At 44.9% G+C, this 115,343-nt stretch carries 98 protein-coding genes, 1 tRNA gene and 1 pseudogene (1 of these 100 running past the window's edge); 49 read left to right on the forward strand and 51 right to left on the reverse strand.

Annotated features, from left to right (window positions below; translation table 11 throughout):
• Nucleotides 1-183 precede the first annotated feature (183 nt).
• From RIG66_RS02375 to rimO, 4 genes are all read right to left on the reverse strand, one after another.
• On the reverse strand, nt 184-1,260 hold the full coding sequence (locus tag RIG66_RS02375) for an ATP-dependent 6-phosphofructokinase (RefSeq protein ID WP_446374851.1): 1,077 nt from the start codon (nt 1,258-1,260) through the stop codon (nt 184-186).
• A gap of 518 nt (nt 1,261-1,778) precedes the next feature.
• Nucleotides 1,779-2,897: a threonine synthase gene (gene thrC, locus RIG66_RS02380; protein WP_446375035.1), complete on the reverse strand. Its 1,119-nt coding sequence runs from the start codon at nt 2,895-2,897 to the stop codon at nt 1,779-1,781.
• Nucleotides 2,898-3,122: 225 nt separating this feature from the next.
• Nucleotides 3,123-4,517 (reverse strand): DEAD/DEAH box helicase, encoded by a 1,395-nt coding sequence (locus RIG66_RS02385; protein WP_446374853.1) that lies wholly within the window; start codon nt 4,515-4,517, stop codon nt 3,123-3,125.
• Nucleotides 4,518-4,632: 115 nt separating this feature from the next.
• Nucleotides 4,633-5,970 (reverse strand): 30S ribosomal protein S12 methylthiotransferase RimO, encoded by a 1,338-nt coding sequence (gene rimO, locus RIG66_RS02390; RefSeq protein WP_446375037.1) that lies wholly within the window; start codon nt 5,968-5,970, stop codon nt 4,633-4,635.
• Between the two features lie 537 nt (nt 5,971-6,507).
• On the opposite strand from rimO, the gene btpA reads away from it, so the two are divergent.
• Nucleotides 6,508-7,359 (forward strand): photosystem I biogenesis protein BtpA, encoded by an 852-nt coding sequence (gene btpA / locus RIG66_RS02395; RefSeq protein ID WP_006101966.1) that lies wholly within the window; start codon nt 6,508-6,510, stop codon nt 7,357-7,359.
• Between the two features lie 57 nt (nt 7,360-7,416).
• Complete coding sequence (locus tag RIG66_RS02400) at nt 7,417-8,391, forward strand: vitamin K epoxide reductase family protein (RefSeq protein ID WP_446374855.1); 975 nt, start codon at nt 7,417-7,419, stop codon at nt 8,389-8,391.
• Nucleotides 8,392-8,427: 36 nt separating this feature from the next.
• Here RIG66_RS02400 and RIG66_RS02405 read toward each other — a convergent pair whose 3' ends face one another.
• A complete protein-coding gene (locus RIG66_RS02405; RefSeq protein ID WP_446374857.1) occupies nt 8,428-8,853 on the reverse strand; it encodes a DUF1824 family protein in 426 nt (141 codons plus the stop codon).
• Nucleotides 8,854-9,114: 261 nt separating this feature from the next.
• Here RIG66_RS02405 and RIG66_RS02410 point away from each other — a divergent pair, with 261 nt between their 5' ends.
• The 5 genes from RIG66_RS02410 (at nt 9,115) to RIG66_RS02430 (ending at nt 13,002) form a co-directional block, all read left to right on the forward strand.
• A complete protein-coding gene (locus RIG66_RS02410; RefSeq protein WP_446374859.1) occupies nt 9,115-9,309 on the forward strand; it encodes a hypothetical protein in 195 nt (64 codons plus the stop codon).
• Between the two features lie 107 nt (nt 9,310-9,416).
• On the forward strand, nt 9,417-10,304 hold the full coding sequence (locus RIG66_RS02415) for an inositol monophosphatase family protein (RefSeq protein ID WP_446374861.1): 888 nt from the start codon (nt 9,417-9,419) through the stop codon (nt 10,302-10,304).
• A 151-nt stretch (nt 10,305-10,455) separates the two neighbouring features.
• Nucleotides 10,456-11,817 (forward strand): D-alanyl-D-alanine carboxypeptidase, encoded by a 1,362-nt coding sequence (locus tag RIG66_RS02420; RefSeq protein WP_446374863.1) that lies wholly within the window; start codon nt 10,456-10,458, stop codon nt 11,815-11,817.
• Between the two features lie 528 nt (nt 11,818-12,345).
• Complete coding sequence (locus RIG66_RS02425) at nt 12,346-12,558, forward strand: hypothetical protein (protein WP_446374865.1); 213 nt, start codon at nt 12,346-12,348, stop codon at nt 12,556-12,558.
• An 18-nt stretch (nt 12,559-12,576) separates the two neighbouring features.
• The gene (locus RIG66_RS02430; protein WP_446375039.1) at nt 12,577-13,002 is read left to right on the forward strand and encodes a type II toxin-antitoxin system VapC family toxin; all 426 of its coding nucleotides are present in this window, start codon (nt 12,577-12,579) and stop codon (nt 13,000-13,002) included.
• A 32-nt stretch (nt 13,003-13,034) separates the two neighbouring features.
• Here RIG66_RS02430 and RIG66_RS02435 read toward each other — a convergent pair whose 3' ends face one another.
• From RIG66_RS02435 to RIG66_RS02520, 18 genes are all read right to left on the reverse strand, one after another.
• Nucleotides 13,035-15,350: a pentapeptide repeat-containing protein gene (locus tag RIG66_RS02435; protein WP_446374867.1), complete on the reverse strand. Its 2,316-nt coding sequence runs from the start codon at nt 15,348-15,350 to the stop codon at nt 13,035-13,037.
• A 321-nt stretch (nt 15,351-15,671) separates the two neighbouring features.
• Complete coding sequence (locus RIG66_RS02440) at nt 15,672-17,807, reverse strand: pentapeptide repeat-containing protein (protein ID WP_446374869.1); 2,136 nt, start codon at nt 17,805-17,807, stop codon at nt 15,672-15,674.
• Nucleotides 17,808-18,171: 364 nt separating this feature from the next.
• On the reverse strand, nt 18,172-18,819 hold the full coding sequence (locus tag RIG66_RS02445) for a GTP-binding protein (RefSeq protein ID WP_006102094.1): 648 nt from the start codon (nt 18,817-18,819) through the stop codon (nt 18,172-18,174).
• Nucleotides 18,820-18,976: 157 nt separating this feature from the next.
• Entirely contained in the window at nt 18,977-19,531 is a 555-nt protein-coding gene (locus tag RIG66_RS02450; protein ID WP_446374871.1) for a protoglobin domain-containing protein, read from the reverse strand.
• 384 nt (nt 19,532-19,915) lie between these two features.
• Nucleotides 19,916-21,964, reverse strand: coding sequence for a tetratricopeptide repeat protein (locus RIG66_RS02455; RefSeq protein WP_446374873.1), 2,049 nt, complete (start codon nt 21,962-21,964; stop codon nt 19,916-19,918).
• A gap of 219 nt (nt 21,965-22,183) precedes the next feature.
• Nucleotides 22,184-22,726 carry a GTP-binding protein gene (locus tag RIG66_RS02460; RefSeq protein WP_446374875.1) on the reverse strand — a complete coding sequence of 181 codons (543 nt, stop codon included), beginning with the start codon at nt 22,724-22,726 and terminating at the stop codon, nt 22,184-22,186.
• 283 nt (nt 22,727-23,009) lie between these two features.
• On the reverse strand, nt 23,010-23,675 hold the full coding sequence (locus RIG66_RS02465; protein WP_446374877.1) for an MIP family channel protein: 666 nt from the start codon (nt 23,673-23,675) through the stop codon (nt 23,010-23,012).
• A 457-nt stretch (nt 23,676-24,132) separates the two neighbouring features.
• The gene (locus tag RIG66_RS02470) at nt 24,133-24,504 is read right to left on the reverse strand and encodes a roadblock/LC7 domain-containing protein (RefSeq protein WP_446374879.1); all 372 of its coding nucleotides are present in this window, start codon (nt 24,502-24,504) and stop codon (nt 24,133-24,135) included.
• Between the two features lie 897 nt (nt 24,505-25,401).
• Complete coding sequence (locus tag RIG66_RS02475; RefSeq protein WP_006102062.1) at nt 25,402-25,785, reverse strand: hypothetical protein; 384 nt, start codon at nt 25,783-25,785, stop codon at nt 25,402-25,404.
• Between the two features lie 691 nt (nt 25,786-26,476).
• On the reverse strand, nt 26,477-26,848 hold the full coding sequence (locus RIG66_RS02480) for a roadblock/LC7 domain-containing protein (RefSeq protein WP_446374881.1): 372 nt from the start codon (nt 26,846-26,848) through the stop codon (nt 26,477-26,479).
• Between the two features lie 69 nt (nt 26,849-26,917).
• Nucleotides 26,918-27,415 carry a hypothetical protein gene (locus RIG66_RS02485; RefSeq protein WP_446374883.1) on the reverse strand — a complete coding sequence of 166 codons (498 nt, stop codon included), beginning with the start codon at nt 27,413-27,415 and terminating at the stop codon, nt 26,918-26,920.
• Between the two features lie 273 nt (nt 27,416-27,688).
• Complete coding sequence (locus RIG66_RS02490; protein WP_446375041.1) at nt 27,689-28,060, reverse strand: roadblock/LC7 domain-containing protein; 372 nt, start codon at nt 28,058-28,060, stop codon at nt 27,689-27,691.
• A gap of 163 nt (nt 28,061-28,223) precedes the next feature.
• Complete coding sequence (locus tag RIG66_RS02495; RefSeq protein ID WP_446374885.1) at nt 28,224-28,721, reverse strand: hypothetical protein; 498 nt, start codon at nt 28,719-28,721, stop codon at nt 28,224-28,226.
• 180 nt (nt 28,722-28,901) lie between these two features.
• Entirely contained in the window at nt 28,902-29,432 is a 531-nt protein-coding gene (locus RIG66_RS02500) for a GTP-binding protein (RefSeq protein WP_446374887.1), read from the reverse strand.
• A gap of 273 nt (nt 29,433-29,705) precedes the next feature.
• Nucleotides 29,706-30,077, reverse strand: coding sequence for a roadblock/LC7 domain-containing protein (locus tag RIG66_RS02505; protein WP_446374889.1), 372 nt, complete (start codon nt 30,075-30,077; stop codon nt 29,706-29,708).
• Between the two features lie 57 nt (nt 30,078-30,134).
• Nucleotides 30,135-30,689, reverse strand: a complete 555-nt coding sequence (locus RIG66_RS02510) for a protoglobin domain-containing protein (RefSeq protein WP_446374891.1) — start codon at nt 30,687-30,689, stop codon at nt 30,135-30,137.
• Nucleotides 30,690-31,399: 710 nt separating this feature from the next.
• Nucleotides 31,400-31,771, reverse strand: a complete 372-nt coding sequence (locus tag RIG66_RS02515) for a roadblock/LC7 domain-containing protein (RefSeq protein ID WP_446374893.1) — start codon at nt 31,769-31,771, stop codon at nt 31,400-31,402.
• A gap of 217 nt (nt 31,772-31,988) precedes the next feature.
• A complete protein-coding gene (locus tag RIG66_RS02520) occupies nt 31,989-32,459 on the reverse strand; it encodes a hydrocarbon-binding protein (protein WP_446374895.1) in 471 nt (156 codons plus the stop codon).
• Between the two features lie 1,139 nt (nt 32,460-33,598).
• Between RIG66_RS02520 and RIG66_RS02525 the strand changes: the two genes are divergently transcribed.
• Entirely contained in the window at nt 33,599-33,877 is a 279-nt protein-coding gene (locus RIG66_RS02525; RefSeq protein WP_446371683.1) for a GNAT family N-acetyltransferase, read from the forward strand.
• 307 nt (nt 33,878-34,184) lie between these two features.
• On the opposite strand, the gene RIG66_RS02530 is transcribed toward RIG66_RS02525, so the two are convergent.
• Together RIG66_RS02530 and RIG66_RS02535 are read right to left on the reverse strand one after the other, a co-directional pair.
• A complete protein-coding gene (locus tag RIG66_RS02530) occupies nt 34,185-34,655 on the reverse strand; it encodes a hydrocarbon-binding protein (RefSeq protein WP_446374897.1) in 471 nt (156 codons plus the stop codon).
• Nucleotides 34,656-34,996: 341 nt separating this feature from the next.
• On the reverse strand, nt 34,997-36,109 hold the full coding sequence (locus RIG66_RS02535) for a saccharopine dehydrogenase family protein (RefSeq protein WP_446374899.1): 1,113 nt from the start codon (nt 36,107-36,109) through the stop codon (nt 34,997-34,999).
• A gap of 617 nt (nt 36,110-36,726) precedes the next feature.
• Here RIG66_RS02535 and RIG66_RS02540 point away from each other — a divergent pair.
• Nucleotides 36,727-37,053, forward strand: coding sequence for an STAS domain-containing protein (locus RIG66_RS02540; RefSeq protein ID WP_006101943.1), 327 nt, complete (start codon nt 36,727-36,729; stop codon nt 37,051-37,053).
• Between the two features lie 361 nt (nt 37,054-37,414).
• Here RIG66_RS02540 and RIG66_RS02545 read toward each other — a convergent pair whose 3' ends face one another.
• Entirely contained in the window at nt 37,415-38,554 is a 1,140-nt protein-coding gene (locus RIG66_RS02545) for a PP2C family protein-serine/threonine phosphatase (protein ID WP_446374901.1), read from the reverse strand.
• A 216-nt stretch (nt 38,555-38,770) separates the two neighbouring features.
• Between RIG66_RS02545 and RIG66_RS02550 the strand changes: the two genes are divergently transcribed.
• The 6 genes from RIG66_RS02550 (at nt 38,771) to RIG66_RS02575 (ending at nt 48,926) form a co-directional block, all read left to right on the forward strand.
• Nucleotides 38,771-39,214: an ATP-binding protein gene (locus RIG66_RS02550; RefSeq protein ID WP_446374903.1), complete on the forward strand. Its 444-nt coding sequence runs from the start codon at nt 38,771-38,773 to the stop codon at nt 39,212-39,214.
• 536 nt (nt 39,215-39,750) lie between these two features.
• Nucleotides 39,751-39,900: a hypothetical protein gene (locus tag RIG66_RS02555; protein ID WP_446374905.1), complete on the forward strand. Its 150-nt coding sequence runs from the start codon at nt 39,751-39,753 to the stop codon at nt 39,898-39,900.
• A complete protein-coding gene (locus RIG66_RS02560) occupies nt 39,897-42,551 on the forward strand; it encodes a DEAD/DEAH box helicase (RefSeq protein ID WP_446374907.1) in 2,655 nt (884 codons plus the stop codon). Before RIG66_RS02555 ends, RIG66_RS02560 begins: the two co-directional genes overlap by 4 nt.
• 84 nt (nt 42,552-42,635) lie before the next feature.
• Nucleotides 42,636-45,290 (forward strand): family 10 glycosylhydrolase, encoded by a 2,655-nt coding sequence (locus RIG66_RS02565; protein ID WP_446374909.1) that lies wholly within the window; start codon nt 42,636-42,638, stop codon nt 45,288-45,290.
• 312 nt (nt 45,291-45,602) lie between these two features.
• Nucleotides 45,603-48,287, forward strand: a complete 2,685-nt coding sequence (locus tag RIG66_RS02570) for a ShlB/FhaC/HecB family hemolysin secretion/activation protein (RefSeq protein ID WP_446374911.1) — start codon at nt 45,603-45,605, stop codon at nt 48,285-48,287.
• A gap of 12 nt (nt 48,288-48,299) precedes the next feature.
• A complete protein-coding gene (locus RIG66_RS02575; protein ID WP_446341277.1) occupies nt 48,300-48,926 on the forward strand; it encodes a hypothetical protein in 627 nt (208 codons plus the stop codon).
• A 45-nt stretch (nt 48,927-48,971) separates the two neighbouring features.
• On the opposite strand, the gene RIG66_RS02580 is transcribed toward RIG66_RS02575, so the two are convergent.
• A complete protein-coding gene (locus RIG66_RS02580; protein ID WP_446374913.1) occupies nt 48,972-49,418 on the reverse strand; it encodes a DUF29 domain-containing protein in 447 nt (148 codons plus the stop codon).
• Nucleotides 49,419-49,564: 146 nt separating this feature from the next.
• Nucleotides 49,565-51,136: an NAD(P)H-quinone oxidoreductase subunit N gene (locus RIG66_RS02585; RefSeq protein ID WP_446374915.1), complete on the reverse strand. Its 1,572-nt coding sequence runs from the start codon at nt 51,134-51,136 to the stop codon at nt 49,565-49,567.
• A gap of 224 nt (nt 51,137-51,360) precedes the next feature.
• Between RIG66_RS02585 and RIG66_RS02590 the strand changes: the two genes are divergently transcribed.
• On the forward strand, nt 51,361-51,627 hold the full coding sequence (locus RIG66_RS02590; RefSeq protein ID WP_446374917.1) for a hypothetical protein: 267 nt from the start codon (nt 51,361-51,363) through the stop codon (nt 51,625-51,627).
• Nucleotides 51,628-51,633: 6 nt separating this feature from the next.
• The gene (locus RIG66_RS02595) at nt 51,634-52,095 is read left to right on the forward strand and encodes a hypothetical protein (RefSeq protein WP_446374919.1); all 462 of its coding nucleotides are present in this window, start codon (nt 51,634-51,636) and stop codon (nt 52,093-52,095) included.
• Between the two features lie 104 nt (nt 52,096-52,199).
• On the opposite strand, the gene RIG66_RS02600 is transcribed toward RIG66_RS02595, so the two are convergent.
• The 6 genes from RIG66_RS02600 to RIG66_RS02625 all read right to left on the reverse strand — a co-directional run bounded on the left by RIG66_RS02600 (nt 52,200) and on the right by RIG66_RS02625 (nt 57,262).
• Entirely contained in the window at nt 52,200-53,039 is an 840-nt protein-coding gene (locus RIG66_RS02600) for a carbohydrate ABC transporter permease (RefSeq protein ID WP_446374921.1), read from the reverse strand.
• Between the two features lie 58 nt (nt 53,040-53,097).
• Nucleotides 53,098-53,661: a 5-formyltetrahydrofolate cyclo-ligase gene (locus RIG66_RS02605; protein ID WP_446375043.1), complete on the reverse strand. Its 564-nt coding sequence runs from the start codon at nt 53,659-53,661 to the stop codon at nt 53,098-53,100.
• 24 nt (nt 53,662-53,685) lie between these two features.
• Nucleotides 53,686-55,059, reverse strand: a complete 1,374-nt coding sequence (locus tag RIG66_RS02610) for an AtzE family amidohydrolase (protein ID WP_446374923.1) — start codon at nt 55,057-55,059, stop codon at nt 53,686-53,688.
• Nucleotides 55,056-55,244, reverse strand: coding sequence for a DUF4089 domain-containing protein (locus RIG66_RS02615; RefSeq protein ID WP_446374925.1), 189 nt, complete (start codon nt 55,242-55,244; stop codon nt 55,056-55,058). Before RIG66_RS02615 ends, RIG66_RS02610 begins: the two co-directional genes overlap by 4 nt.
• Nucleotides 55,245-55,329: 85 nt before the next feature.
• On the reverse strand, nt 55,330-56,904 hold the full coding sequence (locus RIG66_RS02620) for a metallophosphoesterase (RefSeq protein WP_446374927.1): 1,575 nt from the start codon (nt 56,902-56,904) through the stop codon (nt 55,330-55,332).
• 94 nt (nt 56,905-56,998) lie between these two features.
• On the reverse strand, nt 56,999-57,262 hold the full coding sequence (locus RIG66_RS02625) for a hypothetical protein (RefSeq protein ID WP_006101951.1): 264 nt from the start codon (nt 57,260-57,262) through the stop codon (nt 56,999-57,001).
• Nucleotides 57,263-57,498: 236 nt separating this feature from the next.
• On the opposite strand from RIG66_RS02625, the gene RIG66_RS02630 reads away from it, so the two are divergent.
• From RIG66_RS02630 to RIG66_RS02650, 5 genes are all read left to right on the forward strand, one after another.
• Nucleotides 57,499-58,257 (forward strand): PEP-CTERM sorting domain-containing protein, encoded by a 759-nt coding sequence (locus RIG66_RS02630; RefSeq protein WP_446374929.1) that lies wholly within the window; start codon nt 57,499-57,501, stop codon nt 58,255-58,257.
• A 386-nt stretch (nt 58,258-58,643) separates the two neighbouring features.
• Entirely contained in the window at nt 58,644-59,585 is a 942-nt protein-coding gene (locus RIG66_RS02635; protein WP_446375045.1) for a TIGR04168 family protein, read from the forward strand.
• 30 nt (nt 59,586-59,615) lie between these two features.
• A tRNA-Ser gene (locus tag RIG66_RS02640) sits at nt 59,616-59,699 on the forward strand.
• Nucleotides 59,675-59,890 (forward strand): hypothetical protein, encoded by a 216-nt coding sequence (locus tag RIG66_RS02645; protein ID WP_446374931.1) that lies wholly within the window; start codon nt 59,675-59,677, stop codon nt 59,888-59,890. Before RIG66_RS02640 ends, RIG66_RS02645 begins: the two co-directional genes overlap by 25 nt.
• Before the next feature lie 111 nt (nt 59,891-60,001).
• Nucleotides 60,002-60,469, forward strand: a complete 468-nt coding sequence (locus tag RIG66_RS02650; protein ID WP_446374932.1) for a DUF3531 family protein — start codon at nt 60,002-60,004, stop codon at nt 60,467-60,469.
• 214 nt (nt 60,470-60,683) lie between these two features.
• On the opposite strand, the gene RIG66_RS02655 is transcribed toward RIG66_RS02650, so the two are convergent.
• A complete protein-coding gene (locus RIG66_RS02655; RefSeq protein WP_446374934.1) occupies nt 60,684-61,676 on the reverse strand; it encodes a ribose-phosphate pyrophosphokinase in 993 nt (330 codons plus the stop codon).
• 588 nt (nt 61,677-62,264) lie between these two features.
• Here RIG66_RS02655 and RIG66_RS02660 point away from each other — a divergent pair.
• Nucleotides 62,265-64,232 carry a protein kinase domain-containing protein gene (locus tag RIG66_RS02660; RefSeq protein ID WP_446374936.1) on the forward strand — a complete coding sequence of 656 codons (1,968 nt, stop codon included), beginning with the start codon at nt 62,265-62,267 and terminating at the stop codon, nt 64,230-64,232.
• Here the strand turns inward: RIG66_RS02660 and RIG66_RS02665 are convergent.
• Complete coding sequence (locus RIG66_RS02665) at nt 64,229-64,372, reverse strand: hypothetical protein (RefSeq protein ID WP_446374938.1); 144 nt, start codon at nt 64,370-64,372, stop codon at nt 64,229-64,231. The genes RIG66_RS02660 and RIG66_RS02665 overlap by 4 nt on opposite strands.
• Between RIG66_RS02665 and bioD the strand changes: the two genes are divergently transcribed.
• From bioD to RIG66_RS02690, 5 genes are all read left to right on the forward strand, one after another.
• Nucleotides 64,360-65,037 (forward strand): dethiobiotin synthase, encoded by a 678-nt coding sequence (gene bioD / locus RIG66_RS02670; protein WP_446374940.1) that lies wholly within the window; start codon nt 64,360-64,362, stop codon nt 65,035-65,037. The genes RIG66_RS02665 and bioD overlap by 13 nt on opposite strands.
• Nucleotides 65,038-65,332: 295 nt before the next feature.
• Nucleotides 65,333-69,433 carry a PAS domain S-box protein gene (locus tag RIG66_RS02675; RefSeq protein ID WP_446374942.1) on the forward strand — a complete coding sequence of 1,367 codons (4,101 nt, stop codon included), beginning with the start codon at nt 65,333-65,335 and terminating at the stop codon, nt 69,431-69,433.
• A gap of 489 nt (nt 69,434-69,922) precedes the next feature.
• A complete protein-coding gene (locus RIG66_RS02680; protein WP_446374944.1) occupies nt 69,923-71,134 on the forward strand; it encodes a M20 family metallopeptidase in 1,212 nt (403 codons plus the stop codon).
• Between the two features lie 225 nt (nt 71,135-71,359).
• Nucleotides 71,360-77,470, forward strand: coding sequence for a CHAT domain-containing protein (locus tag RIG66_RS02685; RefSeq protein WP_446374946.1), 6,111 nt, complete (start codon nt 71,360-71,362; stop codon nt 77,468-77,470).
• Between the two features lie 249 nt (nt 77,471-77,719).
• A complete protein-coding gene (locus tag RIG66_RS02690; protein ID WP_446374948.1) occupies nt 77,720-78,004 on the forward strand; it encodes a DUF427 domain-containing protein in 285 nt (94 codons plus the stop codon).
• A gap of 273 nt (nt 78,005-78,277) precedes the next feature.
• Here the strand turns inward: RIG66_RS02690 and RIG66_RS02695 are convergent, their stop codons facing one another.
• Nucleotides 78,278-79,054, reverse strand: coding sequence for a hypothetical protein (locus RIG66_RS02695; RefSeq protein WP_446374950.1), 777 nt, complete (start codon nt 79,052-79,054; stop codon nt 78,278-78,280).
• Between the two features lie 222 nt (nt 79,055-79,276).
• Nucleotides 79,277-79,972, reverse strand: coding sequence for a sigma-70 family RNA polymerase sigma factor (locus RIG66_RS02700; protein WP_446374952.1), 696 nt, complete (start codon nt 79,970-79,972; stop codon nt 79,277-79,279).
• Nucleotides 79,973-80,648: 676 nt separating this feature from the next.
• Here RIG66_RS02700 and RIG66_RS02705 point away from each other — a divergent pair.
• A complete protein-coding gene (locus RIG66_RS02705) occupies nt 80,649-80,984 on the forward strand; it encodes a hypothetical protein (protein WP_446374953.1) in 336 nt (111 codons plus the stop codon).
• Here RIG66_RS02705 and RIG66_RS02710 read toward each other — a convergent pair.
• The 3 genes from RIG66_RS02710 to lepB form a co-directional block, all read right to left on the reverse strand.
• The gene (locus RIG66_RS02710; RefSeq protein ID WP_446374955.1) at nt 80,968-81,969 is read right to left on the reverse strand and encodes an aldo/keto reductase; all 1,002 of its coding nucleotides are present in this window, start codon (nt 81,967-81,969) and stop codon (nt 80,968-80,970) included. The two genes, RIG66_RS02705 and RIG66_RS02710, sit on opposite strands and share 17 nt — an antisense overlap.
• Nucleotides 81,970-82,164: 195 nt before the next feature.
• Nucleotides 82,165-84,483, reverse strand: a complete 2,319-nt coding sequence (locus RIG66_RS02715; RefSeq protein ID WP_446374957.1) for a GAF domain-containing protein — start codon at nt 84,481-84,483, stop codon at nt 82,165-82,167.
• Between the two features lie 179 nt (nt 84,484-84,662).
• Entirely contained in the window at nt 84,663-85,706 is a 1,044-nt protein-coding gene (gene lepB, locus RIG66_RS02720; protein ID WP_446374959.1) for a signal peptidase I, read from the reverse strand.
• Between the two features lie 229 nt (nt 85,707-85,935).
• Here lepB and RIG66_RS02725 point away from each other — a divergent pair, with 229 nt between their 5' ends.
• Nucleotides 85,936-86,619: an SAM-dependent methyltransferase gene (locus tag RIG66_RS02725; protein WP_446374961.1), complete on the forward strand. Its 684-nt coding sequence runs from the start codon at nt 85,936-85,938 to the stop codon at nt 86,617-86,619.
• 291 nt (nt 86,620-86,910) lie between these two features.
• Here RIG66_RS02725 and RIG66_RS02730 read toward each other — a convergent pair whose 3' ends face one another.
• The 3 genes and pseudogenes from RIG66_RS02730 to RIG66_RS02740 form a co-directional block, all read right to left on the reverse strand.
• On the reverse strand, nt 86,911-87,108 hold the full coding sequence (locus RIG66_RS02730; protein ID WP_446374963.1) for a hypothetical protein: 198 nt from the start codon (nt 87,106-87,108) through the stop codon (nt 86,911-86,913).
• Between the two features lie 147 nt (nt 87,109-87,255).
• The gene (locus tag RIG66_RS02735) at nt 87,256-87,459 is read right to left on the reverse strand and encodes a hypothetical protein (RefSeq protein ID WP_006101891.1); all 204 of its coding nucleotides are present in this window, start codon (nt 87,457-87,459) and stop codon (nt 87,256-87,258) included.
• A 71-nt stretch (nt 87,460-87,530) separates the two neighbouring features.
• Nucleotides 87,531-87,638: pseudogene (locus tag RIG66_RS02740) on the reverse strand (hypothetical protein); the annotation flags it as partial.
• A 789-nt stretch (nt 87,639-88,427) separates the two neighbouring features.
• Here RIG66_RS02740 and RIG66_RS02745 point away from each other — a divergent pair.
• Nucleotides 88,428-89,156, forward strand: coding sequence for a hypothetical protein (locus tag RIG66_RS02745; protein ID WP_446374965.1), 729 nt, complete (start codon nt 88,428-88,430; stop codon nt 89,154-89,156).
• On the opposite strand, the gene RIG66_RS02750 is transcribed toward RIG66_RS02745, so the two are convergent.
• Nucleotides 89,147-89,788, reverse strand: a complete 642-nt coding sequence (locus RIG66_RS02750; RefSeq protein WP_446374967.1) for a DUF938 domain-containing protein — start codon at nt 89,786-89,788, stop codon at nt 89,147-89,149. The genes RIG66_RS02745 and RIG66_RS02750 overlap by 10 nt on opposite strands.
• A 757-nt stretch (nt 89,789-90,545) precedes the next feature.
• On the opposite strand from RIG66_RS02750, the gene RIG66_RS02755 reads away from it, so the two are divergent.
• Nucleotides 90,546-90,989: a hypothetical protein gene (locus RIG66_RS02755; protein WP_446374969.1), complete on the forward strand. Its 444-nt coding sequence runs from the start codon at nt 90,546-90,548 to the stop codon at nt 90,987-90,989.
• Nucleotides 90,990-91,110: 121 nt separating this feature from the next.
• Here RIG66_RS02755 and RIG66_RS02760 read toward each other — a convergent pair whose 3' ends face one another.
• Entirely contained in the window at nt 91,111-92,991 is a 1,881-nt protein-coding gene (locus RIG66_RS02760; protein ID WP_446374971.1) for a glycoside hydrolase family 10 protein, read from the reverse strand.
• A 668-nt stretch (nt 92,992-93,659) separates the two neighbouring features.
• Here RIG66_RS02760 and RIG66_RS02765 point away from each other — a divergent pair.
• Nucleotides 93,660-94,172 (forward strand): hypothetical protein, encoded by a 513-nt coding sequence (locus RIG66_RS02765; RefSeq protein ID WP_446374973.1) that lies wholly within the window; start codon nt 93,660-93,662, stop codon nt 94,170-94,172.
• A gap of 73 nt (nt 94,173-94,245) precedes the next feature.
• On the opposite strand, the gene RIG66_RS02770 is transcribed toward RIG66_RS02765, so the two are convergent.
• The 4 genes from RIG66_RS02770 to RIG66_RS02785 form a co-directional block, all read right to left on the reverse strand.
• Nucleotides 94,246-94,623, reverse strand: a complete 378-nt coding sequence (locus RIG66_RS02770; RefSeq protein WP_446375047.1) for a DUF423 domain-containing protein — start codon at nt 94,621-94,623, stop codon at nt 94,246-94,248.
• 214 nt (nt 94,624-94,837) lie between these two features.
• Entirely contained in the window at nt 94,838-95,392 is a 555-nt protein-coding gene (cysC, locus tag RIG66_RS02775) for an adenylyl-sulfate kinase (RefSeq protein WP_446374975.1), read from the reverse strand.
• Nucleotides 95,393-95,618: 226 nt separating this feature from the next.
• A complete protein-coding gene (locus RIG66_RS02780; protein ID WP_446374977.1) occupies nt 95,619-96,659 on the reverse strand; it encodes a glucokinase in 1,041 nt (346 codons plus the stop codon).
• Nucleotides 96,660-96,668: 9 nt separating this feature from the next.
• On the reverse strand, nt 96,669-97,307 hold the full coding sequence (locus RIG66_RS02785; protein ID WP_446374979.1) for a histidine phosphatase family protein: 639 nt from the start codon (nt 97,305-97,307) through the stop codon (nt 96,669-96,671).
• Nucleotides 97,308-97,811: 504 nt separating this feature from the next.
• On the opposite strand from RIG66_RS02785, the gene RIG66_RS02790 reads away from it, so the two are divergent.
• The 14 genes from RIG66_RS02790 to RIG66_RS02855 all read left to right on the forward strand — a co-directional run bounded on the left by RIG66_RS02790 (nt 97,812) and on the right by RIG66_RS02855 (nt 111,296).
• Entirely contained in the window at nt 97,812-98,771 is a 960-nt protein-coding gene (locus RIG66_RS02790; RefSeq protein ID WP_446374981.1) for an RNA polymerase sigma factor, RpoD/SigA family, read from the forward strand.
• A 125-nt stretch (nt 98,772-98,896) separates the two neighbouring features.
• Nucleotides 98,897-99,238 (forward strand): DUF760 domain-containing protein, encoded by a 342-nt coding sequence (locus RIG66_RS02795; protein WP_446374983.1) that lies wholly within the window; start codon nt 98,897-98,899, stop codon nt 99,236-99,238.
• Nucleotides 99,239-99,388: 150 nt separating this feature from the next.
• Nucleotides 99,389-100,510 carry an A/G-specific adenine glycosylase gene (gene mutY, locus RIG66_RS02800; RefSeq protein WP_446374985.1) on the forward strand — a complete coding sequence of 374 codons (1,122 nt, stop codon included), beginning with the start codon at nt 99,389-99,391 and terminating at the stop codon, nt 100,508-100,510.
• Nucleotides 100,511-101,500: 990 nt separating this feature from the next.
• The gene (locus RIG66_RS02805) at nt 101,501-102,169 is read left to right on the forward strand and encodes a glycosyltransferase family 4 protein (protein WP_446374987.1); all 669 of its coding nucleotides are present in this window, start codon (nt 101,501-101,503) and stop codon (nt 102,167-102,169) included.
• Nucleotides 102,170-102,197: 28 nt separating this feature from the next.
• Entirely contained in the window at nt 102,198-102,818 is a 621-nt protein-coding gene (locus RIG66_RS02810; RefSeq protein WP_446374989.1) for a glycosyltransferase family 4 protein, read from the forward strand.
• Nucleotides 102,819-102,850: 32 nt separating this feature from the next.
• Nucleotides 102,851-104,536, forward strand: a complete 1,686-nt coding sequence (locus tag RIG66_RS02815; protein ID WP_446374991.1) for an FAD-dependent oxidoreductase — start codon at nt 102,851-102,853, stop codon at nt 104,534-104,536.
• 37 nt (nt 104,537-104,573) lie between these two features.
• On the forward strand, nt 104,574-105,113 hold the full coding sequence (locus RIG66_RS02820) for a metal-dependent hydrolase (RefSeq protein ID WP_446374993.1): 540 nt from the start codon (nt 104,574-104,576) through the stop codon (nt 105,111-105,113).
• 13 nt (nt 105,114-105,126) lie between these two features.
• Nucleotides 105,127-105,981 carry a class I SAM-dependent methyltransferase gene (locus tag RIG66_RS02825; protein ID WP_446374995.1) on the forward strand — a complete coding sequence of 285 codons (855 nt, stop codon included), beginning with the start codon at nt 105,127-105,129 and terminating at the stop codon, nt 105,979-105,981.
• A 42-nt stretch (nt 105,982-106,023) separates the two neighbouring features.
• Nucleotides 106,024-106,815: a methyltransferase domain-containing protein gene (locus RIG66_RS02830; RefSeq protein WP_446374997.1), complete on the forward strand. Its 792-nt coding sequence runs from the start codon at nt 106,024-106,026 to the stop codon at nt 106,813-106,815.
• Nucleotides 106,816-106,857: 42 nt separating this feature from the next.
• Nucleotides 106,858-107,619: a class I SAM-dependent methyltransferase gene (locus RIG66_RS02835; protein WP_446374999.1), complete on the forward strand. Its 762-nt coding sequence runs from the start codon at nt 106,858-106,860 to the stop codon at nt 107,617-107,619.
• Nucleotides 107,582-108,607 (forward strand): NAD-dependent epimerase/dehydratase family protein, encoded by a 1,026-nt coding sequence (locus RIG66_RS02840; protein WP_446375001.1) that lies wholly within the window; start codon nt 107,582-107,584, stop codon nt 108,605-108,607. The genes RIG66_RS02835 and RIG66_RS02840 overlap by 38 nt, the downstream gene beginning before the upstream one ends.
• Before the next feature lie 45 nt (nt 108,608-108,652).
• The gene (locus RIG66_RS02845; RefSeq protein ID WP_446375003.1) at nt 108,653-109,378 is read left to right on the forward strand and encodes a TylF/MycF/NovP-related O-methyltransferase; all 726 of its coding nucleotides are present in this window, start codon (nt 108,653-108,655) and stop codon (nt 109,376-109,378) included.
• Between the two features lie 31 nt (nt 109,379-109,409).
• Nucleotides 109,410-110,183, forward strand: a complete 774-nt coding sequence (locus tag RIG66_RS02850; RefSeq protein ID WP_446375005.1) for an acyltransferase — start codon at nt 109,410-109,412, stop codon at nt 110,181-110,183.
• Between the two features lie 96 nt (nt 110,184-110,279).
• Nucleotides 110,280-111,296: a sulfotransferase family protein gene (locus RIG66_RS02855; RefSeq protein WP_446375007.1), complete on the forward strand. Its 1,017-nt coding sequence runs from the start codon at nt 110,280-110,282 to the stop codon at nt 111,294-111,296.
• A 137-nt stretch (nt 111,297-111,433) separates the two neighbouring features.
• On the opposite strand, the gene RIG66_RS02860 is transcribed toward RIG66_RS02855, so the two are convergent.
• Nucleotides 111,434-112,834, reverse strand: coding sequence for a flippase (locus RIG66_RS02860; RefSeq protein WP_446375009.1), 1,401 nt, complete (start codon nt 112,832-112,834; stop codon nt 111,434-111,436).
• Nucleotides 112,835-113,160: 326 nt separating this feature from the next.
• Between RIG66_RS02860 and RIG66_RS02865 the strand changes: the two genes are divergently transcribed.
• Nucleotides 113,161-114,939 (forward strand): metallophosphoesterase family protein, encoded by a 1,779-nt coding sequence (locus RIG66_RS02865; RefSeq protein WP_446375011.1) that lies wholly within the window; start codon nt 113,161-113,163, stop codon nt 114,937-114,939.
• Between the two features lie 78 nt (nt 114,940-115,017).
• Nucleotides 115,018-115,343, forward strand: partial view of a hypothetical protein gene (locus RIG66_RS02870; protein ID WP_446375013.1) — the 5' portion only. It continues 283 nt past the right edge of the window; only the first 326 of its 609 coding nucleotides appear in the window; its start codon is at nt 115,018-115,020; its stop codon lies beyond the right edge, outside the window.

The raw sequence follows: 115,343 nt of genomic DNA on the forward strand, positions 1-115,343 counted from the left end.
ATCCACAATGTTTTTTTCAAACAGGCTCCGTTTAATACATAGCTCCCCAAAATTGCTCGCTTTCCCCCATACCCCACACCCCATACCCCACACCCAGTATCCTATCGTGGGTAATGTGGCTTAAGTTGACACCCATGGGCAGTGCCGTGCCCCTACTGGCGATCGCATTCAAGTTGTATCTACCTACAAATCACCAATATAGGTGTCGAGGGCTTTAGCGGTTTCCACGAGAGGATGATGACTATCCACTAAGATCGGACTGTTGCTAGTCACCTCATCAATGGGAATACTCACAACAACTCCATTTTGCCAAGCAACCATTTTTTGATAATCATCTTGGGCAATTAAATCGACAGCCGCTTTGCCAAAGGAGGTAGCCAGCAAACGGTCTAACGCCGAGGGCGCACCACCCCGTTGAACGTGACCTAAAACCGTCACCCGCGCTTCAATCGTATCCCCACTGAAGTGAGAAATCTGATCCGCGACATAATCTCCAATCCCCCGTAATCGAATCTCACCTAGGGCGTCTGTGTAGTAGCGTTCTTGACCCTCAATGGTTTTCGCCCCCTCAGCCACAACCACGATCGCAAAGCGGCGATTCCAGCGATCGCGCAGGTCGGTGATATGCTTACAAACACCACTAATGGAATAGGGAATTTCCGGGATCAGGATTACATCAGCACCGCCAGCAATCCCGGCATTTAGGGCTAGATGTCCGGCTTCGCGCCCCATCACCTCAACCACCATCACGCGATCGTGACTAGCGGCTGTATAGGAGAGGCGCGATAGGGCATCAACAATGGTGTTAACCGCCGTATCGAAACCAACGGCTAAATTCGTGAACGCCACATCATTATCAATCGTCTTGGGAACACCCACAATATTCATATTCCCTTTATGGGCAAGCTGGTTCATAATCGCCAGACTCCCGTCACCACCAACAACAATTAGGGCGTCCAGACCTAATTTCTGATAACCAGCGATAATCTGCTCGGCTTGAGCCTCGGTATCCCCTTTATTAATTGAACCGAGGATAGTACCACCCGTACTCAGGAGTGGGTCAATTCCCCGACTATCTAGACCATGAACATTCAGTGAGACTGATTTGCCTTCCAATAAACCTTGGGTGGCGTAGGGAATGCCTAAAACTTCCCAATCATAGCTCAAGGTAGCATGTCTAACGGCAGCGCGAATGACCGCGTTTAATCCGGGACAGTCACCGCCACTGGTGAGTAGACCAATCCGTTTGCGAGTTTCCATAGGTCAATCTCAAGTTGTGTTCTATTGTGGATAGTTTTTAACGAAGGCTGTTTGATGCATCACATCCAGATTTACTCCCCAGACAGTCTGACAACACCTTGAAACCACAACTACAGTTTTGCTGTTACGGGATGAGGATCAAGCTGAATTAGGATTGAGCGCCAGTCCGATTGAGTGATGCAGTTGTGGCACTCGTCTCTTGAGAGTCGTTTGCCTCAAAAACGCTTGATCAGCAGTAAGTCTAGGGTAGTCAGCCTCAAACCCTGTTGGCAAACATGGTTCTCAATCCCCTCATGGCAAAAAACCTCAACCCTTGCTGAGATCTGTAAACATCTAGTCCAAGATAGCCAATTTTCTTTGATCTGAGAGTATCAAGCAGCACTGCGGTTGGGAAAATGCTGATTAGTGATCAACCGGACACGATATAATACCCAATCAGGGTTAGCTATCCCCGTTATAATCCAGTCCGCGCAGGCGGACTTTGTTTGTGTAGCAGCGATTTCAATCGCCGTAGCTATTCACGTTGAACTGAATCCCATCACCTCAGCGACGGCGGTGGTGGTTGGCTCAATTCCTCGCTGTAATTGGTTGTTGCAATGTTGAATCGCCGTATCCGGATCTTTTAGCCCATTCCCTGTCAGCACACAAACCACTGTTGCTCCCGTGGGAACTTGATCTTTCACTTTCAATAACCCCGCCACCGATGCAGCGCTAGCGGGTTCACAAAATATTCCTTCTTTTGATGCCAAAAGGCGATAGGCTGCCAGAATTTCCTCATCGGTAACGCTATTAAATTCCCCCTGACTGGCATCTTTTACCGCAACAGCTTTCTGCCAACTGGCGGGATTACCAATCCGAATCGCGGTGGCAATTGTTTCTGGATGCGCCACCGGTTCACCCAGGATCAGGGGTGATGCCCCAGCAGCCTGGAATCCCATCATCCGAGGTAAGCGATCGCACTTCCCATGTTGATGATACTGGCAAAAGCCCATCCAGTACGCGGTAATATTCCCGGCATTTCCCACCGGAATACACAGCCAATCTGGGGCATTTCCTAAATTATCAACAATTTCAAACGCGCCCGTTTTTTGACCTTCCAATCGATAGGGATTGACCGAATTCACCAACGTTACCGGATAATTTGCCGCTAACTCCTGGACAATCCGCAAGCAGTCGTCAAAATTGCCCTCAATTGCCAATACCTGCGCCCCATAAACCAATGCCTGCGCCAACTTCCCCAAGGCGACATACCCATCTGGAATTAACACAAACGCTTGCATATCCCCCCGACTCGCATAAGCCGCAGCCGAGGCAGAGGTATTCCCGGTACTGGCACAAATAACCGCCTTTGCCCCAGCTTCCTTTGCCTTAGAAATCGCCATGGTCATACCCCGGTCTTTAAAGCTACCTGTAGGATTAAGACCATCATATTTAACCAATACCTTGACTCCCTTACCCACCGCTTCTGAAAGGGCAGGGGTAGGGATCAGAGGCGTATTTCCCTCCAAAAGAGTCACTACGGGAGTTGAGGCGGTGACGGGTAAATAAGACCGATAGGTTTCAATTAGACCCGACCATTGACAAGGCAAGGCATTGGTATCTGTAGTTTGAGGAATATTGGTAGCAGACAGAGTCATGTGATTTCTTTCTGAATTTTGGTCATGACAAATGACCCGAAAAAACGTTTGAGTGACCAGACATGTCATAGCACATCTGTAGGGGCGGGTTTAACTATTATCGCGGCTTGCCACCCAGATGTCACTAAACCCGCCCTAACTAAGTGCAAGAACTCTTGGACAAATGACGAATAACATAAGACAAATTCATCCCACGCCTATTGGTCATGGGATGAACTTAATCAATTACCGAGAACGGTTATGAGTGACCGATTCTTTTGATTTGTTATTCCGACGCTTCACCAGTTTCGGACGTTCTACTTTGTTATCCACCTCGATGGCGGCTAACTCCGGTTGCGTGTGGTCATAGACCATTTGCAAGGCGGCGGCAGCGATCGCGTGGGGATCGTATTCTTCACTCAACTCCCGTACAATCGGCAGGAATGATGCCATCCGTTCGCCAGCCAGTGCCTCGCGTAACTCGTCTTGCAATTTCTCCAAGCGCCGCGCTTCGATTTGCGATCGCGTGGGAATCCGAGACACCTGTAAGTTCTGCCGGACTTTCCGTTCAATCTGGTGCAGTTTGCGCCGTTCAAAGGGTTGAATCAAGGAAATCGCGGTTCCGGTTTTCCCGGCACGACCAGTACGACCAATTCGGTGAATATAACTCTCCACCTGATCCGGCAGGTCGTAATTAATCACATGGGTGAGATGATCCACATCCAGACCCCGTGCAGCAATATCCGTTGCCACCACCCAGCGCACCTGACTCTGGCGGAATCGGGACAACAAGCGCTCCCGTTGGCTTTGGCTGAGGTCGCCATGATACTCATCCACACTATGACCAGCCGCTTGTAACTGACTGGTGAGTTCCGCTGCTGACCGCCGCGTCCGCACAAAAATTAATGCGGCTTCGGGGTCTTCCAGTGCCAAAATTGGCTGTAGGGCTTTGGACTTTGAACACCCACGGGGGATCATATAAACCCGTTGCTCAATCCGTGCTGGGGTAGCTTTGGGTAGTTCCACGGTTACCGTCACCGGGGATTTGAGGAACTGATTGACTAAATCCCGAATTGCCTTCGGCATTGTTGCCGAAAAACAGGCAGTCTGGCGTTCTTTCGGGGCTTGCTTGAGGATTTTCTTGACATCATCGATAAAGCCCATGCTCAACATTTCATCGGCTTCATCTAAGACCACCCATTTGACTTGATCTAATTTGAGATCTCCTCGATCCAGCAAATCGATCACTCGTCCTGGCGTCCCGACAACCATTTGAGCATTACGTTGTAACAGACGAATTTGGCGATCAATGGATTGTCCTCCGTAGACGGTGACTATACCGACACGGCGATTGCTGGTCAAGTCCCGAATGGCATCTGCCACTTGTCGGGCTAATTCCCGTGTTGGGGCAAGAATTAAGGCTTGTACGCCTCGGGCATTAGTATCTATCTGTTCCAACATCGGCAAAGAAAAGGCTGCGGTTTTCCCTGTACCGGTTTGAGATTGAGCGACCACATCTCGCCCTGCCAACAGTTCTGGAATGGCTTGAGATTGAATTTCCGTTGGTGTATCAAAACCTAATTTTTCCAGTTGATGGAGGCACTCTTCAGATAAGCCCAGATTATTGAATGAAAGGGTCATAATTTAACGGTTGTTGTGAGTGTTTCGTAATGGTTAAGGTCAGTCGTCAGTGATCAAGAGTCTGGGTTAAGGAGCTGGCAATCGCCAACATTCCCTTACCCTGAATCGACTCGAGTTAACCGACAACTAACAGTGGACTAGGGACTACAGAACCATAGAGGTCATAGATGCCAGCATCGGTGATTTCTACTTCCACGATGGTCCCCAAGGGGGCTTCGCCTTGGACGTAGACTAATCCATCGACCTCGGGGGCAAATCGAGCTGAGCGACCGATCCGTTTTCCGGTTGAGGGGTTCTCTTGCTCAATCAGAACGTCAACGATCTTGCCCACTTCACCTTGGTTTTTCTTCAACGTAATCGGCTGTTGAATTGCCATCAGCGTCTGGCGACGCTCCTCCATGACGGCTTGGGGCACTGGATTGGGCAAGTTGTAGGCTGGTGTACCCTCTTCGGGAGAAAAAGTAAAGACACCAACGTGGTCAAACTCGTGATGCTGGACAAATTGCAGCAAATGGTTAAAGTGCTGCTCTGTCTCGCCAGGAAACCCGACGATAAAGGTAGTCCTCAGCACCGCATTCGGCAAGGCGGCTTTAATCTGATCAATAATCTGATCATTCACTCGCCCTTGCCAAGGACGGTTCATTGCACGCAGGACTTCTGGATGGGAATGCTGTAGGGGTAAATCCAAGTAAGGCAGAACATTAGGCGTTTCCTGAATTGCTGCCATCACTGGCTCGGTTAAACCGGTGGGATAGGCATAGTGCATCCGAATCCAGGGGATATCCACCTTACCTAATGCCCGCAACAGTTCAGCTAACTTGGGTTCTCCATACAGATCGACGCCATAGTTGGTTGTGATTTGAGAAATGAGGATTAATTCCTGCACGCCTTGGGACGCCAATTGTTCAGCTTCCGCCACAATTGATTCAATCGTTCGCGATCGCTGGTTTCCCCTCAGATACGGAATAATGCAGAAGGCGCACCGATAGTTACATCCTTCTGCTACTCGCAGGTAAGCGACTCCTTCTGAGGTTGTGCGATAGCGCGGCGTTGTTTCATCCGCAATATAGGTGGGTTCGGCTGAAACGGCTTTGACCCGTTCTCCTGCTTCTACCCGTTCTATCACTTCGACGATATTTTGATAATCGCCCGTTCCGACTACAGCTACAGCTTCTGGCAATTCTGCCAACAATTTCTCTTGGAAATGTTGTGCCATGCAGCCAGCAATAACAATTTTCTTATTGGCTTCTGCTAGCTCAACTAACGTGCGAACTGATTCTGTCCGCGCTGCCTCTATGAAGCTACAGGTATTTACAATAACATACTCGGCTAAATCTTCGTTGCTATCGACTGGGTAGCCCGCTTGAACCAGCAGACCCAGGATATGCTCCGTATCAATACGATTTTTTTCACAGCCTAAATGAGAAATGGCAATGGTTGGCTTGTTGCCCATGCGGTTATCTACTACAATCGGCACTAGAGTGGAGTAGCGCTTGATTTCCAGCGCTCCTAATCAGTAAGCATGAGTCGTGAGCAGTTTCCTGTAACCGTTCTGGAGAGAATGCCTCCAGAGTTCAGGCTGATTCAATCCTGATCACTTAATTTTTTCCCAGCTTTACTCGATTCATAGGGGCATAGTCTTAGAGTTTACCCACGCTCCACCAGTCCGGATGTTCTTTGGTTGCTCTAGTTTAACCCCGTTACTTATTTATATAAAATTTTATTAATATATGCAATACACTCGGTAACTTAATCTAACTTGACGCTTGACTGGGGGAAGGGCGACTATTAGCGAGCGTCGGCTGACGTTACCCTACTTAGCGGTTGGTGCTTAAGAATTAGGCGATGGTTAGGATTCTGAGAGATTTATGCTGTCATTTACCATGGTATATCCCATTTGTCAATCCATCGAATTCGTTAGATAGAGAGTCTCTGTGGTTGTCAAACCTGAGTATATTCAAATTCTTGTGAACGGTTTTCAGGTAGATACGTGAACTTACAACAAATTTTCAAAACACCCAATCCCATCATTGGCGTTGTGCATCTGTTACCCCTGCCAACGTCTCCCCGTTGGGGAGGGAGTTTAAAAGCGGTGATTGATCGAGCCGAACAAGAGGCGACAGCACTGGCATCAGGGGGAGTTGATGGGGTAATCGTGGAGAATTTTTTTGATGCTCCCTTCACCAAAAACCAAGTCGATCCCGCTGTCGTCAGTGCGATGACGTTAATTGTGGGACGGTTGATGAATTTGGTCACATTACCCGTGGGGATCAACGTGTTACGCAATGATGCCCAAAGCGCGATCGCGATCGCCAGTTGTGTCCGCGCCCAGTTTATCCGGGTGAATGTTCTCACCGGGGTTATGGCAACGGATCAAGGATTGATCGAAGGACAAGCTTACGAACTGTTGCGGTATCGTCGGGAACTCGGTAGTGATGTGCAAATTTTAGCCGATGTCCTAGTTAAGCATGGACGCCCCTTGGGATCACCGAATTTAACCACGGCGGTACAAGAAACCATCGAACGAGGTTTAGCTGATGGCGTCATCCTCTCTGGATGGGCAACAGGTAGTCCTCCCAGTCTCGAAGACTTAGAACTCGCCTCAGCCGCCGCTAATGGAACGCCTGTATTCATCGGTAGCGGTGCAAACTGGGAAAATATTCCCACCTTGATGCAAGCCGCCGACGGGGTGATTGTCTCCAGTTCCCTGAAACGACGGGGACGAATTGAGCAACCCATTGACCCGATTCGCGTTAGTCAATTTGTGGAAGCGGTACGACGTGGTGTTAACACGACAGCGTCGCCGAAACCCATGTCTTCGGTCAAGTTACATTCTAAGTAGGAGTGAGCCATAAATTTCTCGCTTATTCCTGAAATTGTTAGTGCTGATAGACAAATTATGAGACGCCGACGTTCTGCTCCCTGGATTCATCGCCACTCCCGCCCAATCATTGGTGCGATCGCGATTCTTGGTGCGTTAGATACGGCTTACCTTACCTTGGTGGAAACTGGGGTATTTAAAGAAGCCGTATGTCCCACAGGCGAGTTCATCAACTGTCAAGCTGTCTTAAGTAGTAGTTATGCTTGGCTTTTTGGTGTACCCCTAAGCTTGTTTGGCTTTTTAGCCTATACTGCGATCGCGGTATTTGCCTTTGCCCCTCAACTGGTCAAATCCTCAGATAACAAAGACTTTCGCCGACAAGTAGACGATGGGAGTTGGCTGCTGATGTTTGCTGGCTCAACCGCCATGGTTATCTTCAGTGGCTACCTTGTCTATCTCATGTCCGTTGTTATTGGGGCATTTTGTATCTATTGCCTGGTATCCGCTGTCTGCTCAATCGCCCTATTCGTGCTGACGATTATTGGGCGTGAGTGGGAAGATGTGGGACAACTGTTTTTCACGGGCATTGTTGTCGGTATGGTAGCGCTGATTGGCACCTTGGGTGTTTATGGTATGAGTGGTGAACAGACAACGGCTGGCGGAGTAGACGGCGGCGTGATTCCTCAGGTATCTACTGCGCCTAAAGCCCCCTACGGCTGGAAAATAACCACCACCTCTGGCAAAGCGGAAATGGAACTCGCTCGTCATCTTACCGCTGTTGGTGCTAAAAAATATGGTGCGTTTACTTGCCCCCATTGCCACGATCAAAAGGAGTTATTTGGCAAAGAAGCCTTTAGCGAAATCGATTATATCGAGTGTAATCCGGCTGGGAAAAATCCGCAGCCTAAACTGTGCCAAGCAGCCGGAATACAAGGGTATCCGACTTGGGAAATCAATGGTCAGTTGTATCCTGGGGTTCAGAGTTTGGAAAAATTAGCAGATTTAACCAACTACCAAGGAAAACGCGACTTTAAGTATCGATTGCCTCGGTGATCAACAAATGTAGAGACGCGCCATGGCGCGTCTCTACTAATCCGACGAGGCAAATAAATCGAGGGGAAGATGACCATACATTTCATTAATTCCCCCTTCAAAGGAAGATTGGCAGGATACTAAAACACCACGATGCTCACCCGTATAGGAATCGATATAACACAATCCTGAATTGCCGTTATATTTGATATACACCGCTCCCTCAATCGGAGTCAGGTCAAGATTCGGTTGATACCCTAAAGCTTGAGCATAAGTTTTGAGCGCTGATAAACCTTGAGCGGCTGTATCCGCGCAAATACCAAAAATTTGATAATCTGAATGTTCGGCAAGTAACGCTAAGGCTTGCCGCAGTTTCTCTTTTTCGGAGTCTGACACCACAGGTTGACTCTCAATACAGTTGAAGGGTTCGAGAAGCGCTTGAGCGTCTGAGATACTCAGAGGGGTAGAGTTTTGGGTAGACATAACTGGCGATGACACTAACGTGATCGATGATATAGCAAAAGGCTCCAAGGCAGAGGGTTCCAAGGTAGAAGGAGTGACAAAAGCGGATTTGGTATCACTTCAACATGATATTGATCACTCAATTTATGTAAAACTAATCACATTTTTTTTTATTTATTATCACAAATTATCAGAGATATCGATCAAGATTTAGTAAACCTTTTTACGTAAAAATAATATTTATACATAAAAAAACATCAAAATAAAAAATCTGCAAGATTTATGAATACTTGTCCCTGCTGCTCCCATACCTTACTTCGGCACATTAGCCACCATCGTCTCTACTGGTTCTGTTCACACTGCTGGCAGGAAATGCCCAGCGTTGATACCACTCATCGTCAACCTGTCCAAGAACTAGAGCGGCTATTTAATCTGCCGACTGTCTCCAGTAAGACTAAATTAGTCAGTCGCCTGTAGTACATATTTACTAAGTTTATGCCCATCAGTCCCGGTAATATTTACCGTTCATGGCGTATTACCGGGAAGATTAAGGGTATAGATCTCCGCAGAGGAGTTCTTTAATTATGGATTACTTACCCATCTGTTCATCAATTGCCGCAAATCTAGCCACTTTTTTAGACAATCTCCCTTACCAACATCAGTCAATCATCAATGGAAAAGCAAAACATGAAATTGATTGTCAGGCGAGTGAAATTGTTCGCTCTTGTTTAGCTGACTATCCCATTAACCTTTATCTCGAAGGAGAACATCCAAAGCTCAATCCTCACGCTAACTATTCTATATTTGTCGATCCAATCGACGGGACATCCAACTGGTTACGTCAAGTGGGTGACCCGTCTTTCGTTATGGCGATCGCGGCAAAATCATCCGACGTCACCTTAGGGGATCTAGATTTTGCCTATGTGCAAGGATTACGATCCGGAGATTGCTACTATGGGACTCAGACTGCTGCTTATTTTCAAAACGCTCACAGTCAAGACTACACTCAGATTTACTGTCACTCTCAAGTCTCCCTAGAGGACGCGATCGCCTACTTACGTCCCGGCTATCATCGGGCAAAAGAAGCCTTGAGCGGCAGTTTCCCCTTATGGTTATGCTGTCGGGATATTCGCTCAGTTGATAACTCAGCCATGGAATTTTGTGAAATCGCCCGAGGCGCTGCTGACTTTCTGGTCGAATGTCGTCATGTTTCGGATAATTATAATTTGCTCGCCTATCCAATTTTAAAATCAGCCGGCGGTTATCTGGTTGATTTTCGCGGCAATTCTCTGGCGTCTCTCAGTCTAGAATCGGAATATATTGTCGATTATGTTGCCTGTGGTTCCGGCTATCTATTACGAGAGATTCTCCATATTATTCAGCGTTGGGAGCAAAATCACGAAAAAAGTTTCCGTAGTTTTTTAGGGGAAATTGAGCGGGAAAACCAAGTGTGGGGAAGTCAAATTGCTTGATTAGTCATTCGTCTTATGTCTTATGTCATTCCTTGTTCGATAACAGTCGGGTGGATGAGTGCTGATAGTTGTAGGGATAAATCTTGTACAGGAGTGTAGTACAAGTTAAATTAGGAAGCTATAATCGAGAACTCCTAATTTTTTATATAAAATGCTCAAACCCCTGTCCTTGACGACTGCACTATCCCTAACTCTCCTAACCTTTACCGCCGGATGTTCCCCTCAATCTAATCCCTCCCAACCTTCCGCCAACGAAAACGAGATCGATAGTGTCTCAGTCGCCGACAGTCCAGCAGAAGCGGAATTGGCGCAAAAACCAGCGATTCCCTCACTCGCTTCCCCGGATAATCCTAATCCGGCGATTCAAGCGCAAATTGAGCAGTACATGAATGGTTTAGCTGCCAAAGGATTTGCTCAGGAAAATCATGGGATCTGGATTCAAGCGGGGGATACTCTGCTAGCGAATTATCAAGGTACTGTTCCCTTACCGGCGGCTTCTATCACCAAAGTCGCCACCTCCCTGGCTGCATTACAAACCTTTGGTCCCGATCACCAATTCATCACCCTGATTGGCGCAACGGGTGCTGTGGAAAACGGGGTTCTCCAAGGAGACTTAGTGATTGAAGGGGGAGACGATCCATTCTTTGTCTGGGAAGAAGCGATCGCTCTCGGTAATCTCCTGAATCAGATGGGTATTCAGCAGGTGGCGGGGAATTTAATCATTACAGGCAAATTTTACATGAACTTTGAGTTTGACCCACTCACATCAGGGACTCTTCTCAGACAAGGATTAAATAGTCAACTTTGGACTCCCGCCGCCCAAACCCAATATCAAACTTTACCCCCAGACACCCCCAAACCACAAGTTGCGATCGCGGGTTCGGTACAAGTCTCCCCCACCCCTCCCAGCAACGTCCAACCTCTGATTCGCCACTATTCCTTCCCCCTGGCTGAACTGATCAAAAAAATGAATCAATATAGTAATAATAAAATGGCAGATATGCTCGCAAACTCGGTAGGGGGAGCGAATGTTGTCGCCCAACAAGCCGCCGCCGCCGCAGGCGTTCCTCAAGCTGAAATTACGTTAGTTAATGGTTCTGGATTAAGCGATCAAAACAAAATTTCTCCCCGTGCGGCTTCCGGTTTATTTCTCGCCATTGCTCGATACCTTCAACCTTATAATATGAGCCTTGGCGATATCTTGGCGGTTGTTGGACAAGATGAAGGTATTTTAAACGAACGTCCACTTCCCCCATTCGCTATTGTTAAATCCGGAAGTTTAAATAATGTCAGCGCTTTAGGCGGAGCTTTACCCACGCAGCAGCAGGGAATTCTCTGGTTTTCTACAATGAATAGGGGTTACAACCTGGAAGGATTTCGCACCCAACAAGAAGCACTACTGCAAAGCTTTATGAGCCAGTGGGGAGCCGTTCAATCATTGCCTGAACCCTTACAACCCAATCCCGAACGAACTAGTAAAACCTCTAGTAATGAAGTCCTCAATCCGGGTTAAGCTGTTTGGCATTTAAACCTTAATGTCAATAATGACGAAATCCTTGCCGTAGTGCGAGCATCTTGCTCGCTACATTAGTCGAAAATATAAACGCGATCGCGTTGCGTGGCTTTAAGCTGATTCCAGAAGGGTTCTGACTTAAACGGGTTCACAATTCCTTTATTTAATCTCCTGATTAATGAGAAAATTCACTCAATTTAGTCGGGTTGTCCTCCACTCAATGTGGTGGGTTACGGCGGATAGTTCATTGAACGGCTATGTGCCATCATTTAGTTCCCGCCTAACCCACCCTACAAATACTGGTACTTTATTTTTACGCAGCTCCCTAACAAAGGACAAATGACAAATGACAAATGACAAATGACTAATTTTCCGATTGGTTAGGCAGTAAGGGATGTGGAGGAAGAGGATTTCGCCAGACATTGCGATCGCAGCCCATTTTTGGTGGCAAGGCTAATTTCGCCGTGATTCAGAGAAAGCGGGCTTGCTATAATACGGCAATAATTCCGAACTACCACCTCTTTAACTATGACATCCCAGCAACTTGACAACCGCTCTCAAGGTCTCGAAGCGCGAGTTGCAGCCTTAGAGTCAGAGCTAGTCCAGTTGAAGCAACTACTTGCTGGTTTGCTTAAGCAGGAAACTCCTTGGTGGGTGAAAGTGGCAGGCAGCTTTGAAAATGATCCCACATTTGATGAAGCAATTCGTCTGGGTCAAGAATGGCGGCAGTCTGTTGAGTAGCTTTCCTAGCGCTTTATGATGTACATTCTCGACACCGATCATCTTAGTCTTATACAGCGTAATGGGCAAGAGGGCAGACGCATTCTAGCAAGGTTGGCAACTGTTGAAGAAGCAGAAATTGCAGTTACCATCATTACCTATGAAGAACAAGTTAGAGGTCGTCTCAGTGTAATATCTAAGGCAAAAACGTTAGACAATCAGCTACTGGCATATCAATGGCTACAGCAGCTTTTAGATAATTACCGCTCGATTGTGGTTATTCCATTTAATCGTGATGCTGGTCTAGAACACCAACGCTTGAGAAAAACATATCCACGTCTGGGCAATATGGATCTAAAAATTGCCGCTATTTCACTTGTGAACAATGCAATATTACTTACTCGCAATACATCAGATTTTGGACAAATTAAAGAATTGCAAATAGAGGATTGGTCAAGAGTATAAGTGATATACTTTACAACTAAATGGGAGATTCACTAATTGTCCGATTGGTTAGGCAATTTAGGCAATAAGGGATGTGGAGGAAGAGGATTTCGCCAGACATTGCGATCGCGCGATTTTAGCTGACTCAATTCAACCGTAGCCCCTCGCTGTTCTAATTCTTTCCCCTGAGCAGCAGATAAGCCCGCATTTTGCTTAAATATCGCTCCCTCAACTTTCACACCACTCAGATTGGCATTGAAAAGATTCGCGCCTGTGAGATTGGCTTGTCTCAAATCCGCATTCGTCAAGTTGACATGACGCAGAAACGTATGACTCAAATCGGCTCCCCTGAGATTTAAATGACTTAAATCAGCACGACTCAAATCAGCGCGACTCAGATTTGCCCCTTCTAAATTAGCATGACTGAGGATAGCCCGACGCAATCGCACCTCCTTTAAATTGGCTCCCCTTAACATCGCCTGATTCAGTTGAGCATTGCTGAGATTCGCTTGGCTCAAATCGGCTCTGAATAGACTGGCTTCGCTCAGATTCACCTGTTCTAAAATCGCCCCGGCTAAAGTCGCTTGATCCAATTGGCTGCGCTGTAAGTCTGCACCTGTTAAGTTCGCCTGACTCAGGTTCGCCTCACTCAAATCCACCTCACTTAAATCCCCGTACTGGAGGCTAGTTTGTCGTAAATTGGCATTCTTGAGATTGGCACCCGTGAGAATTGCCTGATTCAAATTCCCATGACTGAGATCCGCCTGTTGAAGGTTGGTATGTCGCAGTTTCGCCCCAATCAAACTGGCGCGACGCAGATTAATGTTTTGCAAGTTTGAACGACTCAGATTGGCGTTATTTAGGTTAGCGCCATTGAGATTGGCAGAATTCAAGTCAGTAACCGTTAAATCAGCCCCCATGAGTATGGCACTACTTAAATTAGCACCCCCCAATTTAGCCAGACTCAAATTTGCCTCACTCAGATCAGCACTGCTGAGATTTGCTTCCCGCAAATCGGCAGCACTCAAATCACTATTGCGAATGTCAGCCCCCTTGAGATCACTCCCGCGTAGATTAGCGCCTTTCAATTGGCAAAAAATGCGGTATGCCTCCAACTCAGAAACCGCTGATTCGCCCTTCTTTATTTTGACGACATCAAATTGCACGTTCTCAGTATAAATGGCAAAGACAACATTAAAAATGTCCAAAAAATGAATAAAAAATCGACATTCTGTTTCCGAATATTTTTCGTAATAGCGAATTAGATTGGCAATACAATTATCTAAATGAGTGCGAACATAATTACACAATAAAATAATTTTGAGCAGGAGAATTACAATTGTCAGAGGACTACCTTGGCTGGTGAGAGTGATAAATAGCGGGGAGGGTTCCTGCCCATTTTCTGTGGTTAAAAATTCCAAGGTGCGCCGACACGTCCGCAGTAATAACTCCATGGTCGTCGTTTCCTCATTGTATGACTCATAGAGCATCTCTAGTTTTTCGGTCAGAGTCCTTTTGAAAAAATCAATCGACTGATGAGGACTCGTTGAAAAGAGTAAATAGTCGAGTAATTTCTGCTTAAAGTCTCGATAAGTCAGCGTTTTGCTCTGCTGAACAAACACATCAGCCGTATGGGAATAACTGTGCAGAAACTTACGGGATATCAGTTGTTTGAGCAGACGAATGATTCCATTGCCCAGTCGAGTGGGATTCGGGGGCGGTTCTTTTTTAAAGGTTGGCGAATTACAATGCACGGTGTACATTGCTAGCTCAAATTTAAACTTCTCTTTTAACCGTTTTGCCGTTTTCTTAGCTAATTCTCGCTGCTCAACTGGATTTTGAGAATCTAAATATTGCGGTAACAATAAATAATAAGCATAGCGATGACTCCACCCTCGACGTTCGGTACGGCTTGAGGTAAAGACTTTAAGTTCTTGATAATCCTGGCTTTCAATAAAATTAGCAATCCACGTTCTCAACCGATTCAGGGTCTGAGATACAGTAGATTTAACTGAGTCTACCTTAGCCAGCGCTTGAATCAACTCCTCTATCGAGTCTGATCGCCGACTTGCCAACCAATTGTTAATTAAAATATAGCAAGACCGCTTCAGAGTATTTCTGAATTCTTGCTCATTCTTTTGCTCAAGCAGCTCATACATTGAGCGAGCGACGTCTGGATTTTGTGTACACTCACTGGAAAAAAATAACTGCTTAAAGTCCTGCAAAACAGTTTCAGGAGGGTAATTTTCCACTCGATTGAGTAGGAATTGAAAAATAACCTCCTGAGCTTGCTGAATCCGTTGCTGCTTTGATTCTCCATCAGCCGAAGAATCGATTTGCTGATTGTCTGGTATGATGCGCCCCTCCATAAAATAGGCAAAATCTGAGTTGGCTAATCCTGGTGGTTATCTGTCTCTACTGCTCCATAGCGGCGACAGTCTCTGCCTCTAGTTTAACCTTTTCCCAAAATATTCTTTATCGGAAACATTTATTGTAACCAAAATCCGTAGCATCTTGGGGAGCGGGGATGCAGGGGAGATAAAAGAGATGGGGGAGATGGGGAAGATGAGGGAGATGGGAGAGAGAATTTACAAAGGATGAATGACCAATGACAAATGACAAATGACCAATGACAAATGACCAATGACCAATGACAATCCTCACCGTTAACTTTAAATTTTCCCATCTACTTATCCAAAAATTGCACCCTGTTGTTTGAGTTCTCGCTTCATTGGCTCAGAGAGTCCTGAATTATTTCCAAATCGAGTTCCCTTAACCTTCACATCCGTGAGATTTGCATTAAACAGGTTTGCACCAAGAAGATTAGCATGATTGAGATTTGCACCCGTCAAATTGACGTGACGTAGCAAAGCTTTACTCATATCACTTCTACTGAGGTTACTATTACTCAAATCTGTGCGAGTTAAGTTCGTTTTCTGAAGATTGGCATGACACAAACTGGCATAACTGAGATCCGCCCGATCCAAGTTAGCACTACTTAAATTGGCGTGGTTTAGCTGAGTCCAATTGAGTTGAGCGCATCTAAGATTAGCATCCCTGAGATCTACATCCTTAAGATTGGCTTTACTGAGATCAGCATGGCTCAGATCAGCATAGCGCAGGTTGGCATTCACTAGATTCGCAGAATTCAAGCTAGCATTACTTAAGTCAGCACTACTCAGATCGGCTTGCTGGAGATTAGCACGACGCAGTTTAGCGCTCTTTAAAATTGCACAGCATAGATTAGCTTGTCGCAGGTCAGCACAACGTAGATTTGCTTCACTGAGGCTCGCACCGCTCAAATTAGCATCTTGAAGCATCGCACCGCTTAACTCCGTGCGATCAAGCATTGCACCGCTTAAGTTTGTCTGACTAAGTTTGGCAAGACTCAAGTCGGCTTTGCTCAAATCAGCCCCCGCCAAATCAGCCTCCCGTAAATCTGCTGCTCTCAGATCCATATAACGGATATCTGTTCCTCTTAAATCAGCGTTCCGCAGATCCGTTCCTTTCAATTGGGAAAAGACGCGATAGTTATCAAGATCCATAACATAAGCATCTGGCTCATCGTCATTATCACTAAGTTTAACGATGTTATATTGAGTGTCTTCGGTACAAATAGCAAAAATAATCTTGAAAACTTCCAAGAAATTAATCAGCCACTGACAGTCTTTTTCAGTAGAATTTTCGTAATATCGAATTAATTGGGCAATACACACATCAAGATGCGTTTGAGCATATTTACAAATTAAAATAATTTTCAAGAGAATCACGACTAAGGTTAAAGGGTTGCCACGATTCGTTAACAAAATAAACAGAGTCGAAGGTTCTCGACCATCTTCAGTTGTTAGCACCTCAATCATTCGCCGACATGTTCGTAGTAGTAAGTCACCACTAATCGGTTTGAGATGATGATTTTCATAAAGACTATCTAATCGAGCAAATAAATACTGATCGAGTATTTCCGAATAAACGGGAGTGTTAATTAAAAACAACAAATACTTTTTTAAATCCTGTTTAAAGTCTTGGTAGTCTTTATTTGTAACATATTGGTTTAAATGATCAGCATAACTTCGGCAATTAACCAATAGTTGCCGAGAGCTTATTTTTTTAATCAGTTGGATGACGTGAGGACCTAGACGAGTTGGATTACTAATTTTTTTCTCGGAGTTAAAATTAGGAGAATCATATCGAGCCGTATACATGGCTAGATCGAACTTAAATTTTTTCCTCAGCCGTCTAGACAGATTTTTGGCAGTTTCTCGCTGTTCAATCGGATTGCGAGAGTCCAGATATTGGGGAACTAATAAATAAGATGTATACCGATGACTCCAGTGCTGTTGTTCGGCTTCAGATTCAGCCGTATAGGGAGCCGAAAATAATTTCAGTTCTTGATAATCGTGGCTATCAACAAAATTAGCAACATACCCTTTTAGCCGAGTCATGGAAGGGGATAGAGTTGTCGGCTTCAGCGGAGGATCACCAACTAAGTGAATCAAGTTTTGAATAAAATCATAACTGCGTTTTGAAGACCAGTTATTAATTAAGATATAACAAGACCGTTTTAAAGTATTTCTGAATTCTTTGTCATTTTTACTGGCAATAATTGTATCAAGTGCCGTTTTTACATGAGGCTCACTCAGCTCTTTACCAAATATAAATAATTGGCGGAACTCTTGTAATACAGTTTCTGGGGGATTGTGATGAACAAGTTTGATCAAAAATTGATAAATAACCTCTTGAGCCTGCTGAATATTGAAGTCAGACCCAGAAATGTCCTCACCTGATAAATTCAATTGTTCGCCTTCTGGCAAGATGCGCCCCGTCATGATCCAAAAAAATGTTGATTTGAACTCTCTTCTTAGCCGAGCAGTATAGGGGTGTGCGAGGGAGATTTTCGCGGGTCAGTACTGACCGCCCCACTGCACTAGCCAAATTTTGCCGACGGGAGAAGGAGCAACTGCGATCGCATAACTAAGTCAGCTAACCCTTGCTAAGACAAGTCTATTCTTCATCATACCTTAGTCTAGCTTTCTGGGACGTCACCCAAAAGCGGCTATCCCTCTCACCGTCTTGGCTGGGGTAGTAAGGATAGCCATTTTGTACTGTCTTCACCATTGATGGTTCAAGTTCAGACCAGATTCTTCGCTTCGCTCTCATCAGACAGGTTAGAACGCAACTTGGGATCAAATCCTATAGCCCTGATGAAAACTGTTGCTTGGGCCACTGATACTTCGTTCTTGACTTCAGGGGTTCAGCTTGACGACTACCTCCCACATTTCCCAAGGCTGCATTTCCTTTGCTCTTACTACTTTGTAACAACTGGTGAGCCATTAACACCATCAATGATTCAAAAACTGACGTTTTTTCATTAGGATTTAGTGTAACAATTGGCGGTCGGTTTTTGTCATTCATAAAGCCGAGGGCAAAGGCAACATGCTCTTGTCCCAAAGCGCCAGGTAAATCCATACAAGTTAGACCGATTATCATCGGAATTTGGACTCGGCTGTTCATAAACGAGATAATTTCGCGAGCATCATTGAAAGAGCTAGAACGATTGGCTGCCACCAGTAAAATATAGGCATGAGCGCGACGAATCAATAAATCCCACATAAAATCAAAGCGCGATTGACCGGGAGTCCCATAAACTTGTAACTCCATATCCCGACCTAAAATGCGTGTACCAAAATCGAAAGCAACAGTTGTGCGTTTCTTCATTAGCGATGTGTTATCTGTCGCTTTGCGTTCTGTGTCAATTACTGTCGTTTGACTAAAGGTTCGTACAAACGTCGATTTACCAGCACCCACTGTTCCGGTTACGACAAGACGCATTGTTTCCATTATACTTTTCTCCGCAGTATTTCACCTAAGTTTATGAATGTCAGATCCGTTAAGCGAGTAACTTACTTACAGCACACCGCTGTAAAAAAATATAAAATTACCCGGAATTGCACTACACCCGAAATTAATTAGCTAACCTTTAGTGTTGTCTAACTATTTAGACAGAACTGGCTCCGGCGGCAATGAGTCGCTTAAATAGACGTTCGGTCCAGCCTGTTTCTTGAAGTACGGCGGCTGAACTGACTTCAATGTAGGCTTGCTCAATGAAGGCTAAATCGATCATACAAATTCGACTGAGTGCTTCTTGCAGTTCAGCAGGTTTGTCATTGGCTTTGAGTCGTTTGTCTATATCTCGTATCACCGTTGCCATCGCCGGAACAACATGTTGCGGTCCAATACCAATTCGCACATGTACTAAGCCAATCCGCCAACGACGTTCAGCATAAGCATTACCCCAGTCATCCATACCCGTAAACATTTCGTAGAACCACTGAACAAAGGTTTCCCGGAGCCGATGGATGCGATCAGGTGTGTGATTTAAAATTGCATTCATTTCTGGATCGCTGCCTAAGTAGGCGTAGAACTGTTCGGCTACCTCTGGTGCAATTTCTTTCCCCCAATCAGCATGGGATTTCAAGAGGGATTTATCGGTTTCAGTGAAATGAATCCGATCTTGCATTTTTTGCAAAAAATCATAAGCGTTCAGGGTCATATTTTTCTCTGATCTAGATTTTAGGGTAAGTCTCAAAATAGAGTCTTCTCTAGTTTTAGCAATTTTTCTAGAGTATTGTCTGCTTGTTTTATGATAAAAGTATGAATATTTGCAGTTAGACGAAGACGTAAGCCAAAGGGCAGACGGTTTATGATTGGCACATAAGTATCTGGACAGAATTTCTGTCCGCTGTACCAAGAAATGTTAAATAGTCGGACAAAAGAAAACAGCACGCCCACGCTTGTTTTGTAAACAAGCCTCAAACCCTTACTGTTCCCTGTTCCCTGTGACACACCGAGCGTGTTACCGAGCGAAGTCGAGGTAAGCCGAGGTGTTCACTAATCTCAACCATTAACGTCCATTGTGCTTCCCGACTTCGATGGTTCACCCCCTTAGCATAACGATAGACACAATTAAACTAATCACGAGAATAAATGCGCTCCCCCAATACAGAATCAGACGCTGAGACTGAGGTGTTTGAGTGGGAGAATAGGTTTCAACGCTTTGTCCTTGAATCGACTTTAACCATTCAGCGACTCGTTGAAACTTGGGTAAGTTTGGGTGAAGCTTGGTCAACGACTCTTGCCATAATCGAATAGCTGGTATTGGCTGATTATCGCGAGCATAGTAAATGCCCATATTGGCTAATGTCTGACCTTCTCGGTTGCGATCGCCTAATTCCTTGAAAATGGACAGACTCTGCTGATAGCAATCGATCGCGTTTTGGTTCTGCTGTTGCTGAAAGTACACATTCCCCAGATTATTCAACGTCTTCGCCATTCCGGGGCGATCGCTCAACTCGTTAAAAATACCCAAACTCTGCTGATAGCATTGATTTGCCTTCTCCCATTGACCCGCTAAGGAATACACATTCCCCAAGTTAATCAGCGTCTGCGCCTCTTTGTCGCGATCGCCTAATTCTCGGCTGGCTGCCAAAGCCAATCCATGAGTGCGTTCCCAGTCTTTCCAATACCCATGAGTATTAAAGAAGTTGACCAAATTCTGAGCGAGGGACACCACCACATCCCATACCTCCGCTTGATGCGCCCACTCCACCGACGCCAGTATATTAGGTCGCTCAATTTCAAACCAGTATAGAGCCATCAACAGCGAATGACGCTCGGTAGACCATTCATCTTTATCCTTATCCGGCTTATCCTTATCCTTAACCAAGGATTGGACAAACTGGCGACGAGTTTCTGGATTAATTGCTAAATCCACAATGAGAGCCTTTTCCAAATACCAGCGACTCAGCCGCAATCGAGCCGCTTGTCGGACATCAGCAGCTTCCTCCTGTGCTAGCTGTCCTCGGACAAACAGGCGCACCACATCATGGAAACGGTAGCGCCCTGGTGTCACTGGCGTGACAAGCTGCCATGCCACTAAGGTATCCAAGGATTGCTGGGCAATTATCGGCTCAACCTCTAACAACTTGGGTACAACATCAGCCGTAAAATTGACACCGACTAAAAGTCCCAGTAAGCGGAACAAACGCGCCGAGGGTTCATCCAGTGACTGATAACTCAGCACCAGGCTGGGGCGCACCGACAAATCACTCAGCTGCATTTTTGCCAGTCGCTGTTTTTCATGCTTCAGCTTGCTGGCATAATCCGCCAGTTTCCAGTCGGGGAATTGGTGCAGAAACCCGCCTGTAATTCTTAGCGCCAACGGCAGATAATTGCACTGAGCCATAATCTGTTGAGTAGCGTCTGGTTCAGCCGCGATCGCATCTGCACCAATAAAATTTTCCAACAGCGATCGCGCCTCGGGTTCGCTCATCACTGGTAACTTAACAATCGTCGCTTCCTCCAACCCCTTAATCTGGCGGCGAGTCGTCATTAACACCGCACAAGTGGAACATTGGGGTAGCAAAGGACGAATCTGAAACTCATCGCGGGCGTTGTCCAGGATAATTAAGACTCGTTTCCCGGCAATCACGGAATGATACAGTTGAGAACGTTCACTCAAACTTTGAGGCATTGACCGATCCTCCACACCCCAAATCCGCAGAAACCCCGCGAGTACGTCTAAGGGGTCGAGAGGTTGCCCTTCACTTCCACGCAGGTTGATATAAAGTTGAGCATCGGGAAACTCAGATTGTAACTGATAAGCTGCTTGCACCGCTAAAACCGATTTGCCCACACCCGCGACACCCGTGACAATTGCGATCGGTGTCTGGAATTCTTGACCGGAGGTTGCCCGTCTTAGCACACTGGTGATACATTCGAGTTCCTCCTGGCGACCCGTAAAATCAGCCAGTTGCAGGGGTAACTGATAGATCGAAGTCGGCTGAATCGAACTTTCTTGATAAATCTGCTTGGCGTGACTGGGTTTAACTGTCACCGCATCTTGCACTAGACCATGAAAGTGTAGTTCATACCTTGATTTATTTCCACTCATGAATTGCTCCAATGGTTTATCGCTAAACATCATGACTACTCTGGCTTAGTTACCCTGAATATAAGCGGCGTATAAATTTAATCTTACGGGGAATACAGACGGATAGCGGTCTATTTAAATGAACCGTATTTTACGCTAATAAAAACATAGGCGATCCTTTAAATATATCCTGACTCAATTTTTTGTAAACCGCCATATCTAAGCATTAAATTACTCAAAATTTTCCTTAAATTATATCTTCAATAAATAAATTCATTCTCCGTCAATCTCCCCCAAGATAATAGATTTAAGCTTCATTACCACTTTAAGTACAGAGGTTTTATTCATTGGATCAACCGTCATCACGATTGGGGATTTTTCTTTATCCAGATAATCTAAAGCATCGATAATTTCTGCTACAGACCTGGCATTTGGACAATCGGTATGAGTTATACCAACGATCATGGGGATTTGTACGCGCTGATGCATATAGACAAGAATCTCGCGAGCCGATGGAAGATCGTCCGGACGGTGGGCTGCCACTAACAGAATATAACCCTCAGCTCTCTTAATTAATAAATCCCACATGAAATCAAAGCGAGATTGACCAGGAGTGCCGTAGATATGCATTTCCATTTCCGGACTGAGGATCAGACGGCTAAAGTCAAAGGCAACAGTCGTTTGTGGTTTCAATAAGGATGTGGAATCAGTTGATAAACATTCGGTTTCTATCAAATTCTTCTCACTAGCGGTTTTCACAAAAGTAGATTTGCCCGAACTAACAGGTCCAGCGACAACGGCTCGTAAAGTTTTCATAGATTTTTTATACACCACATTAGCGTAAGTTATTGAATCAATCAATTAGTTGTAGCGACATTTTCTAGTTAAGTATATAATTTTACAAGTCGCTAAAAAGCCCGAGTAAAATCTATTAAACTAACTAAAAAATATCTAATCTACACAGTCAAATAAATCAGGCTTTAATTAAGCCAAATTTAGTTTAACGATTTGGCGGCTGTAGGAGCGATCCGCTGAGATTAATAAACACCTGAAGTTCACTCCATTTACTCGGATCGCCCGCTGCTGAGGTAGACAAGTTTTAAGATTTTGCCAAAGTGAGTTCGTACAGTAAAGCCGCTGCAGCTCCCCCTAATAAAGGACCCACCCAATACACCCAAATATTACCAAGTCCTCCGCCTAATAAAGCTGGTCCTAAATGTCGTGCTGGGTTCATCGCTCCCCCACTGATGGGACCTCCGGCGAGAATATCTAGGGCTACGGTTAAGCCAATAAATAAGCCCCCAACTTGGGGAGCGCGGGGATCAATGGCGGTACCGAAGATAACAAACACTAAGAAAAACGTCAGAAAAAACTCCATCGCAACTCCAGCAATTGGACTAATTCCTGATCCCAACGCTGGCGTCCCCATACTGACGGCACTGAGAACCTGAATGGGAATACTCAGTTTAATCAGACTAGCGGCAAAAATTGCGCCTAAACACTGGAAGAGAACATATCCACCCGCATTTTTGGGATCAATTTTACCGGTGAGCAATGCTCCAAATGTCACAGCGGGATTCAGATGTCCACCACTGACGGCGGCTGTGGCGCTAACCATAACCGCAATGGTTAATCCATGGGCTAGAGCGATACCCGTTAGTCCGGCGCTTCCTTCGGTGATATGGTTTGCCGCGATTGCGCCGACTCCAATAAAGATTAAGGCAAACGTACCAATAAATTCGGCAATGAACGCTTTCCATTTCATCGCTGTAACTTCTCCTACAGTACATCGTGTCAGTTGACTGGTTGATAAACGTTGGTTTGATTTAAGGCTACTAACGAGTCCAGTCGTATATTTTTTTATTGATGTCCCTGTGTTGGAGATGCAATACCTTGATTGTTTTTTTGCTGAGTTGGTTAATCAATGTCCAACTCAGGTTACAACTCATCGTGTGAAGCTTGAAACTGGATTGATTCAAGCTTTACAGAAAACCGAATATCCTGCCCATTCTTGATGATTAACAAGAGAGACGATGGAGACTTAAGTCTGTACTCTTAAAAAGAGGATGCCAATTTACTAGAAACTCACTGTATTTTTTATTCATGCCCACTTATTTACTGAGTTTGCAAGCAAACTTTAGCTATATCTTAGCCTGAGATTTGGGAGATAAAAATTACAATTAGCTTCGCAGATTAGTTAACTTGTAAATTGGCTAAATAGACTACCTCATCGCTACTTTCAAGTCATCAACGACACGCTGAATCTCTAACTGTAAAACACCCTGTTTGGCATCTTTTCCGGCGAGGACGATTAAAACAGCATCGTTACCACAATTGGTCAAAATGCTAAACCCTTCACCACTGGTAACGCTGATTTGATCCATGCCGCCTTTAGCAAGTTCAGCTCCAACTTTCTCGCCCAGAGACAGCATCGTAGCTGACATGGCAGATACCCGTACATCATCAATACCACCGGGTAAACTGGATGCAAGTGGCAAACCATCTGGAGTAACCACGGCAGCTCCCTCAACATCAGAGATTTTCGAGACAAAATTGTGCAAAATACGGGTCATTTTGTCAGAATCAATCGGCATGTTTTTGCTCCTAATACATTTTAAGGATTCAGATTCAGTCACTAGGTAGTCTAAGACTTATGAAACAAGCATTGTTTGTTTCTTCCAATTAACCTTTCTGTCGAAATCAGATAATATCCGGTTTATTTTATATAAAGTTTTATTGAAGATGTCCATATTTTATGGTAAATTATTAAATTCATGACATCCTGTATTTGGTAATTAAAGTTACCAAATATACGTAGTTAAGTTTTGCTATTCTGTCATGCATTTAAATTGAGTATAGGTAGTCGGACAAAAGAAAGCGGTACTGTATTAATTTTTGTAAATCACCCTCAAAGCCTTACTGTTCCCTAGTCCTGCCTAATCTCAACCGTTAATTTTAATGAAAGTCCGACTACTTATATGTCTCTAACAAGTTGTATAGTATCTAAAGCCTAAGGCAATGGCTGGATAATTGCCCACCCAGTTCAGTATTTCTTTTTTAGTTAAAGCTAGAAAAAATTTATATTTATCATTGATAAGTAGTCGGACAAACGAAAACATCCCTGTGTTAACTTTTATAAAGAAGCCTCAAACCCTTACATAGGACTTGCTGAATAAGTTTTGTGGTGGGGTTAGAGAGCAGGGGAAGCTGGGGGAGATGGGGAAGCACTCAATTGTATTGTCCTAACCTTAATGCGTAGTGCTAAGCTGTTCGGCATTTAAACCTTAATGTCAATAATGGTGAAATCCTTGTGCGAGCATCTTGCTCGCTACTAATACCCAATTTAAATGCATGACAGCTTACAACTTTATGTCCACCTACTTACCAACCCATGAAAAAACCCGGTTAAAACCGGGCCACACTACCATTTGATGGAAAACTTACGCAGTCATCAAGCTATGTTGACAAATTTTTGAATACCAAGTGGAGTACTACTTCGTAAGTTCATAGTCACAGGTGAGTGGGCAAGCTGCAAAAATTGACTTATGAAGAATATTCTGCTCACCATGTAACCAGCTTAACCAACGGACTTCCTTCGGATTGACGCCCTTAAAGGTTAATACGGCAGCGCCGAACAAAATGCCAAAAACATTCGCGCCAATCAAACCAACGGCGACGAGCAAAACGGCACTAATCGGCAAAAGTGATTGTAAGGAAATCGCCATAATTGCTCCAAGCGCCACCATTAAGACAATCAGCGGAAACCCTGCCACTAAGAGACTTACGGTTAGGGTAAATGTCCAAATTAAGAAGCCTGTGACCTTTTGGTTGAATGAATACGTCTTTGTGAAGTTTTCACGGGTTGTCATTTCCATGGACGTTCCTCCTATCGGGGGTAAAAAATGGTCTTTATGTAACAAACCTTTAATCAATTTCTGTAATGTAAGAAATTACGAAGGTAAAAACCAGTATAGTGAACTTCTCCGGAGAAATGAGCTTTTTTTTAAAAAAATTTACAATCAGGGTAGACTATTTATGGATCGCTGAGAAGATCAGACCGACAATTGAGTTCAAGCCTTGATTCCAGTTCATCTCTACCTATAGATAGATATTACTGAGCTGTTTAGCCTCCAAACCCTTCAATGGTATACCCTTACGCCTTCATAGGTTGAATATGACCAATCCCCTAGATTGATTTTGTTAACATTTCTTATACTTTTGTGCCATCATTCTCATAATTCTTGGGTAACTTCACATAGAAGTAGGGTGGGCAATGCCCACCCTAATGGCTTGGCAAGCTTAAAAAGGTGGTCAAGCATTTTCAAGGAACCCTTATGAGAGTAGCGATCCAGAAAAATTTTACCCACAACTTTAAGCTTGCCAGCCGACTACTGGCGTGGCACACCTTAATTGGTGGATTAGAATTGTAGGGGCGCAAGGCTTGCGCCCGGTTTAACCCTTCGACTTCGCTCAGGGTTAAACGTCAAATCTATTCCACAATTTTAGCTGTGTCAGTCCACTACATTCCTGGAGTCTTTTGCCTTTCTTCGGTCAGCTAGGTATCAATTACGACAGAACCATCCGTAATTCACCAACGGTGCGCTTGATTTCCAGCATCAAAAGTCCTTGCTTCGCCGCTTTAGTCGCCAAAACTAGAAAGACGGTATCTTCACCACAACTGGTGAGAATACTCAAACCCTGATCACCCTCTACATAAATACGGTCAATTACACCGCGAACTAATTCTTTACCAATCCGTTCCCCTAACGAAAGCATCGCCGCCGACATCGCAGAAACCCGTTCGTCATCCATACCACTGGGTAAAGAAGTCGCCAGAGGTAAACCATCTGGGGTAACAATCGCCGCACCTTCAACATCAGACGTTGCTGAAGCAAAATTTTTGATGATCATTCCCAGTTTTTCGGCATTAATAGACATTGTGATACTCCTTGTCCAATTTCAAATAGTCTTTATCGCGATAGATACTGAACGACAACCCGAACCCTTTTAATGATTCACTACAGGAAGATCCGCGTACTCTAACACGTCAAAATTGCCACCCCGTAAGACGGATTCAGTTTGAGTTCCCCGTAGGCGCTTACCCAAAAATGCTTCGAGAAATCCTTGAATTGCTCCCATGGTGAACGTACATTGCCGGGATGAGCCTTGAGATTCGCCGGCTGAACAAACAGTTTCGCTAGTATAAACTTTGTAGATATCACCCTCTTGGGTAACTTTATCAATGACGCACAAACGAGTTCCCTCTTTGCCCAAGGCTTCCTGCACTTTTACGGTCACATCTTCTAGGGACATGGAGGAACCCTTGCCTACTAAATCCAGGTCTTCGGCTAACTTTTTACCCCGTTGGCGACCCGCAGAAATCATCGCGATCGCGGCGGCTTTTTCGCCCAGTGCTTCTTCAACTCCGACAACGATTGCTTTTAAGCAAACAATGCTGCTAAAGTCTCCAAGTTCTTGACGTAGTTCATTCTGTGCAATTGCCATAATACTTTCCTCATTTGAGGCTAAAAATGCTGACATTGATAGTTTGTTTAGCTGTATAAAAATAATATTCTTATACAGCTAATTTTTAGGGTTAGTTTTAGGTAATAATCCCTACTTCTGTTTTAGCAATTAATTAGGGAAATGTCTCTAGTTTTCTATGGTATTTTTATAAAGCATACATAAAGTCTATGGCTGAGTATAGTTTTAAGAAAAAATAAAATTCATTGGCGCAATCAATGCCTGCACCAATGCAATATTGTCAATCGATAATTTTTACGGCAAAAATAAATTAAATTGAGTAATCGTTCGTTTGATTTCTAATTTTAAGAATCCCGGTTTAGCTGTTTTACTGGCTAAAACCAGAAAAACAGCATCTTCCCCGCAACTGGTTAAAATACTTAAACCATGGTTACCTTCCACAGAAATGCGATCAATAGTTCCCCGAGCCAGTTCGTTACCAATCCGCTCACCCAGAGATAACATCGCTGCTGATATTGCCGATACTCGTTCATCATCCATATCAACTGGCAAACTAGCAGCTAGGGTTAAACCATCGGGAGTAATCATTGCTGCACCTTGCACATCAGGGGTATTGCTTACAAAGCTTTGTAAAATACGCCCTAATTTGTAAGGATTAATTGCCATAGCCGTTGTTTTGCTTAAATTGATTAATCTCCTTTGTGCAAACGTCATGTAGAGACGTTCTCAGAGAACGCCTTTACTCAAATCATGACGATGTTCAGCTTTTTTGCGTATTTATTTTATTGACGCTATTCTGTACTCGTACAATCCAATTGCAAAAACCAGATTATTTTTGGACAGCGCCTAAAATCTTGTACTCGAAAACGTCGTGAGTTCCTTCCCGTAATGTTGATTCAGTCTGAGTTCCCCGTAAACGCTTACCTAAAAAGGCTTCAAGAAACCCTTGAATTGCCCCCATCGTAAATGTGCATTGCCGAGACGAGCCTTGAGGTTCACCTGCTGAACAAACAGTTTCGTGAGTATAGACTTTATATCCTTCGTCTTCCTGGATGATCTTGTCAATCATGCACAAACGAGTTCCCTCTTTCCCTAGAGCATATTGGACTTTTTTCGTCACATCTACTAAGGAAATTTCTTTGCTTTTGTCCACTAAGGCAAGCTTTTCCGCTAACATTTTGCCTCGTTGACGACCCGCAGAAATGAGTGCAATTGCTGTAGCTTTATCGCCTAAAGCTTCTTCAACACCCGTAATAATGGCTTTGAGGCAAATAATACTGCTAAAGTCTCCAAGTTCTTGACGTAGTTCATTTTGTGCAATTGCCATATCCATCTCCTGAGTTGTGTTGATTTGACTGTAATTAGTTAACTTTCTGTTTACTATTTCTCAATTAAAAACATCATTCAGATATTTCTCTATAAAAGTACTTTTAAGTTTTACTAAGGACAAATAAAATACCTTTATAACCAAAAGTATTGCATTATTGAAATTTAGCTATAATTTCATCTAAATCACTTGATTCGTTAAAACCTTTAGTGCTGCCACAACCGAAGATTTCAGTTGAGGATTAACATTGAAAATAGCTGGACAATGTTTATCATTTAAAATGCCTAAATGTTGGACTATTTCTTCTGTCGGTATAGCCCCCGAACAATCAGTATGAGTTAAACCAATAACCATCGGTACTTGAACGCGATTATTCATAAAAGCTAAAATATCTTTAGCGTAGGAAAAACTATCTGCTTGATTAGCCTTCACCAGTAGAATATAAGCATCAGCCCCTTTAATTAAAATATCCCACATAAAATCAAAGCGGGTTTGACCTGGAGTACCATATAGATGCAAATTATTCTTGGCATCTAACACCAATTTGCCAAAGTCGAATGCAACAGTAGTTTTATCCTTAAATGAGTATTCTTTTTCGGAATTACTAACCTGACGTTCTATTTCTACAACATCAATTTCACTAGCTGTACGTACAAAAGTAGACTTTCCTGCTCCGACAGTTCCGGTTATAACTATACGTATATTTTTCATGAAATTTATTTGACCATTTTTTGTTTTTAGTTTTATTATGTGGCATAACGATAGCATAAATACTTAATGCATAAAGTTGTTTTAGTGACCTCCATGAATCCAAAACCTAAATCAAAACTATCTTGAACTAAAAGAATACTTTCGTTGTTTGATGTGGAAGGAAAAACAGAAAATGCTGTCAAGGGTCTAGTTGAGCAATGTCAGGATATTTATGGCTATTATTTGCCATTAATTACAGCCTTTTAAATATTGCCTGACAATTGTTTTCTTGCTTTACAGTAAGATGGATTTAAGGTCACCAAGCGCCCGTTTTATTTCCAACATCAAAAGTCCTTGTTTGGCTTGTTGAGTAGCTAAAACGAGAAAGACAGCATCTTCACCACAACTGGTCAAAATACTCAACCCTTGGTTACCTTCAACATAGATGCGATCAATTGCACCTCGAACCAGTTCTTTACCAATTCGTTCCCCTAAAGATAGCATCGCCGCAGACATGGCTGATACCCGTTCATCATCCATATTACTAGGCAAAGTAGTTGCCAGAGGCAAACCATCTGGAGTGACAATAGCAGCCCCTTCAACATCATTCGTCGCCGAGACAAAATCCTTGAGAATATGTCCTAATTTTTCAGAATTGATCGCCATTGATTGTTTGTACTCCTGCTGAAATTTGAGAGATTGCTAATACAGTTAAGCCTTGAGTTACATCGAAGCTGCACCTGTGGAAATGAGGCGTTTGAATAAGCCTTCTGTCCAGCCAGTTTCTTGAAGTACGGCGGCTGACGTGACTTCAATGTAGGCTTGTTCAATAAATGCCAGATCAATCATGCAAATTAGACTGAGGGCATCCCGTAATTCTTCATTTTTGTCTGCCTCTTTTAGCTTTTGACCTACAGCATTAACCACAATTGCCATGGCTGGAACCACATGTTGGGGTCCAATGCCAATCTGCACATGCACTAGACCAATTCGCCAGCGGCGATCGGCATAAGCATTACCCCAATCATCCATACCTGTAAACATTTCGTAAAACCATTGCGTAAAGGTTTCACGCAGACGATGCATCCGTCCTTCTTTGGCATTCAAAATTTCGCTCATTTCTGGATCTCGTCCCAAATAAGCATAGAAATGATTTGCCATTTCTGGAGCGATATCTTTGCCCCAAGTCGCATTAGCTTTGAGGATGGCTTTGTCTTCATCAGTAAAGCCAATACGCTTTGCCATTGTCTCCATAAATGCATGAGCATTTAAGGTCATAGTTTTCTCCTACCATCATGGTTCTTTAATCTTCTTCATTGATAACAAATAATTTTTATAATTGTCCATATAGTTTTGTGTTTTTCTTGTAAAGAATAGTTGAGTAATAAAATCAAGCAGCAAAAAACGTTTAAATACCAAATTAAAAGCAAGTTTTGGTATTTAAATGAATTGAATTTAACGCATTTCTAAAATAGTGATTGAATTCAGAATCATCCAACCATTAAAAATTCGATGACCACTAGAATGGATATCCTTGTATCCAGCTAGGCTAATGCCGAACTTTGTCAGCCTGCACTAAGTAGTCGCACATAATTAAACTTGAGCATGAGGACAAGGGAACAGGGAACAGTAAAAATTTGACGCTTGTTAACCTGGCTTAGGACAGTGGACAGAATCTATGTTTCGGTAAATAATGCTGTGTTAACCTGCTCCTCGACTATTCCAACTAAGTCTGCATCCAACCTTTGCCAATGACAAAGGACAAAAGACAAAAGACAAAAGACATAACGTTCCTGACATTACCTTTTTTCATGCGTTAGCAGATAAGTCCGGAGCGTTAGCTTAAATCAGTATTGTGGTTATCTCTATGCTTGTGTCCAGATATATGGTGTCGCTTATGTATAGTTTTATTATTTGTGATCATAATTTATTGAATGCGATCCCCGACTCCTTAAAGAAGCCGGGGTGCAAATAGGAGACCTACCCAATTATTCCAAACTGACTTTAATTTGGGTAACGGTTCGGTTTATATCCAAGTTGAGAGCGCCTTGTTTGGCATCTTTCCCAGCCAGAACGATGAACACCGCTTCTAGACCACAGTCGGTCATAATGCTGTAGCCGTCATCACCTTCGACTAAAATACGACTGGTTTGACCTCCCAAGAGTTCTTTGGAAATCCGTTCACCCAGAGACAGCATGGTGGCGGACATTGCTGAGATACGCTCTTCAGCCACTGATCCGGGCAAGCTAGACGCCAGGGGTAAACCATCCGGCGTAACAATTGCAGCACCTAGCACGTCAGATGTCGTCGAGACAAAATTCTGAACCAGATGACTCAGTTTTTGAGTATTGATTCCCATTCTTGTGTTTCTCCTTAACGTTAATAGAGGACAATGAAGTTAAGTTGTGTAACGAAAACAAGCATGGCTGACTGGTTGGATGTTATATTTACCTACTTCTGGGTTTTAGCCCAAACTGTAAGGCTACCCAGTCAGCTCACGATGAGCATAAGGCGGCTAAGAGAAGATTTGCCGAGTGTGATAGCAGGGCAATCCTCATTAGCTGCTTTTTGTCGAATTACTCAACAGTAATAAACTCGAACAGGTCGTAAGAGTCACCTCGAAGGACTGATTTCGTTTGTGAACCCTTTATTTTTTGCTGAAGCAGTTCGGTTAAAACGCCCCAAACTAAACCGAGGGTAAAAGTACATTTAGGAGGTTCTCCCTCAGTTCCGCCGATCGCGCAGAGGGTTTCTTTGGTGTAAACCTTGACAGTGTCGCCCTCTTGGGTGATCTTGTCAATGATGCACAAACGAGCGCCATCTTCACCCAAAACTTCGGCGATTTGCTTAGTCGCATCTTCCAAGTTTTGTGTAGTCCCTTTGAACCCCAACTTTTCTGCGAGTTCTTGCCCATGCTTACGACCAGCAGAAGTCAGAGCAACGGCTGTCGCTTTTTCACCTAAGGCATCGCTCATCCCTTCAACCAAAGCTCGGAAGGATTCAATACTGCTGAATTGTCCTAATTTATCTCGTTTGAGTTCTAACACGTTGACTCCTTATTTTTGACAACATAGAGTTGGAACATTTTATCAACCAAGAAGGTGTTTGGCAAGGTAATTCTAGTCAGGCAAATTACTATAAATTTAAGAATTTCTTTGATAAAACTAAATTCTTAACCATAGATATTTAGCTGGTTCTAGACATATTGCCCTGCCGTTTCTATGAATAATATACCGATTCAATTGATGCAATCCGGAAACTTATATGTTTTTTTTGCCGATCTAGACATTGAGGGTTCTGTTATTTATAATTACTATAGCCCCCATGTTTTTTTGAAAAATTCCTTTCAAAAAGAGTTTTACTTCAAAATATAAAATAAATATAAAAATCTAGATAATCATATTGGCGTAAAAATAGATGGAGTCTCCGTTAAGAAAGCTGTATCAACAATCCAGTGAAACTTAGTGAATACATTATTAACCTGCAAGTCCCTAAGAAAAAGTGGTCAAGATGCTTGCACTAAGAATGATGAACTGGCAACTTGAGTATACAGCCCCTGCTAGCCATACGCCATAGCACAATGACAGGTCTGGAACATGGCTTTCATTAACTTGACACCAGAACTTGACACCAGTGTTCTTGAGTCCGTCCCTCTGCACTTCTTATCTAAAACGTTTCGCTCTACTGAAATTCTCTCTCTGTTCAATTGTATTACATGCAATACATTTGGCAAGTCTTGACACAGACTCTACCTATAGAAGATAATAAATATGGTATGATATAACTATGTGTTAACAAGAAAACACATCTCTCTATTTTTCTCTGAATCATGGAATTTAGCCTCGAAAACTTAACGCCATGTTTCAGATTCGCTAAGGAGAATTTACTCAAAAAAGAATAGTGATGGGAATCATTAAAATCTGCTGATCAGAGTGAATCAACCATCAGGGCAAAAACTGAGACAATCGTAAGGATTTTGAGAGTCTTCAGAAATACAGCCCAGGATCTTTAGAAAAACTAGCTAGTGCAGCGCACTTGAATTTAGCCAATATCCCTGAGTTCAGCGTCGCTACAGGTGTTTATTTTTCGGAAAACCCTGTAACCTGTATCCCACCTCATTACGTTATCAGCCTTTTGCATCGAACTCGGGTTAATAAAACGCCGCGATTCAGCGGTAAGGTGAATTATGTTTGAACTAATCGTGCAAAACGAGATTGTCGGGGAAATCGTCTTTAGTATCGCACCTGATGGATTTGGTGTGATTAATCTCATCGAAGTTAAACCCACCTGTCGAGGTAAAGGATTCGGAAATCAGCTTTTAAACGAAGCCATCGCTCAACTTAAATGCCAAGGCGTTAAGGGGATACGTCTGACTCCAATAAAAACCAAGAATCCTTTTATCGTAGATTGGTACAAAAAGAAAGGATTTGTCTTAAACAGAGACAGAATGCTTTTAACGTTTTAACCGTTGCATTCGGGTCATACTGAGATCTTACGCCAGTAGCAAGAGGGTTTTCTCTCGTGGCGTGTAAAATTGGGCAATAGATTTTGCGGGTTTTATGGGCGCACCGATGTGCGCCCGTGTCAACTTAAGCGGAAAATTTAAGCAATACTTTGACTCTACCCCACCCTAACCCTCCCCTTATCAAGGGGAGGGAACATTTCCCCCAATAAATAATGTAGAGACGTAGCATACTACGTCTCTACTAACGGCGGCTTTTTTCCCTTTGGTATTATCCTTAAAGACAATAAAAAGCCGCTCTTTGTACACATTAGGTGAGTACAGTAAACTCAAACAAATCGTAACTGTCACCTCGGAGTACCGATTCCGTTTGACTTGCTTTCAGTTTCGATTGGAGTAGTTCACCTAAGACTCCCCAAACTAGACCGAGTGTAAAAGTACACTTGGGAGGACTTTCCTCAGTTCCACCGACAGCACAGAGGGTTTCTAAGGCATAGACTTTGATCGAATCACCGTCCCGAACAATGCGATCAATGATACAAAGACGAGAGCCTTTTTCTCCTAAAAGTTCTGTGATTTGTTTGGCGGCACCGTCTAAGTCTTGTGTTGAACCTTTCAAGCCCAACTTTTCAGCAACTTCCTTACCGTGCTTCCGACCCGCAGAGGTCAGTGCTACGGCTGTAGCTTTGTCCCCTAATGCGTCTGTCATGCCTTCCACAATAGCCCGGAAGGATTCAATGCTACTAAGTTGTCCCAGTTTATCGCGTTTTAGTTCTAACACATTTGCTCCTTATTTTTAGAATAGATTAATGAGATGTGTTCTACATTTATCTAGGTGTTTAGTTATACAGAAGTAATTCGATAAGTTTATTAAGACTTTAGGGTATAACCGACAAAAGCTTAAAGAAACTCCGAGGAATTTATACTTATTTTCTACATCTGTAATACTTGTATACCATACATAAGCTTAGCTGGTACTTCCGGAAAACGTCCACTTTTTTGTGATCTATCAATCAAAAAAAATAAAACGAAATATTATTAACTAAAAAATAATAAAAATTGCCTCATTATCTTCAATTGATTACTCAAACTATATCAACTTTAGCTAAGAAGGCTAACGCTTTAGGTCAGGGGGTTAGTTTGCAAATGAATTTGGATGTTTCGATGTTGCATCGCTGGTTCAAATAATTCCGTTGTCAGCGCTTGTTCAACTGACCAAATACCCGGTTTACTGAGTTGACCTGCTAGTATAAACTGAGCAATGCTGCCTGTACCTGCACCAGCCGCCGCCGCTGTATTTTCATGCACCAAGGTTGAGACAACTGTGACAGGTTGGTTTTCTTTGTACCCTGTGACTTGGGCGCGAATGGCAATTCCAATCCCACTGATGCGATCGCTAAATTGGGTCATGCGGTAGCTGATTTGGGACAAATACTCGATATTTTCGGGTTTCCTTAACCAATCGGCGGGAAACAGATGGGCGGTGATCCAGGTGAGGTGGTTATAAATATCGGGAATTGAGCCAAACTTGGTGATCACCGTTTTCACGGGGAAGGAGTTGACAAGGGTAACGGTTTCGGGTACATCGAACCAGTAGACGCCAACTTTGCCATAAGGTTGGGGGAAATGAACCGTTTCGCGATCGCTATAGGGTTTTACCTGATGCCACTGGTTATCAATCCACGCCTCAAAGGGTTCTGTTAACCCGAGAAACGTGGTTCGCATCACCGTTACGCCAGCCCCACCGGAACCGGCTACACCATAACTCAGGTGAATGGTTTCCGGCTGATCCAATTGTTCAACCGCCTGACGCACCATGCTATTGGAGATTCCCGGAAAAACCCCAGTATTGATAATCGCCGTGACACCCGCCGCCGCTGCTGCTTCGTGATAGGGGAAGGCTTTTTGGATAAAGGCGCGATTATCACTGACATCCAGATAATTTACGCCCATCTCAATGCAAGTTTTGAGAACCGAGGCGTCTCGATAGAGAAAAGGACCCGCACAATGGATAACCAGATTATGAGACGCGATCGCATCCCTCAACCCATCGCGATCGGCTAAATCTAGGGTGAGAAACTGCACCTGCGGTTGAACCTGTGGCGAAAATTCTGTCTCTGATGCCCTGTGACGCCCTGTAATCGTAATTTGTGCTTGGGTATGGGCAATGAGATCTTGCATAACATTGCTGCCGATACGTCCTCGTCCTCCCAGAATCAAAACCCGGTCTGTCATTGCCCACTTCCTAATCTGCTTACTGAAGCTTACCAAGTCCTTTACCCCTGAGATCAAGGTTGCCGCTACCTTGGACGTCAAAAGTCCTCCATTCAAACCTCAACAGTCTCCCGATTTTATCTAATCCGGCAAGACGTCCTTCACGTTTAGTGACGGGATGAATTGCCAGAAAAGATGGTAGTATCTGTACATACCGTCGGGCGGACGGAAATGCACGCTTGAGGAGTACGGAGCATACCGTAGACATGAGTGTATAAGACCACAGTAAGGGAAACCTGAACGGCAATATTCAGCCCAAGAATCCCTCGCTTTTAGCGAAGGGAGCGTCAAAGTAAGTGTGCTTACCGAAAAAATCCGGATGGATACGGCTGGACTCGGTAAGGAGTGACGTATCTCCGCCCAAGTTGAGATACATCCCATCCCTGACCAATGCAGATAGCTGATCCAAGGAAAACAGAATGAAGTTACTCCAGAGAGATATCTCTATAATCTCTCCAGAGGATAAAAACTGCCTAAAAACGACACCTCTTCTCAGTCCAAAAGTTTGGCTGATTTGAATTGTCGCGGCTATACTGGCAAGGTCTGGATATTTCTGTAACGGCAGTCATAAGTAGTATATGAGTCCTGTGGTTAAAGTTGTTCAACCCTCTGGCATCTTAGATGGCACAAAAGCTGGTCAATTTCGTCAAGAGATTAGCGACCTTGTGCAATCAAATGCCGACATCGTATTGATTGATTTTCAAGACGTTACCTTTATGGATAGTTCGGGCTTAGGGGCGCTAGTTCTTGCCCTTAAGACCGTTCGTGCTGCTGGGGGAAAGCTCTTTGTTTGCTCAGTCAACGAACAGATCAAAATGTTATTTGAACTGACAAGCATGGATCGGGTGTTTGAAATCTTTCCCACACGAGAAGCGTTTGAGGAGGCTGTCTCTTCTAGTGCATAATTCTCTGGGTTAGCCCAATTTGGCGAAACCCAGTAAGAATCCCCGTGCGGAAGGGGGAGTATTAAGCTCCTAAGTAACTGATCACCTTTTAGCAACAACCCGCCAGGAATGCAAATTCTTGGCGGGTAACTCTTCTATCCCCAAATGGGGTTCTATGGCTAATACCAAATCCGTTTGGGGGATTTTGACATCCCTTTTCTACTGTTCCGTTTATGTAAGGGTTTGAGGGCTATTTACAAAACTTAATACAGTACCCTCTGACCTCTGACCTGTTTTTAAAGGGGAGAGTAAACCCAGATTGAGGGCGGGAAACCCCGACGTCAGCCGTTCCTTCGCCAGCTTAAGAAGTCGGGGAGCCTATCTAATCAAAGTTAATTTCTAGCAAAGACAAATCATCATCGAAAAAGTCTTTGGGATTTAATATGTCAACGCCCTCTAGGATGGAGTTAAGGTTACACGAACTATCTATTCTACACTCACCCAGAAGTTTGACGAATGAGTCAAGTCCCCAGATATCACCATCGGGTTGGTGAATCTCGTAAATCCCATCGCTGAAAATGTAAAGGGAACTGGATTCGCTGACGTCGCAGCTATCATCAACATACTCAGCCTCAAGCAGCATACCCACAGGCAGTCCCGTTGTCTTCAAGAGATTGACCTCCCGACTAGATGATGGCTGACCCGAAAATAAGACAGCCGGTGGATGTCCAGCACTGGCATAAACAAGTTGACGCTTCGTCCGATTATAGACTCCATACCAGATAGTAAAGTATTTATCGTTGCGTTCTGTCATCTGAAAGGTCTGGTTTAACCCTCGTAGAACGTCGCTGGGTTGGTAATAGTCAATATTCGGCAGGGTGCGTGATCTCAATAGATTTAACACCGAAAGCGTTGGTAAAGCTGCTCTCAAGCCATGCCCAGCCGTATCTAACAGATAAATTGCCAGGTGTTCTGAATCCAACCAGTAGTAATCGAAGCCATCACCTCCTAATTGCCGAGACGGAATGAATCGAGAGTCAATAGTCACAGGCGGTTCAGTCATCTGGTCTGGCAGAATAGAACGGACGTACTCCGCCGCTTCTGCGAGTTCCATTTCCAGCAAATGTTTTTGGTGCTGCAAATCGCGGCTTAGTTCATGCAATCTCAAGCCGGAACGTACTCGCGCCTGCAACTCAGCGATTTCGATGGGTTTACAGATAAAGTCATCTGCCCCAGCATCCAGTCCCTTCACGCGATCGCCAACGGAACCGAGAGATGTCAGCAAAATGAACATAGTGGTTGATAGTGCTGGGGTTGCCTTAATTTGACGACAGACTTCTAGTCCGTTCATCCTTGGCATAATCCAATCACAAATGACCAACGCCGGACGCAACTGCCGCGCAAGTTCAAGACCCTCTTCGCCGTTGCTAGCGATGGTGACGTCATAACCTTGGTTATGAAGCGTCCGTTTCAGCAGTATTTGAATGGCAGGGTCGTCATCAATAATTAGAATTTGGGTCATGGCATCGAGATAATACAAGTCACTCAAGGAGATTGCAGATGCACGCGCTTACAACAAGAAGGAAGACTCGATGAAGCTATGGGTACTTTCATGAGAAAGTGATAAAGATCGCAAGGTCAGTGAATAAATGGTAGAGCAAGGGATAAATCTAGGGTAGACTGGATTTTTTCACAGGGAGTATCTGTTCATTTTAATTCTGGCTTTGATGTCGTTGATGTGAAAGGCTTTGAGCAGTTGAGAGAGCTTCAAAAATTTAGCAAGCAATTTCCTTCCGACCTGAATGCGTTAGACCAGGTTTTATCCTGGTTTGGGGAGCTTCACCCCTCCTCAATCGAAACAAAAGTCTGGTTACAGTGCAAACTAGCGCTTGCGGAAGGATACACTAACGCGGTGAAATATGCCCACAAAGACCTGCCGCCCAGTGTTTCCATTGAGGTTGAGGTAATTCTGGGGCAATCGCCCCAATGCCTAGAGATACGGGTCTGGGACAGTGGAGCGCCTTTTGATTTTGAACGGCGGCTCCGAACTCCGTCGTCCTTGCCCGCTGATCAGGCGGAAGGAGGACGAGGATTGGCTATTATGCAAAAAATTGCCGATAAGCTCAGTTATACACGCATGGATGATAACCGCAACTGTTTGACGATTGTTAAATTTTATTAAAAATCCCAGCCGCCCGGTGTCGGGAAGCAGGGGAACGGGGGCTGAGATGCAGGGGTGCATATTTCAATTGATCGGCTTTCCGATAAGCGAAAACCCAGCTTCTCAAGCTGGGTTACTGTTTAGGCTTTACCTTCAATTGCTCTATCTGCTCCGAATAACTTAATCAAACTGGGTTAAATCTAGCTTGATGCTCACTAGAATTCAGCGGCTTACCTGGTGAATCACCATTTAGCGACCGCTGCCGCGATTGTCATCGTTGCCCTTAGCATCAAACGTAAGACGCTTGGCTGATTGATTGGACAAAATGACTACGCTTTCACGTTCTCCCCTAAAATAGGATGCTGGTGAAAACTTCCTCATGTTGTTGCACATCGCTTGTAGATCTCCGTGTCCAAGTTGCTACAGCCTTTTTTCCAATCGACAGCGGGCAAATCAGGACAAACAGCTTCTAACCCTAAAATTGGGAGTAGGATGGGCGGGGGGTTGGGGAGATGAGGGAGATGAGGGAGATGAGGGAGATGAGGGAGATGAGGGAGATGCGCTATATCAGAGCAGTATTGGTATGCCGATATGGGGAATCCATTCAGGAGGATGTCAAAATAGAACTACTGCACACTGAACTCAGTTGGGTACAGTGTTTTTCGTCCCGTCCCGCTGTCGTCACCTATTGGAAAGAGCGAGTGTGAACGTTTCGACCCCGAAGATAGAACTTGACCCCAAAAATCTGTTTCCGTTTCCTCTGGATCAATTTCAGCTCCAAGCGATCGCGGCGCTGAATGCGAATCACTCGGTTGTTGTCTGCGCTCCCACAGGTTCTGGGAAGACGTTGATTGGGGAGTATGCTATTTACCGCGCTTTGTCAAGAGGAGGGCGAGTTTTTTATACCACTCCCTTGAAAGCCCTCTCCAACCAGAAGCTGCGAGATTTTCGCGCTACGTTTGGTACGGACAATGTGGGTCTGGTTACGGGCGATGTTTCCATTAATCGGGACGCGCCAATCTTGGTGATGACCACGGAAATCTTCCGCAATATGCTTTACGGCACACGGATTGGGGAAATTGGTACGTCCCTAGAAGGGGTGGAAGCGGTGGTCTTGGATGAGTGCCATTATATGAATGACCGACAACGGGGTACGGTTTGGGAGGAGTCGATTATTTATTGTCCTCCAGAAGTTCAGCTTGTTGCCCTATCCGCTACGGTGGCGAATTCCGATCAACTAACGGACTGGTTGAACTTAGTTCATGGCGCAACCGAGCGAATTTATTCCGACTTTCGACCGGTTCCCTTACAATTCAGCTTTGCCAACCCGAAGGGCATTTTTCCCCTGCTGGACTCTAACCAAACAAAGTTAAATCCTCGTCTCAAACCGAAACGCAACAAAGGGAGAGGACGGGGGGGACGCCCAGAAAGCCCCAGTAATGCCTTTGTGCTGGCGCAACTCCAGCAACGGGATATGTTACCCGCGATTTATTTTATTTTCTCTCGTCGCGGTTGCGATCGCTCGGTGGAGGAGTTGGGAGAATTGTCTCTGGTTAATGCCAAAGAAGCGGCTGAATTGAAAAAGCGCATTGACGAATTTTTACGTCGGAATCCAGAAGCGGGTAGGGCGGGACAAGTCGCCCCCCTGTATCGCGGCATTGCTGCCCATCATGCGGGGATTTTACCGGCTTGGAAGGGGTTTGTAGAAGAACTGTTCCAATTAGGGTTGGTTAAGGTGGTGTTTGCCACTGAAACTCTAGCGGCGGGAATTAATATGCCCGCTCGCACCACCGTAATTTCTACCCTCTCAAAACGAACCGATCGCGGACACCGACTGTTGACAGCATCGGAATTTCTGCAAATGGCAGGTCGAGCCGGACGCCGGGGGATGGATGCCACGGGTTATGTGGTCACAGTACAGACGCCGTTTGAAGGAGCAAAGGAAGCGGCGTACCTCGCCACCAGTCAGGCTGACCCCTTAGTTAGCCAGTTTACGCCCAACTACGGGATGGTGCTGAACTTACTCCAAACCCACACCCTTCCGGAAGCCAAGGAGTTGGTGGAACGCAGTTTTGCACAATACCTGGCGACACTGTACCTCCAACCCCAGCAACAAGCGATTACGGAGTTAACCACAGAACTGGCAAAATTAGATATTCAACTAGCACCCGTTGACTTAAACGCCCTGGGGCGATACGAAAAACTCAAGGAACGGCTCAAAGAAGAACGGCGATTACTCAAAACCCTACAACGGCAAGCCCAAGCCGCACAAGTGGCGGAAATTGCCCAAATTATCCCCGAAGCGCCCTTGGGTACGCTACTTTCACTCAAAGGCAAGTATATTCCAGTTCCGGAACCGATTCTGGCGATATTAGTCGCGAAGGAAAAAGGGCGGGGACAATCCCCCTATTTAGTCTGCTTAAGTGCCGATAATCGCTGGTATATCGCCACAACCGCCGATTTGGTTGGGGTGCATGGGTGGTTAGAGATGATTGATTTAACGGTGCTGAACCCACCCCCTGAACTCACACTCAAGCCCGGTCAAACCAGACGGGGTACACCAGACACGGAAGCGATCGCGGCTCAAATTCCCACTGATATAGAACCCATGGTCGCACCTGAAGTTGAAGCACAACAGCATCGAATGGATGCGGTAAAAGCCCAACTCGAAGATCATCTGGTGCGACAATGGGGGAATCCGTCTCAACTGATTAAACGTCATAAACGCCGTTTAGCCCTACAAGAGGAAATCAATGAGCGTCAAACCCTTTACCGGGAAAACCAAGCGATGCACTGGCAAGAATTTCTCAACCTGATCGAAATTTTAAGGACATTTGGTTGTCTGGAAGATGTCAAGCCGACATCATTGGGGCAAGCAGCCGCAGCGATTCGCGGAGATAACGAACTGTGGTTGGGGTTAGCGTTGATGTCTAGTGCGTTTGATCAGTTAGATCCGCACCACTTAGCCGCCTGCGCCTGCGCTTTGGTGACGGAAACCCCGCGTCCCGATAGCTGGACAAATTATCCCCCCTCAGAACCTGTGCTGGAAGCATTAGATAGTTTAAGACAAACTCGCCGTCAGTTGTTTCAAGTCCAACGTCGCTATCAGGTGGCTTTGCCGATTTGGTTAGAACGGGATTTAATTGGGTTAGTTGAGCAATGGGCATTAGGTGTGGAATGGACAGAGCTTTGTGCGGATACCAGTTTAGATGAAGGGGATATTGTGCGATTGTTACGCCGCAGTGTCGATTTTCTATCTCAAATTCCCCATGTGCCATTCTTATCGGATGCCTTAAAACGGAATGCTATTCGAGCCATTCAGTTATTGGATCGCTTCCCCGTTAATGAATTGGGTTAGTAGGGGTTTGGTAACCAAACCCCTTCAAGGTTCTTCAAGGTTCCCAAACCCCTTCAAAGTTTCCAAATCCTTCCAAGATAGCTTATGAAAAAATGGGTGATTGGCATTGCGATCGCGACAACAATCAATACCCTGCTAGGATTACCCAGGGCGTTCGCTCAAACGGTCAACTTAGGGGTGGTAAAAAGTCCGGATAATCAAGCTGATTGGTCAGATATTACCGATCGCTTGCAGTCAACGGGTGTGGATTACTGCGTGGTTGAGTTGAGCCAGGTTGCTCAACGTTCTAATCTGGGAAATACCCAACTCCTATTTTTACCGAATATTGAACGCCTGGAACCCGAACACCTGGCGACTCTACAAGAGTGGATGCGTCAAGGGGGACGGGTCATTGTTAGTGGTTCTGTGGGTATTGCATCCCAACCTGAGGTGCGGAATCGTTTGCGATCGCTCTTAGGTGCCTATTGGGGATTTGGTTTGACTCAGCCGTCTCGATTGGAACGATTATCGATTTCTGCCCCAAGCTGGATACCCGATGCGGGATTAGTGGGAGAGGTGCAAGGGGGTGTGGTGATTCCCGCCAGTTTGAATGCTGAAACGGTGGCTGTGTGGAATCAGTCGGAAAGTCCCCCGGCTGTGGTGACGACGGATCAATCGATTTTTTTGGGCTGGCGCTGGGGAGTGGATGGGGAAGACGCCGCCCAGATGGATGTGGTTTGGCTGCAAGCCGCGCTGAGTCATTATAATGTTACGCCGACGCCTGGAAAGATGCCGAATTCATCCCCACCCAATTGTGCGGCGACTTCTGTACCCGCAATCAGACCGGAGCAAAAACGCCAAGATAACCGCAGCGCAACTAATCCGACTCCTGTTCCCAGCGAAGGCGATCGATTGGTGCTTCCCGCCCAAACTCCAGCGAACAATTGGGGAACCCTTACCGCCAATGAAGTGACGGCGATGAGTCGGGAGTTGGAAAACTTAATTGGTCGGGTGGAAAGTACATTATTAAGGGCTAATGCTCATAATAGTGAGGTTGGTTTGCTCACTCAGGAAAGTGTTGAGTCCTTAGCGGGGATGAGTGCCAAGGAATCGGAACATGGAAATCAACGGCATTCCCATCCAAATCGAACCACGGTTTCGGCGTTGGCGCAAGCGAGAATCGGCTTAGAAAATTTTCTGGGTGCGGTTGAGCAACAAGACTATACGGCGGCGCGACAACAGTGGATTAATGCCCGACGGCTACTCTGGGATAATTATCCGATGGAACGTCAACTTGCCCAACCTGAAATTCGGGCAATTTGGTTGGATCGGGGGACAATTGTCAAGGCAAAGCGTAAACAGGACTTAGTTAAACTCTTCGATAACCTGGCAAAGGCGGGATTTAATACGGTTTTCTTTGAAACTGTTAACGCCAGTTATCCAATTTACCCGAGTCAGGTGGCTCCCGAACAAAACCCTCTGGTGCGCGGCTGGGACCCTCTAGACGCCGCCGTGGAGTTGGCGCATGAACGGGGGATGGAGTTACACGCTTGGGTGTGGATTTTTGCGGCGGCGAATCAACGTCACAATGCGTTATTAAATCAGCCGTTGGATTATCCGGGTCCAGTTTTAGCGGCGCATCCAGATTGGGCGATTTTTGATAAGCAAGGACGCTTGTTTGCGCCGAATACGAGAAAGGCATTTTTTGATCCCGCGAATCCAGAGGTGCGGGAGTATTTAATGGCGCTGCTGGAGGAAATTGCTACCCGCTATGACGTGGATGGGATTCAACTGGATTATATTCGCTATCCGTTTCAAGATCCGCGAGTGAATCAGACGTATGGGTATGGGGTGGCGGCGCGTCAGCAATTTAAGGAACGAACCGGGGTTGATCCGATTGAGGTGTATCCTCGCGATCGCACATTATGGCAGCAATGGACAGAGTTTCGTATCCGTCAAGTGGACAGCTTTGTCGCATCAGTATCAGCGCGTCTGTTGTCGCAACGTCCTGATTTGATTCTATCGGCTGCTGTATTTCCCCTCCCCCCGGCGGAACGTCAGCAACGGTTGCAGCAAAACTGGGAAGAATGGGCAAAGCAGGGATATATTGATCTGGTTGTACCGATGACTTATGCCTTGGATACCGAAGGGTTACACAGTCTCACCCAACCGTTACTCACCGAATCGACATTCAACCAAGCGTTGCTGATTCCAGGGATTCGTTTGTTGAATTTACCCGATGTTGTGGCAGTTGACCAAATCCAACTGCTGCGGGATTTACCTGCCAACGGGTATGCTGTGTTTGCGGTTGAGAATCTTAACGAGAATTTACATCGTATTTTCCAACAGACTCAAGGTCAACCGGAGTCTACCTCAACCGAGCCAATTCCTTACCGTAAGCCATTCCAAGTCGCCATGGATCGATTTGTGGCGCTGCAACGGGAATGGAACTTTTTGGTCACGAATGAGCAACTCGCCATTCATCAAGACGCCTTTACTGAATGGGTGGCTCAAACAGAAAAGCTAAATCAGGCGCTCAATCAACTGGCTAGGGAACCCTCACCGCCGCTTATTCAAACCGCCCAAGCCGCCCTCGCCACGTTCCGATCTCAATTCCCCCAATGGATGCAGCAGCAAGGGATGCGCCACCCTTATCAAGTTCAGGTGTGGGATAATCGGCTGGCAACAATTGAACGGCTATTGAACTATGGTGAACGAACCACTTTACCGGAACATTCGTCAGATGCGATTAAACGTTAATAACTGAAACTAATTGCCGACATTTGGCTTAAGAGCATGGTAGTTTGTGTAAGGTAAACTATTTTGGGCAGTTAAGGCGTTCCCCATGGGTCTAGCAAGAATTAGCATTCAGAATAGTTGTCTACCCTATCAGTCTCAACTGGGGACACAGATTGATTGTTCCCCGACATCAGATCTGGGTAAGATTCCCGATCAAGTCGTTTGCCCAAAGGACATATTATTGAGATAACGGTAAGGGGTTAGGGGATACTCCCAACAATAGGTTGATGGTTCACGCAGTACTTGCTCGTTTACAGTCGAGTTTTTACCTTGATGAAGTGGTATTTACAGCTTAATGTTTTTGTGGGTTTGCTTTCAGTTCTGACGGGAATTGGTATGGCAACCATTGCTTTTGGTGAAACACCGTCGAAGTTGACTGACCCAACCTCAAAGGGGGTGATGGATGGTCAAATCCTGAGTCGAGAAACGTCCGAGATGGGCAGGGTGAAGGGTAAATCGGTCAAGTCTCCCGCTTCACGCCTGAAACCGACTCCGTCTGCGGTGACTAAGCCTCAGTCGTTGAAGGTTAAACCAACACCGTCTACATCAACATCCCGAAAGCCCACGAATCTCAAACCCCAAGCAGTCAAACCGCAACCGCCCAAACCTACCCGTTTGCCGATCGCAACGCTTCATGATTCCGGTGTACACAGGTTTCCCCGTTTAGAACGCTCAAGTATTGTTTTACATCATCATATAGATAGGCTACGGGCGATTCTATTTGATCCCATTGTTGTACCTGGAGATATCCTCAATCCTACCCAGCCTGATCCCACTGTCTTTCAAACGGTTCATGTTTCTCCGTTCCGTCACCAGTTGGCTCATTTTCAGGGTGGAATGGCAGATGTAACTTACCATAGCCATCCCCAAAGACTGGTGATTAAACCTGTCCCCAGTAATCGGGACAACCATCAACTGTCTAGTCTTTCTCTGGATAATTCTCTCACTCCCGATTCCCCAGAGGTAGAGTCAAAACCTGGGAATGTCGAGGAAACCAGGATACAGGTTCTGGATACGAGTAACTTAGAGAGTCACTCTTCACGTCATTCTGAATCAACCACAGATGACCGCCCTGTTCGGGGAACTCAAATTCACCCCACTCGCTTAACAGCGGAAAATCGACAGGCGGCAAGTTTAGCACCGTCTCAGATTCATCCTGCCCGTCTCCAACCGGAAAATCGGCAAGCCGGGAGTCTGCGGGTTTCCCCAATTCAGTCTGTAATTGGGCAGGTTGAACGATTGCCCGCAACTTCACCGGAAACGGTTAACCCTCGGCAACGCCCACAACACTCATCCATTAAAGTAGAGGAACCTAACTCCACTACCAGGATTAACGTCGTTGAGCAACCTTTATCCTCCCCGAACCAGAATCAGTCGCCAATCGTTGCCAGTAGCCATGACATTCGTTTGATTGCGGCGAACACCAAACAGAATGATGACACCTCGCCGGAAGAGAGGCAGATTCAAGTCCAAGAGATTAATGTCACCGGGAGTACGATTTTTGGCGAGGCTGAATTTAACCCGATTATTGAACCAGTGGAAGGAAATACCGTCACTCTGGAAGAACTTAGAAGTGTCGCGGATACGATTTCTCAACTGTATCTGGAACAAGGCTACATTACCTCTAGGGCGGTTCTGGTCGAAGAAACCCTGGATACAGGTGTGGTGGAAATTCGGGTGATTGAAGGGAGTCTGGAAGCCATCCAGGTGGAAGGAACACGACGGCTGAACCCGAGTTACGTGCGATCGCGTGTTCGATTGGGAGCGGATACACCCCTGAATACAGGTGCGTTAGAAGACCAATTGCGCTTGTTACGAGTGAATCCGTTATTTGAAAATGTGGAAGCCTCTTTGAGGGCGGGAACTGGACTAGGACAAAGTATTCTCGTGGTGCGGATATCGGAAGCCGATCCCTTTGAAGGAAGTGTCGGTATTGATAACTATTCCCCTCCCAGTGTGGGGGCTGAACGTTTCACGACGAATGCCCGTTATCTCAATCTAACTGGTATTGGGGATGAAATTTCGGCACAATACAACCGGACAACGGCTGGTGGTGCCTATACCTGGGATTTTAATTATCGTGCGCCAATCAATGCGATGAATGGTACGGTGCAACTGCGAGCATCGTTTAATGAAAATGAAGTGATTCAAGATGAATTGCGAGAGTTCGGGATTCAAGGTGAGTCTGATCTGTATGAAATTAACTATCGCCAACCCTTAATCCGCACACCGCGTCGAGAATTGGCGTTATCTCTAGGATTTACCCATCAAGATGGTCAAACATTTACCGTGTTCGGACCAACACCCTTTGGCATAGGTCCTGATGAAGAGGGTATCAGTCGCACCAGTGTCATTAAGTTTGGGCAAGAGTACACCCTACGTCAAACCTCTGGGGCGTGGGCATTCCGTTCCCTGTTTAGTTTTGGCACAGGTTTATTTGATGCGACAGAAAATTCGGATGTTGATGAGGATTTTCCCGATGGTCAGTTTGTTAGTTGGTTGGCTCAAATCCAGCGGGTACAAATTATCAATCCGGATAACTTTTTAATTATTCAAGCGGATCTCCAGTTAGCCTTTGATAGTTTATTACCCGCCCAACAATTTGTCATTGGTGGCGGTCAATCGGTACGAGGATATCGGCAAAATATCCGGGCGGGAGACAATGGATTTCGCATTTCTGTAGAAGATCGGATGACCTTAGAACGGGATGAATCGGGTATTGCGACTTTTGTTTTAGCCCCGTTTTTCGATGTTGGTTATGTTTGGAATCGAGGGACAAATCCGAATGAATTAGTAGACCAGACATTTATTGCTGGGTTGGGTTTAGGGATATTATGGGAACCCTTACCCAATTTAAACCTGCGGCTGGATTATGGGTTGCCCTTGGTTGATTTAGATGATCGCGGAGAAAATGCTCAGGATGATGGATTTTATTTTAGTGTGAATTACAATTTCTAGGGTAAGTTCATTATGTCTAAATCTCCTATCATTGAACCCGGAAAGTCCTACACTTTCCGTAATTATTTCGAGATGAACTATGAGCCAGATGATATCTTAGCTGAATTTGGCTTTTCTCTCCAACGCATCAGTCTTGACTTACCCCTGTCTAATACGAACTTCGACCAATTAACTGAACTTAAGAATAGCATTCAGCGCCGCTTACCCTATGTTAGCCTTACCAGTGAAGCCGCTCGTCGAGAAATCCTGATTGCGCCCGTTGTTTTAGCGCTCATCGACTACACCCAAGCTCAACTCAGAATTGAGTATTCGATTAACGTCTCCGATCAACTCAAAGGCTCTCTCGACTACTACCTCCATACTCAGTATCATCTTCTAGTCATTGAAGCAAAAAATGCTGACCTCGCCAGAGGTTTTACTCAACTGGCTGTTGAACTCATCGCCCTTGACCAATGGACAACTTCAAACGAACCATTGCTTTATGGTGCTGTCTCAACCGGAGATGTCTGGCAATTTGGGGTACTGAATCGTGAGCAAAAAAAAGTTCAACAAGACCTCAACCTTTATCGGTTACCTGCTGATCTCAATGACATATTTAGTCATCTCGTTGCTATCTTGAATGCCCCATTCCCTACTTGAGGGTGTAATACGTAATGATTACGAACATTCTCACCATGAGATTACTCAAGATTCGTCAGCTTCATCAACAACAAACCAATCTTCATCCAGGGCTTGTTCTAAGGAAATATGAGTATCCTTTGGCAGTGAAAACAGCTTAGAAACCGACTTAATCGCCACAGGATATGCTTTAGCATACATCGCGTCTAGTTCCGGTTTTAAGCTGGGACTGTCTTCTAAACGCTGTTGAATTTGAGCGCGGAAATTGACAATTTCAGCAGCCATAAGATTTCTAGAATACTCTTTCTCGGCTTCCCAATACGATAATTTCAGCAGATGTTCTAATAAACGGGTTAAAAGACTTAATACAGCTCGTCTCTCACTTTTACCCATACTTTCTAATTCTTCTATCAAATTATTCCAATCAACCTGATTAAAATTACGTTCTCGTAATTGGTTAATCGTTTCTTGAATCCATTGATAGTAGTCTGTTTTATATCGCGTTTTTGACATGGTATTCTTCTCCTATCAGTTTATCTAGGGTCTGCTGAATATAGCAGTAGACACATCGATTAGGACTTTCCGAACTGTTGTAGAGACGTTCCGCCAGAACTTATGCCGGAGAGATCCCCGACTTCTTCAAGAAGTCGGGGATCTGATTAATCTCGCGATAAATTGACATCAATGGATGCAATTGGTTGGGTGTGAGATTGAGCTTGGATCACCGAAGAGTGCAACATGGACGTATTCGTCACTGAATTATTGGCGAGAGTAAATAGGGGATTAGATAAAATTCCCGCCAGAGAAGTGACAATCACCGAAAGGACTAAACCCACTTGTAAAGGACGCATTCCGGGTAAATTCCAGCGGATTTCCGGATAATTTTTCACCGCGTCGGACATTTCTTGGGGTTCTTTAACCACCATCATTTTGATGACACGGATGTAGTAGTAAATGGAAACCACCGTGGTGATTAGACCGAGCAAAACTAAGCCATACAATCCGGCTTGCCAACCTGCCCAAAACAGGTAAATTTTACCGAAGAATCCCGCTAAAGGTGGAATTCCGCCTAAGGACAGTAAACAAATACTGAGTCCCAATGTCAGCAGGGGATCTTTCTGATACAATCCCGCATATTCGCTGATTTGATCCGTACCGGTTCGCAGGGTAAACAGAATCACACAAGCAAAACCACCTAGGTTCATGAATAAATAAACCAGCAGATAGAAAATCATACTGGCGTAGCCTGCATCCGTTCCCGCGATTAAACCAATCATGACAAAGCCAGCTTGGGCAATGGATGAATAGGCAAGTAGGCGTTTCATACTGGTTTGGGTAAGGGCGACTACATTCCCTAATACCAGACTTAAGATAGCCAGGGCGGTGAAGACAAAGTGCCATTGTTCGCTAACCAGGGGAAACGCGGTTACCAGTAAGCGAATGGCGAGGGCGAAGCCTGCGGCTTTAGACCCGACAGACAAGAAGGCGACAACGGGAGTTGGAGAACCTTCGTATACGTCAGGAGTCCACTGGTGGAAAGGAACCGCAGAAATTTTAAAGGCAATTCCCGCGATCGCAAACACCAAAGCAATTAAAATACCCAAGGATGGGGTCGATTCTAAACTAGCGATACCTGTCGCGATCGCGTTTAAGGTAGTTTCGCCGCCAGACAAGCCGTACAGCAGCGACACGCCATAGAGAAACACCGCCGAACTCGATGCACCAATCAGCAGGTATTTCAGCGCCGCTTCATTGGAACGGGGATCACGCTTCATGTATCCCGTCAACAGGTACGACGAAATACTTAGGGTTTCCAGAGAAATAAAGATGGTAACCAGTTCATTCGCACCACTGAGGCACATCGCCCCCAAGGTAGCGGTGAGTAAAATGGCAATAAACTCAGCTAACGAGGTGCCAGACTGCTGCACATAGCGAATCGACAGCAAAATAGTTACCGCCGTCGATAGGGCGATGATACCGCGAAAGACGATACTCATGGCATCCCCATTAAACCCGCCAAAGAAAGCCAGGGGTTGGGCAACATCCCAGCGATAGTACAGGGCGACTATGGAAACCAGTAGTCCACCAATAGCGACGTAAGGCAGGGTATTAGCAGAACGTTTACCCGCAATCAGATCAATTCCTAAAACCAGTAACAGGGTAATCACGACGATTCCCTCTGGCAGAATCAGCCCAGCGTTAAGTTGGGCAACAAGAGTAGCAAAATCCATTATGGTCTATGGTTAGGGTCGTATCCAGAGAGTAACGTTCTGATCATATCGGTGATTGGTACAGATTGTAGAGGCGTTCCGCCAAAACACCTCTATATACAATAGCAAAAGGCTCCAGGGCAGAAGGGGTAGGGGGTTAGGGATCGCTCTTTGTGAGAAATGCGGGGTATAACTTTGTCTAATTCAGAACACCAATGTTTAGGCTTGAGATTTTATAACTGCGTATGACTACATTTTTATTTTGGAACATTAGAAAAAAGCCTTTGCTGGATGAACTTGTATGTCTTTGCCAGGAAAATGACGTTGACATTTTGATTTTAGCGGAGAAACCAGATATACCAGATACAGAAGTGCAACTAGCCTTGAATAAGGGAATAGATAATCAATATCTTGCACTCTATAATTCTACCTCCCGCTTATCATTCTTCTTTCGATATCCGGCTGAATCAATTAAAAAGGTAGGACATACTAGAACGTTAGTCATAGGATAAATCAAAATGACTAAGACCAAAGACCTATGGGGTGACTTGCCAAGTGCTGAAACGATACGGACTCCCTATACCATCTTAAAAGAGCAAGCTTCTATCCTGACTGAAAAAACGAATAGCTTGCTTATTGGTGAAGTAAAATCAAGTCCACAAATTGAGTATCCAGACAGAAGAGAGTATCCAGGCAGAAGAGAAGTATTGGTTGATCCAGATAGCCAACAAACTCAATTTTTTGTTTCCTATCTGCGAATTAAAATCCCTTCACTGAATAACTACACTTACTCAGTTCTCCAGATACAGTACCCACTTCCTGATCTTTATCCTGTATGGGTGACAAGTTTTGCTGCTGCTGAAGATAGAGAGTGTGAGTGTAAAACCGAAGCAGAATATGAAAATGCTCTAGGCAATATATTGTCTTCTTCAGACGTTAAGCGGGTTATTTCTGGTCTACTCGCCCAAGTTCATGCATGAATTAACTCGATGAGTTGATCGCAAATTTTCGGAGTCAGTTTTTCCTGATCATTGAATGTTTTTTCCAGCTTTTCCAGCTTCCCTTAATCGAAAAGTATTGGAATCTACCCTTTAACACCACTCCCACTATCATTAGGTACAATATGCCGCTGCATGAGGATAAAAAATAGCAGAACCGGAGCAATAGAAATGACTGAGCCTGCGGCAATTAAACGCCAATCGAGGGAAAAGGTTCCGGCTAACCTAGCCACGCCTAACGGTAAGGTATAATATTCGGGTCGATCCAGAACAATTAGGGGCCACAGAAAGTCACTCCATGAGCCAATAAAGACAAAGATAGCCAACGTGACTAACGCCGGACGAACGGCTGGAATCATCACATGCCACCACAATCCTAACTCCGAACAGCCATCCATCCTAGCCGCTTCTTCAAGTTCTTTGGGAACGCCTTGAAAGGCTTGGCGTAATAAGAAAATGCCAAAGGCTGAGGCTAAACTGGGGAAAATAATACCTAAATAACTATTCCGTAAGCCAAGCTGCACCATCAAAATGTAGAGGGGAATCATCACGATTTGGAAGGGAATCATAATCGTGGAAACGATAATCGCGAAAATGATATCGCGTCCCCGAAAATTGAGTCTGGCTAAGGGATAAGCCGCGAGGGAACAAAAGAGAAGATTGAAGGTAACAGTGAGAATGGCAACAATACAGCTATTCCAAATATATTGACCAAAGGGATTGGTTTGCCAGACTTTACTATAGTTCTCAATCGTCGGTTGACTCGGAAGCAGTTGAGGTGGAAACGCAAAGATATTCTCTGTGGAAGACTTCAATGAGGTGCTAATTAACCAGAAGAGAGGAAACAGCATCACCAACGCGATCGCACTTAAAAGGATATACGTCCACAACCTTTGCCAAATCTGTTTTCCCGGCGTTTTACTCATCGCATTTTTTGCTGTAGGGGGACAACACTGAATCTTCAAGGCGGTGCGTTACGCTTTGCTAACGCACCCTACCAAAAATCGTTATCCCCGTTTCCGTACAAACCCCATTTAACGGTTGATCCCACCCATCGATAGGGAGTTGGGGCAAGAACGCAAAATCAAAGATAATTCCTATGGTAGGCTTAGATATCCATTCCGCCGAACTCAACAGGCGATCGTAAAATCCGCCCCCATAGCCTAAACGATAGCCTTGGCGATCGCACGCCACCGCCGGAACTAAGATTAAATCTACGTCATCAGGTTCTAAGGTGGGGGAATTGGCATGGGGTTCAAAAATGCCATAAGCCCCTGTTTGCAGGGCTTCTCCACACTTCCAGCGATGCCAGAGCAGGGATTTACCGACACATCGAGGGAACCCCCAACAGTGTTGGGTATCGGTAAACAGGGGATGAAGATCCGGTTCTTGGCGAAAACTAAAATAAGCCAGGATCGTTTTTGCCTGAGTGAATAGGGGTGAAGACTGAAGCTGGGTACAGACGCGATCGCTCTTTTCTCGCCAGTCTTCTTTTGTCATGGCTTGTCGCTGTTTCAGCAGTCGCCGCCGTAATTCTTTTTTAGTCATTTCTGAGAGATTGTCAGTAGCCAATTATAATTCCTTCCCCTCCAATACGGCGGCGACGCGCAATATCATGGCTTCATGATCAGGAGCAGCAATAATTTGCACACCTAAGGGTAGAGAACTAGACGACTTGACAGGAACCGATAAAACAGGTAATCCAATAAAAGATAACGGTTGGGTAAACAGTCCCAAATTCGGGCGCACTAATATCTCTTCTCTCCCAATTACCATTGTTTCTTGATCGATGCGGGGGGCGACACAAGGCGTCGTTGGTGCGAGAATAATATCTACTGTCTGAAAAAGTTCCTGCACCCTTTGGCGATACCATTGGCGAAACCGTTGCGCCTGGATGTACCACGAGGCGGGAATTAAAGCCCCGGCTAAAAACCGATCGCGCGTGGCTCTGTCAAAATCTTGGGGGCGCGATCGCAAGTTGGCAAAATGTAAGTTAGCGCCTTCTGTCGCTGTAATAATATAAGCCGCTGCTCTTGCCCGATGCGCTTCCGGTATCCTAACCGTAGCTGTAACATTCAGCGCCTGGGCGACTTTAGCAACAGCATCTAAGGCGTCTGGGGTAGCGCCTTGATCAAAATACTCTCCCGCTACCGCCATCCGTAATCCCTCGATTCCCTGTTCTAGTTGCGGTAAACAAGGTTCTGGGGGGCGTTGCGTACAGACGGGATCACGTTGATCATGTCCCTGAAGAATATCAAACGCGGTAGCAATATCCCGTACTGATCGAGCAAACGGACCAATATGATCTAAACTACTGGAAAATAAAATCGCCCCCGCCCTGGATAAACGCCCGTAAGTGGGTTTTAAGCCAAAAACCCCGCACAACGAAGCCGGAACTCGGATTGAACCATTGGTATCGGAACCCAAGGTAAGGGGAACTAATCCGGCTGCAACTGAAGCGGCGGAACCCCCCGATGATCCCCCAGAAACGCGAGTCGGATCATGAGGGTTTGGTGTTGCCCCATAATGGCTATTTACAGTAACAAACCCATAAGCATATTCATCCATATTTAACGCCCCCACCAGCACCGCCCCCGCTTGCCTTAATCGGGTAACGGCGGTAGCATCTTGGTTCGCTGGGGGATTTTCGGCATTAATTTTCGATCCCGCTAGGGTGGTTAATCCCGCAATATCAAATAAATTCTTCACCGCAAACGGAACCCCCGCCAAGACACCCGGAAATTCCCCTCGGCTAATCGCCTGATCCACCCGTTCCGCCTCGGCTATTGCTGTATCAGCGGTAACGGCGGTAAAACAATTTAAGCTAGGATTACGGGCATCAACCTGCGCCAAACAATCCCGCGCGATCGCACTGGCGGTTATTTCACCCTGATAAACCGCCGTAGCTATTCCCACAGCGTCGGCTTGTCTCCAATTAAAAGTCATGGTTCAAAGACTGGTGCGGCTTCTATATTATCCGGTAACGGAAACTCATTCACCAATTGTGCGATCGCGGCAATTCGAGTAATGTTATCAACGACACCAGGACGGTATTCTGGGTCAATCGGCAAGTCAATCAATTCTGCCATGCGATCGACATATTCACCAAAATCAACGGTTTCTTTAGTCATAGCTTCATCAGTGTTGATTTTCTCTTCCCTCTTCCCTCTTCCCTAACCAATGACGAATGACAAATGACAAATGACAAATGACAAATCAAATAACAAACGCTTCCTTAGAATAATTATTCCACGTTTGGTGACATCGTTCAGCAATAAACGGTTGAACTCGGAACTTCGGCGGATTCCCATCTAGAACATCAATTCGTAAAAATGAATAGAGTCTCTGCTTTTTAGAACCATGACCATGGCGTCCCGCATAAAAGTGCGATCGCGCCACCAAACGGGAGGGATTCCCATCAATAAACCCAACGGATTCCGTAATCTCTGACCCTTCTTTCCGTTGACGGCGTAAACTATGACCACTCCCACCGCAGATAATCCAAGGAATATGAGAATCGGCATGTCCAGTATCCACCGTTTCTAGATATTCTAAACAATGGGCATGACCCGTTAACACCAAATCCACCAAAGGACGCCCCTGGGCTAAATCACCCACCTCCGTCGCCACAGCATCCAAAACTTGGCGCAGGCGGCGACGAACTGCCGAGGTTTGTGCCTGTTGCCATTTCGTGGCTTCAGTCACATAAGGGGGATGATGTAGATAAATCACTCGTCCTCTTACCTCGTCGGTATGCCAAGACTGGATTAGCTTTTGTCGCAGCCAGTCTAATTGTTCAAAGTCAATCGTGGTTTCTTCATTTGATGCCAATTGTTTATTAATATCCAGGCTTAGTTCATCAATTTGCTCTAATTTCACATTCAAATCATCAAGCTGTTCCGCCTCTTCCGGGTTATCCGCATCCAAAGTATTGGAGGTTTCCATAAGTTGCTGTTTTTCGGCTTCTAATTCATCTCGTCGCTGTTCTAAAAGATGGCGAAAGGCTTTTCCTTCTGGAGTGTCGGGAATCGGTGCGGGGGCATTAAAGGTATTGGAATCGAGGGCGAAAAAGTCAATTCCACCACTACGGAACGTATAATAACGGTTAGGTAAGCGGGTAAATTCTCCGGGTTGATAGCGCAAGCAACGTCCTGTATCCGTCTTCGCGGTATAGTGGTGATCTAAATGATTTTCTAACTGTCCCCACTGCTTCAATGGCTTCAGATAGTCTAAGAATGCTTTAGTATAAGCTTTGCCCTTATGCGATCCGTGCCAACCGACATTCAAATCCAGTTTAGTCTTTAACAGATGGCGCAGGGGCCAAGTTACCTGTGCCATAAAGCCATAGACTAAGGGCAAATCGTAGTAATCGTGATTTCCAGGGATGGTGAGGAAGGGAAGATTAAACACCATTTGGTCATAAGCAATTTTATGGTGAGAGTCGCCATTGACTAAGAACTCACGGTAGGGTTTGATAAAGTTTTGGGGATAATATTCACTCGAACCTACCTGATATACTACGTCCCCGGTATGCAATACAAAGCGGCAGTCATCGCGGTGATTTAGCATCATTTCCACAATTTTGCGTTGCGGATCATGTTGTTTGTGAGACCCAAAGCCTGTATCACCGACGACTAAAAAGGAGAACTCTGGATGATCGGGTTTGTCATCGTCTAATACCAGCCGAGTTTGATCAATATCCCGTTCAACGATTAATGGATCTTGCCAGCGAACTCGCTGCTTCATCTGCTGGATTTTTTCGGCAATAGGAGGATCGGACACAAATTGCATAATGGTTCACTGCCAAAGGTTTGCGTTTTGAGATTATCGTCCGATATTGAGAATTATCATCTATCCTAATGTGGGGATCTGAACAAACGAGACTCTAGCGAGGAAAACACTTGCGTAGCATGATTTGACCGACCAAACCATTTTCCTTTGGGGACGCGAAATGGACAACCTCAATCACCGTGAAGCAGGGTCCGACATCGTGCAGCATCCCTTCAGCAAACGAAATCAACTCGCCGCAGCAAGGTAGACGAGATAATTCCACCCGTTCCCCGTTTAAGTCTTCCAACTCCGGTGAATAGTCTTTATGGGATGTTCGCGGGGCGTTCTCGAACATCATTTGTACTTTAACCAATTCCATGGGTAACACACTCCTGATTCAACGCCTATATAGAGTACTGGAGTTTCGACTAAATCCCAAACCCAACCCCACACCCTCTCAATTTTCCCAGGAATTATCCTCAATGGGAGGGATTCAGCCATCAAATTAGGCAGGTTATATGGAAATATAGTCTATACCTGATATTTTTATCAGCTTAAAGAATTAAACTGGTCACTATAACAAAAAATATTGTCTCGTCTATTTTGGAGATCGTGATGAACATGATACACAACAAGCTAGTCGCCACAACGTTAGCGGCTGGAGCCTCTGTCTTGAGTTTTGGTCTGTTATCTCAACCTGCTGCGGCGATTGATTTAACATTTGTAGGCGAGGGTGATGCTGTCCCCGAAGGCTGGACTAACTTGAACTGGACGGTGGAAGGGAGAGCAGGAGCCAAAGGCAATGCTGACTGGGAGTTTTCTACCAAAGAAGATGATGTCCATAAAACGGTTGAGCAATTGCACTGGAATTGGCAGAATGGTCAAGAGGTGCCATGGCTTTTAAATTGGGATGGGAATACCGTTTCCTTTACCCTAGGTGGGCAAACCATTGCGTTCTACCAAGATAATCCACCCGCGAAGTCGTTAGATGGGTTTTACCTCTGGACACGAGCGACAACGAAATCGGGTACAGTCGATCCCGGTACGGAAATTTTGCTGAGCGTCAACGCTGTTAACGGAGTCGCCGTCGATCCAGTATTCAGTTCTGCTATTGCACCCCTAGGTGAGGGGAACACGGATATCACAAAGAACTATTTTGGCAGTGATACCTCAATTACATCGCTTTCGGGTATTGCCAATATGAGTTGGCTAGAGGGTTCTGCGAATCCTAACCTAGAGTTTGCTCGTTCGCGAGTTGGCTTAAAAATTGAAGGATTTTCTTATGCTTCAGTACCGGAACCCGGTACAGTTGCAGGACTCGTCGCCATTGGCATGTTCGGTGTCAGTTCGGTGCTACGGCGTAAAAAAGCTTAGAATCAATGGCACTGAAAAGCGTGCATTTTGGGATTGCCGAAACCTTAATATACCTTAGGGTGGGTTGAGCGAAGTCGAAACCCACCAGCCTTAACAAGCGTGCCATTAAGTAGGGGCTTGGCAACCAAGCCTCTAGTTGAAACCATTGCCCATGACACACCGAGCGTGTTACCGAGCGTGTTACTGAGCGAAGCCGAAGTAAGCCGAGGTAAGCCGAGGTGTTGCCTATTCCCTATTGCCTCTCCCCACCACAAGACTTATTCAGCAGCCCTATGTAACGGTTTCATCGGATCGCCCCGACAAGCCCTCAGATGGGTTTTGGACTTAAGCCAACGAGTGCGGCTTTTTTTTATGCTGGAAACAGGAATAATTAAAAAACTATGAATATGACCAGTCATAATCAGCCATCTGTAAAAATTGCCGTCGTTGGTGATGTTCACGATCAGTGGGAAGCCCAAGACGCGATCGCACTCCAAAAATTGGGTGTTGACTTGGTGCTGTTTGTCGGAGATTTTGGCAACGAGTCTGTGGGGGTGGTGCAGCGAGTTGCTTCTGTTGATCTGCCGAAAGCGGTAATTCTGGGAAATCATGACGCTTGGTATACTGCATCGGCTTGGGGACGGAAAAAATGTCCATACAACCGTCAACAGGAAAATTGGTTACACGATCAGTTAGAGGCGTTGGGAGATGCCCATGTAGGCTACGGATATCTGGACTTTCCTGAACTTCAACTTTCAGTCGTCGGGGGGCGTCCGTTTAGTTGGGGCGGATCAGCTTGGAAAAATCAAGACTTCTATCGGGATTGGTATGGGGTCAACAGTTTTGAGGAGTCCGTTGAACGAATTGTCGCCGCCGCCCAAGCCACAGACTACAACAGGATTCTGTTTTTAGGTCACAATGGACCAACAGGGTTAGGCGAGGAAGCCGAATCGCCTTGTGGCAGGGACTGGCATCCCTTGGGCGGCGATCATGGAGACCCAGATTTTGAAACCGCGATCGCGCAAGTTCAGGCACTAGGAAAACAGATTCCCTTGGTCACATTCGGTCACATGCATCACCGATTACGCCACACAACTAAGCAATTGCGAACGATTGTCACAACCCGTTCAGAGGGAACCGTGTATCTGAATTCAGCCAGTGTACCCCGAATTGTGCAAACGGAAACAGACCGACTGCGGAATTTTTCGCTGGTGTCTCTGGAAGCGGGTGGGGTTGCTTCAATTTCTCTGGTTTGGGTGGGAAATGACTATTCTGTCGTACTCGAAGAGTTTCTCTATCGGCGTCCTCAACCCGTTAGCGGACAATTTGTTTCCAGACACTCGCCATGAACGCTCAGGCTTGGTATTATAGATAAGCCTGGAGAGGTGGCAGAGTGGTCGAATGCGCTCGACTTGAAATCGAGTGACCCAAAAGGTCCGTGGGTTCGAATCCCACCCTCTCCGTTCCGGTTGGGGAAGCTGGGGGAGCTGGGGGAGCTGGGGGAGCTGGGGGAGCTGGGGGAGCTGGGGGAGCTGGGGAAGCTGGGGAAGCTGGGAGAGCCGAAATTAAATTAGAATTCTCGACGATTCGTTTTGATTCCTATCTCCTGTCTCACCTTAACCACGTCAAATTCCTAAAATTCCTACATAACTGATACGGCTACCAACCCAAGCTGGGACAAATTTGTTCCCTGTTCCCTGTTCCCTTTCCTAACCAAAATGTCCCGCTTTAGACCGATAACCCTGATACTGATGACTTATAACCTATGCAGGTAGAGTTTCGCGAGTATAACCCATTCGATTTGTGGATCTGGCTAGAGTTTGCCACTGTTCCTTCCCCCATGGAAAAAGATTATATTGAAGAGTTATTCAATTCCTGGTTTTACCTGGGGAAATTGGGCGGATTTGATGCGGAGAACCTGCAAGTGCAGGAAACAGGTGTGGATATTAGCTATATGGACTATGATGACCGAGAGACAGATAGCACCCTCATGGCGCTGATGCATAATCAAGGAGACTTTGATTATCAGGGAACCTGGGGACGCTGCTGGTTTGACTTAGGCACATCCGATGCGATCTCACTCGATGTTCTGATCAATGCCCTGAAGCAACTGTCTAAAGAATATGTTCACATCGAACGAGTCATCATCGGCGGTGAAAATGAAGATTGGCCCACAAAAAGCCGCCAAGAGTCTTTATTTTACGAATCTCAGGATAACGGACGAGTGAATTAAAACGTATTAGGTAGGGACGGGTTTTACCGATAATTTGACTAAACCCGCCTCCTCATTCAGATAATGTCCGGCAAATCAGCCCTAATAAAAAAGCCCAAAAGCCTTGCTGTTACAGCATTTTTTGTTATTAGGGTCAATTAACCGGACTTGATATCAAACCTTAAACGCCAAACGTCAACACATTCCTCCTTGTCTCCCTGCACTGGGGCTTGTTTCACCGAAACATGCTGCTGACTGAACTGTCTTCATGAATGCGCCAGATGGTTTCTCCCAACAAGTTAGCGACTGAAAGCACGGTAAGCTGCTCAAAGTAATTCTCTTGAGCAACTGGAATTGTATTGGTGACAATCACTTCTTCAAAGATTCCACTGGAGAGGCGTTCAATCGCAGGTGGCGAAAAGACGGCATGAGTCGCACAAGCATACACTTGTCTAGCTCCCTCTTGACGCAGAATCTTGGCACCCGCAGCAATCGTCCCCGCCGTGTCAATCATATCGTCTACCAAAACAGCCGTTTTGCCCTTGACATCTCCAATCACATTCATAACCTCTGCCACATTATGGGCTTGTCGTCGCTTGTCAATAATGGCTAAGGGCGCATCATCCAGCTTTTTGGCAAAAGCCCTGGCTCTAGCTACGCCACCCACGTCGGGGGAAACAACCACCAGATCAGGGAGTTGCTTGCTCGCCAGATAGTCCAACGTTACTGGAGAACCGTAGACATGATCGAAGGGAATATCGAAATACCCTTGGATTTGGGCAGAGTGTAAATCCATCGCTAATACCCGATTCGCGCCCGCCTCAGTAATCAAATTTGCCACTAACTTAGCGGTAATTGACTCTCGTCCGGCGGTTTTGCGATCGGCTCTGGCATAACCGTAGTATGGAATAACAGCAGTAATCTGCCGTGCCGATGCTCGCCGACAGGCGTCGATCATAATCAGCAATTCCATCAGGTTATCGTTTACCGGATGGCAACTCGGCTGAATTAGGTAAACGTCGCACCCACGAATGGATTCTTGAATTTGAATGTATAACTCGCCATCGGCAAATCGTTTGCGAACCATTGGTCCAATGTCCATGCCCAAATAGCGAGCAACTTCTTGTGCTAGTGGAACATTAGCAGACCCAGAAAACAGTCGAAGACGATTATTATCCGCGATTAGCGGCAGCGTAGGCTGAAGCGTTAACGTTGCAGAACGGCTCACAGCAGACCCTCGAAGCTCATTTCAAGGCAATCTTAACATTTGCTGTTGTCTATGGTTCTAGTATTTCTCATAAATTGACAAATCGGGCAATCTTGATCCTTGCCCACCAGCCCAGATATACCAGGAATTTTAGATGTGATGCTTAAGGATGCTGCCTCAGTTGTTCATTATTATCCAATTGACCCAATAGTTTTCCCATTGAATTGACTAAAATATCCAATTATTAATCAAACTCATACAAGTAGAACAAATAATTAACATTTTTTAAGGAAAAGCGAATCTCAAAGTAATAAATCAGTCAAAAGACAGAGGTTAAACAAACCAACTGAACGAAGGACTTGAACATAATTTTTTTTGAAGAAGTCAAGAAATGTAAATCTGACTGATTTCCTTCAGATTGAGTAATATCCAAAACCTGTCATGGCTTCTGCTACCATCTAGCTAATTGAGGGACGTCTCAGGAGCCACAGATAAAATAAATGTAATAAATGCCGGGATGTGACCATCTTCTCATAAAATTTAGACTTGTAGACTAGGAACTCACTATCCTTCCTGCCTGTTTTCCCCTAAACTCCAATTCACAAGCTCATGGAACAACCGATCGCCTCTGGAACTATTCTGCAAGCCCGTTACCACTTGATCCGAGTTCTGGGTCAAGGGGGATTCGGTCGAACTTACCTGGCGGAAGACCTGAATCGGTTTAAAGAACTTTGTGTGCTCAAAGAATTAATTCCGCCTCAGGCAGAAGCCTATACCTTGGAGAAGTCCAAAGAACTCTTCCAACGGGAGGCAACCACCCTCTATCAAATCAAACACCCGCAAGTCCCCGAATTTCGAGCCACATTTGAGCAGGATGGGCGGTTGTTCTTGGCACAAGACTACGTTGAGGGAAAAACCTATCGCGAGTTACTCAATGAGCGCCTAGAACAGCTAGCTGGCAATTCTACATCCGGCACGGAAGCCGTAGGGATTCCCACACCGCCTCAAAATACACCCATGGGGAACCCCGTCTTCTCCGAAGCCGAAGTTAAACAGCTACTCCAGCAATTATTGCCCGTATTAGAACATATTCACACTAAGGGGATCATCCACCGCGATATTACTCCCGATAATATTATTCTGCGCCAGGGCGACCAACTCCCGGTATTAATTGATTTTGGTGTGGTCAAAGAACTCGCTACCCGTTTGCAGTCGCCGGATATGGCAACCCCAGCCACGACAGTTGGCAAACTGGGTTATGCTCCCAGCGAACAAATTCAAACCGGAAAATCCTATCCCAGTAGTGACCTCTATTCCCTAGCCGTTACTGCCGTGGTGCTACTGACAGGCAAAGAACCCAGGGAGTTACTGGATAATACCCAGTTAACCTGGAACTGGCAACGGTGGGTGACGGTGAGTGATGAATTTGCCCAGATTCTGAACCGGATGCTAAGTTACAGACCGGGCGATCGCTATCCATCTGCAACAGATGTATTACAAGCGCTGCAATCTCCAGCCCCTCCAGCCGCCTCTACGCCAGAACCAGACGCCAACGTCTCAGGGATGGCAACCGTAGCCGTAGGACGACGTCCGGAACCGCAGACACCACCCGCGAGACCACCCGCGCAATCAGAACCTGTGATTCCTGAACCCAGTAACGACTCGATTTGGGAAAAGCCTGGGATGGTTGTGGCAATTGGTGCAGTACTTGCCGTGATTGCAGGGTTGGGTTCTTGGGCAATTGCGAATCGACTAAGACAGGAACCGACTCCCCCAGAAACAATTGTGGAGTCTCCGTCTCCTTTGCCCACGGAAACTGAATCTCCCTCACCTTCACCTAGTCCCACCGAACCACTAGTCTATAGTCAGACTCTGGCGCTGTCTCCCGATAGAGAACTGTCTATCGAGAGATCATTACAGCCAAATACTATTGTTAACTACCAGATTCAGGCGGAACAAGACCAGACGTTGGAGGCGTTTATTCCGACGGAAGGGGTATATATGACCGTCCTCGGACCCGATAATCAACCAGTGAGCGATCGCGCCACACGGGTGCAGCAATGGCGAGGTCAACTTCCCTATACCGGAGAATACACGATTCAATTAAGTTTAATTCCGGAACTTCCAGAAACTGAGTACCAACTCAATTTAGACTTAACGGAAGCCCCCGAACCCACACCTTCGCCAACGGAAAGTCCATCTCCGTCTCCATCTCCATCTCCATCCCCATCTCCATCTCCTTCTCCATCCCCCTCCCCCTCTCCCTCTCCCACTTACGAAACCGAACGACTGATCATTCCTGAAGGAGAACAGGCAATTCAGTTTCAAGGTCAAACCTCACCGCAACGGATAAAACGGTATCGCGTCAACGTGGAATCCAATCAGCAACTAGCGGTAGAAGTTATTCAAGATGATGTCACCTTAAATATCCGCAATCCTAATGGTCAGTTAATTGAAGATGCCTCAAACATCAACTTTTGGCAGGCACAATTGCCTCAAGGGGGCAACTATATCATTGATGTGATTGCCCAAAGACCAACCACTTTCACTTTGGGTGTCAGTCTCACCAACCCTTAGATACAACTCAAACCAATGACCAATGACCAATGACCAATGACCAATGACCAATGACCAATGACCAATGACCAATGACCAATGACCAATGACCAATGACCAATGACCAATGACCAATGACCAATGACCAATGACCCAAACATTACTAATTACGGGTACAAATACCGATGCGGGTAAAACGGTATTAACCACGGCTCTCGCCGCTTATTGGCAAACCTATTATCCGCAAAAACGTCTGGGAATTTTTAAGCCGATGCAAACGGGAACCGGGGATTGGGAACATTATCACCAGCAATTCAACCTGGATCAAACCCCTCAAGAGATTGCCCCGTTGCAATTTAGCCACCCTGTCGCCCCACCAGTCGCGGCGGAACGGGAAGGACGATCGATAGAATTAAAAGGAGTCTGGCAGGCATTGAATCGCCTCCAGCAGCAACGGGATGTTGTTTTAGTAGAAGGACTAGGGGGACTGGGTTCACCTGTAACCCATGAGTTAACCGTGGCGGATATCGCCAGAGATTGGAAATTACCAAGTGTCATTGTGGTGCCTGTGGCGCTGGGCGCGATCGCACAAACCGTAGCAACTGTCGCCTTAGCGCGTCAGTCGGGCGTTCACCTTAAAGGAATTGTCCTCAATTGTGTTCAGCCTCGTTCAGCACAAGAGATTGCTGATTGGACTCCCATTGAGTTGATTCAGTCACTGACACAGGTTGCCATTTTAGGCATCCTGCCCCACGTAGCTGATCCCACTGATCTGAGCAAACTGGCTCAAGTGGCATCTGAGTTAGACATAGAGCAATTGTTCTAATGTAACGGAAAATCCTGGTGTTGTTTTAAGAATTAAATCAAATCGGTTGAAATAGCTGAATTTCTGTAACAGGTATATCAACATCATGGCGAATATCAAGGAAAATTAGAAAACTACCGCTTATTTTTTTCCAGGTAATCACCCATTCCCCATAATTCCTTGGGTCATCTACGTGACGTATTCTCTTGATCAATCCCCGATCAAGTAGCTTGACATTTAAGAATTTAAGCCATCCTAGTCCACACCAGGGCTAATGACTCATCACAAATGACTAATAACAAATAACAAATGAAAAATGATAACCTTAACGTCTGCGATTGACCGCTATCCGCTAACGGTTACACCAGACACCTGTCTGAGTGATGTCATCGCGCTCCTAAATCTAAGAACCCACACCTGTCCATTCCCCGATGGGACAGGATTGTTGGGTTCAAGTCATGGTAAGGGAATGGGTGGGAACTGTGTCTTAGTCATACAAGACGAGCAGTTAGTGGGAATGCTAACGTCGCGGGATTTGGTTCAAATTGTCGCAGCGGAAAGCACATTAGAAAATCTTCATGTTGCTGAAGTGATGACTCAGCAAGTGATTACGCTGAAGCAATCCGAGTTGCGGGATGGTTTCAAAATGCTGAATTTATTCGAGTGCCATGATATTCGTCACTTACCCATTGTCAATGATGAAAATCAATTGGTAGGAGTTATCACACTTGAGAGTCTGCATCACCTTCTGCCATCAACTGAATTGTTGAAAAGCCGTCGAGTAGCAGAATTGATCACACGGGAAGTTGTTGACGTTTCCCCCACAACCTCTGTGCTAACTGTAGCGCAACGAATGGCAGAGGATAGAGTTAATTATGTAGTCATTGCAGAACAACAGGAAAACAGCATTTATGAGCGGATAGTGTCATCAAATCCAGTCGATTCAAGACCATTTTTATTCCCCATCGGTATCATTACTGAACGAGATATTGTCCAATTTCAGGCATTGGAACTCGATTTCAACTTGCCAGCTTATACACTGATGAGTTTTCCCCTATTGTGTGTGAATCCAGAAGAGTCGTTATGGACAGCTCATCAGAAAATGCAGCAGTGGCGAGTACAGCAATTAGGAGTCTGTAGTCATCAAGGAGAACTGTTGGGTATGGTGACTCAAACCAGTATTCTACAAACCCTTGACCCAGCCCAGTTGTATGGCGTTATTCAAGACTTGCAGCAGCAACTGCATCAACAGCGTCAAATCATTTCCTCACTCCACGCTGAAAATCGGCATCTGCGACAAAATAGCGATGAGGGAGATAGGGAAGCTGGGGGAGCTGGGGAAGCAGGGGGAGCTGGGGGAGCTGGGGAAGCTGGGGGAGCTGGGGGAGCAGAGGGAGCTGGGGAAGCTGGGGAAGCTGGGGAAGCTGGGGGAGCTGGGAAAATTTGGGATCAAGTGACCCCCATGGAACTGAGGGAGTGCCAACAAACGCAAGGGATTCTGCAAACTTTAAACCGTATTCTCAAAACCCTTAGTGAATCCCACCGAATATTGATGAGTGCCACCCAGGAATCTGAGTTATTCCAGAAGATTTGTTGTCTGATTGTGGAGGTAGGGGCGTATCGGGGTGCTTGGGTTGGCTTGACAACTGACGATACGTGCCAAAGAGTACAACCTGTAGCTGGGTTTGAAGCGTTAAAGAATGCAGAAGGCTCTTTGAAGGCAGAAGACAGAAAAGATCAGAAGGAAGAGTATGAACTAAATAATTCTGAGAATAAGCAGTATCTAGAACGATTTGTTATGCCTGAGTTTAACCCATTCTCAGGTGAATCTCCTGTTGATAGCGTTTTGCAAACTGGACAACCGATAGTTTGTCGTCATATTCAGACTGATCCAAAGTTTACACCCTGGCGATCGCACGCCTTACAACAAGGGTATGGAGCGTTGATTATTCTACCATTACAGGTTAAAGATCAACCATTAGGTGTGTTAACTATCTATGCCGTGAACTCCGGCTCATTTGTACCAGAAGAGGTGCAGTTATTGAAAGAATTAGCTAATGATTTAGCCTCTGGTATTGAGGGGTTACGCACCCACCTTGCCCGTGAACAAGCCGAAGCTGAATTATGTCAGTTCAATCAAGAACTCGAAAGTCGGGTACAACAGCGCACGGCTCAACTTCGACAGGAAATTCAGGAACGTGAAGAGATAGAAGCGTCGTTACAGCAAGAGTTTGATCTATTATTCCGTGTTATGGAAACCAGTCCTGTAGGGATCATTTGGGTGAATCCTCAGGGACAAATTATGCTGATTAATCATCAAGCGGAACAGATTTTAGGTTTGCAGTCAGAAGATATTCACCCAGATGATCAAGATAAGCTGACTGGGTATCATCAGGATGAGTTAAGGAATTCAATTGGGGATAAACAGTTACCGTTCTGGCATTTGGTAAAAAATGCTCAGACTGTTAATGACTTGCGCTATACCATTGAACGAGATGATGAGCGGCGAGTGTTACTATCAATTAACGGAACATCTTTATTTAACCAAGCGGGTCAGTTAAAGGGTGTCGTATTTGCGATCGATAATGTCACCGAGCGAGTAAAAGCAGAGGAGGAACTGCGACAAAGCGAAGAACGATTTCGGACGGTTGCTAACTTTACGTATGACTGGGAGTATTGGCTGAACCCGGAAGGGAAGTTTCTCTATGTTTCTCCTTCCTGTGAACGGATTACTGGGTATTGTGCCGATGAATTTATCCAGAACGCCAGTTTATTAGAGTCGATTATCTATCCAGAGGATCGAGAAAAATTTGTTCAACATGGGTGTGCTACTGCGGTAACTCAGAGGGTGTCAGGAATTGATTTTCGCATCCTAACTAAAACCGGAGAGTTGCGTTGGATCTCTCATATTTGCCAATCTGTACATAGTGCTGAGGGGCGTTGGTTGGGGATACGAGCGAGTAATCGGGATATTACCGAACGCAAACAAGCTGAGGAAGCGTTGCGAGAGAGTGAGAAACGTTTCCGGAGTATGTTTGATCAAGTTGCTGTCGGCATTGTCCAAGCGACGTTATCGGGTCAGTTTCTGTGGTTTAATCAAAAGTTTACTGACTTAGTGCAGTATAGTGCAGAGGAACTACAAAACAAGACGTGCAAAGACATTACTCACCCCGATGATGTTGACCAGGAACTCACTTGTCTAAATCAGTTATTGGCAGGAGAAATTGACACCTTCTCCCGTGAAAAACGCTATATTCGTAAAGATAGATCTGAGGTTTGGGTGAATTTAAGTGGGTCGCTAATCCGCAATAGTCAGGGTGAACCGAAATCTTATATTGGCGTAGTGCAAGATATCAGCGATCGCAAACAGGCACAAGCGGATTTGCAGAGGCTGAATCAGCAACTAACAGGGCGGGTGAATGAACTGGGTAGCCGCAACCGAGAAATGGTGTTACTCGGCGACTTGAGTGACTTTCTCCAAGCCTGTTTAACGGTTGATGAGGCATATCAAGCGATCGCGACTTTGGTTGCTCCCTTATTTCCTGGGAGTTCAGGGGGAGTGTTTGTCATTAATCCCTCTGAGAATTGGGTAGAAGCCATGGCAACCTGGGGAACCGCTTTGGCGAGTCAGACGCTGTTTTCGCCGAAATCGTGTTGGGCATTACGTCGGGGACGCCCCCATTTGGTAACCCAGCCTCAATCCGGTTTACGCTGTCCCCATATTCACTCCGATAGTTCTTCCTTAGAATCCTTTTGTGTGCCAATGATGGCACAGGGAAAAGCGTTAGGAATTTTATATATTAGTTCGCCACAAGGGGGACAATTAACCGAGGCAAAACAACGGTTAGCTCTAACGGTAGCGGAACATTTAGCCCTGTCGTTAGCGAATTTGAAATTACGGGAAACGTTGTCCCAACAGAGTATTCGAGATGCACTGACTGGGCTATTTAATCGGCGTTATATGGAAGAGTCTCTAGAGCGAGAAATTCATCGAGCGCAGCGTCATCAGCGACCGATGGGGATTATTATGTTGGATATTGATCATTTTAAATATTTTAACGACACCTTTGGTCATGAAGCTGGGGATGCTGTGTTACGAGAATTAGGCATATTTTTACAACGAAGTATTCGGGCGTCGGATATTGCCTGCCGTTATGGGGGTGAGGAATTAATGCTAATTTTGCCCGATGCTTCACTGGCTGATACTAAGCAACGAGCGGAACAAATTCGCCACGATGTTAAGGGTTTGCAGATCGAGTATCACAATCAACCCTTAGACGCGATCGCGATTTCTGTGGGTGTGGCGGCATTTGCTGAACATGGTTCCACGGCGGAGGAACTGATTGCGGCGGCGGATCGGGCGCTTTACCAGGCGAAAGCCCAAGGGCGCGATCGCGTGGTTACAGCAGATAAGTAGGTAGGCACAATAAAAGTTAACGGTGGAGATCGTCATTTGTCATTTGTCATTTGTCATTTGTCATTTGTTTATGTCAGGGGTTGAGAGCTATATTAGTACAATTCATTTTATGACGGCTGGTGATATAGCAAGAAGTCTTAGTTTTCCTGTAGGGGCGACCCGCTTGCACCAATGAACAACTATGTCCACTCAATTAACTCGGGTCGCCCTTTACTCAACTTCGCTGTCTATAACGAATGCCCAGAGATGCTATTGAATCATTAGGGTGTCGATGCGTCAGTTTAGATCCCCCTAAATCCCCCTTAAAAAGGGGGAGTTTGATTAATTTATGTATTATTCTTCTAGAGAAAATGGGAATCTAATCGGTAAGAGGGGGATCTAATACGAGACAGGAGTAACGCGGATTTACTATTAAAGGAAGATACCTCCAGATTTGCTCCGGAGGCATCTTTCCGTTTGAAGTATAGTATTACGAGTTGTTAAGCAATCATGGTTGTTACCTCTTCTACCCCCCCTACCGTAGATGGATCTGAGATCCGACGTGAGATTCGCGCCTTGGAATCGCAGCTAGTTGAGTGGCGGCGGCGCTTGCACCAGCACCCGGAATTAGGGTTTACTGAACACCTAACCTCTGCATTTGTTTCCCAAAAGTTACAGGAGTGGGGAATTGAGCATCAAACGGGTATTGCTAAAACTGGGATCGTTGCCACAATAGAAGGCGATCGCACAGGTCCAGTGTTAGCGATTCGGGCGGATATGGATGCTTTGCCGATTCAGGAAGAAAACCAGGTTCCCTACCGATCGCAACATGATGGAATTATGCACGCTTGCGGTCATGATGGACATACCGCGATCGCATTAGGTACGGCGTTTTATCTTTCCCAACACTGCCAAGACTTTGCGGGAACCGTCAAGTTCATCTTCCAACCCGCTGAAGAAGGACCCGGCGGCGCTAAACCCATGATTGAGGCTGGCGTCTTAAAAAATCCGGATGTGGATGCTATTATTGGGCTACATTTGTGGAACAATTTGCCCCTGGGAACTGTTGGCGTTCGCCATGGTGCTTTAATGGCAGCAAGCGAGCGATTTCAGTGTAAAATTTTAGGCAAGGGGGGACATGGGGCAATGCCACATCAAACCCTAGACGCGATCGTCATTGGCACTCAAGTGGTCAACGCCTTGCAAACCATTGTGGCTCGTAATGTTGACCCAATTGAATCAGCCGTAGTTACGGTGGGAATGTTTCAAGCTGGTACAGCGTTTAATGTCATTGCTGACAGCGCCAAAATGAGCGGCACAGTGCGCTATTTTAATCCGCAATTGGCAGGGTATTTCAGCCAGCGTATCGAGCAAGTGATTGCAGGTATTTGTCAGAGTCACGGGGCGCAGTATGAACTAGACTACCAGCCGCTTTATCCGCCTGTGATCAACAACTCACAGATAGCCGAATTGGTTCGATCCGTAGCTGAAGAAGTCGTCGAAACCCCTACAGGAATCGTACCCGAATGCCAAACCATGGGCGGGGAAGATATGTCATTTTTCCTAGAGGCTGTACCGGGTTGCTATTTCTTTTTGGGATCAGCGAACCCCAGTAAAGATTTAGCCTATCCCCATCACCACCCCCGGTTTGATTTTGATGAAACTGTGTTAGCAATGGGAGTAGAACTATTTGTTCGCTGTGTGGAAAAATTCTGCCAGTAATTCTCGATATTCGGGAAACCTGACAATCTAGGGTGTGCCTGCCAGATCAACGAAACGCGAAACCAGGGTAAGGTAACGAGTTCAAAGCTTGTACGGCTTTGCCTTTCATCCTTTCCCTCGCGTCAATTCGCAAAGGATGGGTGTATTTGTACCAAACGAGTCTCGCGATCGGCTATCTCAAATCCTAGAAAATTATAGAGGAATTACCTCCCTCAGGAGAAGTCTATGTCAGTCCCCATCTACCTGAAACTACTGTCAACCCTAACCTTATGCCTAACCACATTGGGGTTCATGTCATCGGGGTTAACCCAACCTATTGTTTCCGATGACAGTACCGATACGACTGTGAATCAAGAGGGAAACCGCTTCGATATTGAGGGGGGGGAATTATCAGGAGATGGCGCGAATCTCTTCCACAGTTTTAGTCAGTTTGGTTTAGATTCGGGACAAATTGCGAATTTTTTATCAAGCCCATCGATACAGACTATTCTCTCACGAATTACTGGTGGTGATCCATCGGTTATTAATGGGTTAATCCAAGTTAGTGGCGGGACATCCAATCTATTTTTGATAAATCCGGCAGGTATTATCTTTGGCAATCAGGCTCAATTAAACCTCCCCGCCGCCTTTACCGGTACAACCGCTACAGGGATTAGTTTTGGCGATAACGTGTTTAATGCCACCGGGATCAATGATTACACGTCTCTGGTAGGAACCCCCAATGGCTTTGTCTTTAATACACCAGAACCCGGTTCTATCGTTAATACAGGTACACTCGAAGTCAATTCTGAACAGAATCTCAGTTTAATTGGCGGTACGGTTGTGAGTACGGGTGAATTAGTCGCCCCAGGGGGTCAAATTACCGTCGCCACGGTTCCTGGTAATCAATGGGTGCGGATTAGTCAAGCGGGACAATTGCTGAGTTTAGAGGTTCCTGCGGCGGCGACTGTAGTTCCCTTTACTCCCCTTTCTCTTCCACAATTGCTAACGGGAGGAAACGTTGGTAACGCCACAGGTTTGTCGGTGAATGAACAGGGTGAAGTTGCGCTTACGGGTTCAGGGATTGCGATTGATAACGGTGATCTGGTTGCCAAGACGGTAACGGGGGGAACAGCGTTACTTTCAGCAGAGAATAATCTCACGTTGGTGGAGAGTCAGTTAACCACAACCGATGATTTGCAGCTATTGGCGCAGGATACGGTACGGGTACGGGATACTGTGGCGAATCCATTTAGGGCAGAGGCGGGGGGGGATCTTACTATTCAGGGTGAACAAGGTATTGATATTCTGACGCTGAATCATCCGGGAACACCCTTTCAAAGTGGTGGCAATTTGACGTTAGTCAGTGATGGTTCGATATCAGTAGATGCCCACTTTAGGAGTGGCGGTGATTTTTCAATTCTTAATTTATCAGGACAACCTGCTAACTTCGTTAGCCTTTATACTCCGATTATTACGTCTGGGGGGAATTATAACGTTGGAACTTACAATGGATCTGCACTTAAGGTTGAGGCAACAGGTAACATTCGGGGAAGAAATATTACGATTACAGAACCTGATCAATCGGGGATGATTCCTACGAGTGATCCCGACTTTGACCTTTTAACGACAACGCCATCCCTGATTTTGCGCTCAGATACGGGTGATATTCGAGTCGGTAGAATTAGAACAAATTCTACCAATATTAACGTTGATGCGGGTTCGGTGATTTTTGAAGCAGCGGGTGATATTAGATTTACTGGAATTGATACGGCTTGGCGAGGAACAACAGGTTCAGGTCGAGGTGGTGATATTTATATTAAAACGACGAATGGAAACATTATAGGTGTTACACCGGGCGTCTTGAGAAATATCGTATCGGATAGTGTAAACGGGGATTCTGGAAATATTACCCTTGAAGCGCCTAATGGAAGTATTGACGTAGCCAATATTCTAGCTAAAGGCAGAAGCAATGGAGATGGTGGTAATATTCAAGTGATTGCTGGTGGGGATATTGTTAGTGGGAATATCCAGTCAAGTGGTGATAATGGTGGAGACATTGTAATTAGAAGCGGTGGACAAATTGACACTACTACCCGTATCAATGGAGGTGTTAATGAAGGAACAATACAATCCTGTAGTCAGGATGAGGGTTGTTCTGGTACTGGCGGAACTATCACACTGGAAGCAGAAAGAATTCTGGCAAGAGGAATAGAATCGAATGGTTCTATCGGGGGTGAAATTAGCCTGACAAGCAATGAGATCCAGCTTGTGCCAGCGCCGAGTAAACCTGAACTCCCCTATATCAGAGGCACAGGAGTCTTAGATATTCAAGCATTTACAGGGGAAGAGATAGTCGTAAACACTGGAGGGAATGACCTCACTCTCGATAATCCTCTCCAGCTTGGTGGCAATGTCAGTTTCAATACGAGTGGTGGTAATGTTACCTTGAATGGTACAGTTGATGGGGAGTATAATTTAAGTTTAAATACGGACACGGGTACAGCACAATTTAATGGTATTGTTGGCAGTCTAAATTCATTAAATATTATCAGCACGGACGCTAACGGAAAAACGATCATCAATCGTGATATAACCGCCAACCAGCTAGAATTCAATAACATGGTGGAAGTGCTGTCAGACTCAACCTTAACCTTGACACAAAGCGAGATGCAGCTATCTCCGGAAATTGACTTTATGTCAAGCGTTGAGTTAAAGGCTGATCTGACGATAAGCACGATTAGAAATAGTCAAATTAACTTTAATAGCACGGTTGAGGGGACTTATGATTTGACCGTATTAAATCCAGGAGAAACGACATTTACAGGTGAAGTTGGCAGCATCAGCCGTTTGAATACCCTTAGGACAGATGAAGCGGGAACAACCCAAATCAATAACAATATTACCGCTAATCAACTCGACATCCAAGATGCAGTCGAGGTGCTGTCCGACTTATCGTTAACGGCGGATGAAATTGAATTCGGCTCAACGATTACGGGAACCAATCAAAATCTGATTCTTCAATCGTCAAATACTACTGATATCTTTAGCCTAGCCGGATCAGGGAATTCCTCAGATGAAACTGGCTTCCAAGATGGTTTCGAGAGTCTGACAATTCGCAGTACGAATAGCGGCGGACAAATTGATTTAAGCAATCTCACGTTCAGTGATCCCGTAACGATTCAAATGCCGGATGGTGTGATTGCGATTAATGGCAAGATTACGGGTACAGATGATGCTTCAATTACACTCAACAGTGCAACGACTAACCTAAATGCTGATATCACCACGGAAAGCGGAGGTATAGCGTTTAATGCAGAAAGTGTTGAACTGGGTAATGATGTTACTCTCAACAGTGGTAGTAACCCGATTCGCTTTCAAGGTACGGTTGATGGCAATTATAAGTTGACACTATTGAGTTCAGATACAACCACCTTTGGCGGCGCGGTTGGTAGTTCTACCCCCCTAGAGAGTCTCAGCACAGATGCTGGCGGAACAACTCAATTGAATGATAATGTGACGGCGAATCGCTTGAATTTGCAAGATTCGGTAAATGTGCTATCCAATTTATCCCTAACCGCCGCAGAAATTGAATTGAATTCAATTGAGACAAGCACCAATCAAACCCTGACACTGCAACCTCTAAATCCGAACCAAGACTTTAGTGTAAATGGTGGGATATTCAAAGATGGTTTCCAGAGTATAACCATTGGACGAGAATCAGGGAATGGCACAATTACACTGGATGATAATGTTACGTTCAATGATCCTGTGACGATTCAGTCGCCTAGTGGGGAAATTGTTCTTAATGGTATGCTGATGGGTGAAAATAATGCCGCGATTACCCTCGATGCTGCCACGACAACACTGAATTCTAATATCACAACCTCAGGTAATAGTCTCACGTTCTTAGGAGACAGGGTTAATTTAGGCGCTGATGTTGACCTGAATACGGTAGATGGTACTATCAGCTTTGATGGCATTGTAGAGGGCGATCGCACTTTACGCATCTTCAGTACCGGAACCACTGCATTCTCTGGTGCTGTGGGTAGTGTCACACCATTAAATAGCCTCACCACCGATGCTGGGGGAACCACCCAATTTGGCGGAGATGTTACCGCGAATCGTTTAAGCATCCAAGATTCCCTCGCCGTCTTATCGGATTTATCCCTAACTGCATCAGAGATTACCTTGGGTGCAACGGTAACGGGATCAAATACTAATCTGGTTTTGCAACCGCTTAATCCGACTCAAGACTTTACCCTCACCGCAGGCGTGTTTGAAGACGGGTTCCAGAGTATCAGGATTGGAAGAGAGAATGGTAGTGGCGCGATCGCACTCAATGGCAATCTCACCGTTAGCGATCCGCTATCCATCCTATCACCAACAGGTTCAGGTTCGATCAGCGCCACAGGTACGATTACCGGATTCGATAATGCCACGATTAACCTGCTGGCGAATCAAGCTATTAATGTAAACGATATTACGGCTAATTTCGGAATTTCTCTCACCAGTAATCAAGAGGCTGTCACTACCGGAAATCTGAATACATCGGGAGTGAATCAAGGCGGAGATATTACAGTACAAGCCAAAACTGAGATTCAAACGGCTGCAATCAATTCCAGTGCAACTCAGGGCGATGGGGGGAATGTCACCTTAGATCCAGAAGGGGATATCGAAGTGGATTCGATTAACGCTCAAGGTGGCAGCAATGGCAGAGGTGGTAACGTTGATATTACCACAGAACAATTTTTCCGCGCTACCGAGACATTTAGCGATCGCACGGGTACAACAACCAGTATCTCCACCGCAGGTGGGAATGGCGGTGGATCAGTGATCATCCGCCATCAAGGAGGGAAATTGGGTATCCCCTTCACCGTCGGGCAAGACTACAATAACGAGAATGGTACTAGAGGCGCGATCGCAACAGGAAGCGATAATCAAATTACCGAGGGTTCCTATCCCAATCCCTATACTCAGGGAATCGCACCGAGTCAGATTCAACTGATTACACCGGAAACAATTACACCCGAACCCCCCAGTGAATCGTCAGCCGAAAATCCGCTGATTCTGCAAAAAGAGTCCCCCTCACAACCTCAAGTAGAAACCAGCGTGCCATCTGTTACTATTGACACCGTATTTGGCACAATTGATGCGGCGTATACCCAAGAATTTGAAACCTATCTCGACAAATCAGGCACTCAAATTTTCACCCTAACTGAGGCGCGTCAACTTTTGCAGGATATTGCCCAAGAAACAGGCGTTAAACCTGCATTAATTTATGTCATGTTTGTCCCCAGTAGCCTTTCTTCTGCAACGGCTACCCCCCAGGACAATGATCAACTTGATCTCGTTTTAGTTACCGCCCAAGGAGAAACCATTCACAAATCCATACCCATCACCCGCGCTGAAGTGTTACAAGTGGCGCAACAGTTTCAACGAAGTGTAACCAATGTCCGAGATACTAAGGGTTACTTAGCCCCAGGAAAACAACTCTACGACTGGTTAATTACGCCATTAGAAGCTGACTTACAAGCCCAAGGCATTCAAAACTTGGTGTTTGTGATGGACAGAGGATTACGTTCCATTCCCGTCGCCGCCCTACACAATGAACAACAATTCTTGATCGAGAATTATAGTGTCGGAATCATGCCCAGTTTAAGCATCACCGATACTCGCTTCCAAAGTGTGCAAGATAGCCAAGTATTGGCAATGGGGGCAGCACAATTTAGTGATCAAAAACCTTTACCCGCCGTTCCTGTGGAATTAGAATCGATTACCCAGAAACTATGGCAAGGTCAATTTTTCCTAGATGAAGGCTTTACTCTAGATAATCTGAAAGCCCAACGGAAAAAACAACCCTTTGGGATTATTCACCTCGCTACCCATGCCGATTTTCGTCCCGGTGCGATCAGCAATTCCTATATCCAATTATGGAATAGTAAGCTACGCCTTGATCAATTGCCAGAATTAGGATGGAATGATCCACCTGTAGAATTACTGGTACTCAGTGCTTGTCGTACTGCATTAGGAGATGAAAACGCCGAATTAGGCTTTGCCGGATTAGCGGTGCAAGCGGGAGTCAAATCAACCTTAGCCAGTTTGTGGTATGTCAGCGATGAAGGTACATTGGCACTAATGACCCAATTTTATGATCAGTTAAAAACCGCTCCAATTAAAGCCGAAGCCTTACGACAGGTGCAAATCGATATGCTTAAGGGGAAAACTAAACTGGAAAATGGTCAACTGATTACGTCTGCGGGAACGATTTTGTTACCCTCTGAACTGCCCCAATCACAAGATTTAACCCATCCGTATTATTGGGCGTCTTTCACTATGGTGGGGAATCCTTGGTAAAAATAAGTCCCGTGTTATCCTTTGTAGGAAAGGCAGAACATAAGCTGGGTATTGTTTCCAGTGCTTGGCTTGATCAAAGGCGATCGCACTCCATAACATTTAAAGTTAAGGGAACTAGGAGGCAATAAGGGCAAGACGCGATCGCTTGCTTTTACTAGCAAAACTGGCGGAAATTTTTGGCTGAGTCCCCCACTCCCCTGCACCTTTACCTCATAATGAGAATTGGAGAGTTTATGAAGAAACGTAACAATGCCTAAAGCTATCTGGAACGACACGGTTCTCGCCGAGAGCAACAACTGTCAAATTGTCGAAGGAAACTATTATTTCCCTCCAGACTCAATCAACCAGGAGTATTTTAAGGAAAGCAGTACCCATACAAGCTGTCCCTGGAAGGGTCAAGCCAATTACTACACCATCGAAGTTGATGGGCAACAGAATAAAGATGCAGCCTGGTACTATCCTCAAGCAAAAGAGAAGGCGAAAAATTTTGAGGGCTATGTTGCCTTTTGGAGAGGAGTAAAAGTTGAAGCATAGCTAGTACGGGTTTAGAATACTTGCCAAAGTAATCTTGTCGGCTTTTCAGGTTTGTAGTAAGCGCTGTCTTCGCTTCTGGCACGCTTCGTGCCTACTACCGACCCAGCTTAAGTCAGTGCAATTCCCCTTAACTCGAATGTCGCTGACTTAAGCTGAATGGTACTGAAAATTTGCATTTTTTGCTCGCCGAAACCCTTGATGTACCGTAGGGTGGGCATTGCCCACCAGCATAATAGGTATCTGTAAAACGCTACAGCTAAACCTAAATTCTTTCTACTTTTTAACCGCCCTGTCCCCCCCGGAAGTTCGCCAGTTTTCCCGATGGAAATTCGACTGAGATTGAACCCAGAACTTTGCACCCGATTCAATTAACTCTTGCTCAATTTGCACAGCATCCTCTACTATCGCCGCTGTCATGTTCATCGTCTTTAGATAGACGTTATAAGCCGCGACTGGCACATTTAAAACAGTACTCCAGGCTTCCTCTTGTTGGTGAAACACCTGAATTTCTGGCTTTTGTTCAGGGAGTCCCTTTCCTATCTTTAATCCACATAACTCAATTTCTGACGCCGATGATGGTTGATCAATTAAACCATGATAGTAATCTCCTACATTCAGCAATATGTCATAAATCTCTCTAGACAACCGTTTACCAATGGGATGAGACAAATTACAGGTTAACATTGGCAGTACATGCCAAGTTTGAGCAAGCAAATCTTGTCTAACGCCAGACAGAGTAGCGGGAATCAGCAAATCAACAGAACTCAGAAAATCCGTGTTCAGGGAAAGAACCATGACGGAAACAACTTGCCACTCCTCTGCGGCGACAGGCGATTCAGGTTCCTTCACAATCATCACATAGCGTGGTGGGGAATTTCCCGCGAGAAACCTTCGTGCGGAATCAGGAAATAGATGCTGTTCTTCCTGTGGAGAAAACTCTAGAGGACTATACACCGAGCGATTAACCTCCCAGATTTCTCCAGGTTGAGGGGGTTGCTGGTTGAATGTTGAACCTTTAGGAAACCTGTATTCACTATAGTTTATACGCATTTGATTCTAGCTCCAGATAATACCGTACTCTGCTCTGATGAGAAAGCAAATCACCTGAAACCTAGCCTACTCTAAATTTAACCAAACGGCGTATCAAAATTGATCAACTTTACCAAAACTTCAAATCGCTAGCCCGGATAGATACACCTCATCGACTTATGATTGTTTAAACTTCCCTCAAACCCTCACCCATGACAAATGATAAATGACAAATGATGCTCCTTACCAACCTTGAGTTGATCGCACTCGCTGAACGTTTTGACTGCTTGTCGCTTTGATTTCAGATTGAATAGTTGCAGGTTGCATCAATCCTAACTCTTCAGCCAGGTATTCTAATAACTCGCGCCAACGTTTTGAGACAGTACCTTGAGTTTTTAAGCCCAAATCAGCAGCTAGTTGGACTTGAGTTTTGCCTTGTACTTTACCATACCAGAGTTTTTGATAACCCCGATTAGGATGACGTTTATCCAGCACTGAAATCGCATCAATGGCGCGGCTAACTAAATCTGCACGTTCTACAGTATCCAACAAATCCAACTCATCCTGTATCGTTTCCAATAAAGGCAAATCCGTGCCTGGAATGGTTTGGTCTAAACTGATACAGTTTTGTCGTTTTTCCTTACGAACCAAGTCAATAATCGCAAAACGTGCCACCATTGCAGCCCAGTGGTAGAAGTCTTGGACATCCCCTTGGCGGAACTTTCCCGCCATTACAGATTGAAATACTTTAGCATGGGCAGTTTGGGCAGCATCTTCCCAGGAAACAGCCGTACCTCTCGTATTTTTACGGGCAATTCTTTCAATTCTTCGTTGATGTTCCAAGTGGCTCAGAAGTTGCCCACAAACCAGACAATCTCCCTTGAGACAGCGTTTTATTGGGTCTTCAGGAAGAAGAGCGTGATTAAATTGCTGAGTCATATCCAGTCTGGCTAAAGATTATATTATGTGCCTTGTTTCGTCAAATGGGTTGACTGTGTAGAAAATTTCACGGGTACAAGAGACTCCTACACAGATGTGTAGAAGTCATAGATGAGCTGAAAGCATTACATCATAGCAAAGGTGTGGCAAGATTGATCAAGAAATTATCAAACCTGCAGCTGACTAGGTAGAAAGACTTATGACTCCAGGCGGGTGATTGTTGTTCCAATTTTTTTTTGGTCAAGCACCGGGTTCTAATCGCAACGACTCAACTGACAACAAAACTTTTTTCGGGGATTTCGGAATAGTTGGCTCTTAGGATTCGTTACAGATCACTAGGTAAGGGAAGGGCAGCGGATGAGTTCCTCTCCTGCTTGTGCTGGTGAGGCTTCGCGAATAAAAATTAGTGGCGTCCAAAATCCCAGCATTAGCGTATTGATTTTCATGATTTTGTCTGACAAAAACAGATTCTACTCATTACTCGTCAGAAAAGAGTTAATTTTACGCAGAACATTGACTTTGTTTACAAAACGTTACTTCGACTGATTGTTTCGTTTATCCTGGCATAGGACATCAGTCAAGAAACCCGGTTTCTCGGAATACTTGACTGGTATTATAGACACCTTGCCCCCTACAGTTGGATATAGCACATCAGCTTGGAAACTGCCATATAATTATGCAAAACGTGATTCTGAATTGGTCGATCTCCCTGGTTTTATTAACCTTGACAGTCGCTTGCATGAGTAATCAGTATGTTCCCTATCGCCCAGTTATTCGCTCGCAAGATGAGTTAGTGGTTTCCAATTCGGCTGTTAACTCAGAACACCGAGAAAATATCAAGCGAGTCTTTGATTTTTATAGTGTTTCTTATCGCGCAGAGAATGGACAAATCCTGATCCCGGCTGATGTTTGGCAAGATAGGGAACTGATGTGGAACTATACGACAAAGGCGAATGACCCTGAATGGCTACGTCAACAAGAAGAAGATGGTCATATTAAGTCCACGCCCTAAAAAATGTATTTGTCTGCCAATTCGCCGCCGTGCGCTGTTCAATCGCCGCCAATTCCATCTCATCCAACGGCTGAAAACGGCTGGCTACCTCCACATTTGACTCTAACTGTGGCACATCTTCTGCCGCAATTACCGCACAGTGAACCCCGGATTGAGAGAGAGTATATCCCAGCGCCTGGTGCATCCCGTCTAAAGCACCGGATTTAAACAACCGCCCATACGCCGGGACTTTCATGGCAATCACACCCACCTTTTGCTTTCGCGCAACGGGTAAAACTGTGGGAATAAATGGACGGGGGTGATGTTTATCCGCCGCATTAATACAAACTAGGGTAGTATCAAAAGGATAACGCTGCAATCCAGCCGCAATCACATCGGGTTCGTGATGTCCAGTAATCCCAGAGTATTTAATCAAGTTTTGGGCTTTGGCTTCTTCGATCGCTTTAGCAGCCCCGGTTGAACTAAAAATCGTATCGAGTTCTTCGTGAAAGGAGACGTGGTGCAATTGCCACAAGTCCAAATAATCGGTATTCAAGCGTTTGAGCGATCGCTCTAACTCCCGCCATGCCCCATCGCGATCGCGTGCGGCGCTTTTACTGGCGAGAAATACCTGCTGTCGGTAGTTTGGTAAGATTTTACCGAGATAGTCTTCACTCGGTCCATAACTTGCCGCCGTATCAAAGTAACGAATCCCTAATTCTAACGCCCGTTGAATAATCGCCAACGCCTCCGCTTCTTTGTTCGGTTTGGATAAGGGTGTCTTCCCTGCCCCTCCTAAGCCTAAAATAGGCACAGAAACCCCTGTATCTCCTAACATCCGTTCTGGCATTGTGGTGGTTCCAGAGACTGACATGGCGAGGGTTTCTGCTGACTGCTGTTGAGAAGCTGAGGATTGATGTTTTTTCCACGCCGCACTTCCTACAATTCCACCCGCTACCGCCATACCCGTTAAGAGAAATGTGCGTCGGTTTGTTTTTTCGGACATATACTGCACCTCCAGACTTTCTTCCCATTGTGCTGACTTTGCTTAACTTTGCAATAACTAAGGGGAGGGAACAGGAAACAGATTGAGTTGGGGCGGGTTTAGTTACATCTGGGGTGAGGTGCGAAACGATAGTAGTAAAACCCGCCCCTACATCCCTCACGCGCCAGTCAACAATCAACAATGAACAATCAACAATCAACACTCAATACTTAATGTCCACACCCCATCCCAATCGGGAGGCGGTGGCGAGTCTAGCCAATACAAACAGCGCTGGATATGTAATCTCGCCGCCTTATCAGCGCCATCCATCTCCAAAACCTGGGAAAATTCACCAATCGCCAGGGCAAATTGGTGGTTTAGGTAATAGCGACGCCCTTTTTCATAATGGTCAATAATTTGTTCTTGCTGACTCGAAAGAGATTGGGAACGAAGTCCCATAAGTTCATATATGGCAAGGGATTGGGGCTTACTCTTCACCGGGAGGCGATCCAGTTCCCGCACCCAGACGCGATCGCGACAATGTTTATAAATCGTTTCGCTAATAATAATGTCGCAGCCATAATCGCGACTGACTTGTTCGAGTAATGAGGTAAAGTTGACAATATCCCCAGACAATGGGGGTTGAGAACCATTTTGACTCAGATGGATTCTCCCGGCATGAATACCAATCCCCAGGCGCGGCATTGGCTGATGGGGTGTCAAATGATTACGATTAAACTCGGCTAACTGTTGGCGCATGTCTATCGCTGCTTGTACCGCATACCAGGCGCGATCGCTTACGGCTAAGGAGGTATCAAAGACAGCAATTAATGCATCACCAATATATTGATTTAAAGTGCCTTGATACTTCAATACAGTCTCCACCATCAGTTCACAATAGTGATTGAGCATGGAAACAACGGTTTCTGCTTCCATGTCGTCCATCAAGCTAGTATAGCCTTGAATATCGGCACATAAAATCGCCACATTGGGGTGACTAAATAACTGGATATCATATTTTCTCAGAAATTCCTGGGTGAGTTCCTGGCTGACTTGGTGATAGGTGGGGAGTTGACTGGAACTCGTGGAATTAATTTCTTTGAGAACGACGACGAGTCCATAAAAATGATGAGATCCGTTGTTCTCGGCGATCGACCGAATCGATAAATCAATTGGCTGTTCCTGATCACGGGCAATAACTGTATGAGGAGCGTGATAGTCCTGATGTTCCGTTAAAGCCCCTTGGACTAAATGAGCAAAGTTACTCTCTTTAACCTGAATAAAATCACCAATCCAACTCCCTTCCACCCCATCTCCTTCATCGCTTTTGAGAAGCTGATGTGCTTTTTCGTTGACCGTAATAATCCGCCCCATTGCATCAGTATAAATCACGCCATTATCTAGCGTCTTTAAAATAAGCCGTTGAATCTGTTCCTGTTGTTTAAGCGATGCGAATTGGCGAGAATTTTGTAATGCAATCCCCACTTGCAGCGCAAAGGCTCCCATCAGTTGTTGATCGGCTTGACTAAAACTTGCCTTAAAGATATCCGGTGGAATGGGCCAACTATCGGGATCATAAGCGGGAAAATATCCCCGTTTCTTTTTATTAATTAACTCCAGTACCCCCAAGACTTCGTTATCCGGTGTCAAAATGGGCATATAGAGTAAACTACAGGTACGATATCCGGTATGGCAATCCCTTTTTTTGATCCGATCAACACCAGGGTGGATATAGAGGTCAAAGGGAATATTTAAGGCTTTTCCCGACTCAGCTACTTTACCCACAAAGCCAACGCCAATCCCGTGACGCTTCTCGTAAGCAGAACCTGCCTCTGTTTCTACCCTTGTCCACAGTTCCTGACGTTCCTGATCGATTAGCCATAAGCGACTGCGATCGGCATTCATTAATTCATTGGCTTCTTGAATAATAAGCTGACGGATCGCATCAAAGTTTAATCCGCCTTGGCTAATCGTATGAATAGCTTTAATAAAGCCAATAAAAACCTCTTGTTTTTTAATTTCTGCATAAAGCGCCTGACATCGCTCTACGGTTGGGCGAATCCACGCACTTGCCTGATAAAATCGCTTTTCATCGTCTTGAGTAAATCCATGATTGTCAATCGTCTTCTCTAGAGGGTGATCGGGGCTAGCCTCTGGTTTTAATTTGTTGATTAATTGAACGAAAGCAACGATGTTTTTTTGTTTGTTAGATAAAGGTAGAGATAATAAATTATAAACGATATAATCAAAGGATCTCGGTAGCTTTATGCCGTGTTCTTCACGGTAAAACTGACATTCAAAAGGGCTTTCTACAAAACTCTGCAAATTGGCAATTCCGCCAATCCCAGTAGTGTTTGGAATTCTTAACTCTTTCGGTTGGGAAGAGTTCGGCGTTAAAACGAGACACTGCTCCGGATCATATCGGTCTAACAAAAAAATATTAACCCGATCAACACGGATAATTTTCTTAAAGCATTGAGCGACTTCTATTAACATTTCTGTTAATATAAAACTTAAGTCCTGGTGATTTGACATCAGTATAGATCCTCCCTTTTCTTTAACCAGGCAGTTGCCCATTTAAGCCGCTTCTCAAGGTTTATCGGGTAAGATGCTTCTGAAACAGTGCGATTTGGCGCAACTGCTCTACCTACAATCTTGACATGCCTGTGACCTATCGACCATACTACCTGTACTGTAGCCACTTTTATGCCTGATTAGTCAACGATCCCCATTCGTTGGGGAGGGAAAAATCGTTTGGTCACCTTTCCCAGAATATTCTGTCGGGGAAGAAACCCCCAATCTTCACTATCATAGCTGTGGTTCCGGTTATCCCCCAAGACAAAATAAGAATTGGCGGGAACGGTGATGGGAGTAAAGGCATCTTGAGAACCTCCTTGACGATAGTTCTCTTCCAGAGGCTGAGAATTGATATAAACTATTCCCTTTTGAATCTCTACCCGTTCTCCAGGTAAACCAATAATTCGCTGAACAAAGGCTTCTCGAAAATGGTTGTCTTGCAAAGCTTCCGGTGGTAAAAATAGGACAACATCTTGCCGTTGGGGGGATCGAAAATGGTAGGTTTGTTTATCCACAATAACGCGATCGCCGCTGTGTAACGTTGGGTTCATCTCGTTCGTAGTAATGACGTGACTACCAGCGATATGTGTCGTAATAAAGAACATCTGCATAGAAATTATGATAGAAAATAGAATAGAGACAAGCGCCATACATAAAATTGGCATCTGATTTCGTTCACGACGAACGGTTGAGGCGATATAAACATGATAAAAAACCAGAGAATTGAGGAGTATCGGCACGAGTTGAACCAGCAACGAGGTAACAAAAAAAGTAAAGAATAGAACACTCAACCACAGGCGGTTAATATATAGATGACCCGCACCAGGAACAAGGCGCGAGAGAAAGACAGCCAGCCATGGATCTTTTCGACTGGTTCTGATTTTCTCAAAACTTGGTGGATTAGCTTTCTTGGCACAGTCATACGCATCAAATATTCCCCAAATACTCAATGCGAATGTGGCAAGTAATAGAATTTCACCGATAAAAACATTGCCGATTTGACTTAAAATTAACCATCCACTTAAAGCATATAACCCGACTTGAGTGATAATTAAACAATACCCTCTGCTCATCTTTCCCGTATAAAGCTGACCAATTCCGGGAAAAAATAGGGATAAGTTAGCCGCTAGCCAAGGTTCTTTTCCTGAACTCGGTGAGGAAGGGGGCTGCAATTGAGACATCAGTTTTGCCTTCGATATAGGTATAGTCCAGTAGATACCCCATGTTAAGATGCTGAATTTAACAAAAGTCTAAGAGAGCGGCTTTACTATAACGAGTAACTGGGCAGAGTGACAAGTTAATTTAACTATCTTTATAGAAACTTATAAAACAAAGCCTATAGTTTAAATAAACGGTGAAGTTAAAATAGTATTTTATCCTTTGTCATTCCTACTTATCAGAGAAATAAAAATGGGATTTAAACTCGAAACCGTTATTCCTTGGGGGCGTTCGCTAGACGAATATGTCAGAATGTTTGACCTGCAACCCGATGAACTTAGATTAACCCTACTCGATTGTGCGGGGGGACCGGCTAGCTTTAATGCGGAGATGACGCGCCAAGGATATAATGTTATATCCTGTGATCCTATTTATCAGTTTTCGGCAACTGATATCAAAAGACGCATTCAAGAGGTATATCCAAGGGTGATTGATGGGGTGAAAGCGAATCGTGATAACTATTTGTGGCAAACAATTGGATCACCGGAAGAACTGGGAGAAATTCGCCTGTCAGCCATGGAAGAATTTATCGACGATTTATCGATGGGAATTGAACAAGAACGCTATATTAACGCTGAATTGCCTGGTTTACCATTTACAACCCATCAATTTAGTTTAGCGGTTTGTTCTCACTTCCTGTTTAGCTATTCTGACTTATTTTCTCAAGCGTTTCACCTGCTTTCGATTCAGGAATTGTGTCGTGTGGCAAATGAGGTGAGAATTTTTCCTCTGGTAGATATTTCGGGAGATGTATCTCCCCACGTATCACCTGTAATCAGGGAGTTAAATGCACAGGGATATAATGTGGAAATTAAGCAGGTGGCTTATGAATTTCAACAAGGCGGAAATCAAATGTTGCAGATAAGAAAGTTTTGAGTAAGTAGGTGGACACAATTAAAGTTAGCGGTGGAGATTAGGGAACAGGGAACAGGGAACAGGGAACAGGGAACAGTAAGGGTTTGAGACTTGTTTACATAACTTAATCTAGTTAAGTTTATTTTCACCAACCTACTTATGACGAATGACGAATGACGATCCCCACCTACTTATCGTTTCTTTTTTACCCAGATGTAACTAAACCCACCGACTCAGGATTCCGGAGGCGCTAAAGCGCTGACTACGAACGAATAGTGCGATCGCATCCGGAGCGTTAACCTTGATTGAGTATTAGTACCGCTTGGTTTTCTGCACCCCGTAAATAATCCCTGTGGCAATAGACAGAAAAATTAATAGCCACAAAATACCTCCTGGAATAAAGCTGAGGATGCCTACACCTCTAAAAATATAAACCACAATCGTAACAGCGACAGAAATGGAAAAAAGATAAGCATAAATTAGGGTATCAGATGGGGGAGGTGGACTCATAATATAAGTAGTTGAACAAAATTAAAGGTAACGGCGGGGAAATCGCTGCCCTTGAGAAGCAAGCTACGCCTTATGTCATTGGTGAAGGTTTCAGGAATAGTGACAGAACGTAAGAGAGTTCGTTTTATTTCCACCAACCTGCTTAATTTACCGTCGGATCGTGAGACCGGTGAGGATACCGATACCAATGGAAAAGAGAACGATCGCCCAGACGACAGCCGATGGAATTTGCTGAATTACACCGAGTCCCGTGAGTAACAAAACAAATGCTGCGAGTAACAGACCCACACCCAGGGCAATGCCAATAATATACAAAAAGGTTTTTGTGCCTTCATTGGGGGATTGATTCACAATTGAATTCCTTTAGATTGAGACAACGACAGAACTACGGGACTTATTTTTGCATAGAATGGAACAATCCGTTACATATAGCCCACAGGCTCTCCCTCACCTGTACGAGTATGGCACTGCTGTGTCCCTACGGTTTGCTGCAAGTTGAGCGATGCGTTCAAATCTCTGTCACACTCAAACCCGCAATTGTCGCACTGAAAAACTCTTTCGGAAACGGCATTGGGTCTTTTTCAGCCAGTCAATTAAGGGTGGATGAGGGCGCGATCGCATAGTGACCGACGACTTTCGCTTTTATTGATGATATTCAAAACAGAACCAATAAATTAAAGCGAACGATGAAGAGTACAGTCAAAAGTTACTCTAAACTGGTACTCGATAGTGTGAAGCAGGGACTGACTGATAAATCATATAATCGTTATCCATAGCAGTCCGTTTCATTTTTTGCCGGAGACTACGTTTGTATTTCAATACCCCAATGTTTTGGATACTCCCGAAAGCTAAAGTAAGCTAAAGCTTACTGTATTAAAAGCTAAAACTCATTTAAACGAATTTTAACTTTTAGCCCGTTCGCGTGAAGCGAAGCTACTGACATACCGAATATCGCTATTACGCCGTCCTGAGACGAGGACTGACAGCGATGCTATACTAACGCCAAGGTCAAATCTATTGGCGATCGCTAAATCTCCTGCTCTGTTCCGGTAGTAGAACATTCACGCAAGGCTGCGCCAGCGATGATATATCCTTAAATCCTGGGAATAACTCGAACTCTGCTTTCCACGACTTCCTATATGGGAAAGCGAGAGGATCAATATATGGAATTTCCTGAAGCTCTGAGTATTATGGGGTAAATGTAGATGCACCCCAGATATATACACTAACCCAACTTATCTAGGATGGGATGAGGGGTAATACCCCCACCCCCTACAGAAAAATTCAGGTTCTAATAAGCTGACAACTACCAGACTGCTATGGCTCGCAAAAAAAAATCCAGCCGCAAAAAAACCAATATCGAATCTTTGACGTCGAATGTTCCTGAAACGTCAGAGACATCTGAATCCACGAAAACAGTTGAGGAACCAACCCAGGACAGCACTGAGGTTAATCCTCCTCAAACTGAGGAGTCAACCCAGAGTTCTACTCCCGCCAATCCTCCAGCAACAGAAGAAAAAGCCGAGTCAACTCAGAGTTCTACTCTAGCCAATCCTCCAACGGCAGAAAAGAAACCCGAAGCGTCAACCCAGAGTTCTACTCTAGCCAATCCTCCAACGGCAGAAAGGAAACCCGAAGCGTCAACTCAGAGTTCTACTCTAGCCAATCCTCCAACGGCAGAAAAGAAACCTGAAGCGTCAACCCAGAGTTCTACTCCCGCCAATCCTCCAACGGCAGAAAAGAAACCCTATCTAGCCATTAAACCCAAACCTATCCCTGCCAAATCCGTTGAAAAGAAACCGCCACCCCCTCCAGTGACAGAAGCAACAAATGAAGCTGGCGAACTGTTTCACAAAGGCGACTCGATTACAGTAAAAGCGCCTTGGGGAGGTGAGGCGACAGCAGAAATTGTAGACTTTTATCAAACCCATAGCGGCAAGATTTGGGCGCAATACAATCCCTTAGACTCTCAACCAAACTGGACTTGGTATAGCGGATGTATTCGTACCAATCTTTTGGAGAAAGCAACACAAACCACTCAAGTATGATGAAAGACGACTGAAAGATTGTTCGCAGGCATCGGGTAGATGTGATCCAAGACTAGATGCTGATCTTGGGCGATTGCCACAACATCCTCAAGGTCACGCACACCCCAGTCTGGATTGGACGCTTGCAACGAGGCATCAAAGGCAGCATTACTGGCAGCAGTATGCTGTCCATTGCGCTTGAATGGGCCATATAAATAGAGAACGCCCCCTGGAGGAAGCAGACGACTTGCCCCGGCTATCAGTCCCAAGCACGCTGACCAGGGGGCGATGTGAATCAAATTAATGCTGACTATCGCCTTCAACGGTGAGGTTTCCCAATCAACAGGTGACTCCTTCTCTACAGACCAACTCGGTGTCTGCACATCAATATCTAAGGGTGGGTAAAGATTATCAGCAGGTTTGTAAGCAGACCAGTCTGCAATACTGGCACGCATTAGAGGATTGGCATCAGAAGGTAACCATTGACGTGGCTTTAGACGTGGGGCAAAGAAAACAGCATGTTCCCCTGTGCCACTAGCAACTTCTAAAACTGTACCTTTTGCAGGCAGTACGCGACGTAGAATCTCAAGAATCGGTTCGCGGTTGCGTTGAGTCGCAGGTGCATATTGCCGTGCATCGTCCGTTGTACTCATAATTTCTGCTTATTGATTAGACTTACCTAATTTCTATTACTTGCCCCGTTCCTCATTTCTTTCATGAGCAGGGGAGGAGTACGCATGAGTAAGGCTGAAAAGGGATCATTGTAGGTGAGGTTTGCTGTGATCAGCCAAAGGTTGCCGGAGAAATTGGCTGGGCGGTCATCGCGAATGTAGTCTTGATAACAGTTAGTTTATAAGCATCTGGGTCTTTGGCGGCTAGAAATTTATTGTTTTATCAGTTAAAATAATATATGACTAAGAATAGCTAAGGGTAAACGCAGCAAGAGTCATCTACCAAACGCTAACCGATACGAACGGTACAACGCCAGCTTGAGGGATAAACTCCAAGCCTAGCGAAAAAGAGCTTGTTCATCACTTGCTCAACCATAGAACCCCTTGCTCAAAACACTATACCTGCTCTTCTGTGACCCCTTATACTCTAGCAGCTTACCCTGTTTAAAGTTGTAGGAACGCCAATTCTATGTCAAGCCGAGTGACTAGACTGACAAACTATAAGGATTGAGTTAAGCCAAGAGAACAATGGTTGACTTGATTCTGTAGATGTTGCCATTGGGTAGCGTCCAATCAAACAACATATTTCTTTGTTCCCGTTAAAAATTTTATAGCAATCGATTTTAAAATGCTGCAACCGGAATAAGCGGCTAGATTCCGGACTAACTCGGTATTGGGGTGCTGTGATCTACCGATTGGTACGCTATCCGAACTCAAGCCCCCTTATGTAAGATTTGTGATGAAAACGATTAAACCCACTAACTCGGAAACATCAACCTTTCAAAACAACGCCATCCAACCCCGTCTAATTCTTCAAGCCATTGCCTTTACTCTGATTTTGTCCTTTAGTGCGGGTCATCTATCACCCAAGAATAAAGGGATGACGAATCAGTCTCCTCAGGCGAATCCTCAGCTATCTACGGCAATTGGTCATATTGTTTTGCAACATGCCTCTGAGCATACACGAGTGCCTTCCTCGAAACTCGACCTGGTTGAGGTGCAACCCCATACCTGGTCTGATAATTGTCTAGAATTGGCTGAGGCAGAAGCCTCTTGTCAGCAGATACCTGTATCTGGATGGCAAGTGGCTGTTGCCAAGGGGCAACACCGCTGGATCTATCGCACGGATGCTTCTGGTTCCGTGGTTAAATTAGAAAGCAGTAACGTTGATTCTAGTAAGTAGGTTAGCACGATTTTGGGATCGTCAGCGTATACAAAGGACGAAGGACGAATGACGAATGACGAATGACGAATGACGATCCCCACCGTTAACTTTAATTGTCCCCACCGACTTAAAGCCCTTTCTAATCAGAGACTTCCCAATCCGCTGAAATTTCCGGCGATCGCGCAGGTAGAGGGAAGAGTGCCTGAAACGCCGCCTGACGTTGAGGTGAGGGTTCTGGAGCGTTGTCCCACAGGGTTTCGTAGAAAAAGAATGATACCCCAGCAAATCCTCGCTGACGCACAGCTTCGACTTGCTTTTGAATTTGTGATAACGAAATTGGCTTATTTTTTAATCCGGCTAAAATCCCGATCCCCACAGGGATATGACGCCGCGCCGCCTGCACTTCCGGCTGTTCGAGTTCTGCAATAAACCGATCAAAGTCATTGCGATAAATCTGGACAATCAATTCTTCGACTAAACCCCGACGTTCCCAGGTATACCAATCGGCGAGATAGAATTCATAGGAAAAATCTTGAGGATTGGGAGACAGGGAGATAATCACATCCGACTTTTGCGCTTTAATCGCTCGGAAAAGTTGGGTTAAGTAGTCGGTAATCTGGTTCGCCCGCCAGCGCACCCACTCTGGATCTTTGGGATCACGGGGAGGAGATTGACCTTGATGTTCTTGTTGATAGAGCTTAATTGTCAAGGGATCATAACCAAACTCAAAGGGCAAGCCGAAATGATCGTCGAATTGAATCCCATCAATGTCATAGTTGTTGACTAACTCAACGACTAAATCCTGGATAAACTGTTGCACTTCCGGGTGAAAGGGATTGAGCCAAACGCGATCGTGACTTCCTTCTTGTTTAATCTTCCCACCTTGGCGATTTTGCGTCAGCCAATCGGGGTGACGTTTGGCTAACTCCGAGTCAGCCGGTGCCATAAATCCAAATTCAAACCAGGGAATCACCCTCATATCCTTTTGATGGGCTTGTTGGATGATTTCCTTGAGCATATCTCGTCCTTGGGTTCCCTGATTGGGATCAAGGGATTCATCCAAAGGAGTCACTAGCCTTACCGCCCGCCCAATTTCCTGTTCAGCCACTTGACTAGGGTAGAGGGTATAGCCCCAATTCCAAACGGTAGGATAGACGGTGTTGAAGTTGAGTTGATCTAGGCGTTGAATGGCGTTGGTAATGCCTTGAGTCGAAAATAAGACTTGGCTATCAATATTCGTCAGCCACACCCCGCGTAACTCAGCTTGAGCCGAATTGGGAACTTGAGTATTGACTTTGGCAATGTACTGGGAGGGGATCAACTCAGCGGTTTGAGTCGCTTGGCACAAAAAAGCGGCAATTTCAGCCCGACTAGCGTTTTGGTTCGGCTTGAAGGTTTGCACGCTGGGATAATTAACTACAAGCTGGTTTTCTACAGCGGCTGCGATCGCGCCTTGGGAATAATTGGGAATCGCATTAGCATCTTCAAATGCTGATGTCAAGGTTTCAACGGCAGGTTGCTGGGGAACATACTTCAACCCACTGGCTAAAGAGACTAAGGCTTGCACACGGGGGATCGGTTGATTGGGTTGGAATAGTCCGCCCGGATAACCCGCTAAAAATCCAGTTTGATAGGCTTGGCGAATCGCTTGACTCGCCCAGTGTCGAGTTGGCACATCGGCAAACTTTCCGCCCGTGCGTATCTCTGGCGCATCCGGAAAGGCTTGACCCAGCATAGCGGCAAATTCAGCCCTAGTTACAGGGGCATTGGGTTGAAAACGATTATCTGGATAACCACGAATAATCTGCTGCTGTGCTAACTGTTCAATGCACGATTGCGCCCAATTTCCTTGGATATCACTCAGCCGCGTTTGAGCGTGAGCTAGGGTTGGCAGCCATAAGGCTAAGCAAAAACCAAACATAAACAGAAACATTAACCAAGCCTGATGCCCACAAGCACGGCTAAAAGCAACTAGCCCATTGGCAAAGGCTGTAAATAAGGTTTTGACCAACTGTTTCATAAAAAGAGCAAATCTAGAAATATCACTATTGACGGGCTACACACCTTCCTGATCAGGAATGACTGGCTGAGTTAGGCAAAGGTTGCCAAAGCAACTTATCGCCATTGGCTGTCGGATCAAGACTGGAGTACTCCCAAGACTTACCCAAAAATTTCACATTTAAGGTGTATTTTATGAGTAATATTGTCTTTAGGTCAGGAATCTTAGCCGATCTCCCCCATTTCCTCATGATTGCCCCAGCAGGTTTTGGGATAAAGAACCTTAAACGGCTGAACCCATCTCCATCGGCTAGGTTAACAAAACTTGGCGTTAAATGAGTGGAAAGTTCAGAATGACAAGACGGGGGACAAGAGGGAGCAGGAGGGTTCTAGGTGCGGGAGAACTGGGGAGATTAGCTGGTCAGCTATTTAGAGCCATGCTGCACTAGAGACGTCCGCCCTAGCTCAGAAAATCTGAACTGGATGGAAATGTTAAATTTTATTACAATGGAACGAATTGGGAGACCGACACCTTGTTGTCCTCTATCGGTTTATACGCACTCATCCCCTAAGATTTATTAGAAATTAGGAAGTTGGATTAATTTTTTATTTAAAAATACAAATAATTACTAGGGAAAACTTAGATAGAATCCAAGCATTCAAATTAGGAAAAACTGTCAGCATCTTCCTATGACTAATATAGAAGCACAAGCTTTCAACGCCAATAACGGACAATCCCTGAGAAAGCTTGCCAGAGCAATCATTATGTCCCAAGGTCATTTTGCCCTGATTTTGGTGTGCTGCAAGTTTTCACCCCAACCCCTATCCGTATTAAACCAGTTACAAGAATTCTCTGCACTTCCTATTCAGGGTGTGATGCTGCCTCCCTCCGTGGATACTCTGTTTACGGCAATACGCGCAGCCGTGGATGAACCACCACCTCCGGCTGTCGTTGTCTTTGGTCTTGATTCGGTGGTTGCTGTTGATCAAGTCTTGAGTGCGACTAATCTAGTGCGTGAAGAGTTTCGCAAACAGTTTCCTTTTCCACTTGTTTTGTGGATCGATGATACAATCTTGCAAAAGATGATTCGACTAGCCCCTGATTTTAAAAGTTGGGCAGCGAATCCCCTGCGGTTGGAATGTTGTTGTCACCATAGGGCTTTTCAGCAAACTTACAAGATGGCTTGCGTTCATGGAAGATAACAAATAAGCACAGAATGTGATAAAGCCATAGATGGCTTAATAACTATCAAGATTATTCTGAAAATCTGGTTCATTATTTAAAATTCCACGCTGCGATCGCTAAACATCCCCATCCCAGGATCAAGGCGACTCCCCCCAGTGGAGTAATCGCACCCAGCCATTTAATACCGCTTAAACTTAGGGCGTATAGACTGCCCGAAAAAATAGCGATTCCTACAATAAAAGCAATTCCAGCAGCGATGAGGGGAGATGAGGGAGTTTCAGCGCGAGAAAGCAGCAATGCCACGATGAGCAACGCTAGGGAATGATAAATTTGATACCGACTGCCCGTTTCAAAAATTTCCAACGCCCGTTCACTCAGTTTTTCTCTCAACCCATGAGAAGCAAAAGCTCCGGCAGCAACCGATAAACCCCCGAACAGGGCAGCAACACCTAAAAAAATCCGAGTTATCATTAATTTCATAGATAGGATTTTTATTAATTTCTTAGAGATGTGCCGCACTTTTTAGAGACGTTCCGCCGGAACGTCTCTACTGCTTTTGACGGCTAGGGTGACAAAGGGACGCTAATCGTGCAGCGTGGCGGAAATAATTCACCCATTAACCAGAGACTAAATAAAAGCAGATACCCTAAACAAGTAGCCGCCTGCCTTCTTAAACGAGTCTTTAAGCGCCTTCTACCGCAAGTTGCTTGGGTAAATAACCCAATTCTTCCAGCTTTTGCAAAACTTTGGCTACACTCTCAGATAACTCCTCCTGATCAGTGCGGCATTCCACTTCGGGGTTGAGTGGCGGTTCGTAAGGATCATCAATTCCGGTAAACCCAAGAATTTCTCCAGCACGGGCGCGTTTATATAATCCCTTGACATCTCGTCCTTCACAAGTTGCCAGGGGAGCATTCACGTAAACTTCTAGAAAATCACCAACTTTTTGGCGTACCTCATCTCGAATTGCCCGGTAGGGCGAGATAGCCGATACCAAAACGATTACACCATTGCGGGTCAGTAGGTGAGACACAAAACCGATGCGACGGATGTTCTCGTCGCGGTCTTCTTTGCTAAAGCCCAAGCCTTTAGTGAGATTCTGACGAACAATGTCGCCGTCTAAGACTTCTAGCTTACACTCCTTCTCTTGCAAGGTTTTGGCTAGTGCTTGGGTAATCGTGGTTTTACCTGCACCACTTAGACCCGTGAACCATATCGTTACACCGCGCTGATTCATGATTATTTCTGTCGCTATCCTAAAGCCTACTGTAAGTACAATTTATCCTGTTTTCTCAGGTGAAACACTAATCGTCAAACGTCTGTTTTCTGGAATAACAGCTTGTTTGATGATCAGACTTAGATTTTAACCTGAGTCAAGGAGTTGACAATAGTTTAACTCTATTGTTTCAAGAACCCAACCGACAAAGGTGACATGCTCCCCAACCGAAAACGTTTTGAGCAACTTACAATCGCGAGGCGCATATTGCTGCACCAATTAGCCCAACCTGGGGATTCATCACAATATGAACCGGAACCTTTTCTAGCAGAGGACTGACCCGACCTTTTTCCGTAAAGGTTCGCAAGAAACTACCATCCTGCATCAAGGGCAAAATCTTAGCCGCAATCCCGCCAGCAATATATAGCCCACCGTAGGGTAAGAGTTTGAGTGCTAGATTCCCGGCTTCAGCACCATAAGCTTCCACAAACATTTTTAAGGTCTGTTCACTGAGATAGTCACTCTTTTGCAGTGCTGCTTTAGAAATCTCCGCCGCCGGATCAACGCTTTTCTCACTGCGTCCCATTTCCCGTTCCCAGGTTCTGACGACTTGGGCGATATCTGGGGATTCGTGGGCAAGTTCGCGATCGCGCAAAAACTGGTAAATGGCGACAATTCCTTGACCGGAAACGACTCGTTCAGCGGAAATGCGCTGAATATCGTACTTCTCGCGTAAATATTGTAAAAGTTGGAACTCCAGTTCAGTGCGGGGAGCAAAATCCGCATGTCCGCCTTCGGACGCGAAAACCTGATACCTGTCCTGGTTCTGAATCAGAAATCCTTGTCCTAACCCTGTACCCGCACCAATGACGGCAATTGGCGCATCCGATTGAGGATTAACCTGTTGCAGCGTACATAAATCATCCGCCTCTAAACCGAGAATCCCGTAGCCAACCGCCGCAAAATCATTGAGCAGAGTGATTTTAGCGATCGCGAGTTCTTCCTCTAACCGTCTGGCATCCAACACCCACGCTAAATTGGTCAAGTTAGAGGTATCGTTGACCACAGGACCTGCGATCGCAAAACAGGCTTTTTCAATGGTCAGTTTCCGCTGAAGCTTCTGTCCGGCTTCTGATAGAAACGTTTGGACGATCGGTACTAAATCTGGGAAATCCCGGCTAGAATAACGGGCTTCATGGAGAACCGATAACGATTCCGAGTCTGAATCCTCCACCAGTCGCAAAATTGTTTTAGTCCCGCCGATATCTCCTGCCAGTATTAATGTCATTCTTATACTTTAATGAAATCGAATCACGTCTTCAGTTTGACTCAGGTGGGAAGTATCCCCATTGAGTTCCATCACCCATTTTTCCTCATGACGCACGAGTTTGACTAAACAGCATAAAGCGGCGTTCACTTCGGGTTGACCCGGAATTAATCCCCAGGTCGCACCGACGACTGAAGCACCATGACCCACTAATAAGATATCGTCTCCGAATTCTGTGGTCAGCAGGCGAGCTGTTTGAGCGGTGCGTTCTAGCACTTTCTCATTTGTTTCTGGATACTGAGGGATGACGCGGGAGGTATACCCCGAATCAATACAGGGAAAACGCTGTTGTAATTCCTCAACAGACAGTCGTTCTGGCTCTGTTCTCATCCATTCCGGATTCAGCCATTCACTCAAACCCGCCTCCATCTTAATGGGTAAGTCCAGAATCTGAGCAATTTGGTTGGCGGTTTGTACCGTTCGCAAAAACGGTGAGGCGAAAATATGCTTAATCGTCTCCCCGCGTAATCGTTGACCTAACTCCCGCGCTTGACCAACGCCATCGTCCGATAACGGGGGATCATAAGGACGTTCTGCTGTGTTAAACCAGTCAGGGTTAACAAAGTCGAGGCGATTTCCATGTCGGGCAATCCAGAGGGTTTGAGTCATTTGTCATTTGTCATTTGTCATTCGTCATTTGTCATTTGTCAGGGAACACCTCGGCTTACCTCGACTTCGCTCGGTAACACGCTCGGTGTGTAACAGGGAACAGTTAACAGGTAAGGTAGAGTTTTGAGTTAACTTACTCATCTCCCCCAGCTCCCCCTGCTCCCTCCGCTCCCCCCGCTCCCCCAGCTCTAGATGGACGGCTTTTGATTAAGATATGTTACAATATTTAACGAAGTGTTAGCTAGTGTCAGATATAACGTATGCAATAAGCAGAGGCAAAAATAAATCGAATAGATAGCCAATTCTAAATCTGGGTTAGGGATGGGGGCTTTAACTCACCCAGTCATACACATTTCGAGTCTTCTAATCAATCTATTTCCCCCTATTGAAATAAAACTTAACATTTCTCTCATAGAGAAGCGTTCACCCCAGCCTGAGGTGAACCCTCCTGAAAAGGAGCTTAGTTGCTTGAACTCCACTCATAATATAGATATAGCGATCGCTATGAAAACTGCTCAGACCTCTACAGACCTTGTCCGCACTTACCTCCAAGAAATTGGTCGTGTACCCCTGTTGACCCACGAGCAAGAGATATTATACGGAAAACAAGTCCAGCGTTTAAATGCCTTAGAGCAAACCAAAGAGTCGCTGTTTGAACAATTGGGTTACGAACCAACGCTGTGTGAGTGGGCGAAAGCCTCGTCCCTATCGGAAGCCGAGTTACAATCGTGCATCAGGGCGGGTCAAACGGCTAAGCGCAAAATGGTGGAAGCCAATTTACGTCTGGTGGTTTCCGTCGCCAAGAAATATATCAAGCGTAATGTAGACTTGCTGGACTTAATTCAGGAAGGTACGATTGGGATGCAACGGGGCGTAGAAAAATTTGACCCGACCAAAGGGTATCGTTTCTCTACCTACGCCTACTGGTGGATTCGCCAAGCGATTACCCGTGCGATCGCGGAGAAAGGACGAACGATTCGCTTACCGATCCACATCACCGAAAAGCTGAACAAAATCAAAAAAGCCCAGCGCCAACTCTCCCAGACGCTAGGGCGTGCCGCCACCATATCGGAATTGGCGACAGAATTGGACCTAACACCAAAACAAGTGCGGGACTACTTGGAAAAAGCCCGTCAACCTCTGTCGTTAGATCTACGAGTCGGCGATAATCAAGATACGGAATTAGGAGAACTGCTCGAAGATAGCGGACCCTCGCCAGAAGATTTTGCTACCTATTCAGCTATGCAAGTCGATCTGGAGAAGTTAATGGCGGATTTAACCGAGCAGCAACGTGAAGTGCTAATGCTACGCTTTGGTCTAGTCGATGGTCAACCCATGACACTTGCCAAGATTGGCGATCAACTCAAAATCAGCCGGGAACGAGTCCGCCAAATTGAACGGGAAGCGCTGTCTAAGCTTCGCAAGCGCCAAGCCGATATGCGTGAATATATTGCGGTCAGTTAGTTTGTCTTATGTCATTGGTCATGTGAGACAACCTGATATTATGGGTTCGGTTCCACCTACGTGATTATCATTTATCCCTTGTTAAGTTAGATGGAAGATATAGAGCTATTGCTCGGAGGTAAACGGTGAACAATCAATCTGATCGCGTCCCAGAATTTTTTGAAGGCAATGGAGACAATAATCCTTTGTGGGAGTACGTACAATCGTTGAGTCCAGAAACCGTTTCCCATTTATCCAAACCCACCTCGGCTGATGTGTTTCAGGTCATGGAACGTAATGCGATAGGATTGTTGGGTAATATTCCTTCAGACCATTTTGATGTCACTATTAATACTAGCCGCGAGAATCTAGGACATTTGTTAGCCTCAGCAATGGTCAGTGGTTATTTCCTACGCAAAGCAGAACAACGCATGACATTTGAAAAATCGTTGCAAAAGACCGATGCCTCCGGCGCAGATGCTGGCTAGTGCAGCGCCCTTGGAAATACTTGAGCAGCTTCGTAGATACGATAAAGCTGGGGAAGCTGGGGAATATCTTAGCTGTTCAGTTATTTCTGCCTTCTTGCACTAGGGTAAGAAGGCAGAAGAACAGAAAGTCATCTACAGGAAATAGGATAATTGGGACGAAATCAAAAATCGGCAGACTCATTTGCTGGGCTGCCGATTTCATCTGTAGAAAACCAGCGACAAACTCTCTTAACCTGGTATGCCAACGCCTGTCGAGACTTGCCTTGGCGAGATAGCACCGATCCATATCCAATCTGGATTTCGGAAATTATGTTACAGCAAACCCAGGTGAAAACGGTTATCCCTTATTATCACCGTTGGTTGGCTGAATTTCCCACTATTGAAACGCTAGCGACAGCGGATTTACAGCAGGTGCTTCTGGTTTGGCAGGGATTAGGGTATTACAGTAGAGCCAGAAATCTCCACAAAGCCGCTCAACAAATAATCCAGGACTACGGGGGAATTTTTCCAGATCAACTGAGTGACGTTTTAGCATTACCCGGAATTGGTCGAACCACCGCTGGCGGAATTCTCAGCGCCGCTTTTAATCAACCTGTGCCAATTCTGGATGGGAATGTGAAGCGAATTCTGGCACGATTGGTGGCTTTACCTGTACCACCTGCTAAAGCGACGAAACAGCTTTGGCAACTTTCGGAAACATTGCTTGATCCCGAACATCCTGGCACGTTTAATCAGGCGTTAATGGATTTAGGGGCGACTATCTGTACTCCTAAAAACCCCGATTGTTTCCATTGTCCTTGGCAAAGTCACTGTCAGGCGTACAATCTAGGTATTGCATCTAAGTTACCCATGCGTGAAGCCTCTACCCCCTTACCTCACAAAATCATTGGTGTTGCCGTTATTTGGAACAATCAAGGACAAATTTTAATTGACCGCCGCCCTGCTCAGGGGTTACTGGGTGGATTATGGGAGTTTCCTGGCGGCAAAATTGAGCCAGATGAAACTGTGGCAGACTGTATTAAGCGGGAAATTCGGGAAGAATTGGGAATTGAGATCGAAGTAGGCGATCGCGTAATCACGGTTGATCATGCCTATAGCCATTTTCGCGTGACGTTGATTGTTCATCACTGTCGTCATCTCTCAGGTGTGCCTCAAGCCCTGGAATGTGATGAAATCCGTTGGGTAACTCTAGAGGAAATTGACCAGTTTCCGTTTCCCAAGGCGAATACTCAGATTATTGGGGCATTGCGTCAAGAGGCTGAGAGGATGTAGATGTAACTGCTTGAAACTGGGGACTATAGCGGTTCTCATTTGAGAGTACTACACCCTACACCCTACACCCTACACCCTACACCCCACACCCCACACCCCACACCCCACACCCTGTCTTTTTTGCACTAGGGGCATTTTCCTTCGCTTTATAAAGCTTGTATGAAGTAAGTCTATAGGCGTACTCCTTTAGGTGTATAATTTTTACTTATAGTTTTTGGATTGATAGTTTTGATCAAGTCGCTGGGATCAGGAGAATGTGTCAAATTAGATGTCCTCTCAGTAAGGAAGTAAGCGTTGAGATTCTGAACGAGATGAAGCTATGTAAAGAAGTCAGGCACAATTGAATCGGAAGCGCTCAACTGTAAACCCGGTCACCTGTGCTATCGCTTCGACTTTATCCATCACTGCTTATGCTCCCATCCCATTCATCTTCAAACATCTGATTTCCTTGTGTTTAAGATGTTTCCGCTCCCACTAAGTCGGATTCATTTCTGAGCAATATTTAGCTAATCAGAATCCACTTTTGTTTCCCGTTAAAATAAGTATTCGGACATCAATAAAGTGAAATGTATTAAGTTTTATAAAAAAACAAATCGGTGCGCTTTCAGTGATTAAGTATTTTTACAAAGATTAATAAAGTATAGTTAACTTTTATCCGAATCCTTAATAGCTATAGCTTATCCTACTCCACAAATTCCATGTCCTCTTCTTGCCTGCGTCGTTGAGCGCCGACATTAGGGGCATCTGAGTTTCCTCCAGCCAAGATTTAATATAATTTTTAATTATAAATCCAGAATATGAAGATTCAGTAAAGTTGGTCTTCAAGTCTAGAGAAATTCTAGTAATGCATGTTATTTATATGTGACAGGAGAATTTAATCGAGGTAAAGATTTGTATCTCCTAGAGAGAGTGTGAAGATTGTTTGCTCTCCATATTGCCACCGATAACTATAAATCATTTCTAACTATCGACCTAAACAAGGAGCAAGAAATGTTTTTGATTAACCAAAAACCTCTGACGAGAGTAAAAGAACGCTCGACTAAGAAAAGTCGCTTTCATAAAAGGGCTGTATCTGGAGCAAAAAAAAGCCCTCCTCAGATGAATGTCCTATTACTCGCCCCCCACCCATTTTACCAAAACCGGGGTACACCCATTGCCGTGAACTTGGTTTTAAGAGTGTTGTCTGAACGAGGAGATCAGGTTGACATAGTGACTTATCCAGAAGGACGTGATATTCAGTATCCCAACGTAACCATACACCGGACGCCACGGCTACCCTTTGTTCACAACATTAGACCGGGTTTCTCCTGGAAGAAATTAGTCTGTGATTTTTTCATGATTTTTAAAGTCATCGGTTTGATTTCCCGGAAGCGCTATGATTTGGTTCATGCCGGAGAGGAATCGGTCTTTATTGCCTTAATGCTGAATCTATTCTGCAAGCTTCCCTATGTATATGACATGGATTCTTCCCTAGCGCAGCAGCTTATCGAAAAGTATCCAAAGTTAACATTGCTCAATTCATTTTTGAATTTTTGTGAACGAGTAGCGGTGCAAAAGGCAGCGGTTGTTGTGGCGGTGTGTCAGGCATTAGCGACTGACATTAAAGCCTACAACCCCAAAAATGTGGTCGTTATTCCTGATATATCGTTGTTAAATTGAGATTTAGTCAAAAGGGTGGTGTATGCAAATGCAGAGTAACTTGAGAGTTGAACTAGGAATCAACCATGTACTGCTTATGTATGTGGGAAATCTGGAAACGTATCAGGGGGTAGATCTCCTCCTGGATAGCTTTGCCTTGACTTTAAAGAAAAATAAGTTAGCTGATTTAGTCATTATCGGTGGTGAGGCGTCTGACATTCAGAAGTATAAGCAGCAGGCTAAGCGTCTTGGCATTTTAGAAAAAGTCCATTTTTTGGGACCTAAACCCGTTGATGATCTAGGGTTATATCTAGCACAAGCTGATATTGTCGTCTCCCCTAGAGTCAAAGGGAAGAATACACCGATGAAACTCTATTCTTATCTACACAGCGGCAAAGCTTTACTGGCGACGGATTTGCCCACTCACACCCAGGTGCTGGATAGCCAAATTTCCCTACTGGCAGTACCCAATCCTCAAGCTTTTTCCCAGGGAATGCTGCGTCTGATTGAGGATCGTGATTTACGGCTCAAACTGGGTAGCAGCGGAAAACAATTTATCGAACAGAATCATACCTATCAAGTGTTTTGTCGAAAATTCAATCTTCTCTATGATTGGTTGTATGCAGGATTAGTGGAGGGTGCAACGGGAGCATTAAGCGTAGAAGCTTAGTTGATCAAAATCAGGGTGAGGAGCATTACATCATGAAGAGAAACCTGCTCAAGTTAACCAGAAACACATACGACTTACTGATCATTGGCGGTGGTATCTATGGTGCCTGCATCGCCTGGGAAGCCAGCTTACGGGGTTTATCCGTGGCGTTGGTTGAGAAAGGGGATTTTGCCTCAGCTACCTCTGCTAACAGCTTAAAGACGATTCATGGGGGATTGCGATATCTGCAAAATGCTGATTTTCGGCGTATGCGGGAATCGATTCGGGAACGCAGAACCTTATTACGGATTGCGCCTCACTTAATCCACCCACTCCCAGTTTTGATTCCCACCTATGGACATGGGATGAAGGGAAAAGAAGCCTTGAGTCTGGCACTGGCAGTGAATGATATGATTAGTTGCGATCGCAATCAACTCGATGATCCCCAAAAACATATTCCTAATGGTCGCGTCATTTCTGCTCAAGACTGTCAGCAGTTGCTTCCAGGTATTCCCGACGAAGGGTTAACTGGGGGCGCACTCTTCTATGATGCTCAAGTCTACAACTCAGAACGACTTCCCCTTTCATTTCTCCAGTCTGCCGCACAAGCGGGTGCAGATGTCGCCAACTATGTGGAAGGGGTTGGCTTTCTTAAAGAGGGTAATTGCGTCACGGGTATCAAAGCCAAAGACACCCTCACCGGGAATCACTTCGACATCCGCGCCAAAACCGTCATCAATACCAGTGGTCCCTGGATGAATCAAGTTCTGGGTTGGCTTCAGGGAGAGTCACCATCTGTTAATGTGCCTTTGGCTAAAGCGGTTAACCTCGTCACTTGTCCCCTATTCCAAACCTATGCCGTAGGAATTTCTAGCACTAATAACAATAGTGATCCTAATGCCATCCTGAATAAAGGGAGTCGCTTCCTATTTATTGCCCCTTGGCGAGGCAAATCAATCATCGGTACATCCTATACAATTTGGGATGAGAAACCTGATGATTTACAGGTTACTACAGCAGACATTCAAGACTTGCTGGATCAAATTAACCAGGCATACCCACCCGCCAATCTCACACCCGAAGATGTTGATTTTGTCCATGGGGGACTATTGCCCAGAACCGGAGTAGACTCCCACACGGGAGAACCCCTACTGGAAAAACAGTATCACATCCACAATCATGCCCGTGAAGGATTGCCGGGACTCCTATCAATTATTGGTGTGAAATATACCACCGCCAGAGATGTGGCGGAAAAGGCAGTAGACCAACTGTTTAAATCCTGGGGACAAAGACCACCAAAATCGGTTTCTGATATTACTCCCATTTACGGTGGAGAAATTGAACAGTTTGACACCTTTTTACAAACGGCGCTGACGAATTCCCCTAATGGATTAACTGAGGAAACCATGCGTCGTATGGTTTATAACTATGGGTCTGCCTATCCGGACATACTTAAGTCCCTAGAGGGCAATCTTTACCAAGAACAAGCGCCAGTGGATGAGTTAGCCATTCTCAAAGCCGAGGTGATTCATGCCGTTCGCGAAGAAATGGCGCAAACCCTAAGTGATGTGATATTTCGCCGCACAGAACTGGGTAGCGCTGGCATTCCCGAACCTCGCATTCTCAAGTATTGTGCCGAAACTATGGCAACAGAACTGGGCTGGAGTCTCACCCTAATTGAACAAGAAATACAAGCGGTGAAGGAGGTTAATCAGCATCGATTTCTAACCGTGGTATAAAATCGTTGATAATCAAAATTCATCTCCTGTTTGACCTATGCCATCTCCCCTTGCCCACGCTGTTTCCGGATATGTCTTTGCCAAGTTTTTACCCTTGACTCAACCCAGAACCTCTAGGCGCAGGCGATGGGAAATCCTGTGTTTGTATCCAGTTTTTGTCGCCACTGTTGCTGACCTAGATTTTATTCCTCAGATAATTACTGGAAAATCATTCCATCGCGGTTTAACCCACAGCCTAATTTTTACCCTTGGCTTTAGTCTGATTTTGGCGTTCATACTCCATAACCGATGGCAGTTCTCTTACAAGCAACTGGCTTGGATAACGTTTATTCTCTATGGTTCTCATCTGGTTTTGGATTTTTTTACTGAAGGCAGAGGGATTCCGTTGCTGTACCCGTTTACGGAAAACTTTTTTGTATCTTCAATTACTCTTTTTCCGGGAGTTCATCACTCTAGGGGGTTGTGGCACTACAGTCACCTAATCCCGATTAGTTTTGAATTGGTTTATTCAGTTTTGCTAGTCTGGGGAGTAAGATGGTGGCGATTAGTCAAAGCCAATCCGAGAAGAAATATCTAATTCAACTAAAAAAATGAAATATCCAGATAAATCTTCATTTATTGTATTGCTGCGACGCTTGGGTCAGCTATTACCAGGAAATTATCTGAAAACAACGGTTTACTTAAATTTAGTTTACAAACCTCGTAAGATATTGCGTCGTCTTCTGAATAGTTTTTATCGAATGGATGTAATTTACGAAGTTATTCAGGAGTTTGAAAATCAGTATAGGGGAAACTTTTCTATTCTTGAATTTGGCACAGCCGATGGTTATTCTTTTACGAAAATGCTGTATGCGACCAAGTATCTTGACATGGATAACCGAATCACCGTTCACACCTTTGATTCTTTTGAGGGAATGCCAGCTTCTGTTGATGCAAAAGACAAAGATGTCATTGCAGATGATGGATGGGTTGAGGGTCAATTTAAGGGAAGATATCAAGAGCTTGAAGACTACTGTCGGAGTCACTATAAGAATTACCAAATTCACAAAGGCTATTTTCAAGATACTATGACCGATAAAAATCTCAGTTTCCTGAAAAATAATTTACCTATTTTAGTTTGGATAGACTGTGATTACTATAGTTCAACTCGTACTGTTTTTGATAAATTGATTCCTTACTTGCCTAATGGTTGTGTGGTCTATTTCGATGACTACGATTTCAACTTCGGTTCGCGATTCACCGGAGAAGCCAGAATTGTCTATGAAATTAATCAAGGTGTGTTTGGTGAGGGAATAGAGTTGATTTTGGATCGAGAGCTATCATTAAATTCTAACCGTGTCTACCGTTTCATTCGCTTCGAGTCAGACCTCCATTTTGAGCGATTGTATAAACGGAATTTGGTGAGCCAATTGCGTCAACGAACCAATGATTCACCGATGCCATAAGGGTGGTTAACCAAGGAAACAGTGAAGTATTAGGAAATCAGTATGAAAAAGATATTAGAAAAAGAGTGGCCCCTGTTGCTATTTAATAAATCTGTACTGAAGCAGAGAAAATTCAAAGAAATTACTGCGTTGCTGGGAGAAAGTAATGATTTGCACTGTCTGGACATTGGTTCTGATAATGGTGTAATTAGTTATCTGCTGCGCCAACGGGGTGGCATCTGGAAAAGCGCTGACCTGGATGAACATACGGTTGATTCCATCCGGGGATTGGTGAAAGACAACGTATTTCAAATTAATGGTAGTCAAACCCCCTTTGCCGATAACGAATTTGACCGAGTGGCTATCATCGATTTTTTGGAACATATTCACACTGATGAAGAATTTGTTAAGGAATTATTCCGTATTATAAAACCTGGGGGAGAATTAATCATTAACGTGCCGCATATCAAAAACAGCCTGCTGCGAAAGTTTCGGCTGGCAATTGGGCAGACAGATGAAAAACATGGACATGTCAGACCTGGGTATACGGTGGATGACTTAGTATCCCTGTTGATGGGTCGGTTTAAAATCGTTAATCATAGAACGTATTCCAAGTTTTTCTCGGAAGCCGTTGATACTTTGATGACGTTGACACTTGATGTATTGAAGCGGGGAGGCGCAAAATCTCAGAAGGGTCGAATTGTCACAGGACAAGACATGAAACGATACCAAAAAATGTTCAGGATGTACTCCTTGGTTTATCCGGTTGTTTGGTTATTTTCTAAGCTAGATGCCTTATTATTAGGAGCAAGTGGTTATATGCTGATTGTCAAAGCCAGAATTGATAAGACCTAGGAAATAGTTGGCATAACGTTAGTTGTTCAGGGGCATGAAACAGTGGTTACGACAAATAATTTTCCCGAAACAGCAGATATCGAAACATCCTCGGATGATTATGCATCCCGCTTTGCCGGGGAAATTGGCGCTTGGTTACTCAAGGTTCAAGAAGAAGCAACGTTGCAGATGCTAGCAGCTTATCCCTATGCCAAGATTTTAGATGTTGGCGGTGGGCATGGTCAACTGACGGAGGCGCTGATTCAGAACGGTTATCAAGTTACGGTTTTGGGAAGTGCAGAGAGTTGTCAAGGGCGAATTCAACATTTTGTGGACGCTAATCGTTGTAACTTTAAGGTGGGTAATATTTTGGACTTACCCTATCCGGATAACACGTTTGATATTGTGATTAGCTATCGGCTACTCCCGCACGTCAGTCAATGGAAACCCTTTCTGGCTGAGTTAGTCCGGGTGGCGGATAAAGCTGTGATTGTAGACTATCCAACAGTAAGAAGTGTGAACGCGATCGCACCCTATTTATTTAAGCTGAAGAAAGGCTTAGAAGGCAATACACGACCCTTTACCTGTTTTCAGGAATCAGAACTGCTGGATTACTTTCGGTCTCTAGGAGTCACTCCTATTGACCGTTATCCGCAATTTTTCCTGCCTATGGTACTACATCGGATGTTAAAATCTCCTCGAGTTTCATCGGCGTTAGAAAAATTATCCAGAGGGTTAGGATTAACCTATTGGTTTGGCTCTCCGGTTATTTTGCAGCTTAATAAAAATGGAAATGGAAGACTTCCCTTACAAACTTCCCCCTGATAGCCGTGCTTTAGTCACGGGTGCTACTGGATTTACTGGTTCACTCCTAGTACGAAAATTATTAAAGCAAGGAGTCAAAGTTGTTGCCATTGCCCGCCATACCTCTAATCTCGATGCTTTTAACAATATGGAGATTGAATGGATTCGAGGAGATGTTTTTGATGAAAACCTAATTAACCAAGCCATAAAAGGAGTGAATTATATTTTCCATCTAGTCACTCCATTTCGCGAGGCAAAGTCTCCAAATATTGGTTACTACAATGTTCATGTTTTAAGTACCCAACTCCTGGCAAAGGCTGCCTTAAAACAACCTGATTTTCAACGATTCGTTCACATCTCAACTATTGGCGTTCATGGTCACATTAAGCAGCCGCCAGCCGATGAAAATGCCCCGATGCATCCGGGCGATGTTTATCAGGAGACCAAATTAGAGGCAGAAATCTGGCTAAAAAATTATGCCGCTCAGAAGGGATTATCTGTCACCATTGTTCGACCCGCAGGAATTTACGGTTTTGGCGAAAAAAGGCTGTTAAAAATTTTTAAATGGGTTTATCGCCAGTGGGTACCCGTTATTGGGGAGGGCAATAATTTGTTGCACTTTATCCATGTCGATGACTTAACCAACTTTTTGATTTTAGCTGCAACCCATCCCAAATCTGACGGAGAAGTTTTTATCTGCGGGAGTCCAGAAGCTATATCATTTAAGAAAATGGTCTCAATTATTAGTGACTATTACGGAAATTCAGTAAAATTCATCAAGTTTCCGGCTGCTCCTATGTTTGCCTTAGGTTATCTCTTTGAAGTGATTTGCCGTCCTTTGGGTATAGAACCCCCTATTTATAGGCGGCGATTAGCCTTTTATACCAAAGACCGCTCGTTTAATACCAGTAAAATGAACAACTTATTGGGGTTTGTACCAGCGCATTCGGATGAAGAAGGGCTAAAAGAACTAGCAAAATGGTATCTTGATCAAGGATGGATTAAATAGAGCAGTATTGTTACAGTTAAAAGACGTTATTTCCCAAAAAACACCATGTCATCTATTCGATTAATCATTGTCAAGTTTCTTCAAAAAACAAAACTGAATAAGTTAGCTCACAAAATTTATTACTCTTATTTTCACGGCTTTAATCCAGCAACTAAAGAAATTATATCGGCTCTGGAAATTGCGTTCCAAAAATCTAGTGAATTAGGCACTATAAACCAGGGAGATTATTACGAATTTGGCATATTTAAAGGCTATGCTTTTTGGTATGCTCAAAGAATTGCTAATCAGCATAATTCAAATAAAATGAATTTTTGGGGATTCGACTCTTTCCAGGGTTTACCACCAGTGAAAGAGAAAGACAAAACCCAGGAAGAAATATTTTATCAGGGTCAATATAGCTGCACAAAAGATAAAGTAATAGATAATTTGAAGAATCAGGGAGTTAATTGGAACAGAACTTTTCTAATTGAAGGTTATTTTGAAGATTCACTAAAAGAAGAACTTAAACAAAAGCACTCGATGAATAAGGTTGCAGTAGCCTTAATTGATTGTGACCTTTATTATTCAACTGTAGAAGTGCTTAGTTTTATCGAAAATCTAATCATGGACAAAACTATTCTTATTTTTGACGATTGGAATTGTTTTGATAAAGACAATGAAAGAGGTCAACGAAAAGCGTTTAGAGAATTTCTGGATAAAAACCACAATTTGTCAGCCGAAGAACTATTTTCCTATGGTTTATATGGTCAAGCCTTTATTTTATCAAGCTGACAATTTAATTATCTAAACAAAAGGAATCAGTATGGTAGCACCAAAAACAAGAAAGCTAGTCTCTAAAACCCCCTTAACTGAACAACTGAGTCAAACAGAATCTTCTGTATTAAAACGGTATCAGAATAAGGTTTTGGGAAATGATAAATTTTTCCCTTTATTAGAATATGAATTAATAACATTTTTGTTTGGTAATCTTTCCGGTGGTTTAGGGTATTTACTCCGCAAACGTTTTTATCCCCACCTTTTCCAGAGTGTGGGTAACGGGGTGATTTTAGGAAAAGGCATTATCTTGCGTCATCCTGGACAGATTAACCTCGGACATCGCGTGGCTATTGATGATTACGGACTCTTAGATGCTAGTGGTGCAGGAGAGGAAGGGGTTCACCTAGCAGATGATGTGATTGTCTCCCGAAATTGCGTCATACAGGGTAAAACGGGTCCAGTAATAATCGGTGCTAAAACCGATATTGGCTGTAACACGATTCTCGCCTCTACCACAGGAATTTCTATTGGTCGTTCTGTGTTAATTGCTGGTAACTGTTACATCGGTGGTGGACGCTATCTATCAGACCGTTGGGATATTCCGATGATGGAACAGGGACTATACTCAAAAGGACCCGTTGCGATCGCGGATGATGTCTGGTTAGGTGCTGGCGCTATTGTACTGGATGGCGTTTCTATTGGCAAAGGATGTATTGTTGGTGCAGGTGCTGTCGTGACTAAAGATCTTCCTGATTATGCGGTTGCGGTGGGAGTCCCTGCTCGAATCATAAGTAACCGCAAAGAAACCAAAGATAAGTAGGGTTCCTCTCGAGTAGTATTGATTCCAGCTTTTCGTCAATTTTAGGTTATTCAATTTATATACAATGTCCTTGTAAACTCTCTAAAAGGTCATCCAATGAATAACGATTCAAAATCAATCACTTCTTCAAAAAATTCTGAACGTCCTATTTTTATTTTTGGGTGTCCACGTTCTGGAACATCTTTACTGAGCCAAATTCTCAATAGTCATCCGAGAATTGCCATACCATACGAATCCCATATCTATAATACTTTTTTTGCTTGGTTAAAATACTACGGGGATCTAGAGGTTGCTAAGAACCGAGAACGTTTGGTGGATGACATATTTAGTACAGATGTCTTCAATGACTGGTTCCCTGCCCCTAACCGTAATCATACCTTAAACTATATCCACAGATATGATTTTCATGGGGTTTTTGAGGCTATAATGTCGGCATGGGCTAACGCTCAGGGAAAACAACGTTGGGGAGAAAAAACTCCTGCCCATCTTTTTTACTGGCGCGAAATACTTGATGGATTTCCTAATGTACAAATTATCCATATTGTTCGTGATGGACGTGATTGTGCATTGTCTTGGAAAAAATCGCGTATGGGACCTAAGCATATTTATCCTACAGCTCTAAAGTGGGTAAAACATTTGGAAACTATTGATGAGTTGAAAACCGTTTTAAAACCAGACTCCTTTTCTGAGATTAAATACGAAGAATTAGTATCGAATACAGAGTTTACTGTAAGAAAAATTTGTGACTTTTTAGAGGAAAAATATACCCCCAAAATGCTCAATTATTATAAAGACAAAGTTCCTTATAAAACTGATAAGCAAAATCTTCAAAATTTAGCTCGTCCTATTATTGCAAATAACGCCGAAAAATGGCGAACAAAAATAACAAACCGACAACTTCAAATTTTTGAAGCGATCGCAGGTTCTACATTACGCAAATATGGCTATGCTACAGAATTAGAATCTCCTACTATTTCAACCTTAGAACAATTTAAATATCAGTATATTGAGCATCCACCTTTGAAATTGTGGGCAATGCTAAAAAATACAAAAGGTCAAATTGATGGTTTAATACAATTGAAAATTTATCTAAAAATTAGATTTGGGCTATAAGCTTTGGAATACTAAACTTAGTTTTTCCTTCTATATAACCCTTTATTTATTAATCATTGTATAGGCAATGCTTAGGATAAATTTTGACCACCGCAATTTCGGTAAGCCTAAATTAGTAAAATTTCATCAATGTAAACCTATGTAATCGGTTTTAAGAAGCGATCGCGGCGCATCAGCACCACTATCGCGACAATACTGGGAACCATTAAGCCCAACCCAACAATTGGTGTCAATCCATACAGAATCAGAGATGGAATTGCCGTTATCAGCCAACTAATGACAGCAATAATGCCAAGGCATTTGCTGATATGCTGATACTCCATGCGGTTCATTAGGTATAGACCAATAAAACACAACATAAGTTCACTCAATAAAGTTGCTATGGCTGCACCAACACCTCCTAGATAAGGAATAAGAAGAAAATTGGAAATCACATTAGTCATTGTTGCTCCAAACATAAGAGTAGGCAGTTGCTTTTCTCGCCCGGTAGCTTGAAGTAACTTTTGCACTAAGGTGCCAAACATTTTGAAACTCAAGCTAGGTAGCAGGATAGCCAGAGGTTTGACAGCAGGAGCAAAGGCTTCGCCATAAATAATTTGTACTAACATAGTTTGGGTAAAACCTGCCACAACAATCACAGGCAAAGCTATCCCTAAAAGCAGGCGCGTACACTTATAAATCTGCTCTGGAAGTTTTTCAGGTTCGTTGGCATAATATCGAGCAAATCGAGTGAAGGCAACATAGAAAATAACTTGTGGCAACTCAGTAAAAATTTCCAGCATCCGGTACGCTGCACTGTAGAACCCCGCTTCCCCGGTAGGAGCTAATCCCTTGAGCATAACCACATCAATCTGATAGTAAAGAATCCACAGAACCCCAGACAGCGCAAATGGGTAAGCTGTCCGAACAGATTGCCAAAGTCCATTCAGGCTTAGAGGTAACCAGATCGAAGTTTTCCGACTCAGGTAAACCAGCAACCCCACAATATCCAGGAAACGGACAAGAACAAACGTTCCGACTACCCATACTAAATTTTTCGATAGAAACAGAACGACACATGAAAGCAGCACAGCGAAAAATCGCTCTATGGCTACGGAAACCGTTTCGCTTCTAAACCATCCCATTCCTTTAAGAACACCGCGTAGCGTCATTTTTACACTACGACAAAGTTCTGCAAAAATGACTAAGTAGCAGACAATTAAACCCTCACCTTGGTAACCTAATAAACGAGCGATGGGAAAGAGAAGGATAAGAACGAGCAGAAAGCTTAATCCCTCAACAATCAGAAACTGACCTGTCGATTTAGACCCTTCGACTGGGTTAGCTGCTACCTCGCGAGTCAGTAGTGCTGGAAATCCAAACTGGATGAGCAGGGAAAGGATAGCTCCCAACGCAACAGCAGCCGCGAAAATCTCATATCGCTCAGGCCCGAGGACGCGAGCGAGAATAATATAGAAGGCAAACGTCAGAGCGAGAGTTGCTTCTCCGATTAAAACGTAGAGATAGGACAGATCCAAACGACTAAGTAAATTTCTCACAGTCAGTTAAAGTGATTTAGATTACATCCCTGAACGTTCAGCAATACCTCTAGGAAAGCCCAGGATAGCTATTTCCAAACAGTAGGCTGCTGATTGTAAAATTTCATCCTTACCTGTGGTGTCGTGAAAATAACATCTAGAGAATGAAAGTATCTTTTTTACGTGGAAAAATTCTTTTCTCAGGATACGAGCAGTTCTTCCCTTTAAACAACCAAAGAACAAGAAGTAGTCGAGGTAATATGTTATCGTAAATAACGCCTGAACAGACTCCCACTTTCCTGTTTAACTGAGCAGTATTGCATCTAATCTTGTATCGAGGACGATTCATGGTCAATCGTTTAACCAGTCGCCCACTTCTTATTGCAGGTTTACTTGTCGTCTTCATTGCGCTTGCACCCATTGTCGTGCTGTTCACCCAACCACCCACTTATCTCTCCCCAGCGCAACTGCTGACTGATCCGTTTCTACAATTGCCCACTGACACCTCTGTGCGTGTAGTTTGGTTTACAGAATTTGCTGGAACCCGTCATAGTGTAGCTTATGGAAAAGGACTGAGGCGGGTTGCGATCGCGAATACCACCAAACTCACTCGTACCCGGGAAGACCAAAAGTCCCGTGTTGGAGAACAAACCGAAGATGCTCTAGTTTACCAAAAACCGACGCCAAGGGATATCTGGCGACATGAAGCCGAGGTAATGGGACTCACTCCGGGTGAACGAGTTCCCTATCAAGTAACCAGTGTGCGGAATGATGGACAAATTATCAAGAGTAACCCCTTTACCTTAGCCGCCGCACCTCCCCCTGATACCCCCCTGAAAATTCTGCTCACTTCAGATCATCAACTCATGCCCATGACAGCCGCTAATTTACAAAAGGTAGCAGAAACTGTGGGTAAAGTGGATGCCATTTTTCTGGCGGGAGACTTAGTAAATATTCCCGATCGCGCTTCAGAATGGTTTGATGATAATCGTGGCGGTGCTTTCTTTCCCGCGCTTCAGGGACAGGCTGACTATAAACTGGAAAAGAATAACATTACTAACCGCTACACCGGGGGTGAGTTAATTCAACATGCGCCCTTATTTCCCGCCACAGGAAATCACGAGGTTATGGGACGATTTTCTACAGATAGCGGATTAAATGACCAATTCAATGACCCAATTCCTCGCCAAGCTGCCACCGAATTTTATCAACAAACGTTCGCCCAGTCGAACTCGAATACCCCTCTCATTTTACTCAAAGATCATTCCTTTAATACCGACACCTACAACGAAATTTTTACGCTACCGGGAAACGAGAACTATTACGCCATAACCTTTGGTGATATTCGTCTAATTTCCCTGTATATTACCAATATTTGGAGAACTCCCAGCCTCAAACCGAATGCTAAAGGACGATATCGGGAACGAGAAGCGGATTTAAATGATCCCACGGCTTGGGGATATGGACAGCATATTTTTGAACCGATTAAACGGGGAAGTCCTCAGTATAACTGGCTCAAAGCAGAACTCAACAGTCCAGAGTTCCAACAAGCCAACTATAAAATCGTCATGTTTCACCATCCTCCCCACTCTTTAGGAGACAATATTGTCCCACCTTATACTGACCCCATACAAATTATAGAACGAGATAGAAATGGAACGATTACGGCGGTGCGTTATGACTATCCCCCCCAATCCGATTATATTCGGCGGGATGTGATCCCCTTACTCGAAACCGCAGACGTACAACTGGTTTTATATGGACATTCCCATCTATGGAATCGCTTTGTAAATCCTCAGGGAATCCATTTTCTGGAATCATCCAATGTGGGGAATACTTACGGGGCTTACCTGGGCGAAAAACAGCGTAAAGTGCCAGAGGGTAAAGACTACGCGGCTACAGGCGATCCCAATGGATTAGAACCGATTATGCCAACAATTGCACCCTTGCGGGGGGAGGATAACCAACCCTTACCGTATATTGCCAGTAACGATATCACCATATTTAGCATCTTAGACACCAGCACAGGAATCGTCAGAAGTTATCGTTTTGATACCAGGAAACCCGACTCAGACATAATCAAGTTTGATGAATTTCAAATCGCCCCGGTTCGTAGGGTGCGTTAGCGAAGCGTAACGCACCTTTACCCTGGGGTACAAGAAAATATAAAAAAGAAAATTCGTGAACAAGGCGTTAGACAACCTATGGCATTTACTGACTTCAAATCCCTGGCTCAAGTTCAACAAGAATACAATATCAAGTATTCAGAAGAAAGCTTTATTTCATATATTAACTTGAACCCTTCGGATAATTTTCGTAACGAATTTGAATTTAACCTAGAAAATATAGATGTTTTTATATCTGAAGCCTCTCGCTGTGAGAATGTTATTTATCCAATCTTAAGAGAAGTCTATAAAAGCTTTGTTGATAAATACACACTCTGGAGTCATAAGTCTATTACCTATGATCATAAACTCACAGGCACACCTGATTATTTAATATCAACAAAATCAGAACTCGGAAAAACCAT

This window comes from Coleofasciculus sp. E2-BRE-01, assembly GCF_040221695.1.
Taxonomy (GTDB): Bacteria; Cyanobacteriota; Cyanobacteriia; order Cyanobacteriales; family Coleofasciculaceae; genus Coleofasciculus.

What these genes read in the sequence shown, in the direction of transcription:
- RIG66_RS02375 (WP_446374851.1), bottom strand. Translation starts at nt 1,260, where the DNA reads ATGGAAACTCGCAAACGGATTGGTCTACTCACCAGTGGCGGTGACTGT.
- thrC (WP_446375035.1), bottom strand. Translation starts at nt 2,897, where the DNA reads ATGACTCTGTCTGCTACCAATATTCCTCAAACTACAGATACCAATGCC.
- RIG66_RS02385 (WP_446374853.1), bottom strand. Translation starts at nt 4,517, where the DNA reads ATGACCCTTTCATTCAATAATCTGGGCTTATCTGAAGAGTGCCTCCAT.
- rimO (WP_446375037.1), bottom strand. Translation starts at nt 5,970, where the DNA reads ATGGGCAACAAGCCAACCATTGCCATTTCTCATTTAGGCTGTGAAAAA.
- RIG66_RS02400 (WP_446374855.1), top strand. Translation starts at nt 7,417, where the DNA reads ATGAGACGCCGACGTTCTGCTCCCTGGATTCATCGCCACTCCCGCCCA.
- RIG66_RS02405 (WP_446374857.1), bottom strand. Translation starts at nt 8,853, where the DNA reads ATGTCTACCCAAAACTCTACCCCTCTGAGTATCTCAGACGCTCAAGCG.
- RIG66_RS02410 (WP_446374859.1), top strand. Translation starts at nt 9,115, where the DNA reads ATGAATACTTGTCCCTGCTGCTCCCATACCTTACTTCGGCACATTAGC.
- RIG66_RS02415 (WP_446374861.1), top strand. Translation starts at nt 9,417, where the DNA reads ATGGATTACTTACCCATCTGTTCATCAATTGCCGCAAATCTAGCCACT.
- RIG66_RS02420 (WP_446374863.1), top strand. Translation starts at nt 10,456, where the DNA reads ATGCTCAAACCCCTGTCCTTGACGACTGCACTATCCCTAACTCTCCTA.
- RIG66_RS02425 (WP_446374865.1), top strand. Translation starts at nt 12,346, where the DNA reads ATGACATCCCAGCAACTTGACAACCGCTCTCAAGGTCTCGAAGCGCGA.
- RIG66_RS02430 (WP_446375039.1), top strand. Translation starts at nt 12,577, where the DNA reads ATGTACATTCTCGACACCGATCATCTTAGTCTTATACAGCGTAATGGG.
- RIG66_RS02435 (WP_446374867.1), bottom strand. Translation starts at nt 15,350, where the DNA reads ATGGAGGGGCGCATCATACCAGACAATCAGCAAATCGATTCTTCGGCT.
- RIG66_RS02440 (WP_446374869.1), bottom strand. Translation starts at nt 17,807, where the DNA reads ATGACGGGGCGCATCTTGCCAGAAGGCGAACAATTGAATTTATCAGGT.
- RIG66_RS02445 (WP_006102094.1), bottom strand. Translation starts at nt 18,819, where the DNA reads ATGGAAACAATGCGTCTTGTCGTAACCGGAACAGTGGGTGCTGGTAAA.
- RIG66_RS02450 (WP_446374871.1), bottom strand. Translation starts at nt 19,531, where the DNA reads ATGACCCTGAACGCTTATGATTTTTTGCAAAAAATGCAAGATCGGATT.
- RIG66_RS02455 (WP_446374873.1), bottom strand. Translation starts at nt 21,964, where the DNA reads ATGATGTTTAGCGATAAACCATTGGAGCAATTCATGAGTGGAAATAAA.
- RIG66_RS02460 (WP_446374875.1), bottom strand. Translation starts at nt 22,726, where the DNA reads ATGAAAACTTTACGAGCCGTTGTCGCTGGACCTGTTAGTTCGGGCAAA.
- RIG66_RS02465 (WP_446374877.1), bottom strand. Translation starts at nt 23,675, where the DNA reads ATGAAATGGAAAGCGTTCATTGCCGAATTTATTGGTACGTTTGCCTTA.
- RIG66_RS02470 (WP_446374879.1), bottom strand. Translation starts at nt 24,504, where the DNA reads ATGCCGATTGATTCTGACAAAATGACCCGTATTTTGCACAATTTTGTC.
- RIG66_RS02475 (WP_006102062.1), bottom strand. Translation starts at nt 25,785, where the DNA reads ATGGAAATGACAACCCGTGAAAACTTCACAAAGACGTATTCATTCAAC.
- RIG66_RS02480 (WP_446374881.1), bottom strand. Translation starts at nt 26,848, where the DNA reads ATGTCTATTAATGCCGAAAAACTGGGAATGATCATCAAAAATTTTGCT.
- RIG66_RS02485 (WP_446374883.1), bottom strand. Translation starts at nt 27,415, where the DNA reads ATGGCAATTGCACAGAATGAACTACGTCAAGAACTTGGAGACTTTAGC.
- RIG66_RS02490 (WP_446375041.1), bottom strand. Translation starts at nt 28,060, where the DNA reads ATGGCAATTAATCCTTACAAATTAGGGCGTATTTTACAAAGCTTTGTA.
- RIG66_RS02495 (WP_446374885.1), bottom strand. Translation starts at nt 28,721, where the DNA reads ATGGCAATTGCACAAAATGAACTACGTCAAGAACTTGGAGACTTTAGC.
- RIG66_RS02500 (WP_446374887.1), bottom strand. Translation starts at nt 29,432, where the DNA reads ATGAAAAATATACGTATAGTTATAACCGGAACTGTCGGAGCAGGAAAG.
- RIG66_RS02505 (WP_446374889.1), bottom strand. Translation starts at nt 30,077, where the DNA reads ATGGCGATCAATTCTGAAAAATTAGGACATATTCTCAAGGATTTTGTC.
- RIG66_RS02510 (WP_446374891.1), bottom strand. Translation starts at nt 30,689, where the DNA reads ATGACCTTAAATGCTCATGCATTTATGGAGACAATGGCAAAGCGTATT.
- RIG66_RS02515 (WP_446374893.1), bottom strand. Translation starts at nt 31,771, where the DNA reads ATGGGAATCAATACTCAAAAACTGAGTCATCTGGTTCAGAATTTTGTC.
- RIG66_RS02525 (WP_446371683.1), top strand. Translation starts at nt 33,599, where the DNA reads ATGTTTGAACTAATCGTGCAAAACGAGATTGTCGGGGAAATCGTCTTT.
- RIG66_RS02535 (WP_446374899.1), bottom strand. Translation starts at nt 36,109, where the DNA reads ATGACAGACCGGGTTTTGATTCTGGGAGGACGAGGACGTATCGGCAGC.
- RIG66_RS02540 (WP_006101943.1), top strand. Translation starts at nt 36,727, where the DNA reads ATGAGTCCTGTGGTTAAAGTTGTTCAACCCTCTGGCATCTTAGATGGC.
- RIG66_RS02545 (WP_446374901.1), bottom strand. Translation starts at nt 38,554, where the DNA reads ATGACCCAAATTCTAATTATTGATGACGACCCTGCCATTCAAATACTG.
- RIG66_RS02555 (WP_446374905.1), top strand. Translation starts at nt 39,751, where the DNA reads ATGCGCTATATCAGAGCAGTATTGGTATGCCGATATGGGGAATCCATT.
- RIG66_RS02565 (WP_446374909.1), top strand. Translation starts at nt 42,636, where the DNA reads ATGAAAAAATGGGTGATTGGCATTGCGATCGCGACAACAATCAATACC.
- RIG66_RS02570 (WP_446374911.1), top strand. Translation starts at nt 45,603, where the DNA reads ATGAAGTGGTATTTACAGCTTAATGTTTTTGTGGGTTTGCTTTCAGTT.
- RIG66_RS02575 (WP_446341277.1), top strand. Translation starts at nt 48,300, where the DNA reads ATGTCTAAATCTCCTATCATTGAACCCGGAAAGTCCTACACTTTCCGT.
- RIG66_RS02580 (WP_446374913.1), bottom strand. Translation starts at nt 49,418, where the DNA reads ATGTCAAAAACGCGATATAAAACAGACTACTATCAATGGATTCAAGAA.
- RIG66_RS02585 (WP_446374915.1), bottom strand. Translation starts at nt 51,136, where the DNA reads ATGGATTTTGCTACTCTTGTTGCCCAACTTAACGCTGGGCTGATTCTG.
- RIG66_RS02590 (WP_446374917.1), top strand. Translation starts at nt 51,361, where the DNA reads ATGACTACATTTTTATTTTGGAACATTAGAAAAAAGCCTTTGCTGGAT.
- RIG66_RS02595 (WP_446374919.1), top strand. Translation starts at nt 51,634, where the DNA reads ATGACTAAGACCAAAGACCTATGGGGTGACTTGCCAAGTGCTGAAACG.
- RIG66_RS02600 (WP_446374921.1), bottom strand. Translation starts at nt 53,039, where the DNA reads ATGAGTAAAACGCCGGGAAAACAGATTTGGCAAAGGTTGTGGACGTAT.
- RIG66_RS02605 (WP_446375043.1), bottom strand. Translation starts at nt 53,661, where the DNA reads ATGACTAAAAAAGAATTACGGCGGCGACTGCTGAAACAGCGACAAGCC.
- RIG66_RS02610 (WP_446374923.1), bottom strand. Translation starts at nt 55,059, where the DNA reads ATGACTTTTAATTGGAGACAAGCCGACGCTGTGGGAATAGCTACGGCG.
- RIG66_RS02615 (WP_446374925.1), bottom strand. Translation starts at nt 55,244, where the DNA reads ATGACTAAAGAAACCGTTGATTTTGGTGAATATGTCGATCGCATGGCA.
- RIG66_RS02620 (WP_446374927.1), bottom strand. Translation starts at nt 56,904, where the DNA reads ATGCAATTTGTGTCCGATCCTCCTATTGCCGAAAAAATCCAGCAGATG.
- RIG66_RS02625 (WP_006101951.1), bottom strand. Translation starts at nt 57,262, where the DNA reads ATGGAATTGGTTAAAGTACAAATGATGTTCGAGAACGCCCCGCGAACA.
- RIG66_RS02630 (WP_446374929.1), top strand. Translation starts at nt 57,499, where the DNA reads ATGAACATGATACACAACAAGCTAGTCGCCACAACGTTAGCGGCTGGA.
- RIG66_RS02635 (WP_446375045.1), top strand. Translation starts at nt 58,644, where the DNA reads ATGACCAGTCATAATCAGCCATCTGTAAAAATTGCCGTCGTTGGTGAT.
- RIG66_RS02650 (WP_446374932.1), top strand. Translation starts at nt 60,002, where the DNA reads ATGCAGGTAGAGTTTCGCGAGTATAACCCATTCGATTTGTGGATCTGG.
- RIG66_RS02660 (WP_446374936.1), top strand. Translation starts at nt 62,265, where the DNA reads ATGGAACAACCGATCGCCTCTGGAACTATTCTGCAAGCCCGTTACCAC.
- bioD (WP_446374940.1), top strand. Translation starts at nt 64,360, where the DNA reads ATGACCCAAACATTACTAATTACGGGTACAAATACCGATGCGGGTAAA.
- RIG66_RS02665 (WP_446374938.1), bottom strand. Translation starts at nt 64,372, where the DNA reads ATGTTTGGGTCATTGGTCATTGGTCATTGGTCATTGGTCATTGGTCAT.
- RIG66_RS02675 (WP_446374942.1), top strand. Translation starts at nt 65,333, where the DNA reads ATGATAACCTTAACGTCTGCGATTGACCGCTATCCGCTAACGGTTACA.
- RIG66_RS02680 (WP_446374944.1), top strand. Translation starts at nt 69,923, where the DNA reads ATGGTTGTTACCTCTTCTACCCCCCCTACCGTAGATGGATCTGAGATC.
- RIG66_RS02685 (WP_446374946.1), top strand. Translation starts at nt 71,360, where the DNA reads ATGTCAGTCCCCATCTACCTGAAACTACTGTCAACCCTAACCTTATGC.
- RIG66_RS02690 (WP_446374948.1), top strand. Translation starts at nt 77,720, where the DNA reads ATGCCTAAAGCTATCTGGAACGACACGGTTCTCGCCGAGAGCAACAAC.
- RIG66_RS02695 (WP_446374950.1), bottom strand. Translation starts at nt 79,054, where the DNA reads ATGCGTATAAACTATAGTGAATACAGGTTTCCTAAAGGTTCAACATTC.
- RIG66_RS02700 (WP_446374952.1), bottom strand. Translation starts at nt 79,972, where the DNA reads ATGACTCAGCAATTTAATCACGCTCTTCTTCCTGAAGACCCAATAAAA.
- RIG66_RS02705 (WP_446374953.1), top strand. Translation starts at nt 80,649, where the DNA reads ATGCAAAACGTGATTCTGAATTGGTCGATCTCCCTGGTTTTATTAACC.
- RIG66_RS02710 (WP_446374955.1), bottom strand. Translation starts at nt 81,969, where the DNA reads ATGTCCGAAAAAACAAACCGACGCACATTTCTCTTAACGGGTATGGCG.
- RIG66_RS02715 (WP_446374957.1), bottom strand. Translation starts at nt 84,483, where the DNA reads ATGTCAAATCACCAGGACTTAAGTTTTATATTAACAGAAATGTTAATA.
- lepB (WP_446374959.1), bottom strand. Translation starts at nt 85,706, where the DNA reads ATGTCTCAATTGCAGCCCCCTTCCTCACCGAGTTCAGGAAAAGAACCT.
- RIG66_RS02725 (WP_446374961.1), top strand. Translation starts at nt 85,936, where the DNA reads ATGGGATTTAAACTCGAAACCGTTATTCCTTGGGGGCGTTCGCTAGAC.
- RIG66_RS02730 (WP_446374963.1), bottom strand. Translation starts at nt 87,108, where the DNA reads ATGAGTCCACCTCCCCCATCTGATACCCTAATTTATGCTTATCTTTTT.
- RIG66_RS02745 (WP_446374965.1), top strand. Translation starts at nt 88,428, where the DNA reads ATGGCTCGCAAAAAAAAATCCAGCCGCAAAAAAACCAATATCGAATCT.
- RIG66_RS02750 (WP_446374967.1), bottom strand. Translation starts at nt 89,788, where the DNA reads ATGAGTACAACGGACGATGCACGGCAATATGCACCTGCGACTCAACGC.
- RIG66_RS02755 (WP_446374969.1), top strand. Translation starts at nt 90,546, where the DNA reads ATGAAAACGATTAAACCCACTAACTCGGAAACATCAACCTTTCAAAAC.
- RIG66_RS02760 (WP_446374971.1), bottom strand. Translation starts at nt 92,991, where the DNA reads ATGAAACAGTTGGTCAAAACCTTATTTACAGCCTTTGCCAATGGGCTA.
- RIG66_RS02765 (WP_446374973.1), top strand. Translation starts at nt 93,660, where the DNA reads ATGACTAATATAGAAGCACAAGCTTTCAACGCCAATAACGGACAATCC.
- cysC (WP_446374975.1), bottom strand. Translation starts at nt 95,392, where the DNA reads ATGAATCAGCGCGGTGTAACGATATGGTTCACGGGTCTAAGTGGTGCA.
- RIG66_RS02780 (WP_446374977.1), bottom strand. Translation starts at nt 96,659, where the DNA reads ATGACATTAATACTGGCAGGAGATATCGGCGGGACTAAAACAATTTTG.
- RIG66_RS02785 (WP_446374979.1), bottom strand. Translation starts at nt 97,307, where the DNA reads ATGACTCAAACCCTCTGGATTGCCCGACATGGAAATCGCCTCGACTTT.
- RIG66_RS02790 (WP_446374981.1), top strand. Translation starts at nt 97,812, where the DNA reads ATGAAAACTGCTCAGACCTCTACAGACCTTGTCCGCACTTACCTCCAA.
- RIG66_RS02805 (WP_446374987.1), top strand. Translation starts at nt 101,501, where the DNA reads ATGTTTTTGATTAACCAAAAACCTCTGACGAGAGTAAAAGAACGCTCG.
- RIG66_RS02810 (WP_446374989.1), top strand. Translation starts at nt 102,198, where the DNA reads ATGCAGAGTAACTTGAGAGTTGAACTAGGAATCAACCATGTACTGCTT.
- RIG66_RS02815 (WP_446374991.1), top strand. Translation starts at nt 102,851, where the DNA reads ATGAAGAGAAACCTGCTCAAGTTAACCAGAAACACATACGACTTACTG.
- RIG66_RS02820 (WP_446374993.1), top strand. Translation starts at nt 104,574, where the DNA reads ATGCCATCTCCCCTTGCCCACGCTGTTTCCGGATATGTCTTTGCCAAG.
- RIG66_RS02825 (WP_446374995.1), top strand. Translation starts at nt 105,127, where the DNA reads ATGAAATATCCAGATAAATCTTCATTTATTGTATTGCTGCGACGCTTG.
- RIG66_RS02830 (WP_446374997.1), top strand. Translation starts at nt 106,024, where the DNA reads ATGAAAAAGATATTAGAAAAAGAGTGGCCCCTGTTGCTATTTAATAAA.
- RIG66_RS02840 (WP_446375001.1), top strand. Translation starts at nt 107,582, where the DNA reads ATGGAAATGGAAGACTTCCCTTACAAACTTCCCCCTGATAGCCGTGCT.
- RIG66_RS02845 (WP_446375003.1), top strand. Translation starts at nt 108,653, where the DNA reads ATGTCATCTATTCGATTAATCATTGTCAAGTTTCTTCAAAAAACAAAA.
- RIG66_RS02850 (WP_446375005.1), top strand. Translation starts at nt 109,410, where the DNA reads ATGGTAGCACCAAAAACAAGAAAGCTAGTCTCTAAAACCCCCTTAACT.
- RIG66_RS02855 (WP_446375007.1), top strand. Translation starts at nt 110,280, where the DNA reads ATGAATAACGATTCAAAATCAATCACTTCTTCAAAAAATTCTGAACGT.
- RIG66_RS02865 (WP_446375011.1), top strand. Translation starts at nt 113,161, where the DNA reads ATGGTCAATCGTTTAACCAGTCGCCCACTTCTTATTGCAGGTTTACTT.